Origin of the sequence: Methylobacterium indicum, assembly GCF_017347565.1 — a bacterium.
GTDB lineage: Bacteria > Pseudomonadota > Alphaproteobacteria > Rhizobiales > Beijerinckiaceae > Methylobacterium > Methylobacterium indicum.
This window is the reverse complement of sequence record NZ_AP024145.1, coordinates 6,167,844-6,282,536: the sequence shown is the minus strand read 5'-3', so window position 1 is coordinate 6,282,536 and position 114,693 is coordinate 6,167,844. Positions and strand designations below refer to the sequence as shown.

95 protein-coding genes and 2 pseudogenes (2 of these 97 running past the window's edge) are annotated in these 114,693 nt (G+C 70.4%); 39 read left to right on the top strand and 58 right to left on the bottom strand.

Going from position 1 to position 114,693, the window contains the following annotated elements; translation table 11 throughout:
- The 3 genes from miv_RS29100 to miv_RS29090 form a co-directional block, all read left to right on the top strand.
- Positions 1-304, top strand: the 3' end of a protein-coding gene (locus miv_RS29100) for a GGDEF domain-containing protein (RefSeq protein WP_207180459.1). It extends 911 nt beyond the left edge of the window; 304 of the gene's 1,215 nt are visible here — the last part of the coding sequence; its start codon lies beyond the left edge, outside the window; its stop codon occupies positions 302-304.
- 136 nt (positions 305-440) lie between these two features.
- Positions 441-1,469: an aldo/keto reductase gene (locus tag miv_RS29095; RefSeq protein ID WP_207180458.1), complete on the top strand. Its 1,029-nt coding sequence runs from the start codon at positions 441-443 to the stop codon at positions 1,467-1,469.
- Between the two features lie 163 nt (positions 1,470-1,632).
- Positions 1,633-4,014, top strand: a complete 2,382-nt coding sequence (locus miv_RS29090) for an MHYT domain-containing protein (RefSeq protein WP_207180457.1) — start codon at positions 1,633-1,635, stop codon at positions 4,012-4,014.
- 67 nt (positions 4,015-4,081) lie between these two features.
- Here the strand turns inward: miv_RS29090 and rnhA are convergent, their stop codons facing one another.
- Complete coding sequence (gene rnhA / locus miv_RS29085; RefSeq protein WP_048430198.1) at positions 4,082-4,786, bottom strand: ribonuclease HI; 705 nt, start codon at positions 4,784-4,786, stop codon at positions 4,082-4,084.
- 264 nt (positions 4,787-5,050) lie between these two features.
- On the opposite strand from rnhA, the gene miv_RS29080 reads away from it, so the two are divergent.
- Both miv_RS29080 and pucL read left to right on the top strand, forming a co-directional pair.
- Positions 5,051-6,451, top strand: coding sequence for a nucleobase:cation symporter-2 family protein (locus tag miv_RS29080; RefSeq protein ID WP_207180456.1), 1,401 nt, complete (start codon positions 5,051-5,053; stop codon positions 6,449-6,451).
- 16 nt (positions 6,452-6,467) lie between these two features.
- Positions 6,468-7,304, top strand: a complete 837-nt coding sequence (pucL, locus tag miv_RS29075) for a factor-independent urate hydroxylase (RefSeq protein WP_207180454.1) — start codon at positions 6,468-6,470, stop codon at positions 7,302-7,304.
- A 25-nt stretch (positions 7,305-7,329) separates the two neighbouring features.
- Here the strand turns inward: pucL and miv_RS29070 are convergent, their stop codons facing one another.
- Both miv_RS29070 and miv_RS29065 read right to left on the bottom strand, forming a co-directional pair.
- A complete protein-coding gene (locus miv_RS29070; RefSeq protein WP_207180451.1) occupies positions 7,330-8,466 on the bottom strand; it encodes a YbdK family carboxylate-amine ligase in 1,137 nt (378 codons plus the stop codon).
- A 140-nt stretch (positions 8,467-8,606) separates the two neighbouring features.
- Entirely contained in the window at positions 8,607-9,395 is a 789-nt protein-coding gene (locus tag miv_RS29065; RefSeq protein WP_207180448.1) for a 16S rRNA (uracil(1498)-N(3))-methyltransferase, read from the bottom strand.
- Between the two features lie 301 nt (positions 9,396-9,696).
- Between miv_RS29065 and miv_RS29060 the strand changes: the two genes are divergently transcribed.
- The gene (locus miv_RS29060) at positions 9,697-10,152 is read left to right on the top strand and encodes a hypothetical protein (protein ID WP_425284164.1); all 456 of its coding nucleotides are present in this window, start codon (positions 9,697-9,699) and stop codon (positions 10,150-10,152) included.
- 34 nt (positions 10,153-10,186) lie between these two features.
- Entirely contained in the window at positions 10,187-11,128 is a 942-nt protein-coding gene (gene ubiA, locus miv_RS29055) for a 4-hydroxybenzoate octaprenyltransferase (protein WP_207180446.1), read from the top strand.
- A gap of 21 nt (positions 11,129-11,149) precedes the next feature.
- Here ubiA and miv_RS29050 read toward each other — a convergent pair whose 3' ends face one another.
- Complete coding sequence (locus miv_RS29050) at positions 11,150-11,683, bottom strand: DUF6101 family protein (RefSeq protein ID WP_207180444.1); 534 nt, start codon at positions 11,681-11,683, stop codon at positions 11,150-11,152.
- 368 nt (positions 11,684-12,051) lie between these two features.
- Between miv_RS29050 and miv_RS29045 the strand changes: the two genes are divergently transcribed.
- Together miv_RS29045 and miv_RS29040 are read left to right on the top strand one after the other, a co-directional pair.
- Positions 12,052-12,909: a 3'(2'),5'-bisphosphate nucleotidase CysQ gene (locus miv_RS29045; RefSeq protein ID WP_207180442.1), complete on the top strand. Its 858-nt coding sequence runs from the start codon at positions 12,052-12,054 to the stop codon at positions 12,907-12,909.
- Between the two features lie 53 nt (positions 12,910-12,962).
- The gene (locus tag miv_RS29040; RefSeq protein WP_207180440.1) at positions 12,963-13,505 is read left to right on the top strand and encodes an RNA 2'-phosphotransferase; all 543 of its coding nucleotides are present in this window, start codon (positions 12,963-12,965) and stop codon (positions 13,503-13,505) included.
- A 320-nt stretch (positions 13,506-13,825) separates the two neighbouring features.
- On the opposite strand, the gene miv_RS29035 is transcribed toward miv_RS29040, so the two are convergent.
- From miv_RS29035 to miv_RS29020, 4 genes and pseudogenes are all read right to left on the bottom strand, one after another.
- Complete coding sequence (locus tag miv_RS29035) at positions 13,826-14,098, bottom strand: hypothetical protein (RefSeq protein ID WP_048430203.1); 273 nt, start codon at positions 14,096-14,098, stop codon at positions 13,826-13,828.
- 199 nt (positions 14,099-14,297) lie between these two features.
- Entirely contained in the window at positions 14,298-16,775 is a 2,478-nt protein-coding gene (clpA, locus tag miv_RS29030) for an ATP-dependent Clp protease ATP-binding subunit ClpA (RefSeq protein WP_048430204.1), read from the bottom strand.
- A gap of 21 nt (positions 16,776-16,796) precedes the next feature.
- On the bottom strand, positions 16,797-17,174 hold the full coding sequence (gene clpS / locus miv_RS29025; protein WP_048430205.1) for an ATP-dependent Clp protease adapter ClpS: 378 nt from the start codon (positions 17,172-17,174) through the stop codon (positions 16,797-16,799).
- Positions 17,175-17,571: 397 nt separating this feature from the next.
- Positions 17,572-17,898 (bottom strand): annotated as a pseudogene (locus miv_RS29020) (phasin family protein); the annotation flags it as partial.
- A gap of 313 nt (positions 17,899-18,211) precedes the next feature.
- On the opposite strand from miv_RS29020, the gene miv_RS29015 reads away from it, so the two are divergent.
- The gene (locus miv_RS29015) at positions 18,212-19,693 is read left to right on the top strand and encodes a D-alanyl-D-alanine carboxypeptidase (protein WP_048430218.1); all 1,482 of its coding nucleotides are present in this window, start codon (positions 18,212-18,214) and stop codon (positions 19,691-19,693) included.
- Positions 19,694-20,086: 393 nt separating this feature from the next.
- Here miv_RS29015 and miv_RS29010 read toward each other — a convergent pair whose 3' ends face one another.
- The 4 genes from miv_RS29010 to egtB all read right to left on the bottom strand — a co-directional run bounded on the left by miv_RS29010 (position 20,087) and on the right by egtB (position 23,914).
- A complete protein-coding gene (locus tag miv_RS29010) occupies positions 20,087-20,827 on the bottom strand; it encodes a DnaJ domain-containing protein (RefSeq protein ID WP_179945835.1) in 741 nt (246 codons plus the stop codon).
- A gap of 44 nt (positions 20,828-20,871) precedes the next feature.
- Positions 20,872-21,573 (bottom strand): vWA domain-containing protein, encoded by a 702-nt coding sequence (locus tag miv_RS29005; protein ID WP_207180438.1) that lies wholly within the window; start codon positions 21,571-21,573, stop codon positions 20,872-20,874.
- Positions 21,574-21,578: 5 nt separating this feature from the next.
- Positions 21,579-22,568: an L-histidine N(alpha)-methyltransferase gene (egtD, locus tag miv_RS29000; protein WP_207180436.1), complete on the bottom strand. Its 990-nt coding sequence runs from the start codon at positions 22,566-22,568 to the stop codon at positions 21,579-21,581.
- Positions 22,569-22,654: 86 nt separating this feature from the next.
- Positions 22,655-23,914: an ergothioneine biosynthesis protein EgtB gene (egtB, locus tag miv_RS28995; protein WP_207180434.1), complete on the bottom strand. Its 1,260-nt coding sequence runs from the start codon at positions 23,912-23,914 to the stop codon at positions 22,655-22,657.
- 197 nt (positions 23,915-24,111) lie between these two features.
- Here egtB and murI point away from each other — a divergent pair, with 197 nt between their 5' ends.
- From murI to rpsD, 3 genes are all read left to right on the top strand, one after another.
- Positions 24,112-24,978, top strand: coding sequence for a glutamate racemase (murI, locus tag miv_RS28990; protein WP_207180432.1), 867 nt, complete (start codon positions 24,112-24,114; stop codon positions 24,976-24,978).
- A 10-nt stretch (positions 24,979-24,988) separates the two neighbouring features.
- On the top strand, positions 24,989-25,810 hold the full coding sequence (locus miv_RS28985) for an alpha/beta hydrolase (RefSeq protein ID WP_342345227.1): 822 nt from the start codon (positions 24,989-24,991) through the stop codon (positions 25,808-25,810).
- Between the two features lie 260 nt (positions 25,811-26,070).
- Positions 26,071-26,688: a 30S ribosomal protein S4 gene (rpsD, locus tag miv_RS28980; RefSeq protein ID WP_048430210.1), complete on the top strand. Its 618-nt coding sequence runs from the start codon at positions 26,071-26,073 to the stop codon at positions 26,686-26,688.
- A 66-nt stretch (positions 26,689-26,754) separates the two neighbouring features.
- Here rpsD and miv_RS28975 read toward each other — a convergent pair whose 3' ends face one another.
- The 6 genes from miv_RS28975 to miv_RS28950 form a co-directional block, all read right to left on the bottom strand.
- The gene (locus tag miv_RS28975) at positions 26,755-26,964 is read right to left on the bottom strand and encodes a hypothetical protein (protein WP_207180430.1); all 210 of its coding nucleotides are present in this window, start codon (positions 26,962-26,964) and stop codon (positions 26,755-26,757) included.
- 155 nt (positions 26,965-27,119) lie between these two features.
- A complete protein-coding gene (locus miv_RS28970; protein ID WP_207180428.1) occupies positions 27,120-27,431 on the bottom strand; it encodes a DUF1330 domain-containing protein in 312 nt (103 codons plus the stop codon).
- Between the two features lie 131 nt (positions 27,432-27,562).
- Positions 27,563-28,273, bottom strand: coding sequence for an orotidine-5'-phosphate decarboxylase (pyrF, locus tag miv_RS28965; protein WP_207180426.1), 711 nt, complete (start codon positions 28,271-28,273; stop codon positions 27,563-27,565).
- 57 nt (positions 28,274-28,330) lie between these two features.
- The gene (locus miv_RS28960; protein WP_207180424.1) at positions 28,331-29,017 is read right to left on the bottom strand and encodes a uracil-DNA glycosylase family protein; all 687 of its coding nucleotides are present in this window, start codon (positions 29,015-29,017) and stop codon (positions 28,331-28,333) included.
- Positions 29,018-29,057: 40 nt separating this feature from the next.
- Positions 29,058-31,289 (bottom strand): xanthine dehydrogenase family protein molybdopterin-binding subunit, encoded by a 2,232-nt coding sequence (locus miv_RS28955; protein ID WP_207180423.1) that lies wholly within the window; start codon positions 31,287-31,289, stop codon positions 29,058-29,060.
- A gap of 13 nt (positions 31,290-31,302) precedes the next feature.
- On the bottom strand, positions 31,303-31,758 hold the full coding sequence (locus miv_RS28950; protein WP_207180422.1) for a (2Fe-2S)-binding protein: 456 nt from the start codon (positions 31,756-31,758) through the stop codon (positions 31,303-31,305).
- 247 nt (positions 31,759-32,005) lie between these two features.
- On the opposite strand from miv_RS28950, the gene miv_RS28945 reads away from it, so the two are divergent.
- The gene (locus miv_RS28945; RefSeq protein WP_207180421.1) at positions 32,006-33,541 is read left to right on the top strand and encodes a sensor histidine kinase; all 1,536 of its coding nucleotides are present in this window, start codon (positions 32,006-32,008) and stop codon (positions 33,539-33,541) included.
- Between the two features lie 153 nt (positions 33,542-33,694).
- Here the strand turns inward: miv_RS28945 and miv_RS28940 are convergent, their stop codons facing one another.
- From miv_RS28940 to miv_RS28930, 3 genes are all read right to left on the bottom strand, one after another.
- Positions 33,695-34,846: a sensor histidine kinase gene (locus miv_RS28940; RefSeq protein WP_342345226.1), complete on the bottom strand. Its 1,152-nt coding sequence runs from the start codon at positions 34,844-34,846 to the stop codon at positions 33,695-33,697.
- 160 nt (positions 34,847-35,006) lie between these two features.
- Positions 35,007-35,867, bottom strand: coding sequence for a phosphoribulokinase (locus miv_RS28935; protein WP_048428340.1), 861 nt, complete (start codon positions 35,865-35,867; stop codon positions 35,007-35,009).
- 6 nt (positions 35,868-35,873) lie between these two features.
- Positions 35,874-36,779, bottom strand: coding sequence for a fructose-bisphosphatase (locus miv_RS28930; RefSeq protein WP_207180419.1), 906 nt, complete (start codon positions 36,777-36,779; stop codon positions 35,874-35,876).
- Between the two features lie 184 nt (positions 36,780-36,963).
- Here miv_RS28930 and miv_RS28925 point away from each other — a divergent pair, with 184 nt between their 5' ends.
- Complete coding sequence (locus tag miv_RS28925; protein WP_048428357.1) at positions 36,964-37,890, top strand: LysR family transcriptional regulator; 927 nt, start codon at positions 36,964-36,966, stop codon at positions 37,888-37,890.
- A gap of 212 nt (positions 37,891-38,102) precedes the next feature.
- Here the strand turns inward: miv_RS28925 and miv_RS28920 are convergent, their stop codons facing one another.
- From miv_RS28920 to miv_RS34005, 6 genes are all read right to left on the bottom strand, one after another.
- On the bottom strand, positions 38,103-38,558 hold the full coding sequence (locus miv_RS28920) for a hypothetical protein (protein ID WP_207180417.1): 456 nt from the start codon (positions 38,556-38,558) through the stop codon (positions 38,103-38,105).
- A 362-nt stretch (positions 38,559-38,920) separates the two neighbouring features.
- Positions 38,921-39,817 carry a GGDEF domain-containing response regulator gene (locus miv_RS28915; protein WP_207180415.1) on the bottom strand — a complete coding sequence of 299 codons (897 nt, stop codon included), beginning with the start codon at positions 39,815-39,817 and terminating at the stop codon, positions 38,921-38,923.
- A 12-nt stretch (positions 39,818-39,829) separates the two neighbouring features.
- The gene (locus miv_RS28910) at positions 39,830-41,428 is read right to left on the bottom strand and encodes a sensor domain-containing diguanylate cyclase (protein WP_244748773.1); all 1,599 of its coding nucleotides are present in this window, start codon (positions 41,426-41,428) and stop codon (positions 39,830-39,832) included.
- Positions 41,429-41,436: 8 nt separating this feature from the next.
- Complete coding sequence (locus miv_RS28905) at positions 41,437-42,483, bottom strand: HD-GYP domain-containing protein (RefSeq protein WP_048428342.1); 1,047 nt, start codon at positions 42,481-42,483, stop codon at positions 41,437-41,439.
- Between the two features lie 21 nt (positions 42,484-42,504).
- Positions 42,505-42,801: a hypothetical protein gene (locus miv_RS28900; RefSeq protein ID WP_244748772.1), complete on the bottom strand. Its 297-nt coding sequence runs from the start codon at positions 42,799-42,801 to the stop codon at positions 42,505-42,507.
- Between the two features lie 875 nt (positions 42,802-43,676).
- Positions 43,677-44,036, bottom strand: a complete 360-nt coding sequence (locus miv_RS34005) for a hypothetical protein (protein ID WP_244748771.1) — start codon at positions 44,034-44,036, stop codon at positions 43,677-43,679.
- A 222-nt stretch (positions 44,037-44,258) separates the two neighbouring features.
- On the opposite strand from miv_RS34005, the gene miv_RS28890 reads away from it, so the two are divergent.
- The 5 genes from miv_RS28890 (at position 44,259) to miv_RS28870 (ending at position 49,971) form a co-directional block, all read left to right on the top strand.
- A complete protein-coding gene (locus miv_RS28890; protein ID WP_207180402.1) occupies positions 44,259-45,254 on the top strand; it encodes an ornithine cyclodeaminase in 996 nt (331 codons plus the stop codon).
- Entirely contained in the window at positions 45,251-46,579 is a 1,329-nt protein-coding gene (locus miv_RS28885; protein WP_244748770.1) for a type III PLP-dependent enzyme domain-containing protein, read from the top strand. The genes miv_RS28890 and miv_RS28885 overlap by 4 nt, the downstream gene beginning before the upstream one ends.
- Before the next feature lie 11 nt (positions 46,580-46,590).
- Positions 46,591-47,640, top strand: a complete 1,050-nt coding sequence (locus miv_RS28880; RefSeq protein ID WP_244748769.1) for a PLP-dependent cysteine synthase family protein — start codon at positions 46,591-46,593, stop codon at positions 47,638-47,640.
- A 5-nt stretch (positions 47,641-47,645) separates the two neighbouring features.
- Positions 47,646-49,055: an MATE family efflux transporter gene (locus tag miv_RS28875; RefSeq protein WP_207180396.1), complete on the top strand. Its 1,410-nt coding sequence runs from the start codon at positions 47,646-47,648 to the stop codon at positions 49,053-49,055.
- 62 nt (positions 49,056-49,117) lie between these two features.
- Positions 49,118-49,971, top strand: a protein-coding gene (locus tag miv_RS28870) for an IS5 family transposase (protein WP_207180394.1) whose coding sequence is annotated in 2 segments (ribosomal slippage) — positions 49,118-49,525 and positions 49,528-49,971 — 852 coding nt in all. Because the reading frame shifts where the segments join, the coding sequence is not laid out codon by codon here.
- Here miv_RS28870 and miv_RS28865 read toward each other — a convergent pair.
- The 4 genes from miv_RS28865 to miv_RS28850 are packed head-to-tail and all read right to left on the bottom strand — an operon-like array spanning position 49,960 to position 53,787.
- A complete protein-coding gene (locus miv_RS28865; protein ID WP_207180392.1) occupies positions 49,960-50,778 on the bottom strand; it encodes an ABC transporter ATP-binding protein in 819 nt (272 codons plus the stop codon). The two genes, miv_RS28870 and miv_RS28865, sit on opposite strands and share 12 nt — an antisense overlap.
- Positions 50,779-50,786: 8 nt before the next feature.
- Positions 50,787-51,827 (bottom strand): FecCD family ABC transporter permease, encoded by a 1,041-nt coding sequence (locus tag miv_RS28860; RefSeq protein WP_207180390.1) that lies wholly within the window; start codon positions 51,825-51,827, stop codon positions 50,787-50,789.
- On the bottom strand, positions 51,824-52,813 hold the full coding sequence (locus miv_RS28855) for a FecCD family ABC transporter permease (RefSeq protein ID WP_244748768.1): 990 nt from the start codon (positions 52,811-52,813) through the stop codon (positions 51,824-51,826). Before miv_RS28855 ends, miv_RS28860 begins: the two co-directional genes overlap by 4 nt.
- A gap of 44 nt (positions 52,814-52,857) precedes the next feature.
- On the bottom strand, positions 52,858-53,787 hold the full coding sequence (locus tag miv_RS28850) for an ABC transporter substrate-binding protein (RefSeq protein ID WP_244748767.1): 930 nt from the start codon (positions 53,785-53,787) through the stop codon (positions 52,858-52,860).
- 553 nt (positions 53,788-54,340) lie between these two features.
- Here miv_RS28850 and miv_RS28845 point away from each other — a divergent pair.
- The 5 genes and pseudogenes from miv_RS28845 to miv_RS33960 form a co-directional block, all read left to right on the top strand.
- Complete coding sequence (locus tag miv_RS28845) at positions 54,341-55,837, top strand: ABC transporter substrate-binding protein (RefSeq protein WP_207180388.1); 1,497 nt, start codon at positions 54,341-54,343, stop codon at positions 55,835-55,837.
- The gene (locus miv_RS28840; RefSeq protein WP_048428352.1) at positions 55,825-56,766 is read left to right on the top strand and encodes an ABC transporter permease; all 942 of its coding nucleotides are present in this window, start codon (positions 55,825-55,827) and stop codon (positions 56,764-56,766) included. The genes miv_RS28845 and miv_RS28840 overlap by 13 nt, the downstream gene beginning before the upstream one ends.
- Positions 56,763-57,566 carry an ABC transporter permease gene (locus tag miv_RS28835; protein WP_207180387.1) on the top strand — a complete coding sequence of 268 codons (804 nt, stop codon included), beginning with the start codon at positions 56,763-56,765 and terminating at the stop codon, positions 57,564-57,566. Before miv_RS28840 ends, miv_RS28835 begins: the two co-directional genes overlap by 4 nt.
- Complete coding sequence (locus miv_RS28830) at positions 57,563-58,972, top strand: ABC transporter ATP-binding protein (RefSeq protein ID WP_207180386.1); 1,410 nt, start codon at positions 57,563-57,565, stop codon at positions 58,970-58,972. Before miv_RS28835 ends, miv_RS28830 begins: the two co-directional genes overlap by 4 nt.
- Before the next feature lie 68 nt (positions 58,973-59,040).
- Positions 59,041-59,121 (top strand): annotated as a pseudogene (locus miv_RS33960) (hypothetical protein); the annotation flags it as partial.
- 206 nt (positions 59,122-59,327) lie between these two features.
- Here the strand turns inward: miv_RS33960 and miv_RS28820 are convergent.
- From miv_RS28820 to benA, 9 genes are all read right to left on the bottom strand, one after another.
- Complete coding sequence (locus miv_RS28820; protein WP_244748766.1) at positions 59,328-60,581, bottom strand: FAD-dependent monooxygenase; 1,254 nt, start codon at positions 60,579-60,581, stop codon at positions 59,328-59,330.
- A gap of 74 nt (positions 60,582-60,655) precedes the next feature.
- Positions 60,656-62,002, bottom strand: a complete 1,347-nt coding sequence (locus miv_RS28815; protein WP_207180385.1) for an MFS transporter — start codon at positions 62,000-62,002, stop codon at positions 60,656-60,658.
- Positions 62,003-62,295: 293 nt separating this feature from the next.
- A complete protein-coding gene (gene catC, locus miv_RS28810; RefSeq protein WP_207180383.1) occupies positions 62,296-62,574 on the bottom strand; it encodes a muconolactone Delta-isomerase in 279 nt (92 codons plus the stop codon).
- A gap of 4 nt (positions 62,575-62,578) precedes the next feature.
- Positions 62,579-63,763 (bottom strand): muconate/chloromuconate family cycloisomerase, encoded by a 1,185-nt coding sequence (locus miv_RS28805; RefSeq protein WP_207180381.1) that lies wholly within the window; start codon positions 63,761-63,763, stop codon positions 62,579-62,581.
- Positions 63,764-64,138: 375 nt separating this feature from the next.
- Entirely contained in the window at positions 64,139-65,068 is a 930-nt protein-coding gene (catA, locus tag miv_RS28800) for a catechol 1,2-dioxygenase (protein WP_425312996.1), read from the bottom strand.
- A gap of 62 nt (positions 65,069-65,130) precedes the next feature.
- On the bottom strand, positions 65,131-65,925 hold the full coding sequence (locus miv_RS28795; RefSeq protein ID WP_207180374.1) for a 1,6-dihydroxycyclohexa-2,4-diene-1-carboxylate dehydrogenase: 795 nt from the start codon (positions 65,923-65,925) through the stop codon (positions 65,131-65,133).
- Entirely contained in the window at positions 65,922-66,947 is a 1,026-nt protein-coding gene (gene benC, locus miv_RS28790) for a benzoate 1,2-dioxygenase electron transfer component BenC (protein WP_207180371.1), read from the bottom strand. Before benC ends, miv_RS28795 begins: the two co-directional genes overlap by 4 nt.
- Before the next feature lie 10 nt (positions 66,948-66,957).
- Positions 66,958-67,449: a benzoate 1,2-dioxygenase small subunit gene (benB, locus tag miv_RS28785; protein WP_207180370.1), complete on the bottom strand. Its 492-nt coding sequence runs from the start codon at positions 67,447-67,449 to the stop codon at positions 66,958-66,960.
- A 280-nt stretch (positions 67,450-67,729) separates the two neighbouring features.
- The gene (benA, locus tag miv_RS28780; protein ID WP_207180367.1) at positions 67,730-69,058 is read right to left on the bottom strand and encodes a benzoate 1,2-dioxygenase large subunit; all 1,329 of its coding nucleotides are present in this window, start codon (positions 69,056-69,058) and stop codon (positions 67,730-67,732) included.
- 278 nt (positions 69,059-69,336) lie between these two features.
- Here benA and miv_RS28775 point away from each other — a divergent pair, with 278 nt between their 5' ends.
- Together miv_RS28775 and miv_RS28770 are read left to right on the top strand one after the other, a co-directional pair.
- Positions 69,337-70,245 carry a LysR family transcriptional regulator gene (locus miv_RS28775; RefSeq protein ID WP_207180364.1) on the top strand — a complete coding sequence of 303 codons (909 nt, stop codon included), beginning with the start codon at positions 69,337-69,339 and terminating at the stop codon, positions 70,243-70,245.
- A gap of 335 nt (positions 70,246-70,580) precedes the next feature.
- On the top strand, positions 70,581-72,758 hold the full coding sequence (locus miv_RS28770) for a methyl-accepting chemotaxis protein (protein WP_244748765.1): 2,178 nt from the start codon (positions 70,581-70,583) through the stop codon (positions 72,756-72,758).
- A gap of 91 nt (positions 72,759-72,849) precedes the next feature.
- On the opposite strand, the gene miv_RS28765 is transcribed toward miv_RS28770, so the two are convergent.
- From miv_RS28765 to miv_RS28745, 5 genes are all read right to left on the bottom strand, one after another.
- Positions 72,850-73,785 carry an acetamidase/formamidase family protein gene (locus miv_RS28765; RefSeq protein ID WP_207180362.1) on the bottom strand — a complete coding sequence of 312 codons (936 nt, stop codon included), beginning with the start codon at positions 73,783-73,785 and terminating at the stop codon, positions 72,850-72,852.
- Between the two features lie 93 nt (positions 73,786-73,878).
- The gene (locus miv_RS28760) at positions 73,879-74,676 is read right to left on the bottom strand and encodes an IclR family transcriptional regulator (protein ID WP_207180360.1); all 798 of its coding nucleotides are present in this window, start codon (positions 74,674-74,676) and stop codon (positions 73,879-73,881) included.
- Positions 74,677-74,704: 28 nt separating this feature from the next.
- Positions 74,705-75,460, bottom strand: coding sequence for an SDR family NAD(P)-dependent oxidoreductase (locus miv_RS28755; RefSeq protein ID WP_207180358.1), 756 nt, complete (start codon positions 75,458-75,460; stop codon positions 74,705-74,707).
- Entirely contained in the window at positions 75,457-76,776 is a 1,320-nt protein-coding gene (locus miv_RS28750) for an MFS transporter (protein WP_207180356.1), read from the bottom strand. Before miv_RS28750 ends, miv_RS28755 begins: the two co-directional genes overlap by 4 nt.
- 110 nt (positions 76,777-76,886) lie before the next feature.
- Complete coding sequence (locus miv_RS28745; protein WP_048428169.1) at positions 76,887-77,444, bottom strand: 2,4'-dihydroxyacetophenone dioxygenase family protein; 558 nt, start codon at positions 77,442-77,444, stop codon at positions 76,887-76,889.
- Positions 77,445-77,766: 322 nt separating this feature from the next.
- Between miv_RS28745 and miv_RS28740 the strand changes: the two genes are divergently transcribed.
- A complete protein-coding gene (locus tag miv_RS28740) occupies positions 77,767-79,911 on the top strand; it encodes a helicase-related protein (RefSeq protein ID WP_207180354.1) in 2,145 nt (714 codons plus the stop codon).
- A gap of 115 nt (positions 79,912-80,026) precedes the next feature.
- Here the strand turns inward: miv_RS28740 and miv_RS28735 are convergent, their stop codons facing one another.
- From miv_RS28735 to miv_RS28705, 7 genes are all read right to left on the bottom strand, one after another.
- A complete protein-coding gene (locus tag miv_RS28735) occupies positions 80,027-80,710 on the bottom strand; it encodes an SDR family NAD(P)-dependent oxidoreductase (protein WP_207180352.1) in 684 nt (227 codons plus the stop codon).
- On the bottom strand, positions 80,703-81,905 hold the full coding sequence (locus tag miv_RS28730; protein ID WP_207180350.1) for a sialidase family protein: 1,203 nt from the start codon (positions 81,903-81,905) through the stop codon (positions 80,703-80,705). Before miv_RS28730 ends, miv_RS28735 begins: the two co-directional genes overlap by 8 nt.
- A gap of 16 nt (positions 81,906-81,921) precedes the next feature.
- The gene (locus miv_RS28725) at positions 81,922-83,352 is read right to left on the bottom strand and encodes a sodium:solute symporter family protein (RefSeq protein WP_207180348.1); all 1,431 of its coding nucleotides are present in this window, start codon (positions 83,350-83,352) and stop codon (positions 81,922-81,924) included.
- A 280-nt stretch (positions 83,353-83,632) separates the two neighbouring features.
- Entirely contained in the window at positions 83,633-84,550 is a 918-nt protein-coding gene (locus miv_RS28720; protein ID WP_207180346.1) for a dihydrodipicolinate synthase family protein, read from the bottom strand.
- Positions 84,551-84,563: 13 nt separating this feature from the next.
- Positions 84,564-85,691: an iron-containing alcohol dehydrogenase gene (locus tag miv_RS28715; protein ID WP_207180344.1), complete on the bottom strand. Its 1,128-nt coding sequence runs from the start codon at positions 85,689-85,691 to the stop codon at positions 84,564-84,566.
- Positions 85,688-86,728, bottom strand: a complete 1,041-nt coding sequence (gene pdxA / locus miv_RS28710; RefSeq protein ID WP_207180343.1) for a 4-hydroxythreonine-4-phosphate dehydrogenase PdxA — start codon at positions 86,726-86,728, stop codon at positions 85,688-85,690. The genes miv_RS28715 and pdxA overlap by 4 nt, the downstream gene beginning before the upstream one ends.
- Positions 86,725-87,813 (bottom strand): four-carbon acid sugar kinase family protein, encoded by a 1,089-nt coding sequence (locus tag miv_RS28705; RefSeq protein ID WP_207180342.1) that lies wholly within the window; start codon positions 87,811-87,813, stop codon positions 86,725-86,727. Before miv_RS28705 ends, pdxA begins: the two co-directional genes overlap by 4 nt.
- Positions 87,814-88,146: 333 nt before the next feature.
- On the opposite strand from miv_RS28705, the gene miv_RS28700 reads away from it, so the two are divergent.
- Complete coding sequence (locus miv_RS28700) at positions 88,147-88,635, top strand: GNAT family N-acetyltransferase (protein ID WP_207180341.1); 489 nt, start codon at positions 88,147-88,149, stop codon at positions 88,633-88,635.
- 106 nt (positions 88,636-88,741) lie between these two features.
- Here miv_RS28700 and miv_RS28695 read toward each other — a convergent pair whose 3' ends face one another.
- On the bottom strand, positions 88,742-89,488 hold the full coding sequence (locus tag miv_RS28695; RefSeq protein WP_048461144.1) for a FadR/GntR family transcriptional regulator: 747 nt from the start codon (positions 89,486-89,488) through the stop codon (positions 88,742-88,744).
- Positions 89,489-89,876: 388 nt separating this feature from the next.
- Between miv_RS28695 and miv_RS28690 the strand changes: the two genes are divergently transcribed.
- From miv_RS28690 to miv_RS28645, 10 genes are all read left to right on the top strand, one after another.
- Positions 89,877-92,885 (top strand): PAS domain-containing protein, encoded by a 3,009-nt coding sequence (locus miv_RS28690; protein ID WP_244748764.1) that lies wholly within the window; start codon positions 89,877-89,879, stop codon positions 92,883-92,885.
- 1,037 nt (positions 92,886-93,922) lie between these two features.
- Positions 93,923-96,073 carry a UDP-forming cellulose synthase catalytic subunit gene (gene bcsA / locus miv_RS28685; RefSeq protein WP_207180338.1) on the top strand — a complete coding sequence of 717 codons (2,151 nt, stop codon included), beginning with the start codon at positions 93,923-93,925 and terminating at the stop codon, positions 96,071-96,073.
- Positions 96,073-98,505, top strand: coding sequence for a cellulose biosynthesis cyclic di-GMP-binding regulatory protein BcsB (bcsB, locus tag miv_RS28680; RefSeq protein ID WP_082171766.1), 2,433 nt, complete (start codon positions 96,073-96,075; stop codon positions 98,503-98,505). The genes bcsA and bcsB overlap by 1 nt, the downstream gene beginning before the upstream one ends.
- Positions 98,502-102,620 (top strand): cellulose biosynthesis protein BcsC, encoded by a 4,119-nt coding sequence (locus miv_RS28675; RefSeq protein WP_207180337.1) that lies wholly within the window; start codon positions 98,502-98,504, stop codon positions 102,618-102,620. Before bcsB ends, miv_RS28675 begins: the two co-directional genes overlap by 4 nt.
- Positions 102,620-103,099, top strand: a complete 480-nt coding sequence (bcsD, locus tag miv_RS28670; protein ID WP_058618086.1) for a cellulose biosynthesis protein BcsD — start codon at positions 102,620-102,622, stop codon at positions 103,097-103,099. Before miv_RS28675 ends, bcsD begins: the two co-directional genes overlap by 1 nt.
- 467 nt (positions 103,100-103,566) lie before the next feature.
- Complete coding sequence (locus miv_RS28665; protein ID WP_207180336.1) at positions 103,567-105,024, top strand: MBOAT family O-acyltransferase; 1,458 nt, start codon at positions 103,567-103,569, stop codon at positions 105,022-105,024.
- 29 nt (positions 105,025-105,053) lie between these two features.
- Positions 105,054-106,205: an alginate O-acetyltransferase AlgX-related protein gene (locus miv_RS28660; RefSeq protein ID WP_207180335.1), complete on the top strand. Its 1,152-nt coding sequence runs from the start codon at positions 105,054-105,056 to the stop codon at positions 106,203-106,205.
- Between the two features lie 178 nt (positions 106,206-106,383).
- The gene (locus miv_RS28655; protein WP_058618088.1) at positions 106,384-107,046 is read left to right on the top strand and encodes an SGNH/GDSL hydrolase family protein; all 663 of its coding nucleotides are present in this window, start codon (positions 106,384-106,386) and stop codon (positions 107,044-107,046) included.
- Positions 107,047-107,157: 111 nt separating this feature from the next.
- Complete coding sequence (locus tag miv_RS28650) at positions 107,158-107,898, top strand: hypothetical protein (RefSeq protein ID WP_053221053.1); 741 nt, start codon at positions 107,158-107,160, stop codon at positions 107,896-107,898.
- 16 nt (positions 107,899-107,914) lie between these two features.
- The gene (locus miv_RS28645) at positions 107,915-108,676 is read left to right on the top strand and encodes a GDSL-type esterase/lipase family protein (RefSeq protein WP_048429915.1); all 762 of its coding nucleotides are present in this window, start codon (positions 107,915-107,917) and stop codon (positions 108,674-108,676) included.
- 129 nt (positions 108,677-108,805) lie between these two features.
- Here miv_RS28645 and miv_RS28640 read toward each other — a convergent pair whose 3' ends face one another.
- The 5 genes from miv_RS28640 to miv_RS28620 all read right to left on the bottom strand — a co-directional run.
- On the bottom strand, positions 108,806-109,762 hold the full coding sequence (locus miv_RS28640) for a family 8 glycosyl hydrolase (RefSeq protein WP_244748763.1): 957 nt from the start codon (positions 109,760-109,762) through the stop codon (positions 108,806-108,808).
- A 409-nt stretch (positions 109,763-110,171) separates the two neighbouring features.
- Positions 110,172-110,858, bottom strand: a complete 687-nt coding sequence (locus tag miv_RS28635) for an alginate O-acetyltransferase AlgF (RefSeq protein WP_207180331.1) — start codon at positions 110,856-110,858, stop codon at positions 110,172-110,174.
- Between the two features lies 1 nt (position 110,859).
- Positions 110,860-111,822 (bottom strand): alginate O-acetyltransferase AlgX-related protein, encoded by a 963-nt coding sequence (locus miv_RS28630; protein ID WP_048429918.1) that lies wholly within the window; start codon positions 111,820-111,822, stop codon positions 110,860-110,862.
- Positions 111,823-113,082: 1,260 nt separating this feature from the next.
- The gene (locus tag miv_RS28625; RefSeq protein WP_131800160.1) at positions 113,083-113,544 is read right to left on the bottom strand and encodes a hypothetical protein; all 462 of its coding nucleotides are present in this window, start codon (positions 113,542-113,544) and stop codon (positions 113,083-113,085) included.
- 253 nt (positions 113,545-113,797) lie between these two features.
- On the bottom strand, positions 113,798-114,693 hold the 3' portion of the coding sequence (locus miv_RS28620) for a family 8 glycosyl hydrolase (RefSeq protein WP_058618095.1). 247 nt of this gene lie beyond the right edge of the window; only the last 896 of its 1,143 coding nucleotides appear in the window; its start codon lies off the right edge, out of view; its stop codon occupies positions 113,798-113,800.

The following is a 114,693-nucleotide window of genomic DNA, read 5'->3' as shown; positions in this document are numbered from 1 at the left end:
CGGAGCCGGCCCGGGCGAGGCCGGCTCCATCGCCGAGACCGTTCGTCACGCCGTCGCGGGGATGCGACCGGACCTCGTGCCGGGCCTCGCCGTCACGGTCAGCGTCGGCGTCGCCAGGAGCCTTGGCGTCGCCAAGAGCGCCGGCGTCGCCAAGAGCGCTGGCGTCGCCAAGAGCGCCGGCGAGCCCGGCTCCGGCGACTTCGAGGCCCTGCTCGCGCTGGCCGACCGGGCGCTCTACGAAGCGAAGGCGCAGGGCCGCGACCGCGTGGTGGTCGCCGGGCCGGGCCTGCGGCAGGTGGCCTGACGCCGCGACCTGCCGGCCGCGCGCACCCGCCCGGCATCGACCCGGCTTGTCGTCGCCTGGTCGGATCCTAAGACACCCCTTCATCCCATGAGAGTCCGGGCGTACGCCGCCCGGCCGACGGACGAGGGCGCGACCCATGGACTATCGCCAGTTCGGACGCTCCGGCCTCAAGGTCCCGGTCTTGAGCCTCGGCACCGGGACCTTCGGGGGCAGCAACGAGTTCTTCCAGCGTTGGGGCCGGACCGACGTCGCCGAGGCGAGCCGGATGGTCGATCTCTGCCTCGATGCCGGGGTCAACTTCTTCGACACCGCCGATATCTATTCCCAGGGCGCCTCCGAGGAGATCCTGGGTCAGGCGCTGAAGGGCAAGCGCGACCAGGCACTGATCTCGACGAAGGCGACCTTCCCGACGGGTGAGGGCCCCAACGACAAGGGCTCGTCGCGCTACCATCTTGTGCGCGCCTGCGAGGCCAGCCTGAAGCGCCTCGGCACCGACCACATCGACGTCTACTTCATGCACGGCTTCGACGCGCTCACCCCCGTCGATGAGACCCTGCGGGCCCTCGACGATCTCGTCCGCGCGGGCAAGATCGGCTATGTCGGCGCCTCGAACTTTTCCGGCTGGCAGCTGATGAAGGCGCTCGCGACCTCCGAGCGCTACGGGCTCGCCCGCTACGTCGCCTATCAGGGCTACTACTCGCTCGTCGGCCGCCACTACGAGTGGGAGCTGATGCCTCTCGGCCTCGATCAGGGCGTCGCCCTGATGGTCTGGAGCCCGCTCGGCTGGGGCCGCCTCACCGGCAAGATCCGCCGCGGCGCCGATACCAGCGGGCGCATCGCCTCGGGCGGGGCCGAGGGCGGACCGCCGGTGGCCGACGAGGCGCTGTTTCGCATCGTCGACGTCCTCGACGAGGTGGCGGCCGAGACCGGGCGCAGCGTGGCGCAGGTGGCGCTCAACTGGCTCCTCTCGCGCCCGACGGTCGCCAACATCGTGGTTGGCGCCCGCAACGAGGAGCAGCTGAAGCAGAATCTCGGCGCCGTCGGATGGACGCTCGATCCGGCCCAGATCGCCCGGCTCGACGCGGCGAGCCAGGAGACGCCGATCTATCCCTACTGGCACCAGAAGGGGTTCGACGAGCGCAACCCGAAGCCGACGGTCTGGTAGTGCCCGAGAGAGATGGACCGCGGATAAGTGCTGACTGCCCGTCTCGCGCGTCGCGCGGACGGGTGGGCTGGAGTAGGATCGTCCCGACGGACGCTCCCGGCTCGACCGCCGGGGCCGGGTGGCACCGGTCCGCCCGCCGTTCGCGCCCGCCCCGAGGTGCCTGATGGCGCATGCCGGCCTTCACGATCCCGTTCTCGTCGGCCTGTCGGTCGCGATCGCGATGCTGGCCGCCTTCGTCGCCCTCGATCTCGCCGACCGGATGAAGGCCGCGTCCGGATGGGCGCGGCGAGCTTGGCTGATGGCGGCCGCCCTGGTGCTCGGCGGCGGCGTCTGGTCGATGCACTTCGTGGCGATGCTGGCCTTCCGGCTCCCGGGCATCGAGATCACCTACGATTTCGGGCTCACGCTCCTGTCCCTCGCCCTGCCGGTCGCCGTGACGGCCTTCGGCCTCTCGATCGCCAAAGGATCCGGCGCCGAGGGATTAGGCGCGCAAGGATCGCGCGGCGAGGGGGCGGACGGGACGCGGCCCCGGACGGCCCGCATCGCGCTCGCGGGCCTCGTCACCGGGCTCGGCATCGTCACGATGCACTATACCGGCATGGCGGCGATGCATCTGCCGGGCGTTCTGCGCTACGATCCGGCCTGGGTCGCCGGCTCCGTCGTGGTGGCGGTCGTGGCCGCCACGGCGGCGATCCGGCTGGCGCTCGCCGAGAGCGGCGTCGGCCTGCGCGTCGCCGCCGCCACGGTCATGGGCCTCGCCATCGCGGGGATGCACTTCTCCGGCATGCAGGGCCTGACGGTCGCGCATCACGCCGCCGCGATTCCGTCGGCCGCCGAGATGGGGTTCGGCCAGGCCCGCCTCGCGGTCGGCGTCACGGTGGTGACCGTCCTGGTCCTCGTCCTCGCGCTCTCGGCCGCCGCCATCGACCGGCGCTTCTCCCAGAACGCGGCGCGGGAGGCGGCGGCCCTGCGCGCCAGCGAGGAGCGCTACCGCCTGCTGCTCCAGAGCGTGACCGACTACGCGATCTACATGCTCGACCGCGACGGGGTGGTGGCGAACTGGAATGCCGGCGCCCGCCGGATCAAGGGCTACGAGGCCGAGGAGATCGTCGGCACCCACTTCTCGTGCTTCTACACCGAGGAGGATCGGGCGCGGGACGTGCCGGCCCGGGCGCTCGCCACCGCACTGGCGGAGGGCAAGTTCGCGGCCGAGGGCTGGCGCCTGCGCCGCGACGGAACCCGCTTCTGGGCCAGCGTCGTCATCGATCCGATCCGCGGCGAGGACGGTGCGCATGTCGGCTTCGCCAAGGTGACCCGCGACATCACCGAGCGCCGCCGCGCCGAGGAGGCGTTGGCGCAGGCGCAGGGAGCCCTGGCCCAGGCCCAGAAGATGGAGGCGGTGGGCCAGCTCACCGGCGGCGTCGCCCACGACTTCAACAACCTGCTGATGGCGGTGCTGGGCAGCCTCGAACTCCTGCGCAAGCGCCTGCCCGACGACCCCCGCCTGCTACGCCTGCTCGACAACGCCGTCCAGGGTGCCGAGCGCGGCGCGGCGCTGACGCAGCGCATGCTCGCCTTCGCCCGGCGCCAGGACCTGAAGCCCGAGCCGGTCGACCTCGCCCGGCTGGTGCGCGGGATGGCCGACCTCCTGCAGCGCTCGATCGGGCCGGGCACGCGGATCGAGACGCGCTTCCCTCCGAGGCTGCCGCCCGCCCTGGTCGATGCCCACCAGCTCGAACTCGCCCTCCTCAACCTGGTGGTGAATGCCCGCGACGCGATGCCGGAGGGCGGCACGATCACCATCGCCGCGCGGGCGGGCGGGCAGGACGGGACGAGGCAGGAGGAAACAGGTCCGGACGAGACCGGCACGATGCTGTGCCTCGCGGTCTCCGATACCGGAACGGGGATGGATACGGACACCCTCGCCCGCGCGCAGGAGCCGTTCTTCACCACCAAGGGCGTCGGCAAGGGGACCGGGCTCGGCCTGTCGATGGTGCACGGCCTGGCGGCCCAGTCGCACGGCCGCCTGGTGCTGCGCAGCCGGCCGGGCGCGGGCACCACCGCGGAGATCTGGCTGCCAATGGCGGCGCAGGCCGCCGCCGAGCCGCCGCTGCGTCCCGCCGCCGCGTCCCACGCCCTGCCGTCCCAGGTGGTGCTCGTCGTCGACGACGATCCCCTGGTGCTCGAGAACAGCGCCGCGATGCTGGAGGATCTCGGGCATCGGGTGATCGAGGCCCGGTCCGGCCACGAGGCCCTGGCGCTGATGCGCCGCGCCCGCACCCTCGATCTGGTGCTGACCGACCACGCCATGCCGGAGATGACCGGCATCGAGCTCGCCGCGCGGATCCTCGCCGAACGGCCAGCCCTCAAGGTGATCCTCGCCACCGGCTACGCCGATTTCGGTCCCGGTGAGGGCACCGACCTGCCGCGGCTCGCCAAGCCCTACGACCAGGCGGCTTTGGCCCGGATGATCGAGACGGTGGTGCGCGGCGCGGGGCCGGGGCTGGGCGACGACACGGTCGTGCCGTTCCCCAAGAGCGCGTGAGGGCGACGGCGCGCGGGGTAGGCGCCCGGCAGGCCGTTGCCCGCCGCGGCGCCGCTTCTCTCGAGCCTCACGCCGCCGGCAGCTTCCGGGCCTTCGCGTCGCGCAGGAGTGCCAGCCCCTCGGGCCCGAGATCGAGGGCGAGACGCAGGATCTCGTCGGCATAGGCCTGGGGCGTGGTGCCGGCCTGCTTGGCGGCGCGGGAGAGGCGCAGGCCCAGCCCGCCCTCCACCGGGATCGAGGTGCCGCGGGGCGCCGGCTCCGCGGGCGGGGCGGCGGGCGCCGGAGCCGCCGCCGGCATCACCGCGGGCGTTCTGGCCGGCGCGATGTCGGCCCGCGGCGGTAGCCCGAGGGCCTGCCGGCGTCCTTGCGCCGCCAGCCGGTCGGCGCGCTCGTTGCCGGCCTCGCCGGAATGTCCCTTCACCCAGACCCAGCGCACGTCGCGCCGCGCCGCCAGCTCGTCGAGGCGCTGCATCAGCTCGACGTTCTTCACCGGGCCGGTGGTGGTGCGCCAGCCCTTGAGCTTCCAGCCGCGGATCCACTCGGTGACCGACTTCACCACGTACTGGCTGTCGCACCGCATCTCGATCGCGGCGCCCTCGGGAAAATGCTCCAGTGCCCGGATCGCCGCGGTCAGCTCCATGCGGTTGTTGGTGCTCTGCGTCTCGCCCCCGCACAGCTCGATCGGGCCGTCCGGCGCCTGGATCACCACGCCCCAGCCGCCCGGGCCGGGATTGGGATCGCAGCCGCCATCGGCATAAACGATGGTTCGCATGGTGTTTCGCTCAAACTCACGACGGAACGCGGCCGCGCCCCGGCGCCCGCACGAGGCACCGCGGGCTGCCGGCCGCCCGGGCAGTGTCGGCCCGGAATGGTGAACAAATACCCAGCCGGCCCCCGGCGCAACCCGGCCCGAGGTTCCCTGGCATGCGGCTTGCGGAGGGCGGTGGCTGCGCGATGATGAGACGGCATCCTGCCGCAAGGATGCCGCAGTCGATCCATCGCGCGTCCCCCGGCCGCCCAGCGAGAGACACGCCCCATGCCAGTCGAGCCCGCCGACGCCGTCGAGGAGAGGCTGCCGCCGGCCCGCCTGCTGCCCCTGGCGCTGCAGCACGTGCTCGTCATGTATGCCGGCGCGGTGGCGGTGCCGCTGATCGTCGGCCGCGCGCTCGGGCTCCCGCCCGAGGACGTCGCCGTCCTGATCAGCGCCGATCTCTTCGCCTGCGGCCTCGCCACCCTGATCCAGTCGGCGGGGTTCCCGGGCGTCGGCATCCGCCTGCCGGTGATGATGGGGGTGACCTTCGCGTCGGTCGGGCCGATGCTGTCGATGGCGGCGACCCCGGGGATCGGGCTCCTCGGCATCTACGGCTCGGTCATCGCCGCCGGCCTGTTCGGCCTCCTGGTGGCGCCCTATGTCAGCCGCCTCCTGCCGCTGTTTCCGCCGGTCGTCACCGGCACGATCATCCTGGTCATCGGCATCTCGCTGATGCGGGTCGGCATCAACTGGGCCGGCGGCGGACAGCCGACGATCACGAGAATCGTCGACGGCATGCCGGTCGCCTTCCCGAACCCGGCCTACGCCCAGCCCGGCGGCCTCGGCATCGCCTTCCTGGTGCTGCTGACGATCCTCGCGCTCATCCGCTGGGGCCGGGGCTTCCTCGCCAACGTCGCGGTGCTGGCCGGCATCGTCGCCGGCTCGGTGCTGGCGGCCTGCCTCGGGCTCATGCACGTCGAGAAGGTCGCGGCGGCAGCCTGGTTCGCCCCGGTGCTGCCGTTCCATTTCGGCTGGCCGCACTTCCACCTCGTGCCGGTCGCCACGATGTGCGTCGTGATGATCGTGGTGATGATCGAATCGACCGGCATGTTCCTGGCGCTCGGCGAGATCACCGGCCGGCCGGTATCCCGGGCCGACCTCGCCCGCGGCCTGCGGGCCGACGGGCTCGGCACGCTGGTGGGCGGGGTGTTCAACACCTTCCCGTACACGTCGTTCTCGCAGAATGTCGGCCTCGTCGGGGTCACGGGGGTGCGCTCGCGCTTCGTCACCGTGGCGGGCGGGGTCGTCATGCTGGCCCTCGGCCTGCTGCCCAAGATGGCCGCCCTCGTCGAGGCGGTGCCCCAGGTGGTGCTCGGCGGCGCCGGCCTCGTGATGTTCGGCATGGTGGCGGCCACCGGCGCCCGCATCCTGACCGCAGTCGATTTTCGGGGACGGCCGAAGAACCAGGTCGTGGTGGCGGTCGCGGTCGGCTTCGGCCTGATCCCCCTCGTGGCGCCGACCTTCTTCCGCAACCTGCCGCACGCGCTGCACCCGCTGCTCGAATCGGGCATCCTGCTGGCATCGATCGCCGCGGTCCTGCTCAACGCCTTCTTCAACGGCGTCGGCAGCGCCGAGCGGGCGGGCCGGGAGGCCTCCGCGACGGCCGCCGCCGTCGAGCATGTCTGATTCGAGAGAGGGAACCATGAGCCTGCTGCACAAGACCTACGGCAAGGGCCGGGTGCGGGTGATGCGCGTCCATCGCGACGGCGACCGGCACGCGGTGCGCGAGCTGACCGTGACGGCGATGCTGACCGGGGCGTTCGACCGTACCTTCACGGCGGCCGACAACAGCGCCACCGTCTCGACCGACACGATCAAGAACGTCGTCTACATCGTCGCCCGCGAGAGCCCGGCGCTCTCGACGGAGGCGTTCTGCCGCGCGGTGGCGCAGCGGCTCCTCGACAGCTACCCACAGATGGAGACCGCCACCGTCACCGGCCACGAGACCCGCTGGAACCGCCTCGCGGTCGACGGCGCGGCCCATCCCCACGCCTTCACCCTCGACGGCAACGGCCAGCCCTTCGCCCGGGTCGTCCTGTCGCGCGACGGCGCGACGGTGGAATCGGGCCTTGCCGGCTTCACCTTCCTGAAGAGCACGGAATCGGGCTGGGCCAACTACGTGAAGGACCCCTACACCACGATCCCAGAGACCCACGACCGCATCGCCGCCACCAGCATGGAGGCGTCCTGGGCCTGGACCGCCGAGCCCGCCGACTACGAGGCCGCCAACGCCCGCATCCTCGACGCGCTGCTCCGGGTCTTTGCCGGCAGCTACAGCCACAGCCTGCAGGACAGCCTCTACCGCATGGGCACGGCCGCCCTGGCGGCGGTGCCGGAGATCACGACGATCACGCTCGCCTGCCCGAACAAGCACTACCTGCTGGCGAATCTCTCGCCCTTCGGCCTCGACAACCCGAACCAGGTCTTCATCGCGACCGACGAGCCGCACGGGCAGATCGAGTGCACGGTGGGGCGGTGAACCGGAGGGTCGGCCGACCCGTCGCTCAATGCCGGGTCGGGTTCGTCCCGACGGTCTCGGCGGTGAGCCAGTCGACCACCTCCGCCAGCGCCTCCCGGGGCGGCAGGCCGCGCCCTTGTGCCTCGGTGAAGAGGGCGAGCTGGCGGTCGGCGCTGGTGCCGCGGGCGACGATCCAGCGGGCGAGGTCGAGTTCCGCCGCGCAGCCGAGCGCCCGGGCATCCTCGGCGACGAGGGCGAGCGTCTCGGCGAGCACGGTCGCCACCGGCCGCGCCGTCCGGGTCGCCTCGCAGACGAAGCTGCCGTGGATGCCGTAGCGCTGGGCCCGCCAGCAATTCTCCGCCGCGATCGCCTGCGAGGCGCCGGTGAGGTCGCGGTGGAGGGCGGGATTCCGGGCGAGGTGGCGGATCAGGCAGCGGTAGAGCGCCGCGATGGCGAGGGCGTCGTCGAGGCGGGTGCAGCTGTCGGCGATGCGCAGGTCGAGGCCGGGGCCCGTCGGCGCGGGGCAGACCACCCACCAGACGTGGCGCGGGCCGTCGATGGCGCCCGCCGCCACCACCGTGTCGAGGTAGCGGGCATAGTCGTCCTCGTCGCGAAAGAGCGGCGGCAACCCGCTGCGGGGCAGTTCCCGCGCGGCGGCCAGCCGGTAGCCGAGGAGCCCGGTGCGCTGCGCCTGCCAGAACGGCGAGGAGGTCGAGAGCGCCAGCAGCAGCGGCAGGTAGGGCTGCACCCGGTTCATCAGGTCGATCCGCGAGACGCCGCCGGGTACTCCGACCCCGACGCTGAGGCCGCAGACCACGGTGCGGCTGCCGACCATCTGGAGGTCGCGCAGCACCCGGCCGCCCGCGGCCTGGTCGCGCGGACGCACCCGGCTCCACAGGGCGAGGGGATGGGTGCCCGACGCCATCAGGGCGAGGCCGCGGGCGGAGGCGAGCGCTCCGAGGTTGCCGCGCAGGTCGGCGAGCGCCCGGCGCGCCTCGGCGAGGTCGGCGACCGGGGCGATCGCCCAGACCAGCTGCGGCTCCATCAGCTCGGTGCGCACCAGCGGGGAGGCGGTCCGGCAGGCGGCGAGGAAGTCGCGGGTGCGGGCCCGGGCGGCGTCGCGCTTGCCCGCATCGTTGATGAACACCTCCTCCTCGAGGCAGACGTCGAATTCCGCTCGCATCAGCAGGATCTCCGGCAATCGCAGGCCGCGTCGCGCCGACGGCCGAGGAGCCGCGAATCGGCCTCGGCCGCGGGGGCGGCTCCGTTATCAGGGTGTGGACCGTAGCGCGAGTCCGGGCTCGGCGCCGCGGGACGGGCGGATCAGGCCCTCGGCCGGCCGTCGCCGAGCACGGCCTGGACCAGGGCGAGCACCGCCACGGCGGCGGTGTCGGCGCGCAGGATCCGCGGGCCGAGGGAGAGGCGGACGGTGTTCCGGCGGTCTCCGATCAGGGTGCGCTCCTCGGGCGTGAACCCCCCCTCGGGTCCGATCACAACGGCGAGCGGCAAAGGGTCGTTCCCGGGGCCGTGCCCGGGTCCTCCATGCATCGCGGCGGCCTGCCGCAACGCCGCGACGGGATCGGCGACCGGCGCATCCTCGTCGCAGAACACCAGCAGGCGCTCGGGCGCGAGGCCGGCCACGGCCTCGGCCAGCGGCGCGGCGTCGCGGATCTCCGGCAGGGCCAGGATGCCGCATTGCTCGGCGGCCTCGATGGCGTTGGCGTGCAGCTTGTCGAGCTTGATCCGGTCTCCCTGCGTGCGTCGCGTCACCACCGGCTGGATCAGGCTCGCGCCCATCTCCACCGCCTTCTGGGCGACGTAGTCGAGGCGCGCCGCCTTGAGCGGGGCGAACAGGTAGTGCAGGTCGCCCGGCGGGGTCTGCGGCCGGGTCTGCGCCGTCAGCACCAGGTCGGCCGCCTTGCGGCCGGTGGGCGCGATCTCGGCCCGCCACTCGCCGTCGCGCCCATTGAACACCAGCACGGGCTCGCCCGCCGCGCGCCGCAGCACCGAGAGCAGGTAGTTCGCCTGCGCCCGGTCGAGGGTGTGCCGGGTCCCCTCCCGCATCGGGATGTCGAGGAAGAGCCGGGGAGCGTTGAAATCGGTGGCCGCCATGGCCCCGTGCTCGCCGAGGCGGGGGCCGGCTGTCAATCGCCCGGCCTGTGGCAGCACCGCAACAGGCGTCCGCAACCGGACGGAGCGCCGGAACGAACCGGGCTTTGCCGCATGAAGGCGCCACAATCCTGTGCAGAAACCGGTTCGAGGCCGGGAGCGGCAGGGATTTCTTACGTATGCCCGAGGCGCGGCACGGCCGGACCGGCGAACGACGTCCGGCGGCGATCCCGGAAAGCCGGGGCCTCGGAGCGAGATTTTTGAGGGGGTGGAGATGACCTGCATGCGTGTGACCGTGGCGGCGATGGCCGGAAGCCTGCTCGGCGCGACGCTGCTCGGCGGGGCGGCCCTCGCCCAGGGTGCCGATTGCTCGTCGATCCAGAAGACCCTGACCGAGCGCAAGGACATCGTCGGCAAGGTCAACGCCGCCTCGCAGGGCAAGAAGGCGAAGATCACCGCGGCGGCGGCCTGCACCCTCTTCACCAAGCTCCAGGCCAACGGTACCGAGGGCCTGAAGTGGATCAGCGCCAACAAGGACTGGTGCTCGATCCCCGATTCCTTCGTCGAGGGCTTCAAGGCCGATCACGGCCGGGTCTCGACCCTGAAGACCAAGGTCTGTCAGGCGGCCGTGCAGCAGGCCGCGATGGAGAAGAAGGCCCGCGCCATGGCGGCTCAGCAGCAGCAGGGCGGGGGCGGGGGCGGCCTCCTCGGCGGTCCCGGCCTGACCGGCAGCTTCCGGGTGCCGCAGGGCGCGCTGTGACGTCCCCGCACCGACCGGTGCGGCGCCCGTCGGCATGACGACCGCCCCCGATCGTCCCGTCGCCGATGCGGTGACGGGGCACTGGGTCGACCGGCACGCCCCCGAGGCCGTGCGCCCCTACCTGCGCCTCGCCCGCATCGAGCGGCCGATCGGCTGGTGGCTCCTGCTGCTGCCGTGCTGGTGGTCGGCGGCGCTCGCCGCTATCGCGACCGGGCGGCCCGGCCCGAGCCTGTGGCATCTCGCCCTTTTTCTCGTCGGCGCCGTCGCCATGCGGGGCGCGGGCTCGACCTACAACGACATCGCCGACCGCGACCTCGACGCCCGCGTCGAGCGCACCCGCCTGCGGCCGCTGCCCTCGGGGCGGATCCGCGTGCGCCACGCCCTGATCTTCCTGGCGGTGCAGGCGCTCGTCGGCCTCGCGGTGCTGCTGCAATTCAACAAGACGGCGATCCTCGTCGGCTTCGCCTCGCTGGCGCCCGTCGCGATCTACCCGTTCATGAAGCGGGTGATGCCGGTGCCGCAGGCGGTGCTCGGCCTCGCCTTCGCGTGGGGCGCGCTGATGGGCTGGGTCGCCCTCGTCGGGCGCCTCGAGGCCCCGGCCTACTGGCTCTATGCCGGCGCGATCGCCTGGGTGATCGGCTACGACACGATCTACGCGGTGCAGGACATCGAGGACGACGAGATCGCCGGCATCAAGTCCTCGGCCCGCTTCTTCGGCGCCTGGGTGCGGCTCGCCGTGGCGGGCTGCTTCCTCGCCTGCGTCCTGTGCATCGGCCTCGCCCTGTCCGGGGCCGGGGCCGGTCCGATCGGGCTTGCCGGGCTCGCGCTCTTCGCCGGCCACCTCGCCTGGCAGGTCGGGCGGCTCGATCCGCGCGACGGGGCCGAGGCCCTGCGGCTGTTTCGCTCGAACCGCGATGCGGGTCTGATCCTGTTCTGCGGCCTCACCCTCGACGCGATCTGGCAAGGGCTGATGTAGCGCGTCCTGCGACGCGGCGGCTCAGAGGCTGCCGCCGTCGGTCATCAGGGCCTCGTCGCGGTACACGAGGGGGCGCAGCGGCAGCCGGGCGGTCTTGCGGCGGGTGAGGAAGCGGGGCCGGCGGTGGGCGAGCAGGCCGTGCCGACGGCGGATGCGCACCGCGCCGAGCTTCAGCCGGCCGACCTGCTGACCCATCGCCGAGACGGCGCCGTCCTCCTGGATCACCACCATCGGCAGGCCGGTCTCGGCGCCGAGGCGGCGCCACACCGCCACCACCTCGTCGTCGCCGTAGAGACCGAGCCGCATCACCGGATCGCCGTCGCGGTCGAGCAGCATGACGGCGAAGCGGTCCTCGCCGGCGGCGTCGCTCGCATCCCCGTCGAGGCACAGGGCCAGGCTGCCGGCGACCGAACCGCCGGGAACGCCGCCGACGATCGGCAGGGCCGACGGCTCGGCCTGGACCGGGCCGCGGTGGATGACCGGGAGATCGACGTCGCGACGGGCGGCCTGGCTGCCGGAGGAGCGACGGTTCGAAGAGGGGAATCTGGTGACCATGGTTCTGCTCGACGCCCTGTCCGCGTGAGGCGGCGACCTCTGTCGTGTCGTCCGCCGTTGAGAGGAGATTGCACCCCCGCCGGCTCAAAACGCCTTAAAAGGCAGCGTTAAGCGATGGTTGTCGCGGACCGGATGCGTCGAATGCTCAATAGATCCTTGTCTCGACGCGATTCATTTATCGTTCACTCCTTGCGCAAGGGTGAGCGATGCTCGCCGGTGCCCGGAACGACGGTGCGGCGTCCCTGCGCCCGACCGCGAGCAGCGGCGTCCTTGTGGCGCCCGGTGGCGGCGCCTACAACGGGGGGACCGACGCCCGCCTCCGCTCCGCGGGGAAGCCGGGCGCTCCCCTCGAACCCTCGCGGCCGACCATGACTCTCCCCGACGACGCGCGCGCGATCCTGCCCGAGGGGCTCCTGCCCAAGGGATTGCGGCCCGACGAGGTCCTGCCCAAGGTCCGGGCGATCATCCACGAGGCCGCGCTTCTGGCGCTGCCGTTCTTTCGACAGGGCGAGCGCACGACCGCCCGGGTCTGGAACAAGTCCGGCGGTTCGCCGGTGACGGAAGCCGACGTCACCGTGGACGCCTTTTTGAAGGTGCGCCTGAGCGAGCTCCTGCCCGGTGCGGCCTGGCTCTCGGAGGAGACTCGGGACGATCCGGTGCGCCTCGCCCACGACCTCGTCTGGATCGTCGACCCGATCGACGGCACCCGTGCCTTCCTGTCGGGCGACCCCGATTGGTCGATCGCCGTGGCGCTGCTCGCCCATGGCGAGCCGGTCCTTGGCCACGTCGCCGCGCCGGTCACCGCCACCCTGTACGAGGCCGTGGCCGGGCAGGGGGCGACGAAGGACGGCGTACCGATCCGGGTCTCCGCCCAGGCCGGCGTGGCCGGCGCCCGGGTCACCGGGCCGAAGCCGATGGCCGACCGGATCGAGCGCCGGCTCGGCCTCGGCGAGACCCCCGGCGCGCTGGTACGCCTGCCCCGCATCCCCTCCCTCGCCCTGCGGCTGGTGCGGGTGGCCGAGGGGCTGGTCGATGTCGGGCTGGTCTCGTCGGACGCCCGCGACTGGGACCTCGCCGGCGCCGACCTGATCTTGCGCGAGGCCGGAGGCAGCGTGGTCGGCCTCGACGGGCGGCCCCCGGTCTACAACCGGCGCGAGCCGATCCACGGCGAGCTGATCGCGGTGCCCGGGGCATTGCGGGCCGAGGTGCTGGCGGGTTTGGGCTGAGGCCGCTGCTCTTCGCCGTTGCCCCGGCGGTCGAGTGACGCCACCATGTGGGCATGACCCGCGACGACACCGCCCTGTCCAGGACCCTGTCCTATTGGCTGCGCCACAAGCCGGAGGCAGCCGGCCTCGCCCTCGACCTCGCCGGCTGGACGCCGATCGACGCCGTGCTGGCAGCCTTCGCGGCCGTCGGCCGTCCCGTCGATCGGGACGGCCTGCTGAGGGTCGTCGCGACGAGCGATAAGGCGAGGTTCGAGGTCGATGCCGCCCGGGAGCTGATCCGGGCCCGTCAGGGCCACTCCGTGGCGGTCGCCAGCGACTGGGTCCGGGCGGTGCCGCCCGCGCATCTCTGGCACGGCACGGTCGAGCGGGTCCTGCCGGCGATCCTCGCCGAAGGCCTGCGGCCGATGGCGCGCCACCACGTCCATCTCTCGTCCGATCCGGAGACCGCGCGGACCGTCGGCGCCCGCCGCGGCCGGCCGATCGTCCTGCGGGTCGCGGCCGGGCGCCTGGCCGCGGCGGGGCATCCGTTCTGGGTCACGGGCAACGGGGTGTGGCTCGCCGAGCACGTCCCTCCCGGGGCGATCGAGCGACCGTGACGCCGCCGGGCCGCCAAGGCCTCGTCCGACAAAACGGGTGCCGGTTCACCCCGAGAAAACTCGGCAAACGCGGCGGTCGAGATCGGCCCTCGGCCGTGGCGCGATCGTGCGTGGCTCCAGGAGACTTCACGATCGTTTTGCCATCGTGACGTTCTGTCGGTCTTTGAATCCGCCGCATTGTCTGCGGCGAGCCGGCATCCACCTCGTCGGACGATGCTCTAAGCAGACTTGCGTTGGCAGGCCAACGTTTCGCCCGCTTAGGTTCTCGTCTTGTCGCAGATTTTTGCCGCCGAACCGGGGTCCATTTCGGCGAAATCTGCTTAACGCGACTCGCGCTTCTCCAGCGCCGTCTTCACCTGCTTCAGCTGGTCGAACACCGCGCTCGGCGTGGTGCCGAAGAAGGTGAAGCCCGCGTTGATCGCCCAGTAGCAGCACAGCACGATCACCGGCACCAAAATCCAGGCCAGGATCTCCTCGCCGATCTTGCGGCGGCGCCGGCGCTGGCGGCGACGCTCGCGCCGCGTCACCTTGGGAGAGGGCGGGGTCACCGTCGCGGCCGGGGCGAGGGGGCCCTCGTTGAGTTCTCCGCTCATGGGAACCGTCTCACGTTTCCTGGCGCGGGCGCGGAGCCCGCGGCGTCACTGGCCCCGAGAACCGCCCGGGAAGCGGCCAGGGCCTCAAATGAACATCCCGGCGGGGAGGCCCCGCCGGGATGCGTGCGTCTCTGGGTCAGCCTCATACACGGGAGGCGGGTCGGGATCGAGGGGGGGACGCCCCTCGATCCCGCGCCGGTCAGGCCCGCACCAGCGGCACCTTCGGCACCGTGCGGATGCCGCCGCCGCCGTCGCCCGAACCGCCGTCCTTCGGCTTCTTCGAGGCGGCGCGGGGGCGCCGCGGCTTCTTGGCCGGGCTCTTGCCCGCCTTCTTGGTCGCGTCCGTCACGTCCTTCTCGGGGCGCGGCATCACCGGGCCGGCCGGGAAGACGAAGCCGAGGCTCGGCTTCTCGCCGTCGGGCCGCTTGACGATCACCCGGACGGCGCCGCCGTCCTTGAGCTTGCCGAACAGCACCTCGTCCGCGAGCGGGGTCTTGATGGTCGACTGGATCAGGCGGGCCATCGGGCGGGCGCCCATGGCCTCGTCGTAGCCGTTCTCGACCAGCCAGTCCCGCGCCTCGTCGGACAGCTCGATCGTGACGTTGCGGTCGGCGAGCTGGGCCTCGAGCTGGAGCACGAACTTGTCGACGACCTTGGCCACGACGGTCTTCGGCAGGTGGCCGAAGGACACGGTCGCGTCGAGGCGGTTGCGGAATTCCGGGGCGAACAGGCGGTTGATCGCCTCCTGGTCGTCACCGGTGCGCTTGTTCTGGGTGAACCCGAACGCCGCCTTGGCGAGGTCGGCCGCGCCCGCATTCGTCGTCATGATGATGATGACGTTGCGGAAATCGACCTGCTTGCCGTTGTGGTCGGTGAGCTTGCCGTGGTCCATCACCTGCAACAGGATGTTGAACAGGTCCGGGTGGGCCTTCTCGATCTCGTCGAGCAGCAGCACGCAATGCGGGTGCTGGTCGATGCCGTCGGTGAGGAGGCCACCCTGGTCGAAGCCGACATAGCCCGGAGGGGCGCCGATCAGCCGCGAGACGGTGTGCCGCTCCATGTATTCCGACATGTCGAAGCGCAGCATCTCGACGCCGAGGCTGGAGGCCAGCTGCTTGGCCGCTTCGGTCTTGCCGACGCCGGTCGGGCCGGCGAACAGGTAGGCGCCGATCGGCTTGTCGGGATCGCGAAGCCCCGCCCGGGCGAGCTTGATCGAGGCGGTGAGCGCGTCGATGGCCGCATCCTGGCCGTAGACCACCCGCTTCAGGTTGTCGGTGAGGTGGGCGAGCACCTCCGCGTCGTCCTTCGAGACGGTCTTGGGCGGGATGCGGGCCATCGTGGCGATGGTCGCCTCGATCTCCTTCACGCCGATCGTGCGCTTGCGGCGGCCCTCCGGCACCAGCATCTGCGAGGCGCCGGTCTCGTCGATCACGTCGATCGCCTTGTCGGGCAGCTTGCGGTCGTTGATGTAGCGGGCCGACAGCTCCACCGCGGCCTTCACGGCCTCGGTCGTGTACTTGAGCTTGTGGAACTCCTCGAAGGACGGGCGCAGGCCCTTGAGGATCTCGATCGCGTCCGGGATCGACGGCTCGTTGACGTCGATCTTCTGGAAGCGGCGCACCAGGGCCCGGTCCTTCTCGAAGTACTGGCGGTACTCCTTGTAGGTGGTCGAGCCGATGCAGCGCAGCGCGCCGGAGGCGAGCGCCGGCTTCAAGAGGTTCGAGGCATCCATCGCGCCGCCCGAAGTCGCACCGGCACCGATCACCGTGTGGATCTCGTCGATGAACATGATGGCGTTGGGATGCGCCTCGATCTCCTTCATCACCTGCTTGAGGCGCTCCTCGAAGTCGCCGCGGTAGCGGGTGCCGGCGAGCAGCGTGCCCATGTCGAGGGAGAAGACGGTCGCGTCCGCCAGGACCTCCGGCACCTCGTGCTGGATGATCTTGCGGGCGAGGCCTTCCGCGATCGCGGTCTTGCCGACGCCGGGGTCGCCGACGAGCAGCGGGTTGTTCTTCTGCCGCCGGCAGAGAACCTGGATCGTGCGCTGGACCTCGTTCTCGCGGCCGATCAGCGGGTCGATCTTGCCCTCGCGGGCCTTCTTGTTGAGGTTGACGCAGTAGGCGTCGAGCGCGTCGCCCTTCTTCTTCTGGCCGCCGCGCTCGTCCTCGGTGCCGCTCGGACGTTCCGTCGGACCCTCCTCGTCGGCGCCGCGCACGGGCTTGCCTTCGGACAGGCCGGGGCGCTTGGCGATGCCGTGGCTGATGTAGTTGACCGCGTCGTAGCGGGTCATGTCCTGCTCTTGCAGGAAGTAGGCGGCGTGGCTCTCGCGCTCGGCGAAGATCGCCACCAGCACGTTGGCGCCGGTGACCTCCTCCCTCCCGGAGGACTGCACGTGGATCACCGCGCGCTGAATCACCCGCTGGAAGCCCGCCGTGGGCTTGGCGTCCTGCCGGCCGTCCCCCGTGAGGTTGGCGAGCTCGGTGTCGATGTACTCGACCAGGTTGCGCTTCAGCAGGTCCACGTCGACGTTGCAGGCCCGCATGACGGCGGCCGCATCCTGGTCGTCGACCAGGGCCAGCAGGAGATGCTCGAGCGTGGCGTATTCGTGTCGGCGCTCGCCCGCCAGCGCCAGGGCGCGGTGAAGAGCTTGTTCAAGGCTGCGTGAGAAGCTGGGCAAAGCGGGCCTCTTAGCTGGTGCCTATTTCTTTTCCATGACGCATTGCAGAGGATGTTGGTGTTTCCGCGCAAAGTCCATGACCTGCGTCACCTTGGTCTCGGCGACCTCGTAGGTGAAGATGCCGCACTCGCCGACGCCGTTCTGATGGACGTGCAGCATGATGCGGGTCGCGTCCTCGCGCGACTTGTTGAAGAAGCGCTCGACCACGTGGACCACGAATTCCATCGGGGTGTAGTCGTCGTTGAGAAGCAGCACGCGGTAGAGGTTCGGCCGCTTGGTGCGCGGCTTCGTCCGCGTGATCACGGCGGTTCCCGATCGCCCGTCGCCGTTGCCGGGAGCCCGTGGATTGGCCGCGACCGGCCTGGTGGAGGGTTCTCCCTGCCTCGGGTCCTGAGCCATCTGAATCGTACCGACCTCGCTCTGGCGACCGCGCCAGGACGCGCCGGCCCCCGCGAGACGAGGGCCGCGGACGACCTGCCGGCTGGCAGCCTATCACGTCGGCTGCCGGTGCCGAGCCTAATCTATAGGCCGAGTCGGCGCTTCGCCAGTCGGCTGCGCGCTCTTGTCGTGCAAGAGCCGACGGAGCGCCGGCGGAGGGGTACGCGAGGGGCCCCGAACGCGTGCGACCGGCACGGGGTGGCCCGGCCGGTCGCGGTACTCGTTCCGATGTCGCGGGGGCGCGGCCGTCCGGCCGGCGCCTCAGGCGTTACGCGGCCTGCTTGGCCTCGTCCTCGATCTTGTTGAAGCCGTCCTTGGCCACCGCGAAGGCGCGGTCCTGGGCCTTGGTGGCCTGCTCCTGGGCCTTGGCGACCACGCCCTCGAACGGCTTCGCCATCTCCTTGGCGAGGTTCTGGTAGAGCTCGGTCATCTTGGTGCTCTGGGCCACGAGACGCTCGTAGGAGGTCTTCATGTACTCGGTCTGGATCTCGAGCGCCTTGTCGAGCGAGCGCACGCCGGCGAGCTTCTCCAGGGTGGCGGTGCCGAGCTCGAAGGACTGCTTGGCGAAATCGGTCGCCTCGACGGCGATCGCCTGGCTGGCCTTCGACAGCGAGCCGAAGCTGCGCAGCATCGCGTCCATGCCATCCTTGCCGAGCTTCTGGGCGGCCTCGGCCTGCTGGCCCATATACTGCTGGTTCATGGTGTCGCCAGGCACCCGTCCGGGTGCCCCCTCTCGCGCGGCGGTCGGGCTCGACGGGGCTGCCCGCGCGTCGCGCCCCGCTGACCGTAATATGTGCACTGCACAAAATTCGTCAAGGGTCGTTGTGCGTCGCACAATCGAGACAATTCGAGTCGAATTAACCGGAGCGTAACCGCGCCTCCCTAGCCTGATTGACAGTGATGCCGCCGCGCCACGCCGTCTCGCAGGGCGCCGTCGGTCCAGGGTGCCGCCCTCCGGGATGCGGGCGCCCTCTGCAATCGAACGGGGTATGTGCGTGATGCGTTGCGTTCACGGCCAATCTTCACCCGCGCTGCCGGCCGTGCTCGCCGCCGCGGCGGTGCTGACGGCCCTCACCGCCTCGCCCGCCGAGGCGCGTCGGCGGGCCCATCACGGCGGGGGAGGGGGCTACAATCCGCCCTACGCCGCCATGGTGGTCGACGCCAAGACCGGCCGCGTGATGCACGCGGTCAACGAGGACGCCCTGCGCCATCCGGCCTCGATCACCAAGGTGATGACGCTCTACCTGCTGTTCGAGCAGCTCGAGCGCGGCAAGATGGACCTCGACACGCCGCTGACGGTCTCGGCCAACGCCGCCCGCATGCCGCCCTCGAAGCTCGGGGTGCGCCCGGGCTCGACCGTGACGGTCGAGGAGGCGATCAAGGCGCTCGTCACCAAGTCGGCCAACGACATCGCCTGCGCCATCGGCGAGAACATCGCCGGCTCGGAGCCGGCCTTCGCCGAGATGATGACCCGCAAGGCCCACGCGCTGGGCATGAGCCGCACGCACTACGCCAACGCCTCGGGCCTGCCGGATTCCGACCAGATCACCACCGCCCGCGACCTGACGATCCTGGCGCGTGCGATCCAGGACCGGTTCCCGAAATACTACCGCTATTTCCAGACCCGCTCCTTCGCCTTCAAGGGCCGGGTGATCGGAAACCACAACCACCTGCTCGGCCGCATCGAGGGCGTGGACGGCATCAAGACCGGCTACACCCGCGATTCGGGCTTCAACCTGATGACCTCGGCCCGCACCAGCGACCGCCACATCGTGGCGGTGGTGCTCGGGGGCAAGTCGGTGGCGAGCCGCGACAACATCATGGCGAAGCTCGTCCAGGCCAACCTGCCGGTGGCCTATGCGGGTGCCCGCACCTCGGCGCCGGTGGTCGAGGTGGCCGAGCGGCCGCGTCCCGCGGTCGTCGCCGAGCGTCCCGTCGCGACCCGCACCCTGGTGGCGTCGGCCGACGAGGACGACGCGGTCGAGACCACCAACTCGACCGGCCAGCCCCTCGACATCGCGCCGCGCGGCGGCGCCACGCCGAAGTGGCGCGCCGGCGCCCCCGGCGCCGTGCCGGCGAGCGCCCAGGCCTATGCCCCTTCGGCCGCGCCCGCCTTCCCGGCGCCCGGCGGCAAGTACGCCTCGCGCCTGCCGACCGCCGAGCCCGGCGAGGCTCGCGCCTCGGCCCCGGCCCCGCGCGAGGCCGCGGCACCCGCGGCCAAGCCCGTCACGGTCTCGCCCTGGGTGATCCAGCTCGGCGCCATGGACGACGAGGGCAAGGCGAAGTCGATGCTCGCGGATGCGCGCCAGCGCGGCGGCGGCGCGCTCGCCAAGGCCGCCCCCTTCACCGAGCGCGTGACCCATGGCGGCACCACGCTGTTCCGCGCCCGGTTCTCCGGCTTCTCGGAGGCGGAGGCCGCGCAGGACGCCTGCAAGGCGCTCAAGCGCAACGGCTTCACCTGCTTCGCGACCCGGAGCTAAGCAGATTTCGCCGAAGTGGACACCGGTTCGGCGGCAAAAATCTACGACATGACAAGAAACTAAGCGGACGAAGCGTTGGACTGCCGACGCAAGTCTGCTGAGAGATTGGGATTTCCCGCCAGGGAAGATCTTTCCAGAACAGGACGTAACACGGGCCCCCTCTCCCGAATGGGAGAGGGGCCGGTCGATCGAAGATCACGCGTGAGGGTGACACGGTTCAGCGTGAAACGTTGAGCGTCGTGCCGGCTGCGTGACCATCGAGCTTTACATGGATGCGTAGCACCCTGTCCCATACGGGAGAGGGGACCCTGCGCTAGATTCGTCACGACTTGAGAACAATGCCCCCGCCGCGGCGCGTTCTTGCCGCGGCTCCGTCGACACGCGCGTGGAGTATCAGCGATGTCGGTTGAGCAGAAAGTCCTTGGCCGCGTTGACGCGGGCCGCCAGGTAGTCGGACCCGCCCTGGTCCGGGTGAAGCCGCTTCATCAAGGTTCGATGCGCCCGGCGCACGTCCTCGAGGGGCGCCCCGCGCTGAAGCCCCAGGATCTGATAGGCCTCCTCCTCCGTCATCGGCCCTGGCTGCGCCGCACCGCCCGGCCGCGGGTCTCGGTCAGCCTCAGCGTCTACGCGCCAACCGGCAAACCGGCGGTCCAGATAAGCCTCTAGCAGGCGGGCGCCCTCCGGGTCGCTCGCGCGGCACTCCGAGAGGAGGGCGACGAGTCGCGGCTGCGCCAGCCCGTCGAGGGCCTGGCCCGCGAGAGGGCCGGCCAGCACCGTGCCGCGCATGGCGCCGCTCGCATGGTCGAGCTCCATCTCCAGCAGGGCGGAGCGGACCCGCGACACGGCATCCGCGCGCGGGGAGGCGCCACCGAACCGGCCCAGGCCCATCCGGCCGAGGCCGAAGGGCAGGGCCGCGCCCTGGCGCCAGCCGAGCAGCCAGGCGCCGCCGAGGCCGAGCGCGCCCGCCATGTCGAAGCGCCCGCGCAGAAACAGGAGGGCCGCCGCCGCCAGCGCCAGCCAGCCGCCGGCCTGGCGGATCACCCGCGCGATCGTCGAGGGGTTCGCTGTCGCGTAGTGGCGGCCGAGCCACCACAGGCCGACGAGGACCAGGACACCGAGGCCGAGGGCGATCATCCGGTCACCATCACCTTCGTCTCGAGATTCATGGAAGAACCGTCCTAACCGCCGGTCATCCCGGCGAGGAGCCGGCGCGCCGCCGCATCCTCTTGCGCGGCGAGGCGCAATCCGTCGAGTCCCCGGGCGGCGAAGATGGCCGCGGCGCGGAGCAGCGCGGCGAGCACGCCGGGGGCCCCCGCGTCGAACCGGGCGAAGGCCCCGCCGCTCAGGCGCGCGATCTCGGCAAAGACCGCGGCGGACTCGGGGTCGGGGCCCTCGTGGAAGCAGAAGGCCGGCAGGCCGAGCAGCCCGAGCTCGCCTGCGACGGCGCAGAGATCGTCGGGATCCTCTTCCACCGCATCGCCGACCAGCACCAGGGCCTTGACCGGCTCGCGGCCGGCGAGGTTGCGGGCGTGGCGCAGCACCCGGCCGATCTGGGTGTGACCGCCCTGGCAGGACACGCCCTGCATCAGGCCGGTCAGCGCCCGGGCATCGGCGACGAAGCGGGAGGCCCGGCACTCGGACAGCCCGCGAAAATACACGAGCTGCACCGCCAGCCCGCCGAGCCGGGCGGTGGCTTCGAACATCCCGGCCTGGACCGCGCAGGCGAGGTCCCAGGTCGGCTGGCGGCTCATCGTCGCGTCGAGGGCGAAGACGAGCCGCGGCGCGTCGCCGGCCGGCGCTGCGACCTGCCGGGCGGTTTCCAGGAAGGCGTCGATCGCGGCCGACCGCGCGCCGTCGAGGTCGCGGCCGGACCCGCCCACGGCGCTCAGTGCCGCCGGATGGTGGAGGCGGTCAGCGCATGGACCGAGAAGAGCCCGTCCTCGTCGGTCCAGACGCGGGCATGCTCCCAGCCGGCCCGGCGGGCGAGCGCCCGGAAGCCCGGCACCGTGTACTTGTAGCTGTTCTCGGTGTGGATCGTCTCGCCGGAGGCGAAGTGGAACGGCACGCCCGCCACGGTGACGAGCTGGCTGCGCCGGCTCACCAGGTGCATCTCGATCCGCCCGAGATTCTCGTCGAAGAAGGCATGGTGCGCGAAGGCGTCGAGGTCGAAATCCGCACCCAGCTCGCGGTTGATCCGGGTGAGGAGGTTGAGGTTGAACGCCGCCGTGACCTGGGCCTCGTCGTCGTAGGCGGCATCCAGCACCGCCTTCTCCTTGACGAGGTCGATGCCGACGATGAGCGTCGCGCCGGCCCCGAGCGTGCGGGCGAAGCTGCCGAGCAGGCCCGCCGCGGCATCGGGCTCGAAATTGCCGATCGTGGAGCCCGGGAAGAATCCGGCCTTCGGCGCCTCGGCGAGGTCGTCGGGCAGGGGGAACGGCTTGGTGAAGTCCGCCGCCACCGGCTCGATCCGCAGGCGCGGGAAGTCGCGGCCGAGTTCTTCGGCCTCGCTGCGCAGGAATTCTTCCGAGACGTCCACCGGCACGTAGGCCGAGAGGTCGGCGAGATGGGGCAGCAGGCGGCGCACCTTGGTGGTGGAGCCGCTGCCGAACTCGACCAGCGCCGCGCCCGGCGGCAGGCCGGCGGCGATATCGGGACCGTATCGGTCGAGGATCGCGAGCTCGGTGCGGGTCGGGTAGTATTCCGGCAGGCGGGTGATCGCCTCGAACAGCTCCGAACCGCGCCGGTCGTAGAAATACTTCGCCGAGAGGTGCTTGTGCGGTGCGCTGAGGCCCGCCAGCACGTCACGCAGGAAACCCTTGTCGGTGGCGTCGGCGAGAGGAGCGCTCGGCGCGAGGTGGGGAAGCGGGGCGTTCACGGGCGTCAAACTCCGAAGTTCGGGCGGGCCTCCCGGGGGAGGCCCGTGTCGAGGCGGATCCGGATCGGGGTGAATCCGGCCGCGCCTCACGCACCGTCCTGAGATAGACGCAGGCCGGTGAACTGCCAGCGCTGGTGGGGATAGAAGAAGTTCCGGTAGGTCGGCCGGCTGTGGCCCTCCGGCGTCGCCACCGAGGCCCCGCGCAGGACGAACTGGCTGACCATGAACTTGCCGTTGTACTCGCCGAGCGCGCCCGGCAGCGGCCGGTAGCCCGGATAGGCGGAATAGGCGCTGCGGGTCCATTGCCAGACATGGCCGAAGGCGGCGTCGAGCGAGCCGCTGGCGGCCTCCCACTCGGCCTCCGTCGGCAGGTCGCGCCCGGCCCAGCGGGCATAGGCGTCGGCCTCGTAGTAGCTGACATGGGTCACCGGCAGGGCCGGATCGACGGGCTTGAGGCCGGCGAGCGTCATGCTCGACCACAAGCCGTCGCGCCGGCGCCAGTAGCCCGGCGCCTCCCAGCCCTCGCTCTGCACGGCGACGAAGCCGTCGGAGAGCCACAGCTCGGCCTTGGCGTAGCCGCCGTCCTGCATGAATTCGAGCCACTCGCCGTTGGTGACGAGGGCACGCGAGAGACCGACCGGACGCAGCAGCACGTCGTGGCGCGGCTCCTCGTTGTCGAAATGGAAGCCCTCGCCCGCATGCCCCATCTGCGTCACGCCGCCCTCGAGCGAGACCGTGCCGGCACGCTGCGACAGGGCCGGCCAGCGCCACGATTCGTCGTAGGCCGGCAGGAGGGGGTTCTGCGCGAAGGCGTGCAGGATGTCGGTGAGCATCAGTTCCTGGTGCTGCTGCTCGTGATGGAGGCCGATCTCCAGGGTGGCGACGATCTCGGCGAGCGTCGCCGGGGGGGCCTCGGCGATCAGGGTCGCGACGGCGCGGTCGACATGGGCGCGGTAGGCCGCGACCTCGTCGCAGGTCGGCCGGGTGACGAGGCCGCGGCTGATCCGCGGCGCACGCGGACCCGCCTGCACGTAGTAGGAGTTGAACAGGTAGAAGAAGCGCTCGTCGAAGACCGTGTAGCCCGGCACCATCGGCTGGAGCAGGAACTGCTCGAAGAACCAGGTCGTGTGGGCGCGGTGCCACTTGGTCGGGCTCGCATCCGCCATCGACTGGATCTGCTGGTCCTCCGGCGAGAGCGGGGCGGCGCGGCGCTCGGTCTCGTCTCGGACGTGGCGGAAGGCCGCGATCCAGGCCTCGCGATCGATCGGCCGGGCACTGGCGGGCGGCGGGGGGAACGCGGGACGCGTGCCAGGAACCTTCTCGGTGACCTGCGCGGTCGCTGCCATCGAAACTTCCTTCAAGCGTAGACGAATTGCCCACGTTCAACGCGGGACCGGGGAACTCGTTTCTCCGGCGCGGCGTTACCGCGCAGCTTGTGGGGTGCGGGCGAAGCGGAGCCTTTTTGCCGCCGCAGTGACCAAGCCTTAACGATCGCGCCGGACTCTCGCCGGCAATTCCTCCTCTGCCTCTCGGTCACACCCCCATGCGGTTCGATCTGATGGCCGGCACGGCTGCGGCGCCCCTGGCGCCCTTCACCCGCGCGCCGGTGGTCCTCGTCTTCGATTCCGGCCTCGGCGGCCTCACGGTGCTGGCCGAGGTGCGGCGCGCCCGGCCCGACGCCCGGCTGGTCTACGCCGCCGACGACGCCGCCTTTCCGTATGGCGCCCTGCCCGAGGACGTGGTCCTGTCCCGCGTGCTCGCCGTGATGGAGCGGCTGATCGCGCTCCACGCCCCGGACCTCGTGGTGATCGCCTGCAACACCATGACCACCCTGGTGCTGCCGGCCTTGCGCGGGCGGTTCGCGGTGCCGTTCGTCGGCACCGTGCCGGCGATCAAGCCCGCCGCGACCGCGACCCGGTCGGGCCTCGTCAGCGTACTGGCGACCCCCGGCACGGTGCGGCGGGAATACACCCGCGACCTGATCGAGACCTATGCGGGGACCTGCGCGGTGACGCTGGTCGGCGCGACCGGCCTTGCCGCCCTCGCGGAGGCGGAGCTGTCGGGCCTGCCGGTCGCCGACGCGGACGTCCTCGCCGAGATCGCCCCCTGCTTCGTCGAGACGCCGGCGGGGCGGACCGACGTGGTGGTGCTGGGCTGCACGCATTATCCGCTGCTGCTCGCCCGCTACGAGCGCATCGCCCCCTGGCCGGTGACCTGGATCGACCCCGCTCCGGCGGTGGCCCGGCGCATGGTGCAGCTCCTCGGCCAGCCGATCCGCGACGAGATCCCGGGGCCGATCCTCGCCACCTTCACCAGCGGCGCCCGGCTCACCCCGGCCCTGCGCGCGGCCCTGGGCCAGCGCGGCATCGCCGACGTCGCCCTCGAGGCGATGCCGCTCGTGCTGCAGTGAGACGAGCCGGGTGAGCCTGCGGCAGGCGGCATGGGTCGCGGGCGGCGTCGGCCTCGCGCTCCTCGCTCTCTACGGCGCCGTGGTGGCGGCGTTCTGGTGGTTCCAGCGTAGCCTGCTCTACCCGGGCCAGGGCGGTCCGGTGCCGGTGACCGGGGCGCGTCTGCTGCCGGAGGCCGAGACGGTCGCGGTCGCGACCCCGGACGGGGAGCGCCTGCGCGCCTTGTGGCTGCCCCCGGCGCCCGGGGGAGGGGTGGTGGTCACCTTCCACGGCAACGCCTCGCTGCCGGAATGGCACGCCGAGCGCTTGATGGCGGGGGCCTGGCGCCGCCACGGCTGGGGCGTGATGGCGCCGGCCTATCGGGGTTATCCGGGCTCGACCGGACGTCCGAGCGAGGCCGGACTGATCGCCGACGGCCTCGCGGCCCTCGCCGAGGCGCGACGGCGCGCGCCCGGGGCGCCGGTGCTGCTGCACGGCCACTCCCTCGGCGCGGCGGTCGCGGTGGCGGTGGCGGCCCGGGCTGGTGCAGGGGGCGTGCTCGGCCTCTATCTCGAGGCGCCGTTCGATTCGATGACCGCGATGGCCCGCCACCATTTCCGCCTCCTGCCGGCCGGCCTGCTCGCCGACACCTGGCACTCGGACCGGGCGATCGCCGCGGTCGCCGTCCCGATCCTGATCGTCCACGGCGATGCCGACCCGGTGATCCCGGAGAAGTACGGCGCGCGCCTCGCCCGGATCGCGGGCGCCGAGTTCGTGGCACTGCCGGGCGACCACGTCTCGATCCTCGGTCTGCGCGACGGCGAGGCCGAAGCGCGGTTTCGACCGCGCCTTTGAGGGCAGAGTGCGGTTCCGACCGCGCCTGTGAGGGAGGAGCGCGGTTCCGGCCCCCGCGGGGGAATCGACAGAACTCTCCGAGGGTTGACCCCGGACGCTTCGTCGCCTAAGAGCCCCTGGCTCGCGGGGCTCCGGTTTGGGGCCCCGCGGCATTTTGCGCACCCGCGAGCGGCTCGTCACGGCCGCTCTGTCGCCCCGGCTTACGGGGGGAGGAGGGCGCGTTCCTCTCTTAACGTGATGCAGATTCAAGAGGACACGCGATGTCGAAACGCGTTCAGGCGAAGCACAAGCTCGATCGCCGTATGGGCCAGAACATCTGGGGCCGCCCGAAGAGCCCCGTGAACCGCCGCGAGTACGGCCCGGGCCAGCACGGCCAGCGCCGCAAGGGCAAGATGTCCGACTTCGGCACGCAGCTGCGCGCCAAGCAGAAGCTCAAGGGCTACTACGGCAACATCACCGAGAAGCAGTTCCGCCGTTACTACGCCGAGGCGATCCGCCTGCGTGGCGACTCGGGCGAGAACCTGGTCGGCCTGCTCGAGCGCCGCCTCGACGCGGTGGTCTACCGCTCGAAGTTCGTGGCGACCCCGTTCGCCGCCCGCCAGTTCGTGAACCACGGCCACATCCGGGTGAACGGCGTCCGCGTCAACATCCCGAGCTACCTCGTGAAGCCGGACGACGTGATCGAGATCAAGGAGTCGTCCAAGCAGCTCGAGATCGTCCTCGTGGCGAGCCAGCTCGCCGAGCGCGACGTTCCCGACTACATCGAGGTCGACCACGGCAAGATGACCGCGCGCATGACCCGCGTGCCGACCCTGTCCGAGGTCCCGTACCCGGTGCAGATGGAGCCGAACCTGGTCATCGAGTTCTACTCGCGCTGATCGCGCGACGTCAGGAACCGAGATGTCGGAAAGCCGCCCGCGAGGGCGGCTTTTCTCGTTATGCGCCTACCGCTCCGGCACCAGCCGTCCGGCGAAGGTCAGGCAGAGGCACAAAGCCCCGAGGATGAACTCCCATCGGCGGATGTCGCCGCCGATCGAGGCCACCACGGCCTGTCCGATCAGGACGATCCCGATCAGGGGCGGTACCACCGTGAGGAGGAGGCGCAGGATCCGGCGCCAGCCGGGGATCCCTTGCGATGTCCCGTGTCCCGTCATGGCCGGTGCGGCGCCTCGTGTTCCGGTATGCGGGGAGCGGTCCATGCCACCCGGGGCCTGCCGCGCGAGGGGCGTCGCCCGGCGCGAACCCGCCGGGAGGTGGCGCGCACCGCCCGGTGGTCAAGGCGCCTTCCGGAACGCGGAGCGTCCCCGCGTCACGCGGCGCCCGGCTGCGGGCCGTCGTAACCCTCGATCACGATGAGGTCGATCTCGGCACCGCCCTCCTGCTTGGCGCGGGCGGCCTGATACTCGGGCGAGTTCCAGCAGGCGAGCGCCTGATCGTAGCTCGGGAATTCGATCACGACGTTGCGGGCCCGGCTCGAGCCGCTCACCGCCTCGAAGGTGCCGCCGCGGACGAGGAAGCGCCCGCCGAACTTGGCGAAGGCGGCGCCGTTGGCCGCGACGTAGTTCTTGTAGGCCTCGGTGTTCGAGACGTCGACGCGGCCGACCCAGTATCCCTTCGCCATGGGGCTCCTCCCTTGTTCTCGCCTGAATTCTAGAGAGCGTCACGATCGCGTTGCAATCGCGACGCTCTCCGGGTCTCTGGTTTTGACGCATTTTCCTTGACGAACCGGACTCCGCTTCGTCGGAAAAAGCCTCAGAGCGCCCCCGCCATCTCGTCGACGATGCGGCGCGCGACGTCCCGCGGATCGGCGGCGCCCGTGATCGGGCGGCCGACCACCACGTGGTCGACGCCGGCCCGCATCGCTTCCGCCGGGGTCACGACCCGCTTCTGGTCGCCGATCTCGGCCCCGGCCGGCCGGATGCCCGGGGCGACGATCAGGCGGTCGGGCCCGAGGATCGCCCGGACCTGCGGGGCCTCCGCCGCCGAGCAGACGATGCCGTCGATGCCGATCGCCTCGGCGGCGGCGGCCCGGGCGGCGACGAGGTCGGCGACGCTCAGCGCGTAGCCGGCCTCGCGGGCATCCGCGTCGTCGTAGGAGGTAAGCACCGTGACGCCGAGGATCTTCAGGCCCGTCCCCGCCTTGTCGCGCCCGCTCGCCGCCGCCCGCATGGTCTGCGGGTAGGCATGGACGGTGAGGAAGGTGGCGCCGATCCCGGCGAGCGACTGCACGCCCTCCTCGACGGTGTTGCCGATATCGTGGAGCTTGAGGTCGAGAAAGACCTTGTGCCCGCCCCGGACCAGCCGCTCGGCCAGCGCGAGGCCGCCGGCATAGCCGAGGCGGTAGCCGATCTTGTAGAAGCTCGCGGCGTCGCCGATCCGGTCGATCAGGCGCTCGGCCTCGCCGGGACTCGCCATGTCGAGGGCGACGATCAGGCGGTCGCGGGGGCTGATGGGCTCGGGCACGGGACCTCCGTCACGCAAAGAACAAACGTGCGCACCCATCACGGGTCCGGCCGGGAATCAAGTCCGTCCTGCGAGCCGCGCCACCTCCTCCCGCAGCACGGGCAGAAGCTCGGCCTCGAACCACGGATGCTTCTTCAGCCACGGCGTGTTGCGCCAGGACGGGTGGGGCAGGGGCAGCAGCCGGGGTCGTCGGGACTCGGAAAAGATCTCGCGCCAGCGCGCGACCGTCTCGGTGAGCCCGCCGGGCCGCCGGCCGAGGTGCCAGGCCTGTGCGTACTGGCCGATCAGCAGCACCAGTTCCAGGTTCGGCAGGCCGGCGAGCAGGGGCTCGCGCCAGGTCTCGGCGCATTCGCGCCGCGGCGGCAAGTCTCCGCCCTTGGCATCGTGGCCGGGAAAGCAGGCGCCCATCGGCACGATCGCGATCCGGTCGGGATCGTAGAAGGCCGGCTCGTCGAGGCCGAGCCACTCGCGCAGGCGCTTGCCGGAAGGATCCTGGAACGGGATGCCGCTCTGGAACGCCCGGTTGCCCGGCGCCTGGCTGGCGATGCAGATCCGGGCCCGGGACGTGCCCTGCACGATCGGCCGCGGCTCCACGGGAAGGGGGGGGCCGTGCCGCGGCGCCTCGCGGCAGAGGCGGCAGGTCCGCACCCGCGCGGCCGTCTCGGCGAAGTCCGGCGCGGATGAAAAAAGGGTGCGGCTCGCGCCGCACCCTGAAGTCGTCTCGGGTCCAAAACTGGAAGTCATGCCCACCATATAGGGCAGGGGTTAAACGTGTGGTGCGCGATCACACGCCGCGGAGCGCCGACAGGTCGAGGGGCAGCGAGCGCAGGCGCTGGCCGGTGGCGGCGAAGACCGCGTTCGAGATCGCCGGGGCCAGCACCGGGACGCCGGGCTCGCCGATGCCGGTGGGTGCGGCGGCCGAGGGCACGATGTGGACCTCGACCTTCGGCATCTCGCTCATCCGGGTCGGCTCGTAGGCGTCGAAGTTCTTCTCCTGCACCTCGCCGTCCTTGAAGGTGATGCGGTTGCGCAGGACCGACGACAGGGCGAAGCCGACCGCGCCCTCGACCTGAGCCCGGATGACGTCCGGGTTCACCGCCACGCCGACATCGACCGCCGCCACGATGCGGTTGACCTTCACCTTGCCGGCCTCGGCCGTCACGTCGGCCACCATCGCCACGTAGGAGCCGAAGGATTCGTGCGCGGCGACGCCGTAGCCGCGGCCGGGCTTCTGGTCGCGGGCGCTCCAGCCGGATTTCTCGGCCGCAAGCGTCAGGGCGGCGGAGAGCCGGGGCGCTTGGCGGAGGAGGCCGAGCCGGTAGGCGACCGGGTCCTGGCCGGCGGCATGGGCCGCCTCGTCGATGAACACCTCCATCGCCTGGGCGGTGTGCGAGTGCCCGACCGAGCGCCACCACAGGACCGGCACGCCCTCGCGGGCGTTGTGGACCTCGAACCGATAGGCCGGCAGCGCGTAGGGCGTGTCGGACGCGCCCTCGACCGTCGTGGCGTCGACCCCGTCCTTCACCATCATGGCTTCGAGCGGCGTGCCGATGATGATCGACTTGCCGACGATGCGGTGCTCCCAACCGGTGATCGCCCCCTTGGCGTCGAGGCCGGCGCGGATGCGGTGATAGGCGGCCGGGCGGTAATAGCCGCCGGTGATGTCGTCCTCGCGGGTCCAGACGAGATGGATCGGGGCCTTCTCGCCGGTGGCCTTCAGGATCGCGGCGGCCTCGGCGATGTAGTCGGCCGAGGCCGTGGCGCGCCGGCCGAACGAGCCGCCGGCCCACAGGGTGGTGATGCGCACCTTGTCGGCGGTGGTGCCGAGGATGCCCGCCGCCACCGCCTGCTCGATCGTCTGGAACTGCGAGCCGGCATAGATGTCGTAGGAGCCGTCGCCCGCCCGCTCGATCGTGGCGTTGAGCGGCTCCATCGGCGCATGCGCGAGGTAGGGGAACGAGAACTCCGCCTCCAGCACCTTGGCGGCGCCCTTGATGGCGCCGGCGGCGTCACCGCGCTGCGAGGCGACGAGGCCGGGCTTGTCGGCCATGGCCTTGTAGGCGGCCTGCTGCGACTCGGTCGACTGGCGCTCGGCGCCGGCATCGTCCCAGGTCAGCGTCAGCGCCTCGCGGCCCTTCATCGCCGACCAGGTGTCGCGCGCCACCACCGCGACGCCGCTCGGGATGCGGACCACCTGCACCACCCCCGGCACCGCCTTGGCGGCCGTATCGTCCACGCTCTTCAGCGTGGCGCCGAAACGCGGCGCCCGGGCGACGAGGGCCGTGAGCTGGCCCGGCCGGCGCACGTCGAGGGCGTATTGGGCGCTGCCGTCGGTCTTGGCCTTCGAATCGAGGCGCGGCAGCGTGGTGCCGATCAGGCGGAAGGCGGAGGGGTCCTTCAGCGCCGGGTTCTCGGGGACCGGCTGCACGGCAGCCTTCGCCGCGAAGGTGCCGAAACGGCCGGCCTGGCCGCTCTTGTGGCGCATCACGCCCTTCTCGACCGTGATCTCGCCGGCCGGAACCTTCCACTCCTCGGCGGCGGCCGCGACCAGCATGGCGCGGGCGGCGGCCCCGGCCTTGCGCAGCTGGATCCAGGAATTCGCCACCGCGGTCGAGCCGCCGGTGCCCTGGATCGGCCCGAAGGCGAGGTTGTTGTAGAGGCTGGCATCGGCCGGGGCGAAGACCGCGCGCATCTGCCCCCAGTCGGCGTCGAGCTCCTCGGCCACGATGGTGGCGAGGCCCGTCGTGTTGCCCTGGCCCATGTCGAGGTGCTTGATCACCACCGTCACGGTGTCGTCGGCGGCGATGCGCACGAAGGCGTTGGGTTTGGCCGGCGCCTTCGACAGGTCGGGACCGCCCGCGGCGCGCGCGCCCTTGGGCGAAAGGTTGAGATCCAGGGTGAGCCCGATCACCAGGGCGCCGGCCGCGGTGGCGGAGCCGCGCAGGAAGGTGCGGCGGGACGTGACGGCGTCTTCCCGGAGAGGGGCTTGGCGCGTCTTGATGCGAGAGTTCAGCATGGCGGCGTCCCGGTCAGGCGAGGGAGCGGGCGGCGTCGTGGATCGCCGCGCGGATGCGCTGGTAGGTGCCGCAGCGGCAGACGTTGCCGTCCATGGCGGCGTCGATATCGGCGTCGGACGGGGTCTTGTTGTCCGAGAGCAGGCTGATCGCCGACATCATCTGGCCCGACTGGCAGTAGCCGCACTGCACGACGTCCAGCTTGCGCCAGGCGGTGCGCACCGCCTCGGCCACCGGGCCCGAGATCCCCTCGATCGTGGTGATCTTCGCCTCGCCGACATCGCCGAGCCGGGTCTGGCACGCGCGCACCGGCTGCCCGTCGAGATGGACCGTGCAGGCGCCGCACTGGGCGATGCCGCAGCCGTACTTGGTGCCGGTGAGGTTCAGGTGGTCACGGATCGCCCAGAGGAGCGGCATCTCGGGATCGGCCTCGACCTCGTAGGTCCGGCCGTTGAGGGTGAGCTTCGTCATCGTGCGCTTCCGACGAGAGGCTGGAATGGTTCCAGGCCTGCCTTCTGTCGGCCGCTCCTGCACCGCCCGCAAGCGGGACCGATGTGCGCCAGCGCACCCCTCCTCGCGTGCCCCAGCGGCAGGCCGGGACGGCCGGATCGGTCGTATTCGTGGGGTTTCGGCAGGGGGACCTTAACGATTTTCGGTGAGCTTCTCCCGGACCGGCCGGCGGTCCGCGGCGGCGAGGGAGCGGCACGACCCGAGCTCAATGTCCGAGATCACGGCGCAAATGGTCCAGCGCGGGCGCGGCCCGACGGCGGAGGAGGCGGCCCGGCGGCGCAAGGTCGCGCGGGACGTCCGCTCGGCCCGCGAGCGGCTGACCTCGTCGATCGGGCTCGAGCGCGCCTTCGACTACGAGCTCCTGCGCGTCTACGCCCAGTATCGGCGCGGTGCCTTCCTGCCGCTCGTGACCCTCGCCTGCCTGGTCGCGGCGGCTTCGGCCTTCTGGGCCCCGGCCCTCCTCAGCGGCGCCTGGGGCGCCGGCGTGCTGGTGGCGATCCTGGTCAACACCGCCTTGTCGCGGTCCTTCCTGCGGCAGGATCCCGCCGGGCTCTCGCTCCGGATCTCGCGCCGCCGGGTGATCGTCGGCGAGCTCGTCCAGAGCGCCGCCTGGGCGCTCCTGGTGCTGGTGCCGCTCCAGGTCGATGCCGCGAACGCCCGCACCTACGTGATGGTGGTGCTGGTCATCGTGGCCGCCGTGACCACGATGCTGGCCGCCACGGTCCCGCTCGCGGCCTATGCGGGGCTCCTGCCGCTCTGCGCGGCCACCGCCACCCTGCTGGCCCTGTCGCGCGAGGTCGAGACCGTCCTCCTCGTCGGCATGGCGGTCTGCGCGCAATTGTTCTTCCTCTTCCTGTCGAACCACCTCCACGCCTCGACCGTCTCGGCCCTGCAATCACGAGCCGAGAAGGACGCGATCTTCGGCGAACTGGAGCAGGCCAAGGCGAATTCCGACGAGGCGCGGCGGCGGGCGGAGGAAGCCAACCTCGCCAAGTCCCGCTTCCTCGCCACGATGAGCCACGAGTTGCGCACGCCGCTCAACGCCATCCTGGGCTTCTCGGAGGTGATGAAGAACGAGGTGTTCGGCCCCCACGCGGCGGCCTCCTACAAGGAATACTCCACCGACATCCACGACAGCGGCCTGCACCTCCTCAACCTGATCAACGAGATCCTCGACCTCTCGCGGATCGAGGCGGGACGCTACGAATTGAACGAGGAGGCCCTTCAGCTCGCCTACGTGGTGGAGGAGGGCCGGCACATGATGGCGCTCCGGGCCCGGGCGAAGAACCAGACCTTCCACGAGCTGATCGATCCGTCGCTGCCGCGGCTCTGGGCCGACGAGCGGGCGCTGCGCCAGATCGTCCTCAACGTCCTGTCGAACGCCATCAAGTTCACCCCACCGGGCGGAGAAATCGTGATCAAGGTCGGCTGGACCTCGTCCGGCGGCCAGTATGTCAGCGTGAAGGATACCGGACCGGGCATCCCCGAGGACGAGATCCCGACCGTGATGTCGTCCTTCGGCCGCGGGTCACTCGCGATCAAGACCGCCGAGCAGGGGTCGGGCCTGGGCCTGCCGATCGTGAAGGGCCTGGTCGACCTGCATGGCGGCGGCTTCCAGCTGAAGTCCCGGCCGCGCGAAGGCACCGAGGTCATCGTGACCTTCCCGGCGGCCCGCGTGATGGACGCGCTGCCGGCGGTGGCCGAGCCGGCCGCCCCGGTGGCCCGGTCGTCGCGGGCCGCCTGAGGCCTTCACGGGAGCTTCGGGACTCCGCGCGCGACCGATCTCGACGGAGCCGTGACGGGCGGAGATGTCGAGGGAGCCGAGGCGCAAGGCGGGGCCACCGGGGCGGCCCCGTTCAGGGCGACACTCTTGCGACCTCCGCGTGGGGCGGGAGCCTCAGGCGATCGGGAGGTCCAGCACGAAATGCGCGCCCGGCCCGTCCGAGGCGGTGGCGAGGCGGCCGTCGAGCTGCCGGATCAGGCTGCAGATGATCTTGAGGCCGAGGGTCGGCTGGCGCATCGAGACGTCGAAGCCCGGCGGCAGGCCGACACCCTCGTCGCGCACGGCGAGGCGCAGGCCGTCCTCCCGCACCGCGAGCGTCACCCGCACCGGCCCGGTCCCCTGCGGATAGGCGTACTTGACCGCGTTGGTCACGAGCTCGCTGACCACGAGCCCGATCGGGATCGCCTGGTCGGCGCTGATCAGCTTCGAATCCGCCTCGCAGGTCAGCGCGTGGCCCTGCGCCTCGCCCTGGAGCTTGGCCACCAATTCGCGCAGGAACGCCGCCAGATCCACCATGCCGAGCTGGTGGAGGCCGCGCCAGAGGTGGTCGTGCACCGCCGCCACGGTGGCGATGCGCGTTCCCGCATCTTCAAGGGCATGGCGGATCTCGTCGGTCCCGGCGTCCCGGGCCTGGAGCCGCAGCAGGCCCGCCACCACGCCGAGACTGTTCTTGACCCGGTGGCTCATCTCCCGGGTGAGCTCGACCTGGTGATCGAGGGCCTCGCGCAGGCGGGCATCGCCCTGGTGACGCTCGACCGCGATGCCGAGCAGCCCGGCGAAGCCGGCGAGGAATTCCTGGTCGGCCCGGTCGAAGCCGTGCCCCTCGGCGCCCCAGGCCTCGAGCACGCCGTAGGCGCGCCGGCTCTCGTCGCCCAGCGCGATCGGCACGTTGACCGCGTGGCAGGTGCCGGCCGGCGCAAGCGCCCCCGGCAGGTGAAAGCGCGCCTCGCCCCGCGACCCGCCGGTCCCGATCGGGATCCCGTTGGCGAGCACGCCCGCCCCCGTGCGGTAGGCGTAGGCCGCCGGCGTCGCCTCGTCGGCGGCCGAGAGATCCGTCCCGACGAGATCGGGGGCGAGGCCCGTGCAGGCGCGGATGACGAAGGCGTGATCGCGGGCGCGGTATTCCAGCACCTGGCAGCACGGGGCGGCCAGCCCCTCGGCGCAGAGCTCGCTGGCGCGCTGGAGCAGTGCGTCGAGGTCGCGGGTCTGGAGCGCCATGCGGGCGAAGGCGCCCATCAGCGCCTGCTGCCGCAGACGGTACGGCAACTCCGCCCGGCCGTTCCCGGCTTCATGCGCCTCACGGCTCGACCCGTCACTCGCCATACGCCGGGACTCTCGCAACTCGGAGTGCCTTCCCCTCAAGGCACGTCGGATGGCCGGACTCTTACGCCATCCTGCCCGGAGCACAAGCCGAGCCGTCGAGGCGTTAGAGCAACCGGCGCCGACGCTCGACGAGCCTCAGGATCATCGGGGTGAGGATCAGCTGCATGGCGAGATCGAGCTTGCCGCCGGGGATCACCACCGAGTTCGCCCGCGACATGAAGCTGCCAGCGATCATCGAGATCAGGTAGGGAAAATCGATCCCCTTGGGGTCGCGGAAGCGGATCACCACCATCGACTCGTCGGCGGTCGGGATCCAGCGGGCGACGAAGGGGTTCGAGGTGTCGACCGTCGGGATGCGCTGGAAGTTGATGTCGGTGTTGGTGAATTGCGGGCAGATGGTGGTGACGTAGTCGGGCATCCGCCGCAGGATCACGTCGGTCACCGCCTCGGTCGAGTAGCCGCGGGCGGCCTTGTCGCGGTGGAGCTTCTGGATCCATTCGAGATTGATCACCGGCACCACGCCGATCTTCAGGTCGGCATGCGCGGCGATGTCGAGGGTGTCGTTGACCAGCGCCCCGTGCAGGCCCTCGTAGAACAGCAGGTCCGAGCCCTCGGCGAACTCCTCCCAGGGCGTGAAGGTCCCGGGCTCGCCGCCGAACCGGGCGGCGTCCGCGGCATCGTGCAGGTAGTGGCGGGTGCGGCCGCGGCCGGACGCGCCGTATTCGCGAAAGACCGCCTCGAGTTCGGTGAGGAGGTTCGCCCGCTCGCCGAAATGGCTCAGGGTCGGCTCGCGGGCCATCGCCTCGCGCATCGCCGCCCGGTCGAGGGCGTGGAAGGCGTCGCCCTCGATGAAGGCCGCCTCGACGCCCTCGCGGCGGAAGATCTGCTCGAAGGTGTTGCGCACCGAGGTGGTGCCGGATCCGGACGATCCCGTCACCGACACGATGGGATGGAGCGCCGACACCGCCGGTCAGGCCCGCAACAGCCCGCGGGCGGCGAAGAGCGGCGAGCCCCCGGCGTCGCGGTCGGCGTCGAGCCGGCGCAGCAGGCCGGCCACCTCACGGGGCGAGCCGACGGCCAGCGGCGTACGCCGGTGCAGGTCGTCGGCGGCGAGATCGAGGATCGCCCGGCCGCGCCCGTCGGTGGCGGTGCCGCCGGCCGCCTCGATCGCCAGGGCGACCGGGGCGGCGGCGTGGACGAGGCGCACGCCGCCGGCATCCCGGTCGTGGTCCATGTCGGCCGGGCGCAGATGCAAGCCGCCATGCGTCAGCACCCGCTGCGCACCCGCCGAGAGCGAGGCCATCAACGAGGTCCAGCCGACCGGGGCGGTGTCGCTGCGCCGCGGGGCGTCGGGCCCGCTCCGGGGGCTCGTCTCCCGGACGCGCAGGCAGACCGGCGGCCGGAAGGCGCCGCTCTGGGGATCGAGGATCCGGGTCGTGGTCGCGGTGCCGTCGGTGAGGGTCAGCAGGGTGCGCGGGCCGTAGGTGACGAAGCCCGCCGCCACCTGCGTGCGGCCGGGTGCCCGGAAGGCGCAAGCCGGGTCCGCGCCGGCCGGGCGCAGCGAGAAGATCGTGCCGGCCGGCATGCCGCCGTCGAGGTCGTCGGCCCCCTCGAGGGGATCGAGCGCGAGGACGAGGGCGGCGCCGCGCTGGCGCGGCTCGGGCTCCTCCCGGTCGGGCCAGGCGATCGCCGCCACGTCGATGCCGCGCAGCGCTTCCGCGAACAGGCGGCGGGCCGCGCTCTCGGGGCTCCCGGTGAGGGCGGCGGCGAGCGCGCCGGCGGTCGCGGCGGCCGCGGCGGCGATGGCCGCGAGCACCGGGCCGACGGCCGGATGCCGTCGCGGCGTGGTCGCCTCGCTGCGGGTGCTCAGAAGCATGTCCTGTCTCCGAGCCCGTCCGTGCCTCTCGGGGGCGTCATCCGTCTCCGCTGGTCTTCAGCTTAGGCGCCCGGGGGTAGCTTCGTCACCCCGTCCCGAAGTACGGGATGCGCGGATCCCCGCCGCGATGTCGAACGGATCCTCTTCACGATCGCCGGCCGAGGAGCGGATGGCGCAGGACCGCATACGCAACCTCTCGCTCAAGCAGCTCCACGCGGTCGCGGCGATCGCGCGGCTCGGCACGATGACGCGGGCGGCCCAGGAGCTGAACGTCACCCCGGCCGCGCTCACGGCGCGGATCAAGGGGCTGGAGGACGAGATCGGCCTCCTGCTGTTCGACCGCACCCATGCGGGCCTCAAGCCGACCGATGCCGGTCGCGAGCTGCTCTGGGCCACCGACAGCATCGGCTCCGTGCTCGACACCTGCGCCGAGCGGCTGCGGGCCTTGCGCGGCGGGCGCGGCGGCAAGGTCTCCCTCGGCGTGGTCTCGACCGCCAAGTACTTCGCGCCGAGCATCGTCGGCGGCTTCGCCCGCGCCCATCCGGGGGTGGAGATCGACCTCGTCGTCGGCAATCGCGGCGCCACCGTCGAGACCCTGCGCGACTACCGCGTCGACCTCGCGCTGATGGGCCGCCCGCCCCGGGACTTCCCGATCACCGCCGAGGCCTTCGGCCCCCATCCCCTGGTGGTGATCGCGCCGCCCGACCATCGCCTCGCCGGGCGGCGCGGGGTGACCCGGGAGGAACTCGCGGAGGAGCCGTTCCTGGTGCGGGAATACGGCTCGGGCACCCGGACGGTGTTCGAGGAGTTCATGGCCGGCCTGCTGGTGCGCCGCGCGCCGATCGGCATCGACAACGGCTCGAACGAGACCATCAAGCAGACGGTCATGGCGGGGCTCGGCGTCGCGCTGATCTCGGGCCACACCGTGGCGATGGAGGTGTCGGCCGGCCGCCTGGTGCTCCTCGACGTCGAGGGGCTGCCGATCCGCCGCGACTGGTTCGCGGTCCGCCGGGCCGACAAGGTCTTGAGCCCGGCGGGGCAGGCGTTCTGGGATTTTCTGGTGGAGGAGGGCGCCTCCTGGCTGCCGGCGCTGCCGGCCGCGATCGGGTAGAGCATCGTCCGACGAAGGTGGCACCGGTTCGCCCATAGAAAATGCGGCAGAATCAATGACCTGGGGCGTCAGGCCGGTAACCGGGGCAAAGTCGCGGGCCGTCAGGCTGTCGTGATCTGGGTGACCAGGTCGGCGAGGGGGTATGGGCGGCCCGTGATCGGGAATGCCGAGATACCGGAAGAACGAGAGGCCGAGCTTGGCGCAGGTCCTCATCAGGCCCAGCTGCGGGTCGCGCGCGGTGCGGCCGGCCAGGCTCGTCGTGCCGCCCGAGATCCGCCGCCCGATATCCGCCGCTCGGTGACGCCGGCGCGGATGTCGTTCTCCGATCCGTTGCTGTGCAATGGAATCTCCGGCTGATCCGGCACCTGCAGCAGTCCCGCCTCGTTGCGGTGCGGCCGCCCCCCTGCCGCTTGGAAGAGCGGGACGCCCACCCCCGCCACCAGCGTCTCGCCCGAGAGCGTGCGCCAGCACTCGCGCCGTTCGCGCGTCACGCAGGCCTCCGGCACCGGATCGCGCACCACCACGTCCTGGCAGCCCGTGAACGGCGAGCCGGGCGGCACAGCCACCGACGGCACGACCTCGCGCGTGAGGGCGCAGCGCTCCTGTGCAGGGCCGCGCCGACGCACGGGGCTCGGGGGCTCGGCACCGCCGCCCGTCGCCTTCTCCATCCCGGACGGCGTCCGACGCGTCGGCAGGAGGGCCTGCGCGGGCGGCCTCGATGGTGGCGTTCAACGCCAGCAGGTCGGTCTGCGCCCCGGACCTCGTCGAGCGCGTAGCCCATGGCGGCCAGGAACCGGGCGTTGGCCGTCAGGATGGCGCCGTCGGGGCGAACTCGTTGACGGCCTGGGAGCGGTCCAGGGCCTCGAACCTGGCCCTCAGGTCGCCGGATGCGGACATCGAACCGAACATGACACAATTCCGAGACCAAATTTCCTCTTGTATTATATGAGTAAATTAGTTTAATTTTAGAGATCGTATATCCATAGCATCGCATGGTATTACATGAAAAATAGGTCTTCGAGCTGAACAGTCAGCCGATCATCTCCGGCTCCCTGTCGGCGCCGGTCACCGCCACCCGGTCCCGCCCGCCGCGCTTGGCCGCGTACAGGGCGACGTCGGCCCGTTTGAGCAGGCTGTCGACGCTGTCGCCGGGCGCCCACTCGCTCAGGCCGATGCTGGCGGTGAAGCGCAGATCCGGCAGACCCGGGACCGTGCCGGCCGCGCACTGGCTGCGGATGCGGTGGGCGACCACCGCGGCGCCGGCGATGCCATGGCCGGGCATCAGCACGGCGAATTCCTCGCCCCCGAGGCGGCCGGCGGTCGCGCCGGTCTCGCGCAGGATCTGCGCCACGCGGCGGATCACCTGGTCGCCGATGTCGTGGCCGAAGCGGTCGTTGATCGACTTGAAGTGGTCGATGTCGACCTGGAGCATCGCCAGCGGGTTCCCGGCGGAGGCTCCGGCGAGGGCGCGGTCGGCGTGTCGCATCAGGGCGCCCCGGTTGAGGAGCTGCGTCAGGTGGTCGGTGTCGGCCTGGCGGATGAGGGCGCGCTGGAGGCCGAGCACCCGCTCGGCCGCGCGCAGACGGCCGTGGAGTTCCTTGGGGCTCGGCGGCTTGGAGAGGAAGTCGTCGGCGCCGCTGTCGAGGACCTCGCCGAGCGGGCGCTCGTCGCGGGCGCTGGACATCACCAGGATGGTGAGGGGGCGGCGCTCGTCGGCCAACGCCCGCAGCAACCAGCACAGTTCGAGCCCATTGAGCGGTTCGACCTCGAGGCTCGTGAGGACGCAGGCGATCGAAGGGTCCGCCTCCACGTGGGCCAGCGCCGCGGCGGAATCCGAGAACGCCACGACGGTGTGCCCGCCGGCCTCGAGCATGCCGGTCACGATCTTGAGGACGACGCGGCTCGGATCGATCAGGGCGACGTGCATGGCTGGCCTTCGTCAGGAGGCGAGGGGGACGGCGAGCGGCGGGCCGCTCGCGCCGTGGCGCGTCGAGGCGGGTGCATCGCCCCCTGGTTCCATCCAGCTCTCGATCCCGCCCGGACCGGTGCGGGGCGGCGGCATCAGCGCGTAGCAGGTGCGGTCGCGCCCGGCGGCCTTGGCCTCGTACAGGGCGGCATCGGCGAGCCGAAAGAGCTCGGCCGGCTCGCCCCCCGCTCGCGGCAGCCCGAAGGCGAGGCCGATGCTCACGGTGATCCGTCCGACCGGGCCGTCCTGCGCCTCGACGAGCAGGCAACCGACGGCCGCGTGCGCGGTCTCGGCGACATGGGCGACGCCCTCGGCATCGGTATTCGGCAGGAGGATCGCGAATTCCTCGCCGCCGATGCGCGCCACGAGGTCGCCCGGCCGGCGCGCGCTCGCCGACAGGGCTCGGGCGATCGCGACCAGCACCCGGTCGCCGCCCTCGTGGCCGTGGCGGTCGTTGAAGCGCTTGAAGTGATCGGCATCGACGACGAGGAGGCCCAGCGGCGCGGAGCGGCGGCGCGTCTCCGCGAAGGCGCGCCCGAACGCTTCCTCGAAGGCGCGTCGGTTGGGCAGGCCGGTGAGGGGGTCGGTGCGGGAGAGAAGCGCCAGCTCGGCCTCGGCGGCGTTGCGCCGGCGCAGCTCGCCCGCGACCAGGACCGACAGCCCGATCGCGAGGCCGCACAGGGCGAGGACGACGAGGCCGATCCCGAGCGCCTTGGCGCGCCATTCGGCCTCGATCTCCGCGGTCGAGAGCGCGACGCTGAGGTAGAGCGGCAGGGTGCCGACCCGGGTGAAGGTGTAGAGGCGCTCGACGTCGTCGCTCGGCGTGATGCCGACGAAGCTGCCGGTGCTCTCGCGCAGGAAGCGCTGGACGTTGGGCGAGGAGGCGAAGTTCGGGGCGAGTTCCTCGTTGGGCTCGGGATGGCGCAGGATCCGGGTGCCGTCGGCCAGGAACAGGGCGATCGTGCCCCCCGGCCCGAGCCGGATCCGGTCGAACATCCGATTGAAGTAGGACAGCGACAGGCTGCCGAGCACGATCCCGTTGAAGGAGTCGTCCGCCATGGCGACGCGGCGGCTGAGCACGATCACCGGCTTGCCGATGAGCTGCGAGATCACCGGCCGGCTGATGTGGAGCCCGAGATCCGGATCGGCCTTGTGCGCCCGGAAGTAGTCGCGGTCGCCGCCGTTGAGGCGCCGCGCCGGCCAGCCGGCCGCGTCGTAGAGGGCGTTGCCGTACTCGTCGAGGACGAGCATCGCGCCGAGATCCTTGGCGTTGACGGCGCGATCGAACAGGACGCGTTGACGGAAATGGGGCTTGAGTTCCTCGAGATCGTAGATCTTGAGGTTCTCGACGACGCTCTGCAGCGCGAGGTCGATGATCTCGACGTTGCGGTCGACGTCGCGCTCGATCACCTGGAGCAGGTTCCAGGAGGTCCGCGCGGCCTTGTCCCAGGCATCGCGGCGCATGTCGAGCAGCAACGCGGCGCAGACCGCCACCATGCCCAGGGGCGCCACGACCCCGAGGGCAATCCAGGCCCGGGCCGAGCGCAGGCCGCGCCGGAACGTGGTCGCCACACCCGTCCTCATGCGTCGTAGGGGAAGTGCGGGGTGAAGGCCGTGGCGATCGGCCGGAAGGCGGCGACGACCGCCGGATCGAGGCGGCCCGTCATGCCGTCCAGGATCGCCATCGCCTCCTTGCCGGGCAGCGGCGGCTTGTAGGGGCGCTCCTCGATCAGGGCGGCGTAGATGTCGCAGACGGTGACGAGGCGCACGAGATCGGGGATCTCGTCCTGCTTCAACCGGTCGGGATACCCCGAGCCGTCGAGCATCTCGTGGTGGGAGCGCACGACCGCGAGCATCTCGGGCTCGAACCCCTGGCCGGCGAGCATGCGGTAGCCCTTGTCGGGGTGCTGGCGCACGATCGCCATCTCGGCGGCATCGAGCCGGCCCGGCTTGTTGAGGATCGCCGAGGGGACGTGGATCTTGCCGACGTCGTGCAGGAGCGCGGCCTTGGTGAGGCGATGGCATTCGCGCTCGCCGAGGCCGAGGCTGCGGGCGAAGGCGGCGGCGAGCCCGGTGACCAGGAGGCAGTGCTGGTGGGTGGCGTCGTCGAAGCGGCGCACCGCCCGGACCCAGTCGCGGATGCCGGTGTCGCGGACCGCCTGGGCGATGAAATCGGTGCCGGTGTCGACGACGCGGGTCGTGACGGGCCCATCGGGCACGAACACCGTGCTGAAGAACTGGCGCGCCTCCTCGCTGCTGCGCAGGCTGCAGGGGTCGAGCGCCTCGGGGCGGGAGAGGCCGGCGGCATCGCGCACCCGCGCGGGGTCGAAGGGCGCGCAGAGGGTCTTCGAGGCGCCGAGCGCGAGGCCGAACAGCCGCGCACGCGAGGTGTCCCGGCGCAGCAGGACGACGAAGGGCGCGCCGCGGCGGGCCACCGCCAGAATGCGGCGCAGGCGGTCGAGCGCCTCGGCGCTGTGGTCCTCGACATCCGCGAGCAGGGCATCGGCCGGCCGGGCGGGGGCGTCGTCGTAGAGGTCGTGGATCTCGCAGGCCATCTCGTCGCCGAGGTCACGGGCGAGCCCGCGGCTCCGGTCGGGGTTGTCCGAGATCATGAGGATCCGATGCATGGTCGGGCCCCGGCGGGAGGGTCAGGCGACGATGGCGCCCTGCGGGACGGCCGCGACGTCGGGCCGGGCAGGACGGTCGGGGAGGGCGTCCTCCCCGCGGCGGCGGCCGGCCCGGCCCGGGAAGGCGCAGGCGGCGAAGACGTCCTGAATCCGGGCCTGGATGGCGGCGGCATGGCCGCGCGTCGCCTCGTCGGCGCGGTCGTCGACCGTCCCGGAGGCACCCAGGATGGTGTCGGTGGCCCGCGCGGCGTTCTGGACGACGGCCCGGGATTCGTCGCGGGCGCGCCCGGCATCCTGTTCCGGGCGCGGTTCGGCCATCTCCTCGCGAGTCCGCACGGTCGCGTCGGAGATCGTCGGTAGGTGACGCTGCAACAGGGCCGTTCGCTCTTCGACGAGGCCGGGAGCGGAAGCGGGTGAAGTGCAGATCATGGCGTCACTCGGTTGGCTATGCCTGGTCCGACATCCTGCATACCCCAACGGCATTAAGCGAGTCGAAACGGCGCGGTGGCAAAGATCAGAATTAATGCGGAATTTACGCCGGACACCTCGACGTTGTCGCCGCTCGGCGCGGCGGATCGAGGCGGGATAAGCTCTTGCGAAACCTAGATCGGTCTGCCTCTCGCGCGCCTGGTCATTCGTTTGCGATCGATTCTCGGGGCGATCGCTCGACGGGGGTGCCAGGCCGCCCGGACCGTCGCCAGGCATCGCGCGACCACGGCGGTCAGGTGCCCGGACTGTTGCGACAGCTCGGAGGAGGCTGTCGGCACCCGGCTCGCCAGCGACGGTCCCGGTGACCTCGGTGGTGGTGACCTCGGTGGTGGTGACCGAGGCTTGCGGGCCGTTGCGGACGATCTCCCACGTCGCCGCATCCTGATCGTCGATCGCTGTCGCGCCGATCTCGGGGATGCCTGCGATCCGCGCCGAGATGCGGCCAAGGCGCAGGCGCCGCGGCGGAGGCGGCGTCTCACCCGGGGCGTGGATCGCGTGCTGCCGCCGCGCGTCTGCGAGAGGCGTCAATGCGTGTCGCGTGCGCCGCCCTCGGGTTGACCCAGATGGAGATCGCCCCCTCCTTTGAAAACGCTAAAATAATCTAATTATAATGATTATAAGACGACAACTATGGTGGTTGACTTTCGTTTTCACAAAGATTACGCATCCCGAACCAACGCTATAGAGCGAAAAATGAAGACATATTAAATTCGCTCGTCCTGATAAAGGATTTGCCGATGCAATACTGCCTCTTGGATCTTGCCTGCCTGGTTCCGACCGAAGATACCGATGCGGATCGTGTCAGGGAGCTCGAAAGGCGAATTCTGCGTGAGCAACGATGGAGAGAGCCGATCGGTGTCCACAGCGGCGAGCTCTTCGTCATGGACGGACATCACAGGTTGACGGTCGCCCGTCGTCTCGGCCTCGCTCGGATTCCCGCCGTCCTCCTCGATTATGAAAATGTGCGGGTCAGAGCCTGGCGCGAGGGCGAGACCATCATGCCCGACGACGTTGTCGCCATGGCCAGAAGCGGGGGGCGCTTTCCCCCCAAGACGACGCGGCACATCTTCGATCCTCCGCTTCCGCTCTGCGACGTTCCCCTCTCCGACCTCCGCTCGTTTCGGCATAACTATGTATCGAGTGGAACTGGAGCGTTCGTCACTTCGACCTAGTCTCAGGCCGCCTGAACCAAGCGCATGCTGTGACCGGCTCTCGCCCACGTTCCTCACGGCGGTCGCCCATGCGCCTTTCGGCCTGTCCCCTTCGATGAAAAGAGGTTTAGCGAGATGTCCAGCGCCTATCTGCATACACCCGCTGTCCATGTGATTCAGCGAAGCGAACTTTCCGACATCGAGATTCCCCCCGCGGAGGTCATCTCCCTTGTCGAGGACGCCTACCGATTCTTTGCCGAAGGTGCATCGCGGTGTCCGACGAAGATCATGATGCCGCTTCCCGATCCCGAACGCGATGCGGTCTCCTACACCATGCTCGGCTATGACGGGGCGATCGAACAGGTTGGCTTCAAGACGTCCTACCGGCAGGGCAGCGAGAACGCCGAGAAATATTACACAACGATCAGCCTTTACGACGACACGACGGGCCTGCCGTCCGTCTTCATGGATTGCCATCGCGTCGGCGCGTCGCGCACGCCTGCCACGACGGCGATCATCGCCAAGCACTGCGCCAAGCAAGACGCTCGCTCGGCCCTGATGATTGGAACCGGCGCTCAAGGGTTGAACACGCTTCCCTATCTCTTGACCGCGCTTCCCCAGCTCGAAACGCTGCGTCTCTTCGGGACGCATCCGGACGGCATCGCGGCAAGTCACGCGACCTTCGCGCGCTATTTTCCCAGCCGGCGGATCGAGATGGTCGACGACGTCCCAGAGGCCGTCGGGAAGTCCGATATCGTCGTCGTCGCCTCCGGGCGGGCCGCCCATCCCAAGATACGGACGAGTTGGCTCCCGCCCGGCGGCTTGCTGATTTCCGTCGCCAGCAAGGGATTGGAAGCCGGCGCGCTGCACGAGGCCGATTACGCGATCGCGACGAGCGAAGGTCAACTCGGGGTCACCGGCAAGCGTCTCGCCGGCCCGGACGGCATCGCTCGGATCGACGCGGAACTGCCCGACATCGTCGCAGGCCGCAAGCCGGGGCGCCGTTCGCCGGAGGAGCGCGTCTTCGCCTTCTCCAGCGGCATGATCATCACCGACATTCCCGTCGCCCATGCCCTGGCCACGCGCGCCATCTCGGCCGGGCGCGGGCGGAGGATCGAGCTGTGGACATGAGCCCCATGCTTCAGGCTCGCGAAGCGCCTTGGGCGAGGGCGGCGCGCGAGGACGACGAGCTGCTCGACGCCATCACCCACGCGGTCGGAGGACCGTTCCACCTGATCTATCCGGATCGGTTTGCGGACAACCTCGGCGCCTTCCAGGCGGTGCTGTGCGCTCAAGGCGTGACGGGCCGCGTGTATTTCGGAAAGAAGGCCAACAAGGCCGGGGCCTGGCTGAACGAGGTGGCGCGCCTTGGCGGCGCGGTCGATGTCGCGAGCGTGCCGGAACTCGTCCATTGCCTCGCCCACGGCATTCGGGGCGAGGATATCGGGGTGACCGGGGCAGCCAAGAGCGACGAGCTCTTGTGGCTCGCCGCCCGGCATGGATGCACCGTCGCGATCGACGCGCTGGACGAACTCGAACGCGCCGTGGCCATCGCGACCGGCGAGCGGCCCATGGCGGTCCTCCTGCGCGTGCTGCCGGCGGGCAGCCCGCACAGCCGGTTCGGCCTGAACGACGGCGACCTCGAAACCGCGCTGCAGCGCTGCGCCACCAGCCGCCAGGCGATCGAGATGCGAGGTTTTTCGTTCCATCTCGACGGCTACCAGGTGGAGCCGCGCGCCGAACTCGCCGGTGTCCTGGTGGATCGTTGTCTGGAAGCCCGAGAGCGAGGATTCCCCGCTCGGGCCATTTCCATCGGCGGCGGCTTTGCGTGCGCCTATCTCGACGAAGAGGACTGGCGCTCGTTTCTGGATGGGCTCGACGTCCGGCAGTTCCATGCCGACCGGCGCTTCGAACGCTTTTATCCATATTTCCAAACGCCGACCGGCGCCTCCATGCTGGAGGCCATCCTGCGGAACCGAAGCGCCGGGCGAAGCCTCGCAAACCGGCTCTCGGAGTCGGACGTCAGCCTCTATCTCGAACCAGGCCGCGCGCTTCTCGATGGCGCCGGCATGAGCATCTTTCCCGTGCAAGGCTTCAAGCGCAACGACGCGCACGGCATCGTCACGGTCGCCGGGCTCAGCATGAGCCTGTCCGAACAGTGGAAGGGCAGCGAGTATCTCCCGACGCCGATCCTCGTACAGCGCGGGCCACCGCGCGAGCAAAGACCGGTTCAGGCGGCCGTCGGCGGATCGAGCTGCATGGAATACGACGTCCTGACATGGCGCAAGGTGTCCTTCCCCGCCACACCACGCCACGGCGATCTCGTGGTCTATGCCAATACTGCCGGCTACCAGATGGATAAGAACGAGAGCGAATTCCATCAACTCCCTTTGCCGCCCAAGATCGTGCTGACGCGGCGGGACGGGCGCTTTCTCTGGAGACGGGACGAGCGATGAGCCTTCTATCCGTGAAGACCGAGCGTGTGGTATCGAGTGCCGCCGAGATCATCGGGCACACGCCGCTGCTGGAGTTCACCCGCACGGGGGCGGGAAGCCGCCTGCTCTTGAAGCTCGAGCAGTTCAACCCGACCGGATCGGCCAAGGTTCGCATGGCGCGCGAGATGATCCTCGCGGCGGAGCGGACGGGCGCGTTGAAGCCCGGAGGGACGATCGTCGAGCCGACCTCGGGCAATACCGGATTGGGTCTGGCCTTGGTGGCGATCGAGCGGGGCTACCGCTTCGTCGCGGTTGTCGATCATCATGCCTCTAAAGACAAACTTCGCGCCATGCAGGCCATGGGCGTGCAACTCGTCGTCGTGGACGGCAGCGGCGAGGGACCGAGCACCGTGGAGCGGCGTCGGATCGCCGGCGAAATCGCGCGCGAGACCGGCGCGTTCTGGCCCGATCAGCATTACAATCCCAACAACAATATCGGCTATGCGAGCCTCGCCGAAGAATTGCTGGCCGGTCTCGCGACGGACGTCGATTATCTCGTCGGTGCGGTCGGCACGGGTGGAACGCTGTGCGGCACCGTTCAAGCCCTGCGGCAGCGGGGATCGGCCGTCACCAGCATCGGCGTGGAGCCGAAGGGGTCGATCATTTTCGGCGGTCCGGGCGGCAAATACTGGCAGACGGGCGCGGGCGCGCCCGCCGGCTTCACGGTCGGGACGAATGTGCGGCACGACCTGATCGATGAAGGCGTGACCGTCTCCGACATCGACGCCTTCACCACGGCGCGGGTCGTCGCGCGGCGGACGGGGCTTCTCATCGGCGGAACGGCGGGCGCGGCGATCTTCATCGCCTTGAAGCGGCTGGCCCTGGTGGAGCCGGGCAGCACGCTGGTTGCGCTGGTCTGCGACGCGGGCGAGAAATATCTCGATACCGTCTACGACGACGCCTGGCTGAGGGAGCGCGGCCTCCTGAACGAACCCGCCCATCAACGCCTCCATCGCCTGCTGTCGGCCTTCGAGGAATCGCAGCGCCTGGCCGCGATCGACAATGCGCGTACGGGAACGTGAAGACGATGTCCTCCACATCTTCCCGCTACGGCGAGATCGTTCGCCTCTCCGCGCCCATCGCCGGCATTCAGTTCGCGCAGGTCGCGCTGACGACGGTGGACCTCCTCATGATGGGTCTTCTCGGCGTCGATTCGGTCGCAGCCGGCGGCCTCGGGCTGCTCCTCTACAATCAGCTCCGCACGATGAGCGTCGGCATGGTCACGGGGGTCGGCAACCTCGTGGCGGGTGCTGTGGGCCGCGCCGAGAAGCGTAGCGGGTCGGCCGCCATCGACGCGGCGGGGCGCGACGAGATCCGCGATCTCGTGCGCGCCGCCATGTTGATCGCGACCGTGACGGGCCTCGTCGCCGGCTTGCTTCTCGTCGTGCTCGGCCATGCTCTCCCGTATCTCGGGCAGGACCCGGACGTGGTCGCTCTAGCGAGGCCCATCATGCTGGCCTTGGCGCCGGGCCTCCTGCCGATGCTCTGGATGAACGTCCTGCGGCAATTCGCTGTCGGCTTGCGCAGGCCGGGCTCGCTTCTGGTGGTGACGCTGGTCTCGATCGGGCTCAACGCATTGCTCGATGCGGTCTTCATCTATGGTTGGCTCGGTCTGCCGAAGCTCGGGCTCGCGGGCATCGGCCTGTCCACCACCCTCGTCCAGCTCTGGACCTTCGCCGTTTATCTGCGCATGGTCCGGCGCGATGCGGCGATGAACGACGTTCTGGCGCTCGACGCCTGGCGCGCCCGCCGGGAAACGGTGATGCGCATCCTGCGCATGGGGACGCCCATCTCGCTGACCTACGGGTCGGAGGCGGCGATCACCTCCATCGCCTCGCTCTTCATGGGCACGTTCGGTCCGGTCGCCCTGGCGGCCTCCAACGTGGTCAACCAGCTCGCCTACATCGTCTACCAGGCCAATATCGGCCTCTCCCAAGGAACCTCGATCCTGGTCAGTCGGGCGCTGGGGCGCGGCGAGCGAGGGGAAATCGGTCAGATCGCCCGTCAGGCGTTGACGATCAGCCTGTCGCTCATGAGCGCGATCGGCTTCGTCTACATCGTCTCGCCGGAAGCCGTGCTTCTCCCGTTCCTGGGCGAGCGCGGCGACGGGGCGGTGCTGGGTGTCGCCTCGTCGCTTCTGTGGTTCGCCGTCGCCCATCAGATATTCAAGGGATCGCAGAATATCTGCGTCGGGCTCTTACGCGGGCTCGGCAATACCAAGGCGGGCCTCACCAACACGCTGATCGGCTATTGGCTGATCGGCATTCCGGCCATGGCCCTTTGTGCCCATGCGACGGGCTGGGGGCCTTATGGCGTCTGGTTCGGCCTGTGCCTCGGCTTCGGCGCGACGAGCCTTCTCCTCTGGCGGCGCTTCACGCTGGAGCTGGCTCGCCTCGCCGCGGCTCACGGCGACGGGGAGAGCGTCCCGGCCGCCTGAGAAGCTATCTCGGTAGGGTGGTTTTGGGTGGCAAGATGGCTTGCTGTCGCCATCTGTACGGGATGCTGACGCTCAAGAGTCAGGCCGGCCAGCGTCCTGCGGTAGCGGACGACGGCTGGCGCATCCCGGACGATCTTTGGCGGCGGATCGAGCCCCTGCTGCCGCCCCGGCCTCGTCATCCGCTGGGCTGCCACAATCCGCGCGTGCCCGACCGGGCGGCGATGGACGCCATCGTCTTCGTACTGCGCACCGGCTGTCAGTGGAACGCCCTCAACGCGACTGGGATCTGCACCTCGTCCTCGGCCCATCGTCGGTTTCAGGAATGGGCGAGAGCTGGGGTGTTCGCGGCGTTCTGGCGCGAGGGGCTTCTGGCCTATGACGGGCTGGTGGGGATCGACTGGACGTGGCTGTCCCTCGACGGGGCGCAGGGCCAGGCGCCGCTGGGTGGGGGAAAAACCGGGCCCAACCCGGGACCGGCCGGGGCAAGCGCGGCTGCAAGCGCTCGGTCCTGACGGACGGGCGCGGGGTACGGCTGGGACTGGTGATCGCCGGGGCCAACGTCAACGATCATCTGCTGTTGCGCGAGACGCTGGCGGCGATCCCGGTGCCCCGGCCTGATCCGAGCGCCCGGGATCCGCAGCATCTGTGCCTGGACAAGGGCTACGACTATACCGGGCCACGCGAGACGGCGGCGGAGTACGGCTTCGAGCTGCATCTGCGGCGGCGCGGCGAGGAGATCGTCGAGACGCGCGAGCTTGGCAAGCGAGCGCGACGCTGGGTGGTGGAGCGCTGCCACTCCTGGTTCAACCGCTTCCGCGCCCTGCTGATCCGCTGGTCCAAAAAGCCCCAGAACGCTCTTGCCTTGCTCCACGTCGCCGCTGCCGTCATCGCATGGCGCCACCTCCTAGTGGGATAAGCTCTGAGCCGTCAGGCCGACGGGGCCATGCCGCCGGAGAAGATCGACATCGAAATGCGGGGGTGCGTCGGGGGCGAGGTCCACGAAGCGCCCCTGCACCCGGAACACCCGCTCGATCAGGCCACTGGACGCCAGCGCGCCCGGCTCGCCGTCGAAGACGCAGCGGCCGCCTTCCATGACGCTGATGCGATCGGCGACAGACATGGCCTGGTTGAGGTCGTGGATCGCCATGACGACCGCGACCCCGCGCTCACGGCTCAAGCGATACACCAGATCGAGCAGTTCGACCTGATAGCCGATATCGAGGAAGGTCGTCGGCTCGTCCAGAAACAGAATGCGCGCCTCCTGGGCGAGCGCTGCGGAAATCCAGGCCCTCTGCCGCTCGCCGCCGGACAGGGCATTCAGCGGTCGTTCCGCAAATCGCGCGAGGCCGGTGCTGTCGAGCGCCCAGGCGATCGTCGCCTCGTCATCGGGCCCGTAGCTCTTGAACAAGCCGACATGGGCGAAGCGCCCTTGGCGGACGAGCTGTCCGACCGTCATCTCGTCGGGCGCGACCGGCTGCTGGGGCAGAAAGGCCAGATGGCGCGCAAGCTCCCGCCGCCCCATCGCGAAGACCGATCGCCCCTCGATCTCCACCCGGCCCGCCGCCCCGACGAGGCCGGCCAGAGCCTGGAGCGCCGTGCTCTTGCCGGATCCGTTGGGGCCGATCAACGCCCGGACCTCGCCGGGTTCGAGCTGGAGGGCGAAGCCGGACAGGGCCGTTCTCTGGCCATAGCGGACAGTCAGGTCGCGAGCGTGAAGAAGCATGGGAACCCTCATGGCGTTCGACGCAGCAAGGCGATCAGCACCGGGACACCGCAGAGCGCGGTGACCACGCCGATCGGGATTTCATCGGCTCCCCCCAGGAGCCGGCCCAGGAGGTCGCAGACCGTGACGGTGATCGCGCCGAGCGCGACCGTCAGTGGGAGGACGAGCGGGAAATGCCCACGCGCCAGCTTGCGGGCGAGATGGGGCACGATCAGGCCGACGAAGACGATGGGACCGACCGCCCCCACGGCGCTGGCGGCGAGCGCGCAGGACACAAAAAGAACAGCCGAGAAGTCGCGGCGGTAGGCCGAGCCGAAGGACCGTGCGACGGTGGATTCGAAACGGAGGAGTTCGAGCGGCCGCCTGAGGAGCGGCAGCACGGCCAGTCCCGCCACCGTGAAGGGCGCGAGAAAGACGGCATGCTCCCAGCGCCTGGCGTAGAGACTGCCCGACAGCCATTCGAGCAGAACCTCCATGCGCGACGAGCCCCAGCCCGCGACGATCCCGAGCGCCAGCGCCTGGAGCAGCGCACCCATCGCGACGCCGCAGAGCGTCAGCCGCAAGGGCCCGAGATCATGGCGCAGCGTCATGAGATAGATGAGGCCGCCGGCGACAAGTCCCCCCAGCATTCCGACGGCCGGAAGCCAGGACCACGGGAGCGCGACCAGCGTATTGGGGCCGGGATCGTGGCTGTAGACCGCGATCATCAGGAACAGGGTGACGGACAGGGTCGCGCCCTGCGAAACGCCGATGAGCGAAGGGTCGGCGAGCGGATTGCGGGTGATCGTCTGGAGCAGGAAACCTGCCGTCGCCAACTGCATCCCGGCCAGCATCCCGGTGACGATCCGGGGCAGGCGGATATCGAGGATGATCGAGCGCGCCTCGGCGCTTCCACCCCCCGTCAGCACAGCGGCGACGTCGCCGAGCGGCAGATCCGCGACGCCGAAGAACACCGCGACGAGAGGGGCCAGGAGCGTCAGGCCGACGAGCAGCGGTACGAGCCGGCGCGCCGGCGGGTGGGCGACGAGCGGCGGGGCCAGCGGGGTCATCGCTCTCCCTCCGTGGTGAGGGTCCGGGAGCGCTGGACGAGATAGAGGAAGACCGGGCCGCCGATGAGCGCCGTGACGAGGCCCACCGGCAGTTCGCGCGGCGCCGCCAGACTGCGGGCGGCGAGGTCCGCCAGTACCGTCGTCAGGCCGCCGATCGTCGCGGCGAGCGCCATCGCCCATCCCGAGCCGGGTGGACGAAGGAGACGGGCGATATGCGGGGCGGCGAGGCCGACGAAGGCGATCGGCCCCGCGACGGGCACGATACCGGCCACCGGCAGCACGGCCAGAAGCAGCACGAGGGGCCGCCATGCCGTCAGCCGCAGGCCCATACCCATGGCCGCGCCGTCGCTCAAGGACAGGAGGTCCACGACGCGGTGGATCGCCAGAGCGCCCGCCAGCGCCAGCAGGACGAAGGGCGCCATGGAGGAGAGTTGCGGCCAGGATCGTCCCTGCAATCCGCCGGACAGCCAGAACAGCAGCGAGGGGACCTGCGGGCCGCTGAGCAGCAGAACATAGATCGTCACGGCGTGGAGGAAGAGCGACACGCTGATGCCGCCCAGCGCCAGGTGCAACGGACTCGCCATCCGTCCCGAAGCGATGACGAAGGTGGTGCCTGCCGCCGCCATGCCGCCGACGAAGCCGACCAGCGGATACCAGACGGACGAGAGCGAGGGGACGAACACGAACGCGACGACGATCGGCGCCACGGCGCCTGCCGTGACGCCCGTCAGGCCGGGCCCGGCCAGTGGGTTGCGCGTCAAGGCTTGAAGAAGAAAGCCGGCCAGGGCGAGCCCTGCGCCCGCGAGGAACGCCGCGAGGCTTCGCGGCAGACGCAGCGTCCAGATCACGATCGTGTCGACGCGGCCCGCCTTGGACAGGAGCGCGTCGATCACGGTGCCGGGCGGTAGCGTGCGATCGCCGACGGTCAGCCCCGCGACGATCGCCAACGCGGCGAGGGTGAGGAGGAGGCCGGTCAGCGCCGGCATCCGGAGGGCTTCGCCGCCTGCCGGCGAAGCGGTGCGGGAGGCGGTCATTTCTGAAGAGCGGCGGGGATGATCTTCGCCGCCTCCGCACGGACATTCACGGCCGGGAACGTCCCGGGATAGAGGAAATGCGCGGCTTCACGCAGGACGACCTCGCGCGCGATCGGGCCGTTCGTCTCCACCCACTGGTCGCCGACATAATGGACCCGGCCGTTCTTCACCGCCGAAAGCTGGCTCCAGATCGGATTGTTTTCCTGCGGGCGGTCCGGGCCGCTGTCATAGATGAAGATGACTTCCGGATCTTTCTCCAGCATGGCCTCGAGGCTCATTTCCATGCCGAAGCGCTCGTCATGCGTCATGGGCCCGACGATATTGTCGCCGCCGAGCGCCGCGACGATCGAAGCGGCCGTGTTCTCCGTATGGAAGGCGAAGGGCGTGTCGCCCCCCCACATGATCACGAAGCGGGGATGGACGTTCTTGGGAGCCTTCGCGACGTAATCGGCAAGATGCCGCTTGAAGGACGCGTTCAGCGCTTCGCCGCGCTCGGGCTGGCCGAAAATCCTGGCGAGGGCGGAGACTTCCCTGAAGCTCTCGTCGTATCGCTCCATATCGTAGGCCAGATAAGGCGCGATCGCCTCGTAGGAGGCGGCATTGCCGATCGTGTAGCGCTTCATCGCGACGATGAGATCGGGCTTGGCTTCACTGACGAGTTCGAGATTGGGCTTGGCGCGTTGGCCGAGCAGCTTCATCTCCCTGGTCAGCCCGAGCAGGAAATCCGGATTGCGCCCCTTGGTCATGTACGTCACGGCGAAATGGCGGGGCGCGACACCCAGGGCCAGCCCCACATCCACCGCAAGATAGGAAACGGCGGCGACGCTCTGCGGCGTCACGGGAACCTCCACGGTGACGCCGCGATCGTCGGTGACAGGAATGAGCCGGTCGGCTGCCGAAGCCGGATAGCAAAAGAACAGCATCATGACTGATATAGGCAGTAAATTAGAATTTTTCCACATTTGTTATAGCCTCATTCCCAAGCGGCATGCCGCATGATCCTTAGCCAAACATCTTGAAGACCACAACGATGTTTTTTTGGGGGGCATGAATTGGCTTGAGGCAGAGATCCGGCAGGCCTATATCGGCGGAGGCGGATGCTCGTTCCGTCCCATCCTGCGCACGAGGCGGACAGGCAGGACACCGCCCGATCCGGTCTCGGGCGGTGAGACGGACAAGGGCAATAGCCGCGCTGGTGGTGGAAAAGGGCGCTGCAACCCCTCGGCGATGCCCCAAGGCAATGCGCGTCACGACGTCGATCGTACCGACCCGTTTCGATGAAGCCGCGCTTCGGGAAGTACACGAGGCCCGTCCCGTCGACCGATCTCCATCGCTCAATGCCCGCGAATGGCAAAGCGGGCGCTCTCTGCGAGGTGCGGTTCGAATAGGTTGACAACGTGTCGTGCGTTACCCTACGAAAGCAATGCAACGTTATTACATAACGGGGAGTGCGGAGTGAAATTTTGGTACCATCTCTGCATGGCGGCGATGCTGCTGGGGGCTTCGCCCGCACTGGCGCAATCACCTCTTCGCGTCGTCACGCCCTTCGAGATCGCCTCGCTGGAGCCAAGTCGGAGCGGCTTCGTTTTCACCCGCATGGAGGTCACCGAGACCCTGGTCGGCGCGGATGACGAAGGCCGGCCGGTTCCCGGCCTTTCGACCGCCTGGACCCTGTCCGACGACCGGCTGACCTGGCGCTTTACCCTGCGCGCAGGCGCCAAGTTCCACGACGACACGCCGGTCACGGCCGAGATCGTGTCGCAGTGCCTGCAGCGGGCGCGAACCAAGCCCGGGCCGCTCGCGGAGGTGCCGCTGACGGAGATCCGTGCGGTCGCGCCCGACGTCGTCGAGATCAGAACCGCCACGCCGTTCATCGCTTTGCCGGCGTTTCTGGCCGAGGCCTCGACCCAGATCCTCGCCCCGTCCTCCTATGACGAGACGGGGGCCGTGCGCCGGATCATCGGAAGCGGCCCCTACCGCATCACCTCGCTCGAACCGCCGCTGCGCTTCGAGGTCGAGCGGTTCGACGGTTGGACCGGTGGACCGAAGCCGGCGATCAAGCGGGCGATCTACCAGGCCGTGGGGCGCAAGGAAACGCGCGCGCTCATGGCGGAGAGCGGGCAGGCGGATCTCGCCTTCGCGCTCGATCCAGCGGGCACCGACCGGTTGCGCCGGGCGCCCAATGTGGCGGTGACGACGAAGTCGATCCCGCGCGTGATCACGCTCAAGCTGAATGCCCATCTGCCGGCCTTCGCCGATGTCCGGGTGCGGCGCGCGCTGAGCCTCGCGATCGACCGGGAGGGGATCGCCAAAGCCATCCTGCGCTCGCCAGCGGCGGCCGCGACGCAGTTCTTTCCGCCGACGATGGGCGGATGGCACGTGTCCACGCTCGCGCCCCTGCGCCACGACGTGGCCGAAGCGCGCCGGCTTCTCGCCGAGGCGGGCTGGGTCCCGGATGCGCAGGGACGGCTCATGAAGGACGGCAAGCCGCTTCACGCCACGCTGCGCAGCTATGCCGTGCGCCCGGAGCTTCCCGTCGTCGCCGCCGCGATCCAGGCATCCGCACGCGATATCGGCATCGATCTCGACATCGCCATGATGAGTTCCAGCGACATTCCGGCCGGCCATCGCGACGGCACGCTGGACATGGGACTGATCGCGCGCAACTTCTCGCTCGTGCCCGATCCGATCGGCACCCTGCTCGCCGATTTCGGCCCGAATGGCGGCGACTGGGGCGCCATGGGCTGGTCATCGCCGCAACTGACCGAGGCGCTTCAGGCGCTGCAGCAGACGGATGTGCCGGAAACCCGTGCCGCCCTGCGCCGCCGCGTGCTGGAAATCCTGCAGACCGAACTGCCCGTCATCCCCGTCGCCTGGTACGATCTGCGCGTGGCGGCCGCCAAGCGCCTCGGCGGGGTCAGCGTCGATCCGTACGAATTGTCCTACCGGATTTCGAGGATGCGATGGGCAGACTAGTCGCCATTCTCGGCCAGCGTCTGGTCCAGGCGGTCACCGTGGCCTTCGTCGTCAGCCTCCTGTGCTTCGCCCTGGCGCAGCTTCTTCCCGGCGATCAGGCGCTCCAGATCGCCCAGCGGCGCTACGGGGACGACCGCGTCACCACGGCGGCGGCCGAGGCCGTGCGGGCGGAGCTCGGCCTCGAGCGGCCGCTGGCCCTGCAGCTCATCGACTGGATGGGCCGGACCGTCTCGGGCGATCTCGGCCGCTCGCTGGTCAGCGGCGCCCCGGTCTGGGAGGAGATCCGCGACCAGCTCGGGGCCACCCTGGCCCTCGCCGGGGCGGCGCTCGGACTGGCCCTGCTTCTCGGCCCTGTCTTCGGCGCGCTCGCCGGCCTGCGACCGGGCGGGCTGGCGGATCGGGCCGGCATGGCCGCCGCTGCCGCCTTCCGCGCCGTTCCGAACTTCGTCGTCGGCCTCCTGCTCATGGTTGGTTGCACCGTCCTGTTCGGCTGGCTGCCGGTCGGCGATTCCCGCGGCTGGCTCAGCCTGCTGCTGCCCGCCCTGACCCTCGGGCTCGGCCTGGCCGCGACCTCGGCGCGCATCGCCCGCGACGGCGTCGTGGCGGCCCTCCGCTCGCCCTTCTTCGCCTTCGCGCGGATGAAGGGGCTCAGCCGGGCCGAGGCGATCCTGCGGCACGTGCCCCGCAATGCCGCCGTGCCGCTCATCGCCTATCTCGCGGTCAGCTTCGCATTCCTGATCGAGGGGGTCGTCGTGGTCGAGGAAATCTTCGCCTGGCCCGGGATCGGCCATGCGCTCACGCATGCGATCGAGGGACGCGACGTGCCGATGATCCAGGGTACGGCACTGATGCTCAGCCTCCTGCTCGTCCTTCTCAATGCGCTGACCGACCTCGCGCTGCTCCTCGTCGATCCGAGGAGGCGCGCATGAGACGCGCGGCATCTCTCGCCGAAAACGGAACATGGCGGGCGCCCTGGATCGGCGGCTCGCTCGTGGGCATCGTCGTCCTGGCGGCGCTGCTCGGTCCCCTCGTCGTCGGCGCGGACCCGAACCGGCAGGACCTCGCCCATGTCCTGATGGGTCCTTCGCGCGAGGCGCTTCTCGGCACGGATCAACTGGGACGCTCGGTGCTGGCGCGACTGGTGTATGCCGCGCGCCTCTCGCTGTCGCTCGGCGCCATGGCGGTCGCGGCGGCGGCGATCCCGGGTATCGCCCTGGGGCTGGCCGCCGCCTTTGCCGGCGGCTGGACGGACAGGCTCGTGTCCTGCCTGGCCGATGCGATCCTGGCGGTGCCGGGCCTGATCCTGGTGTTGCTGATCGCCGCCCTGGCGCCCGGCGCCTTCTGGCCGCTGTTCCTCGGCCTGTCCCTGATCCAATGGGTGGAATGGTTCCGCATGACGCGGGCCGCCTCGCGAGCGGCGCTCGCATCCCCGGCCGTCGAGGCCGCACGGCTTCTCGGCTTCGGCCCATGGCATATCCTGTACCGGCACGTGCTCCCCGATCTCCTGCCGCTGTTCGGGATACTGGGTGCCTTCGGGCTGGGCAGCGCGGTGCTGTCTCTCTCCGCGCTCGGCTTCATCGGTTTTGGCCTGCGGCCGCCAACCCCGGAATGGGGATCGATGATGGTGGAAATGCTGCCCTACTGGAACGAGGCCCCCTTGGCCTTGTTGATGCCGCCACTCTGTCTCCTCACCTTGATCCTCGGCTTGCAGATTCTGGCGCGGCGATGACCCTGACGATCGAAAACCTTCGGATCGCCGCTGCCGGGGCGGTGCTCGTGCGCGACGTCTCGTTGACGCTCGAACCGTACCGTACGGTGACGATCCTCGGCGAAACGGGTTCGGGCAAGACGCTGGTCGCCGAAGCCGCGATGGGAACGGTGGCGCCGGAGCTCGCGGTCAGCGGACGCATCGCGGACGGCGGCGCGATCTCCGACGCCGCGGATCAGGGCGCGCGACGCGGCGCCTGGGGGCGGCGGATCGCCATGCTGCCGCAGGAGCCCTGGGTGTCCCTCGACCCCACGATGCGCTCGCTCGCCCAGGTTGCCGAAGGGCATCGTTTCGTGCGCGGCCTTGGGCCCGGGCCGGCGCACCGCCAGGCGCGCGCCGATCTGGCGAGCCTGAACCTGGCCGCGGGAGACGACCGCTATCCGCATCAACTGTCCGGCGGCATGGCCCAGCGCGTCGCCTTCGCCTCGGCGCGGGCCGGCGGAGCCCCGATCACGCTCGCGGACGAGCCGACCAAGGGGCTCGATGCGACCATGCGGGATGCCGTGGTGGCGCTTCTGCGCAAGGCGGTGGAGGAGGGCGGTTCACTGCTCTGCATCACCCACGACATCGCCGTCGCCAAGGCGTTGGGCGGCGAGATCATCGTCATGCTGAAGGGTGAAATCGTGGAGAGGGGAGATGCCGACACGGTGCTCGTCGCGCCGTCCCATCCCTATACGCGTCGCCTCGTCGCGGCCGCCCCCGAGAACTGGCCCACGGCCACTGCCACGCCCACGGCCAGCGTGCCGGGCGACGTGGTGCTCGAGGGAACGGAACTGGCGGTGAGCCGGAACGGACGCCGCCTGTTCTCGGACCTGGACCTTGCCGTCCGCGCTGGCGAATGGATCGGCGTGACCGGCCCCAGCGGCTGCGGCAAGACGACCCTTGGCAACGTGCTGCTCGGGCTGATGCCGCCGGCCTCCGGCAGGGTGCGACGCCGGGCGGGAGTGGCCTCGACGCGGTTCCAGAAACTCTATCAGGACCCCGTCGCCACCTTTTCCCGCCACGTCTCCCTGCGCACCGCGCTCGCCGAAACGACGGCCCGCCACCGCGTGTCGTTCGACGATGTCATGACCCTGCTCGAACGGCTGCGCGTGCCCGAGGCACTGCTCGACCGCCGCCCCGACCAGGTGTCGGGCGGCGAGTTGCAACGTGTCTCGTTGGCGCGCGTGCTGATCGCCAAACCCATCTTCCTCTTCGCCGACGAACCGACCTCGCGCCTTGACCCGATCACACAGCAGGAGACCATGGATGTGATGCGAGAGGTGACGCGCGAGCGCGGCTGCGGGACGCTCCTCGTGACCCATGATCGGACCATGGCGGAGAGGATCACGGAAAGGCGGATCACGCTCGGGTCGGACCTGGCGTAACCGGCAGCGAGCGTGCGCTTGGACCGACCCGGCGCCCAGGATCGAGGCCGCCGACGCGCTGGGACGCGCTGCCGCCGCCCGCCGGCTTCGGCCCGGTCCCTCCCTGGTCGTGCCCGCGCCGGCAGCATGCCGGCACCGGCGCGGTCTGGCACGCGGAGCATCACCCGCTGCTGCCGCACGACTTCGACGAGCGCTTCCGGCACCGAGCCCTTCACCCGCGACTACCTGCATCCGAACCACCCGCGCCTGCCCGAGGCAGACACAGCCGGGATTCGTGCTGGCCGTGCGCGCCCGGTTGCCCACGGTGCACGCCGGCCGAGTGCGCGCATCGTCGAGGCCTCGGGCGGCGGGGTGGTCAGGCGGCTTGGGGGTCGACGGCGCGATCGACCGTGCTCTGGGCGTCGAAGGCGTGGATCCAGCCGAACGCCTCGGGGAAGCGCCTCATGCGGGCGTCGCGCTCGGCCAGTGCCGCCGGGCCGACGGAATCGGGCAGGTGCAGCAGGCGGTTCGTCGCCCAGGCGCTGCGCTGGATCGTGCGGGTGCGCATCTGCCGCAGGTCCTGGTAGCGCCGCATCGTCCCGTCGAGATCACCGGCCCCGTCGGCGGCCAGGAGCGCGGCCAGGGTCACGGCGTCCTCGATCGTGGTATTGGCGCCCTGGCCGTGATGGGGCAGCATGGCATGCGCGCTGTCGCCCATCAGCACCGCCCGTCCGCGGTGCCAGCGCCTCAGGGGATCGGTGACGAACAGGCCCCAGCGGTGGGTCTGGGGCAGGGCGTCGATCATCTCGATCACGGCGGGATGCCAGCCGGCGAATCCCGCCAGATGCTCGCCCGGTGCGATCGCATCGAGCCAGCGCTCCGAGGTCCAGGCCCGCGGCCCCTCGACGACGGCGAAGAAATTGACGGAATCGGCCTCGCCCCCGATGGCGTAGTGCAGGAGGTGCGCGTCCGGCCCCATCCAGAACTGGATGGCCTGGGGATCGGGGAGGGCGGGCAGCAGGCCCATCGGCACCACGCCCCGGAAGGCGCTGGTGCCCGAGTAGCGCACCCTCTCGCCGCCGGTGATCCAGCGCCGCACGGGCGAGCGCACCCCGTCGCCGCCGACGACGAGGTCGGCCTCGACCTCGGCGCCGTTCTCGAAGCGGAGCGCCATCGCGTCGCCGGTCTGCGCGATGGCGGTGAGGCGGTGGCCGAGATGCAGGCCCTCGCCGGCGAGCGCTCCGCTCAGGACCTTCTGCAGGTCGGCCCGGTGCACGCCGTAATACGGCGCGCCGGCCTTCGCCCGGTAGGTGCCGCCGTCCCGGACCGGACAGGCGGCGACGCGGGCGCCGCTGCGCCCGTCGCGGAAGATCAGCTCGGTCGGCTCGGTCGAGACGGCGGCCAGCGCCGGCCCGAGGCCCAGCCGCTCGAGCTCGCGGGTGGCGTTCGCCGAGAGGGCGACCGCGGCGCCGATCTCGGCGAGCTCCGCGGCCTGCTCGTAGATCTCGGCCTTCAGGCCGTGGCGGCGCAGCGCGAGGCCGAGGGTCAGGCCGCCGATGCCGCCGCCGACGACGGCGACGCGCAGGTTGGGGCGGAGGGCGGAGCGGGAGGCGGGAGCTGTGGGCGGCAAGGGCGGATCTCCTCGGGGGCGCGCTGAACGAGAGAGCCCCGCGCCGGGCGGCTGGCCCGGCGCGGGGAGGACGATCAGGGGCTCTGCAGCGCCGGGGCGAGGCGCGGGGCCGGGGTGCCGAGCCGGCCCTTGAGGGCGATGCTGGCCGCCGCGATCAGCGCCGGCACCGCGACGATGCCGAAGGTCGCCGGCAGGCCGAGGCCGAGCCCGATCAGCGAGGCGCCGGTCATCGAGCCGACCACCGAGCCGATCCGGCCGACGGCGTTGGCCCAGGCGACGCCGGTGGCCCGGTTCGCGGTCGGGTAGGTGCTCGCCGAGAGGGCGTTGATGCCGATCTGCGAGCCGGCGACGCAGAAGCCGGCGCCGAACACCGCCACCGCCAGGAGCGGAACCGAGCCGGTGGCGCTGCCGATCAGCGCCACGAAGCCGGCGGCCGCGAGGTAGGACAGGCCCAGCACGACGTGCGGGTTTACCCGGTCCATCAGCGCGCCGAGCACCAGGCCGCCGACGGTGCCGCCGGTGGCGAGCATCACGGTGACGAGGGACGCCTCCTTGAGCGACAGGCCGGCGCTGCTGATGATCGTCGGGAGCCAGCTCGACAGCAGGTAGAAGATCAGGAGGCTCATGAAGAAGGTGAGCCACAGGCACAGGGTGCTGGCGATCAGGCCGGGCTGAAAGAGCTGGCCGATCGGCGAGCCCTTGGGTTTGGCGATGCCGGTGAAGACCGCGCCGGAAAGGTCCTCGGCGGGCGCGATGCGGCGCAGGAGCTTGGCGACGCTCTCGGCCGGGGCCTGCTTGAGCACGAGGAAGCGGGCCGATTCCGGCAGGCCGAGGATCAGCACCGGCACCAGCACGAGGGGCAGCACGCCGCCGATCACCAGCACGGAGGGCCAGCCGAAATCGGCGATCAGGTGCGCCGCCGCGAAGCCGCCGAGCGCCGAGCCGACGGTGAAGCCGCAGAACATCGCCATGGTGAGGAAGGAGCGGCGGTGCTCGGGGCAGTATTCCGAGGTCAGCGTGATGGCGTTCGGCATCGCGCCGCCTAACCCCAAGCCCGTGACGAAGCGCAGGATCGTCAGCATCTCGATCGAGGTCGACCAGGCCGAGGCCAAGCTGGCGAGCCCGAAGAACGCCGTGGTGACGATCAGCGTGCCCTTGCGGCCGACCCGGTCGGAGAGCGGGCCGAACAGGAAGGCGCCGATCATCAGGCCGAACAAGCCGGCCCCGAACAGCGGCGCCAGCTGGGCCTGGGTCACGCCCCACTGGCTGCGAAGCGCCGGGGCGATGTAGCCGATGGCGGCGGTGTCGAACCCGTCGATGGCGACGACGAGGAAGCACAGGAGCACGATCCGCATCTGGAAGCGGGAGACTCCGTGGCGGTTGATGACGTCCTGGACGTCGATGCTGCGTGGATGGGGCATGGCGTCGGGTTCCTCCTGAATCGTTTTTTGGAGATTTCTTGGTCTTAGGTCGGGTGGTGAACGGGTTGCTCGGAGTACTCGACCAGACTCACTTCCTCGTCGTCATCCCGGAGGCGTATAGCGGAACCCGGGATCCATGATCTCTGACGATGAAGGACGAGGCGATGTGCGGTCCGACTTGTTCTGATCTGTCGGTGGTCATGGTTCCCGGATTCTCGTCTTCGACGAGCCCCGGGATGACGTGGAGGGTTTCATGGGCTGGGACGTGGGCTGCCCGGAACTCGTGCCCGCCTTCAGCCGATCGCCGAGGGATGGCGCGCCAGCGGGGTCACCCGCATCGTCATGAACGGGAACAGCGGCAGGCCCGACAGGATGTCGTGCAGTTCGTCGTGGGTCTCGACGTCGAACACGCTGATATTGGCGTAGCGCCCCGCGACCCGCCACAGGTGGAGCCACTTGCCCTGTCGCTGGAGTTCCTGGGCCCGGGCCTTCTCGTCGGCCTTGAGCTTCGCGACGGTGTCAGGATCGAGGCCGTGCGGGATCGCGACGTCCATCTCGACGCAGTACAGCATGGGATTACGTCCTTGCGTAGTGGCGCAGCTTGTCGGGATCGAGGGTCACGCCGAGGCCGGGGCCCTCGGGCAGGTGCACCGCGAAGTCGTGGAAGGCGAGGGGCTCGGTGACGAGGTCGCCGGTGAGGATCTGCGGCCCGAAATGCTCGCAGCCCCAGGCGAGATCGCGCAGGCCCGCGAAGGCGTGGAGATGCGCCGCGGCCCCGACCGAGCTTTCGAGCAGGCAGCCGCCATAGAGCCCGATGCCGGCGGCCTCGGCCACCGCCGCGACCTTGCGCAAGCCGACGAGTCCGCCATGCTTGACGAGCTTGAGCGAGACGGCATCCGCCGCGGCGGCCTGCGCCACTGCCAGCATGTCGTGGGAGGTGAACACGCATTCGTCGGCGAGCAGCGGCGGCAACCCGCCCAGCGCCCGCAGGCGGCCCATCCCGGCGACGTTCCAGGCCGGCAGCGGCTGCTCGACGAGGGCGATGCCGAGATCGGCGAGAACCGGCAGGCAGCGGCGGGCGGTGGTCTCGTCCCAGGCCTGGTTGGCATCGACGATCAGGGTGGCGCGATCGACGAGCGCCTTCGACAGGCGGGCGAGGCGGGCCAGATCGGCCTCCGGCGCCTGGGCGCCGATCTTGATCTTGAAGGTGCGGTGCAGCCGCGCCGCGAGCTTGGCTTCGGCTTCCGCGATCTCCTGGTCGGGATCGCCGGAGGCGAGCGTCCACAGGACCGGGAAGCTGGTGCGCACGGCCCCGCCGAGGAGGGCGGCCACGGGCAGGCCCAGGCTCTGGCCCACCGCGTCGAACAGGGCGGTCTCGAGCGCCGCTTTGGCGGCGTTGTTGCGCTTGGCCGCCGCGTCCAGGCGCTCGCCGGCGGTGACGAAACGGTCGGCCGGCTGCCCGATCAGCGCCGGGGCGAGATAGGTGTCGATGGTCGCCTTGATGCCCTCGACGCTCTCCTCGCTCCAGCGCGGCCCGCCGAGCGTCGCCGCCTCACCGATGCCCTCGACGCCGTTGGCGAGGCGCAGCTGGACGATGACGTAGCTCTGCGCGGTCACCGAGGTCTGGGACAGCTTGTGCTTCCGCACCGTCGGCACGTCGACGATCGTGGTGCGGATCTCCGTCACCGTCAGGTCTCGTGCGGGCAGGTCTCGTGCGGGGGTGTGGCGCACGGTGTCGTGGAGCTGGTTCTTCGCGAGCATGGGGGTCTCGGGGGTGTGGGGTGGGGTCGGTTCGGGCTGGAAGCGCGCGGTCCCAGTCCTCCCCACTGCGCAGGGCCGTCCGGGGAAGGAGAAGGCGCGGGTTCTCTCCTCTCCCCGCGGGCGGGGAGAGGGCTACGGACCCCTTGTCGGGTCCGTAGCAAGCGGAGGCGCAAGCCGGAGCGAGGGTGAGGGGGTGTCGACGGTGAGGCTCCTCCGGAAACACCCCCTCACCCTCGCGGCGAACCTGCGGTTCGCTGCTCCCTGAGCCCCTTCGGAGCTCAGGCCTCTCCCCGCCCGCGGGGAGAGGAGATTGCCCGCGCCTTCTCCTTCCCCGGACAGCCCTGCGCAGAGGGGGGAGGGTTCGGGCGTCGCGCCTTACGCCGCTTCGGCGTGCGGCCGCACCACCACCGGATCCGGCGCATGCGCCACCTCCGGGTTGAGCGCGAAGTCGAACCGGATCGTCGAGAACGGCGTCTCCAGCCCCGCCGCGGCGATCGCCGCCGGATCGGTAACCGGCACCACCTCGGCGATCAGCCCGTCGCGGGTGGCGAAGGCGAAGTCGTCGTGCAGGTAGGGATCGTCCGAGAGGTTGATCTGCGTCGTCAGCTGCCGGTGGCCGGGGCCGGAGACGAAGAAGTGGATATGGGCCGGGCGCTGGCCGTGGCGGCCGAGCTGGTCCAGCAGCTTCTGGGTCTGGCCGTGCGGCGGGCAGCCATAGCCCTTCGGCAGGATGCTGCGGAAGCGGTAGCGGCCTTGCCCATCCGTCTCGATCCGCCGGCGCAGGTTCCAGGTGCTCTGGCCCTTGTCGAACACCGAGTAGTTGCCGAGCGTGTTGGCGTGCCAGACATCCACGATGGCACCCGCCACCGGCGCGCCGCCCTCGCCCGTCACCTGACCCTCGACGATCAGCACCTCGCCGTCCTCCGGGTCGTCGTCGAGGCGGGCCTCGCCCTTCGTCAGCGGCGCGCCCGCGACGTAGAGCGGCCCCTCGATGGTGCGCGGCGTGCCGCCCTCGATCCCGGCCGCCCGCTCCTTGGCGTCGATGCACAGGTCGATGAAGTGCTCGACGCCCAAGCCCGGCATCAGGAGGCCGAACTCGTTCTTCTGGCCGGTCTCGGTCAGGTAGCTCATCGCGGTCCAGAACTCGCTCGGGGTCACGTCGAGATCCTCGACGATCCGGCAGGCATCCTCCACGACGCGGCGGACGATCTGCTTGATGCGCGGGTTGCCGGCCTCGGTGGAGAGTCCCGCGACCTTGTCGAACAAGGTCTGGGCCTCGGCGGAATCGGCGATCTTCGCGGTCATCGTGGTCATGGGGCGTTTCCTCTCTTGCTTGGTGGGAGCGAAGGATCTGCGGGGTGATGGGGTCAGCCGAGGTCGCCGCCGGCCACCGGCAGGACGGTGCCGGTGACGTAGGAGGCCTCGTCGGAGGCGAGAAAAAGGATGGCGGCGGCCTGCTCGGCGGCGGTGCCGTAGCGGTGCATCAGGCTCGACGCCTTGGTCTGGGCCACCACCTCGGCGATCCAGGCGCGTTCCTGGTCGCTCGGCGGGGTCGGGTTGCGGGCGATGCGCCGGGGCGGCGCCTCGGTGCCGCCGGGCGCCACCGCGTTCACCCGGATGCCGTGCTCGGCGTATTCGACCGCCAGGCAGGCGGTGAGCGCGTTCACCCCGCCCTTGGCGGCGGCATAGGGCACGCGGTTGACGCCCCGCGTCGCCACCGACGACACGTTGACGATGCTGCCGCCCCCACCCGCCAGCATGTGCGGCAGCGCCGCCCGGCAGCACCACAGGGTCGGAAAGAGCGAGCGCCGGATCTCGGCCTCGACCTCGTGGGGGGCATACTGCGCGAAGGGCTTGAACCAGATCGAGCCGCCGACATTGTTGATCAGCACGTCGAGCCGGCCGAACCGCTCGGCCGCGGCGTTCATCACGCTCTCGCAGCCCTCGAAGGTCTCGACATCGGCGAGCCGCACCGCGGCCTCGGCGCCGCAATCCCGCGCCTCGGCCGCAATCTCCTCGACGATCTCCGAGCGGTCGGTGAGGAGGAGGGCGGCGCCCTCGCGGGCGAGCCGAAGGGCGACCTCGCGGCCGATCCCCTGCGCGGCGCCGGTCACCACCGCGACCTTGGCCGAGAAGCGCCCGGGTGAGACGAACCCGCTCATGCCCCGCCCCCGATGCCGCTCGCCGCGAACTTTTCGTAGTGGAAGCTCGCCGGGCTCAATCCCCGCTCGGCGAAGGTCTTGCGCACCGCATCCACCATCGCGGGCGGGCCGCAGAGATAGGTGTCGATCGCGCCGCCATGCAGATGCGCGTCGGCGAGGTGCTCGGTGACGTAGCCCCGCTTCGCATGCCGGCTGTCGGGCGAGGCGACGCAGGTCTCGAAGCTGAAGCCCGGGATCCTGCCCGCTGCCTCGTCCAGCGCCTCGGTCTCGACGAGGTCGGCATCGTGCGTCACGCCGTAGACGAGGTGGATCGGCTGGTCGGTGCCGATCTCGGCGACCGTGCCGAGCATCGACAGGAACGGGGCGAGCCCGGTGCCGCCGGCGAGCATCAGCACCGGGCGCCGGATCTCGCGGAGATAAAAGCTGCCCGACGGGCCGGTCAGGTCGAGGGCGGCACCCGCCTCGGCCTGCTCGGCCAGGAACGTGCTCATCAGCCCGCCCGGGATGTTGCGGATCAGGAACTCGGCCTGCCGGCTGCCCGGGACCGAGCTGAACGAGTAGGACCGCGCCTGGCCGCTCCCCGGCACCGCGATGTTGACGTACTGCCCGGGCAGGAAACCGACCGGCTCCTCGGTCTCGACGCTCAGGCCGAAGGTGGTGTCCGACAGCCGCCGCACCGCCGACACCGTGCCCTTGAGGGCGGCGGCCTTGGTCTTGCAGACCTTGGACGAGGCGGCGACGGCCAGCACCAGGTCGGTCTTCGGCCGCATCTGGCAGGCGAGGGCGTAGCCCTGCGCGGCCTCCTCGTCGGAGAGCGCGTCCTCGATGTAGCTGCCCGGATCGAACCGGCCGGATTCGCAATGGACCCGGCAGGTGCCGCAGGCGCCGTCCCGGCAATCGAGCGGGATGTTGATGCCGAGACGGTAGGCGGCGTCGGCCACCGTCTCGCCCGGCCGGCAGGCGATGAAGCGGGTGACGCCGTCCTCGAAATTGAGTGCGACGCTGTGCGATGCGGTGTTCACGGCGCCCTCCCTAGATGTGATACACGTCGATGACGTGATGGATGTAGTCGTTCTTGAGGATCACCTTCTTCTTCTTGATCAGCGGGGTCTCGCCGCTGGTGTCGAGGGTGTAGAACGACGTGCCGAAATGGGTGTCGACGGTCTTGTAGCGGTAGTTGAAGGTGAGCCAGTTGAAGCGAAGCTTGCAGGTCGTCTCGTCCTGCTCGAGGATCTCGACGTTCGAGATGTTGTGCGAGGTGCGCGGCTCCGGCAGGCTGGTGGCGCTGGACCGCTCGGTGCGGATGCGGAAGACCCGGTCCTCCAGGCCGCTGCGGCTGTCGTAGTAGATCAGCGAGACGTCGGTCTGCGGATCGGTGACGAGCTGGTCGTCGTCGTCCCAGGACGGCATCCAGAACTCGACGTCGGGGGCGTAGAGCGCCAGCCAGGCGTCGAAGTCGCGGTCGTCGAGGAAGCGGGCCTCGCGGTAGAGGAATTGCTGCACCTGCTCCAGGGTGAGGGGCATCGGGGGGCTCCGTATGGGCGTGCGGGGGCGCTCGGCGTCCCGGTGGGAGCGGCGCCGCTGGTGTTTCGGTTCGGTCGACGAGTCCGGCTCCCGAACCCTCCCCCCTCTGCGGGGGAGGGTGGTCCCTGCGTCAGCAGGGGCCGGGAGAGGGGCAGCGCAACGCTGATCGAGAGGACGCCCGTCAGAACGGTGCCGACTCATCCGGAAGCGGCGTCCCCTCTCCCGCCCCACTCCGTGGGGCACCCTCCCCCGCAGAGGGGGGAGGGTTCAGGGCTGCGGCTTACGGCAAATGCCGCCGCATCGTGTCCATCCAGTAGCGGTGCTGGATCGCGAACAGGCCCTCGTCCTCGGTCTTGGCGCCGCTCAGCAGCGGCGTCAGCCCGATCGCCTTCGCCCCCTCGTCCGCCCCCTCGATCCAGTGCTGAGCGCCGCGGCAGAGGTCGTTCCACTGCGCCGCGCGGCCGCGATAGCCGATCTGGCAGGCGCGGAATTCTTCCAGGTCGTCCGGGGTGGCCATGCCGCTGGCGTTGAAGAAATCCTCGTACTGGCGGATGCGCCGGGCCCGGGCATCCGGCGCCTCGCCCTTGGGGGCGATGCAGTAGATCGTCACCTCGGTCTTATCGACGGCGATCGGCCGGTAGGTCCGGATCTGCGACGAGAACTGGTCCATCAGGTAGACGTTCGGGTAGAGGCAGAGATTGCGCGAGCGGTTGATCATCCAGTCGGCCATCGCCTGCCCGTGCTGCTCGGCCAGTTCGCCGCGCCGGTCCCAGTTCGGCCGGTCCTCGGGGTTCGCCCAGGTGGTCCAGAGCAGCAGGTGGCCGTGCTCGAACGAGTAGAAGCCGCCGCCTTGCTTCGCCCAGCCGCCGGCATCCATGGCGCGGGTCTTGTCGACGACGTGCGATTCCTTGCGCCGGCTCGTCGTGGCGGCATAGTTCCAGTGCGTCGCGCTGACGTGGTAGCCGTCGGCACCGTTCTCGGTCTGGAGCTTCCAGTTTCCGTCGAAGACGTAGGTCGAGGAGCCGCGCAGCACCTCCAGCCCGTCCGGCGACTGGTCGACGATCATGTCGATGATCCGCGTCGCCTGCCCGAGATGCTCGGTCAGCGGCTTCACGTCGGGGTTGAGGCTGCCGAACAGGAAGCCGCGATAGTTCTCGAAGCGGGCTACCTTGGTCAGGTCGTGCGAGCCGTCGCGGTTGAAGCTCTCGGGATAGCCGGCATTCTCCGGGTCCTTCACCTTCAGGAGCTTGCCGCCGTTGCTGAAGGTCCAGCCATGGAACGGGCAGGTGAAGGTCGCCTTGTTGCCGCGCTTGTGCCGGCACACCATCGCGCCGCGATGGCTGCACGCATTGACGAAGGCCTGCAACTCGCCCTTGCGGCTGCGGGTGATGACCACCGGCTGGCGGCCCATGAAGGTGGTGAAGTAGTCGTTCGGGTTCGGGATCTGGCTCTCATGCGCCAGGTAGATCCAGTTTCCCTCGAAGATGTGCTGCATCTCCAGTTCGAAGATGGTGGGATCGGTGAAGATGTCGCGCCGACACCGGAACACGCCGGTCTCCGGGTTCTCCTCGACCGCGCCCTCGACCACCTGATGCAGATCGTCCAGCATGTGCCTCTCCCTGCCGCGCCGGCTGTTTTCGGGACGAGGGAGATCGTTGCCGGTCCACGCGTCGTGCGGGCCGGATCGGATCTCGCTCTCGTCTTGCGCAGGGTGGCGTGGTCTCCGGGGCTTCTCGTCCCGGGCCCCGCTCGCGCCCTGAGCGTTTCCTCTTTTTCCGGTTCTAAGGAAGCGGCATAACGAGGTCCAAGACCGATTGGGAACAAAACCATTCCTGGCAGGAATGATCGGGCAGGAATGATCGGGCAAGAATGAACGGGGAGGATTGAGTGGAGCTGCGCCACCTGCGCTACTTCGTGGCCGTCGCCCGCGCGCAGAGCTTCACCCGCGCGGCGGAGGCGATGCACGTCGCCCAGCCGGCGCTCAGCAAGCAGGTGCAGCAATTCGAGGAGGAGTTCGGCCTGGAACTGATCGAGCGCGGCTCGCGGCCGGTGCGGCTGACCGAGCCGGGCCGGGTGATCTACGAGCAGGCGCTCCAGATCCTGGAGCGGGTCGACGACCTGCGCGAGACCGGCCGGCGCCTGCGCGTCGCCGAGCGCAACAGTTTTCGCATCGGCTTCGTCGCCTCGACCCTCTACGGCCGGCTGCCCGAGATCCTGCGCGGCTACCGGACGAAGCGGCCGGACGTCGACATGACGCTCCTCGAACTGCTGACGCTGGAGCAGATCGCGGCGCTGAAGGAGGGGCGGATCGATGTCGGCTTCGGCCGGGTCGAGATCGAGGATCCGGCGATCGAGCGCGTCCTCCTGCGCAACGAAAGGCTGATCGTCGCCGTGCCGATGGCCTGGGACGCCGCCCGCCCGTCGGGGCCGCTGCGCTTGCGCGACCTCGCCGACACCGCCCTGATCCTCTACCCGAAGAGCGCACGGCCCAACAACGCCGACCGCATCCTGGCGCTGTTTCGCGAGCACGGCGTCCGCCCGCCCGTGATCCACGAGGTGCGCGAACTCCAGACCGCGCTCGGCCTCGTCGCGGCCGAAGCGGGGGTCTGCGTGGTCCCGGCCTCGATCGAGCGCCTGCGCCGCGACGGCGTCGCCTACAGGCCCCTCGACGAGGAACGGGCCCTGATTCCGGTCATCATGAGCTACCGCAAGAACGATCCCTCGCCGGAGATCGGGCTGATCCTGCAATGCGTGAGGGAGGATTACGAGCGGGAGGGGCTGCGGTTCGGGGTATGACGCCGCGCCGACGGCTTCCGGCGGGGGCTCGCTGGCCTGCCGCCACCCCGACGCGATCCAGCGGAACCCGGCGCATCGGCACGGACGGGCAAGCGTCGGGCGTCCTGTCCCCAGAAAGCTGAGCCCCCCAAGAGTCCAAGAAACAGGAGAGGGAGAGCGTCGTCACTCCCTAAAGTTATAAGCAACGCGTGCAGCCTCGCGTTAGGGGATGGACCGTAGCGTCCGGCCTCATCAGCGAGGGCCGAAGCGTATCAGACCGGACAGTCCGGAGCGTCGGCCCGGAGAAAGACGTGAGTGCGGTCATGCTTTTGCTTAATCAGAGATTGAAGGCGCACATGAACGCGCTCGATGCGTCGCAGGCGATCGTCGAGTTCGACCTCGATGGGACGATCATCACGGCCAATGCCAATTTCCTGGCGGCGGTCGGGTATCGGCTGGAGGAGATCCAGGGACGGCATCACACGATGTTCGTCGATCCCGCCGAGCGCGACGATCCCGCCTATGCCCAGTTCTGGGCGGCTCTGCGCCGGGGCGAGCATCAGGTGGCCGATTACCGGCGCATCGCCCGGGGTGGTCGCGAGATCTGGATGCATGCGAGCTACAACCCGCTCCTGAACCGCGCCGGCAAGCCGTACGGCGTCGTCAAGTTCGCCACCGACATCACGGCCCAGACGCTGCGCAACGCCGATTTCGCGGGCAAGCTGACGGCACTCGACCGCTCGCAGGGGATCATCGAGTTCGATCTCGACGGGACGGTGACCACCGCCAATGCAAATTTCCTCGCGGTCCTCGGCTACGAGGCCGAGGAGGTACGCGGCAAGCATCACGGGATGTTCGTCGAGGCGTCGGAGCGGAACTCGGAGGCCTACCGCGCCTTCTGGGAGGCCCTGCGCCGGGGCGAGCACCAAGTGGCCGAGTTCAAGCGCATCGGGAAGGACGGTCGCGAGGTCTGGATCCGCGCGAGCTACAACCCGGTGCGCGACAACGCCGGGCGGATCGTGAAGATCGTCAAGCTTGCCACCGATATCACGGCGCAGAAGCGGCTCGGCGCCGATCACGAGGGCAAGCTCCGGGCGCTCGACCGCTCGCAAGGGATCATCGAGTTCGATCTCGACGGGACGGTGACCACCGCCAACGCGAATTTCCTCGCGGTCCTCGGCTACGAGGCCGAGGAGGTGCGCGGCAAGCATCACGGGATGTTCGTCGAGGCGTCGGAGCGGAACTCGGAGGCCTACCGCGCCTTCTGGGAGGCGCTGCGACGCGGCGAGTTCCAGCAGGCCGAGTTCAAGCGCATCGGCCGGGGCGGTCGCGAGGTCTGGATCCAGGCGAGCTACAACCCGGTGCGCGACGCCGCCGGACGCGTGACGAAGGTCGTCAAGTTCGCCACCGACATCACGGAGCAGAAGCTGCGCAACGCCGACTTCGAGGGCAAGATGATGGCCCTCGACCGCTCGCAGGGGATCATCGAGTTCAATCTCGACGGGACGGTGATCACCGCCAACGAGAACTTCCTCGCGGTCCTCGGCTACGAGGCCGAGGAGGTGCGCGGCAAGCATCACGGGATGTTCGTCGAGCCGGCCGAGCGGAACTCGGAGGCCTACCGCGCCTTCTGGGAGGCGCTGCGACGCGGCGAGTTCCAGCAGGCCGAGTTCAAGCGCATCGGCCGGGGCGGTCGCGAGGTCTGGATCCAGGCGAGCTACAACCCGGTGCGCGACGCCGCCGGGCGCGTGACGAAGGTCGTCAAGTTCGCCACCGACGTCACGCGGGCGGTCGCCGAGCGGCTGCGCCGGGCCGAACTCCACCGGGCCATCGACAGCGACCTCGACGGTATGGCCTCCTTCATCTCGCAGGCCTCCCAGCAGGCCGTCGGCGCGGCGAGCGCCGCCGAGCAGGCCTCCGGGAACACCCAGAGCGTCGCGGCGGGCTCGGAGGAACTCGCGGCCTCGGTCGGCGAGATCAGCCAGCAGGTCGGCCGGGCCCTCGAGGTGACCGGGCGCGCCGTCGAGCAGGCGAACGCCACCTCGACGGTGGTCGCCGGGCTCGCCGCGGCCGCCCAGCGGATCGGCGCGGTCGTCGAGACGATCGACCGGATCGCCTCGCAGACCAACCTGCTGGCGCTCAACGCCACCATCGAGGCGGCCCGGGCCGGCCAGGCCGGCAAGGGTTTCGCCGTGGTCGCCGCAGAGGTGAAGGAATTGGCGACGCAGACCGCGCGGGCGACCGAAAGCATCGGGCGCCAGATCGCCGAGACGCAAACGGCGGCGAGCGAGGCCGCCTCGGCCATCGCCGGCATCGGGGCCACCGTGGGGCAGGTCAACGAGATCTCCTCGGCGATCTCGGCCGCGATCGAGGAGCAGAGCGTCGTCGCCCAGGAGATGTCGTCGAACATGCAGGCGATGACGCAGGCGGTCTCGGAGATCAGCCGCAACATCGCGCTGATCGCCGACCATACCCGCCGGGTCAATCACTCGGCCCAGCAGATACGCGAGGCGTCCCGCAGCATGGTCGCCTGACCTCGTCCGGGGTCGGGCGGCCGTTCTGCCGGGGGCCGGGGAGGAGGCGTTCCGTCGACGGGCCTCATGCCCGGTCATGCCGGCCGGTCCGTCAGCGCTGCAGGTAGTCCTTGCGCAGCATGCAATGGATGCCCTTGTGCTGATTGACCGTCTGCGTCACCCGCAGGTCGGCGGCGATGCTGCACAGGGCATAGGCCTCGTCGCGGGTGATGCCCACGCGGGCGACCACGAGGTCGATCATCTCGCGCAGCGCCCGCTCGGCGCAGCGGTCGAGGTCGGGATCGAGGCCCATCGTGATCACGTGGGTCGGCGTCTCGGCCCGGGGAGTGCCGAGCCGCAGGTCCGTGCGCAGCACGAACTCGAAGGTGCCCGAGAGCGCCGTCTCGATCGCCGTGACGTTGACCTCGCCGTCGCCCTGCGCGCCGTGGCCGTCGCCGCAGGAGAACAGGGCGCCGTCCACGAAGACCGGCAGGTAGAGCGTGCTGCCGGCGGTGAGTTCCTTGTTGTCGAGGTTGCCGCCGAAGGCCCGCGGGATGATCGAGGTGCAGCGCCCCCAGGCCGGCGGCGGGGCCACCGCCATCACCCCGAAGAACGGCGACAGCAGCAGGTCCAGCCCCCAGGGCATCCGGGCGGTCAGGCGCTCCCGGTCGAGGGGGATGGTCATGTGGTGGAAGTCCGGGAAATCGTCCGGCAGGGTGCCGGCGAGCGGCCGGTGGCGGTTGAAGCCCCAGTCCTGGCGCAGCGCGACGTCGAGGATCCGTACCTCCAGCACGTCGCCGGGCCGGGCACCCTCGATCGCCACCGGGCCGGTCAGTATGTGGCCCGAGGGGATGCCGGTCTCGGCTTCGTGGATCGCCTGGAGTTCCGGGGGAACGTGGAAGCCCGCCGGCGGCAGGGCGTCGGGCCCACCCGACACGGTCTCGATCGTGACCCGCTCGCCGCTGCGGATCGTGAGGACCGGCGGGACGCCCGCGTCGAGGTAACCCCAGCGGCAGGTCTCGGGCGAGGCGGTCAGGCGATGCGTCATGCGGGGCGATTCCGGAATCGGCGGGGAGGGGCGGTGGCCGAGCATTGCCCGTGACGGGGGCCGCGTCGAGGGTTCGCGACGCGGCCCCGTCGGTCAGCGCCCGCCCGCGACACGCGCCACGCCCTCGGCGCAGGCCCGCATCGCCCGCAGCACCGTCCCGGCCGGCAGGGTCTCGAAGCGGTAGCGCGGGAGGCTCACGCTGATGCAACCGAGGACCCGGTGTCCCGCCCCGCACAGGGCCATGCCGTAGCAGCAGATGTCGAGTTCGTTCTCCTGCAGGTCGAGCGAGTGGCCGCGCTCCCGCGTCTCGGCGACCGCGCGGCGCAACGCGTCGCGGTCGGTGAGGCTATGGGGGGTGCGCGCCGGCAGGGCGAGCCGGTCGAGGAGAGCGGACAGCTCGGGCTCGGGCAGGGTCGCGAGCCAGGCCTTGCCGACGGCGCTGGTGTGCAGCGCCACCCGCGTGCCGATGCGGGACGCCATGCGCACGGTGCGGTGGCTCTCGAGCTTGTCGACATAGACCATCTCGCCGAAATCCGGCACCGCGAGGTGCACCGTCTCGTCGAGGTCGTCGCGCAGGCGCGCGAGCGGCTCCCGCGCCGCCTGGCGCAGGAGCGAGCCGTCGAAGGAGCGGAAGGCCAGGCTGACGAGGCGGGGACCGAGCTGCAGGACCCCGTCCTCCTCGGTCACGAGGCCCTCCGCCACCAGGGCGGCGACGATGCGGTGCACCGTCGGCCGCGGCAGCTGCGTGTCGCGGGCGAGCCGCGCGACCGTCGCCGCCTCGGGCGCATCCGCCACCGCCTGCAGCACCCGCATGAACTTGCCGAAGGCGGCGGTGCCCGGGACGTCGGGGCGCAGGGAGGCCCGTGTCGCGGCGGCGTCGTCCGGAGCCATGGGGCGCTGCCTCCTCGTCGAGCGGTCGTTACGTGACGAGGTAGCCGCCATCGACCGGTAGGACCACCCCGGTCACGAAGGCGGCGGCGGGGCTCGCCAAAAAAGTCACCGCCGCCGCGACGTCGGCGGGAATCCCCCAGCGGCCGAGCGGCGTGCGCGACAGGATCGGTCCCGCCCGGGCCGGGTCGTCCTGGAGGGCCTGGGTCAGGGGCGTGGCGATCCAGCCCGGCGCCACGGCGTTCACCCGGATCCCGTCCGGCGCGTACGCGATGGCGAGCGACTTCGTCAGCTGCGCGACGCCGCCCTTGCTGGCGCTGTAGGCCGGCACCAGGCCGCCGCCGAAGAACGACAGCATCGAGGCGGTGTTGACGATGCTGCCGCCGGTCTCGGCGAGCTTCGGACGCGCCGCGGCGCAGACCCGCATCGTGCCGGTGAGGTTCACCGCCAGCACCTCCTCGAACACCTCCGGCCGGTGCTCGTCGCCGCGCCGGATGATGCCGGCACAATTGACCACGATGTCGAGCCGCGCGCAGGATCCGACGAGGGCGGCGACGGCCGCGCTGTCGGTGACGTCGAGCTCGTGCGCGGTGAGCGCGAGGTCGTCGGGAATCGGGCAGGCCGCCGCACCGATGCCGGCCGCGTGCACCCGCGCGCCGAGGCGGGCGAGCGCCTGCGCGATCCCGGCGCCGATGCCCGAGGTCGCCCCGGTGACGAGGGCGGTGCGTCCCGCGAGGAGATCGGGAACGAAGGTGTTTTGGGGTTGGGTCGTGTCGGGCCGGGTCATGCCGCGCGCTCCGTCCGGATCAGGGTCTCGCTGCCCTCGAGCGGCTTGCGCACCAGGACGATGTAGGCCACGGCCGCCAGCACCGCGACCGCGGCGGCGGCCAGCAGCGCGTTGACGTAGGAGCCGGTGCCCTGGACGATGTAGCCGGTGATCACCGGCGCGAAGGACCCGGCGAAGTAGCCGCCGAAGTTCTGGATGCTGCCGAGGGAGGCGACCTGGCGCTTGGGCACCGCGACGCTCACCATCATCCAGGCGGCCCCGCTCGCCATGTTGATGAAGAACATCGCCAGGCAGATGTAGACGACGGCCATCGTCACGCTCGGCGTGTAGGCCGCCGGCACCGTGAAGGCGCCGCCGCCCAGCAACCCGACGCAGACCGGCCACTTGCGGCTGGCCACGATGCCGGCGCCTCGCGCCAGCAGCCGGTCGGCGGCCTGGCCGGCGCACAGCATGCCGAGCGTGCCGAACACGTAGGGGATCGCCACCACCCAGCCGGTGCGGGCGACGCTCAGGCCCCGCTCGTGCTCCAGGTAGGAGGGCAGCCAGGTCAGGTAGAGCCAGACCATGTAGATGACGCCCATGAAGCCGAGGATCATGCCCCAGGTCGTGGCGTGGGCGAACAACCCGCGCCACTCCGCGAAGGTCATGCGCCGGGCCGGCGGCTCGGGGGCCGCGCCCTCGTCGAGATGGGCGACCTCGTCGGGCGTCAGCGCCACCTCGGCGCGGTTGCGGTAGACGAGGACCCAGCCGACCGCGACCACGATGCCGGCGAGTCCGGTGACGACGAACATCCAGCGCCAGCCGAGCCCCAGCATCATCGCGGTGAGGAGCGGTGGGGCGATGCAGGGCCCGATGCAGGACGAGGCGACGAAGATGCCGGTCGGCGTGCCGCGCTCGCGCAGGCTGAACCACTCGCTCACGGTCTTGGCGCCGGCGGGAAATTGCGGCGCCTCGCCCAGGCCCAGGACGGCGCGGGCGAGCACGAATTGCTGGAAATTGGCGACGAAGCCGGAGACGAGCTGCGCCAGGGACCAGAAGAACATGCCCGCGCCCAGCATGATCCGCGAGCCGATCCGGTCGAGCAGCGCGCCGACCGGCAATTGCGAGAACGCGTAGGCCAGCGAGAAGGCCGAGAGCAGCCAGCCCATCTCGGCCGGGGAGAGGGCCATCTCGTCCCGGATCGCCGTGTTGGCGATCGAGAGTGCCGAGCGGTCGACGTAGTTGATGATGCCCGCAACGGTCAGGAACGCGACCGCGACCCACTGGATGTGGCGCAGGCGCGGTGACTTGAGGCGTGATGCAGTGCCGGACGACATCGCGTGCCGGTCCTCCCGTTTCGTGTTCGATATCGGCTTGTTAGATTTTGGCGACGGATTTCGTGCCGAGCCCGTCGGGGCGATCCCGGTTCATGACGAGAGGCTGTGCCTCAGCGGATGAACTGATCGACGTAATCCGCGCCCAGTCCCACCGCCTCGTAATGCGCCCGGCACAGGTCGATCTTGGTGAAGACGTCCTCGTAGCCGGTGTGACGGCCCCAGGGATCGACGTAGTACATGCAGCCGGTGACCTGGAAGTAGGTGATCATCTCCTCCACGCCCTCGTCGACCACGAGGGTGTGGGTCTCGCCCGGCGGCTCGAAGGCGTAGGCGCCCTCGCTCGCGACCCAGTCGTGCTCCAGGTAGCGCCAGCTGCCCTTGAGCACGAAGGCGTGGACCGGACCGGGATGGCGGTGCCGGCTGAGGATGCCGGCCTTGCGGACCTTGAGCAGGTTCATCCAGTAGCCGGCCGAGACGCTCAGGCAGAGCGGCCGGAACCACACGCTCTCGGCCTGCGGGACCCAGATCCGGTCGTCCTCGGGGATCGCCGGCGCCACCACGAGGTCGGGGCGGATTTCTGCCGGCTGCGGCCTCTGGTAGGGCATGCGCCGCAAGGTGGCGGCATCGAGGCCGGCGGCGGGATCGGCGCCCGGTGCGGTCGTGGTCATGTCGTCCTCCCAATGTCCATATTGTGGACGTATTGTCCGTTATGTGGATGCTCGCCGTGGCGTGGTCTTCTGTCAAACCTTGGCCGCTGCATGGCAGCGTTGCAGAATGGAAGCGGCCCGCCGTCGCGTCCGGTTGCTGTGGACCGGCCGCACGCCATCTCGGTTCGAGTGGGACGACGGGATGGTCCGCCACGTGCAGGACGCTCGGCCGTGAGAGACCGGGTGGGACCGATGCCTCATCGCGGGAGGCTCGCGGGTCCTGACTGGGCGACGTGGTCGGCAGGCGCCCAGGCGGCGGTGCGGGGAAGAGAGGAACTGATTCGTGGCACGCAGGCGCGTCCAACCCACGTCCGAGATTCTCGGCCAGATCGTCGCCCGTCTCGGGCTGCCGCCCCGGTCGGTCGATCTCGAGGCGTTGCGGGGCCATCTCGGCCTGCCGGAATTCGGCGGCTACGTCGAGGAGGGGCGGGTCGCGCGGGCCCTGAAGGCGATGAAGGCGAGCCGCGCCTTCGCCGAGACCGGCATCGAGGCGCTGCGCCGGTCGGTGCCGAGCCTCCGGGCCACGGTCTCGAACGGCGATGCCATCGCCTGGCAGGTGCGGATCGCGATCCCGATCCTCGACGACGGCCGCCTGGAACTGCGGATCGATGCCCCGTCGGACCCGGCCGCCACCGCCATCCTGCGCGGCATGGCGCATCGCAACGATCCGACCTGGCGGATCGAGGATCTGCGCGCGGCCGTCGCCCAGGTGCATGCACGGATCACCGGCGCGATGCGCCGGCCGGTGGAGCGCCTGCGCGACCAGATCCGCCTCGACCTGCGCGAGGTCGGGGCCGATGCCTCGACGTATATCGCCCAGCTCGACCGCTCGCTGAGATCGCGTCCGTTCGCGTTCAACGACGACCTCGGCGGGTCGCTGTTCCACACCCTCACCCCCGTGCGCAAGCGCGCCAGGACGGTGGCGCGCCAGGATTCCCGTCTCCGGCAATTGCGGGATCGGGTCGGCTTCGGCGCCTACATCGAAAAATTCACCGCGGCGCGCCGGCTCGGCCGGCGCATCGTGTTCCACATGGGCCCGACCAATTCGGGCAAGACCTACGCCGCCCTCAAGGCGCTGACCGAGGCGACGACCGGCACCTATCTCGCGCCCCTGCGCCTCCTGGCGCTGGAGAATTACGAGGCGCTGCTGGAGCGGGGCCTGCGCGCCGGCATGGTCACCGGCGAGGAGGTCCTGGGCGAGACGAGCCCGACCCACACCGCCCGCACGATCGAGACCGCGGACCTGACGCGCCCCGTCGACGTGGCGGTGATCGACGAGATCCAGATGCTGTCCGATCCGGATCGCGGCTGGGCCTGGACCAACGCGCTGTTCGGCGTCCCGGCCAAGACCGTCATCGTGTGCGGGTCGGACGACGCCCTCGCGTATGTCCGGCGGGCGGCCGAGGCGGCGCGCGAGTCGCTCGAGGTCGTCACCTTCGTCCGCAAGACGCCGCTCGTGCTGCTGGAGCAGCCGGTGCCGCTCGAGAAGGTCGCGCCGGGCGATGCCGTCGTGGCCTTCTCGCGTCGCGCCGTGCACGAGAACCGCGAGGTGCTGGTGGCCGCCGGCCATCGCGTCGCCACCATCTACGGGGCGCTCTCGCCGGAGGTGCGGCGGGCCGAGGCCGCGCGCTTCCGGACCGGCGAGGCGGACGTGCTGGTGACCACCGACGCGATCGGCATGGGCCTGAATCTCGGGCCCCTGCAGCGCGTCGTGTTCTCGGCGGTGCGCAAGTACGACGGCGTCGGCGAGCGCGCCCTGACGAATTCGGAGATCCGGCAGATCGCCGGCCGGGCCGGTCGCTACGGCCATCAGGAGGTCGGCTACGTCGCGGCCTGCGAGGAGACCGGCATCGCGCCTTTGAAGACCGCGCTCGGCGGCGCGCCGACGGCGCCGGCGGCCGATACCCGCTTCTTCGTCCGGCCCGACCTGATCGCGATCCGCTCGGTCGCCGAGGAGATGCAGACCCAGAGCCTGCGCGAGGTGCTGGCGCATTTCGCCCGCGCCACCTTCTACGCGGGCTCGCCGTTCCAGCCCTCCGCCCTGGAGGAGATTCTCGAGGTCGCCCGGCTGGTCGATCGCGCGCGCCTGCCGATCGAGGAGAAATTCGCGTTCTCCGTCTGCCCGATCGACCGGCGCGACGACGTCGCGATGTCGGTGCTGGAGCGCTGGACCCAGGCGCGCGCGGCGGGCCTGGGGGTCCCGGCCCTGCGGGCGAACCTGCGCGGCGAGCTCGACTACCAGGAGCGCACGGTCAAGCTCGCGAGCGCCTATCTCTGGCTGTCGCGCCGCTTCCCCGACACCTTCGACGACGTCGAGGCGATCCGGGCGATGCGCGGCCGGGCCAACGACGCCATCGAGCAGCATCTCCGGGAGACGGCCACCCGCAAGGCCGAGCGCCGCTCGCGCCGGACCGCGCAGGCGCGGTGACGGGTCCCGGGGATCACACGCCGGACCGTCGGCACCCGATGCCGACATGGTCCGGGTGCGGCGATGAAGACGATGCGGGACGCGGCGGTGATCCGCTCCCCTGGAACACGATCCGTCACAGCGAGCTGCCGCCGCAGATCACCAGCTGCTGGCCGCTCACCGCCCCTGCCTCGGGCGACAGGAAGTAGGCGACGGCGGCCGCGACCTCCTCGGGCCGGATGAAACGGCCCAGCGGCGGACGCTTCGGCGCGACGGCGCCCCGCGACGGATCGGTCAGCATCGGCGTCTCTGTCGCCGCCGGCGCGACGACGTTGACGGTGATGCCGCGGGGCATCAGCTCGGCGGCCCAGGACCGGGCGAGGCCGACGAGGGCCGCCTTCGAGGCCGCGTAAGCACTCCGTCCGGCCGCGCCCGCGGCGGTGCGGCTGCCGATGAGGACGACCCGTCCGCCCGCCGCCATGCGGGGCACCAGGAGGTCGGCGAGCCGGGTCGCCGCCTCGACGTGGAGCCGCCACATCGCGGCGCCATCCTCCGGCGCCAGCTCGCCGAGGCGGCCGACCCGGAGCAGGCCGGCCGCATGGACGAGGGCATCGACCCGCAAGCCGCCGATCGCCGGCGCGATCGCGTCGAGGTCGGAGAGGTCGAGGGCGAGGTGGCGGTAGCGCGGATGCGCGGGCCCGCCCGCGCTGCGGCTCACGCCCGTGACCTGCCAGCCTCCGTCGAGGAGCCGCGCCACGATCGCCGCGCCGATTCCCGAGCTCGCCCCCGTGACGAGGGCATGGCGTGCCGTCTCACTCACCGGCCGACACCCAGGCCTCGCTCACCCGCACGTGCTTGATCGCCTGGCGGTGATACGTGAAGGCGACGTGGATCGCCCCGTCCGGCGTCTGGGTCACGGAGGGGTAGGACAATTCCCGGTTCGAGCGGTCGCGGGAATTGTTGGTCATGCAATAGCCGTCGCCGACCTCGATGTCGCGCCGGTGCGGCCAGGTCCGTCCGCCATCGGGCGAGATCGCGAGCGTCAGCGGCGCCCGCGGCGTGCCCCAGAACGCCGTGCGCTTGGCCGGATCGACCGGAGCCGCCGGGGCGGCAGCGGGCGCGGGCTCCTCGTCCTCGATCTCGTCGTAGAGCGAGGCCCGGCGCTCGGTCGCGGCCTCGGCATTGGTCGCGTTGAAGACCAGCGCGACATGGCCGTTGGCGAGTACGGTGGCCTGGATCGACGAGTTGTTGTTCGGCAGTGCCGTCGGCACCGGCGCCGACCAAGTCTCGCCGCCATCGGTCGAGCGGCTCTCGTAGATCGAATCGGCCCAGCGGCTGCGGTAGAGCGCCAGCAGCGTGCCGTCGTGGAGGGCGAGCACGTTCATGTGCACGGCGCCGGTGCTGTCGGGCACCGCCACCTCGCGCCAGGTCTTCCCCTGGTCCGACGAGATCATCACCGCGCTGGTGTCGTCGTCGCCGACCCACTTGGCGCCGGGTACGCTCGGGCAGTGGAAGATCGGCAGGATCCAGGTGCCGTTGCCCAGCACCGCGGGCGGCTGGCGCACGAAGGTGCCGCAGCCCTCCCGCTGCGCGAACAGGGTCTCGATCGGACCCCATGTCACGCCGTGATCGTGCGAGATCCGCCGGCGCACCAGGGCGGTGTCCTGGTTGCCCGAGACCTGCGCGGTCCAGATCAGCCAGAGCGCGCCGGTCGGCGCGTCGAACAGGATCGGGTTCTGCTCCGAGCGGGTGGCATCGTCGGAGAGCTTCTGCGCGTCGGTCCAGGTGTCGCTGCCGGCGGGCAGGCGCGACCCGTAGACCGAGATGTCGGCCATGCCCTCCTGCGTACCGCCGAACCAGACGCAGGCGAGGTCGCCGTTTCGCAGCGGCAGGATGTTGGCGGCGTGGTTCTGCACGCAGGGGGAGGGGATGAAGGCCTCGCGGCGGAGCGGGTCGCCGGCGACCGGCCGGACCTCGCCGGTGCGGTCCATCGGCGTCTGGATGGTGTCGAGCATCGGTGTCTCTCCGGGATCAGGCGGTGGTGGCGGGACGGGCGGGCTCGGGCTCGGCCTGCGCCTTGGCCTGCTCCTTGCCGCCCCAGCGGAAGGCGCGTTCGATGCCCATCACGACGAGCGGCGCGAGGCCGGCGATGTACATGTTGTCGATGCCGTAGGGGTTGCCGAGCGCGTACCACGCCGTGGTGGCGAGCGCCGCGCCGAGGAGCCCCAGCGTCGCGCCGCGGTTCGAGCTGAACCAGGGCAGGTAGAAGCCGACCATCGCGACGATCGAGATCGACAGGCGCAAGGCCCGCGTGAAGAACGACAGCTTCAGGATCTCCGGGATGAAGAACACGAAGACCAGCGGCACCACGGCGATGACGAGCGAGAACACCCGCGTCATGCGCAGCTCCTGGGCCGGCTCCGGCTTCCAGTACGGCACGTAGAAGTCGCGCACGACCAGCGACGCGATGGCGAGCGCCACGGTGCTGACGCTGACGAAGATCGAGGCGACGAGCGAGGTGGTGACGACGCCGGCGAGCAGCGGGTGCATGTTCTTCAGGAAGATCGGCAGCGCGTAGAGGCTGTTCATGCTCGGATAGAGCGTCTTGGCGGCCAAGCCGATCAGCGCCAGGACGAGGCCGAGCGGCAGGCAGAACGCCGCCGCGTAGAGCGCCGAGGCCCGGGCCGCCGAGGCGCTCTTCGTCGAGGAGATCGCCTGGACGATGAACTGGGTCGAGAAGATCGCCCCGACGGTGCCGAAGGTCCAGGCGAAGATGGTGGCGGCGCCGATCTTGCCGTCCCAGGTGAAGTATTCGGGGGGCAGAGCCGCCTGCATCGGGGCGATGCCGCCGGTGGCCGAGAGCGCGGCCCACAGGATGATGCCGATGCCCCCGACCTTGATCGCGCTGTGCAGGATCGTCACCCAGGCGACGCCCTTGAGCCCGCCGAACACGTAGTAGAACGTGCTCACCGCCGCGATGATGCACATCGCGGTCGGGATGTTGACGCGGAGCGCCGTCGAGATCGCGGCGGCGCCGCTGACGTAGTTGCCGACGTTCACCAGGAGCAGCGCGTAGATCATGATGATCGAGACGGTCATCATGGTCGACTTGCCGTATTTCTGCGCGATCGCGGCCGAGATCGTGTACTCGCCCGAATCGTAGATCCGGCGGACGATCAGGAGCCCGAACAGCAGGAAGCCGATCGAGGCGCCGAGCACCGACCAGGCGGCGGCGATGCCGGAATTGAACGCCTCTTGCGCGGTGCCGACGGTCGACTTGGCGCCGACGAATTCCGACATCAGCAGCACGCCGACGACGAGGGCCGGCATCGAGCGCGACGCGGTCATGAACTGGGCGTTGGTGCGGCTGCGCAGCTTCAGGGTCAGCCAGCCGGTGAACAGGATGTAGGCGACCACCATGACCGCGATGGTCAGGCTCTCGCCCTCGGTGAATTCATGCATGGGCGTGTCCTCGGGGTGATACTTCGGGCGATTGATTATTTTATGGTTCGCACCTTTTCCCGGACGACTGGAGCATCAGCGGAAGAAGATCCGGGAACCAGCAGAGAACGTGCCGCGAAGCGGCTCTGTATGATGCGACGTTACGAACAGACAGACGCTTCGCGACTTTTTGCGCTGGGTCCCGGATCTCCTTCCGCTTCGCTTCAGTCGTCCGGGAAAGGGGCCGTAATGGGGATGATAGACCTGACCGGCGTCTCGGCGCGCCGTTTCCGGGCCGCTCTCAGGAGGCCCGGGCCAGCCCCTCGCCCGACCCCAGCAGCGCGCCGCGCTCGGCCTCGGTCAGCGCCATCAGCGGCGGGCGCAGGCGGTGCCAGTCGGCGTCGCCGGTGCGCGCGGCGGTGAGCGCCTTGAGCGAGGCCATCTGGGGAAAGCGCGAGGCGCGTTCGCGGGTGGCGACGACACGGGCTTGCGCCGCCGCGACCTCGGCCGCCTTGGCCGGATCGGCGTGGTGGTCGAAGACGAAGCGCAGGTCGCGGGCGCAGAGATTGGTGGTGGCGGTGATCGCCCCGGCCCCGCCGATCTTCAGGAGCGGCAGCATCAGCGGATCGGCCCCGGCCAGCACCGAGAAGCCCGGGAAGCGCTCGACCAGCGCCGTCATGTGGGCGAGGTCGCCGGACGAATCCTTGATGCCGGTGACGATGCCGGGGAAGCGCTCGCGCAGGGCCGCGATGACGCCGTGGGGGATCGCCACGCCGGACATCTGCGGGATGTGGTAGAGCACCACCCGCAGGCGGTCGTCGCCGACGCCTTCGATGATCCGCGCATAGGCTGCGACCAGCCCGTCCTCGGAGACGCCCTTGTAGTAGAACGGCGGCAGCAGCACGATTGTGGTGACGCCGACCGAGAGCGCGTGGCGGGTGAGCGCCACGGTCTCGGGGATTGCCGCGACGCCGGTGCCGGGCATCAATTGCGCGGGCGCGACGCCGCCGGCAAGCGCGGCCTCCAGCAGGCGCATCCGCTCGTCGGACGAGAACGAATTCGCCTCGCCGGTGGTGCCGAGCAGCGCGACGCCGGTGCAGCCCTCGTCGATCAGGTAGCGGCAATGGGCGGTGAAGGCCGAATAGTTCGGGTTGAGATCGGAATCGAGGGGCGTGAGGGCGGCGCAGAACACGCCGCGCGGGAAGACTTGGTCGGTCATGACGGAGCGCTCCTCAGCCGGCGGCGTGGTAGAGGGCGAGGATCTGCTCTTGGCTGATCTCGCGGGGGTTGTTGTCGAGGAGCCGGCGGATGGCGTGGGCCTCCGCCGCCATGGCGGGCAGATCGCCGGCCGGCACCCCGTGCGCCGACAGGCGCATGGCGATGCCGAGATCGGCGCACCAGCGCGTGGTCGCCTCGACCACCGCCGCCTCGTCGTCGCTCTCCGGCAGGCCGAGCGCGGCCATCACCTGGCGGGTCTTCTCCGGCACCGCGGGCGCGTTGAAGGCGAGCGTGTGCGGGAAGATCACCGCGCAGGCGAGCCCGTGCGGGATGTGGTGGCGGGTGCCGAGCGGGTACGCGACGGCGTGCCCGGCGGTGGTGTTGACCGGCCCGAGGCAGAAGCCGCCATAGAGCGAGGCGAGCGCCAGCCCGGCCCGGGCCTCGCGGTCGCCCCCGTCGCGCACGGCGCGGGGCAGGAAGCGGCCGACGAGGCGGATGCCCTCGAGCGCATAGAGGTCGATCAGCGGATGGGCCTTCCTGCTGGTGAAGGCCTCGACGCAATGCGCCATGGCGTCGACGCCGGTGGCGGCCGTGACCGCGGCCGGCACCGTCATGGTGAGATCGGGGTCGATCACCGCGGCGTCGGCCAGCATGAAGCGGCTCTGCACCGCGAGCTTGTTCTGCGTCGCCGGATCGGTGACCAGCGCCCGGGTGCCGCCCTCGCTGCCGGTGCCGGCGGTGGTCGGGACCTGGATCAGGCCGATGCGGCGGCCCCGCACCTTCTCGGGGCCGACGACCTCGTGCAGGGTCTGACCGCTGCCCGGCAGCACCGCCACGAGCTTGGCCAGATCCATGGCGCTGCCGCCGCCGAAGCCGACGACGAGGTCCGGGTTGATCTCCTCGGCGAGCGCCAGCGCCCGGTCGAGGTTCGGGATGTCGGGCTCGGGCTTGACCTCGCCGAACACCCGCACCTCGCCCGGCAGGTCGAGGAGGTCGACCCGGGCGGCGTTGAAGGCGTCGGCGACGACCAGGATGTTGCGGGCGCCCATCGCGCGGGCGCGGCGGCCGACGGCGGCGACGGTGCCGGAGCCGAAGTCGATGTCGGGGCGGACGATCTCGATGGCGGTAGCGAAGGGATTCACGCGGCGCTCCTCTGGGTGATCACACCGTTGGCGGCGAGGCGCTCGGCGTATTCGATGGCCTCGATCAGGCTGCGCTCGTTGGCGATGCCGCGCCCGGCGATGTCGAAGGCGGTGCCGTGATCGACCGAGGTGCGGATGATCGGCAGGCCGAGCGTGATGTTGACGCCCGACAGGTCGACCCAGCGGCCGGTCTGAGGGTCGACCTCGAAGCCGAGCAGCTTGACCGGGATGTGCCCCTGGTCGTGGTACATCGCGACGACCGCGTCGTACTGGCCGGCCCGGAGCTTGACGAAGACCGTGTCGCCCGGGACCGGGCCGACGATGTCGAGGCCGTCCGCCACCTTGCCGGCGATCACCGGCGCGCTGACGTCGATGTCCTCGCGGCCGAACAGGCCGCCCTCGCCGGCATGCGGGTTGAGCGCCGCGATGGCGATGCGGGGATTCGCGATCCCGATGCCCTTCAGCGCCGCATGGGTGAGGTCGATGACGAGGCGCAGGCGCTCGGGCGTCAGGCGCTTGGGCACGTCCTGGAGCGCGACGTGGGTGGTGACGTGGCTCACCCGCATGTTGCCGTGGGCGAGCATCATCACCGAGCCGCGCATGCCGGTGAGGTCGGCCAGCATCTCGGTATGGCCGGCATAGTGATAGCCGGCGAGGTTCAGCGCCTCCTTGTTGAGCGGCGCCGTCACGATGCCGCCGATCGTGCCGTCGAGGGCGAGATGCACGGCCCGCTCGATCGCCTTGAAGGCGAAGCGGCCGCCATCGGCGCTGAGCCGGCCCGGCTCGATCGGCGCGCCTTCCGCGTCGGCCTGGAGGCAGCACAGCGCCGGCCAGGAACCGTCGCCGGAGACCTCCGGGATCCCGACGCCGAGGCCGAGCGCGCGTTCCGCCCGCTTCAGCGCCGGGTTGCTGCCGATGACGACGAGCTTGAGGTCGCCGGAGGCCAGGCGGTCCTTCAGCTTGTGGGCGGCCTTGACGATGATCTCGGGGCCGATCCCGGCGGGATCGCCCATGGTGATGGCGAGGTGACGGGTCACGCGACGGTCCTTTCCGAGATGAAGTCGTTCTGCCGCAGCAGGTCGCGCCAGATTGCGGGCGTGCCGAACGCCCCGGATTTCGAGATGATGGCGGTGCCGTCCCACAGGCCGCCGCGCATGCGCGAGCGGGGGAGGCCCGGGGCGACCTGGCCGGTGACGACGAGGGCCTCGGTGCGCAGCGCCAGGCACAGGGCCTTCAGGGTCTCGCCTCCGGCGACGATCAGGGTGCCGGGCGGGGGTAAGGCGCCGACGAGGCGCCCGAAGGCGGCGGCGATCCGCTCGGCGGCCTCGTGCCGGGCGAGGCCCGCGGCCAGCGCGAGGCTGACCAGGGCGACCCCGTCGGCCGCCAGCCGGTCGGCGACGAGCCCGGCCGGGGCGGTCTCGTCCAGCACGAGCCGATGCTCGGGGCAATGCGCGAGCTGGCCTTCCGTCTCCGGCCGGTCCGAGCCGAACAGGCCGAGGACCGGGCCGCGAAGGGACGCGTCGGAAGGGGCCGGCGCGTGACGTGCCAATGCCCCGGCGAGGCCGCCGCTGCCGCACCACAGGACCGGCGCGCCCCGGGCGAGGGCGGCGATCCGGTCGAGGTCGTCCTCCGCCGCCGCGTCGTAGACCGCGACGCCCTCGACGAGCCCGTCCGCGACGGTGGCGCGGCGCGCCGGCAGGCCGGCGGCGCGCAGGATCTCGGCGATGTCGCCGGAGACGGGCTCCCAGCCGGTCCCCGTACGGGCGAACTGGCGGCCGTCGCGGGTGACGCGGCCCTGGTAGGGGAAGGCGGGTGCGACGATCACGGGACGCCCGTCGCCGAGACAGGCGGCGAGTTCCGCCGCCCAGGGGCCGCGCAGCAGGCTGTCGACCTTCTTGAACGCGATCCCGGCGCCAGCGAGAATCGGGGCGGATGCCGCAACGATCCGGGCGGCGTCCCGCGCCTCCCGCTCGCGGGTGCCGGTATCGAGGGCGAGGCTACCCTCCGCCGGCAGGCTCCCGCCGATCCACGCGACCTCGACCGGCCCGACGAGGCCGGTGAAGCCGGCGGCGGTGTCGAGGGTGCCGGTGAGATCGTCGGCGATGAGGCGCAGGATCGGCATCGGATTCACGCGCGGCCGGCCGACCGGACGCCGGCGCGACGGCTGCCGGGCTTCATGGACAACATGACAACCGTACAGACCACGCCGGATCGCCGGGCCTGTCGCCGGACGGTCGGGATCGTGCCCCCGTCCCTCGCTCCACCGGCATCGGCCATGCCATCCTCCCCAATCGACGCCCTCACAGGCATCGAATTTGTTGTAAACTTGTCATGTCGTACGGGAGGTGGTGCGGACTTGTCAAGCGGTCGTCACACGGCGATGCCAGCCGGACTCGGCACCGCGCGGCGGCCGACTTGGCCCGCGGGTCACGATGAGCGGCATCGGATCGAGGTCATGATGACGGGCTTCCACCTGCCCCTTCCGGACGGCGACGACCGGAGGCCGGATCCCCCGGACGGCGATCGCCTCGCGCGGCTGCGGTTCATCTCGGCGCAGGCCCGCGAGCGCTACAGATCCGTCCCCGGCCTTGCCGGCGTGGCCGATTCACCACCCCTCACCGAGGCCCGGTTCGCGGCGTGCCGGGTGCAGGTCGCGGTCGACGACGCGAGCGGGGAGATCGTCGGCTTTGCCGCCACGCGCCTCCTCGACGGCCTGCTCTTCCTCGACAATATCTCCGTCGAGGCCGGCGCATCGGGGAGGGGGATCGGCACGGCGCTGCTCGACCGCGTCCGGGCGTGGGCCGCGCGCCTGAACGCCCCGGCGATCACCTTGACGACATTCCGGGAGCCGGCCTGGAACGGGCCCTGGTTCCGCCGGCACGGCTTCCGGCCGATGCCGCTTGACCGGATCGGTCCGGGATTGCGGGCGGTCATGGATCGGTAGGGCCGGACCTTCGATCCGGCCGCGCGCGAAACCTTGTGGCGGCCGGCGTGACGGGGGCTCGAAGCGCCGTCACGCCGGCGCATCCGCCACGGCTGGCCGCGGGCCGTTACAACGACAGGTCCAGCATCCGCCCCTCGAACAGCCGGTCGCGCGAGGAGCAGATGTGGCGGTGCATCCGGTCGCGGGCCGTCTCGGCGTCGCCGTCGCGGATCGACGCGAAGATGGCGCGGTGCTCGTCGAGCACGCCCTGGAGACCGGAATTCGGCCCGAGCAGGGCCAGGCCGTGGATCTTCATGCCGACGGCGATGTGCGATTGCAGCGCCTGGAGCGAGGCGCCGTAATAGTGGTTGTTCGAAGCCTCCGCGATGGCGAGATGGAAGGCGAAATCGGCGTCGTCGCGGTGCTGCTGCTGGCGCGTCGCGGTGTTCATCAGGTCGAGCGCGGTGGCGATGCGCTCGAGCGCCGGGCCGTTGCGCCGGAGTGCGGCATAGCGCGCGGCTTCCGGCTCGATGGTGAGGCGGAACTCGTAGCAGCGCTGGATGTCGGCGATGCTCTCCACCGGCGCGTAGCCCAGCGCCGGGGCGCGGCCCTGGCTCCTCACGAAGCTGCCGGCGCCCTGGCGGGAGACGATGACGTTCTCCTGCCGCAGCCGTTCGAGCGCGGCGCGGACCACCGGGCGCGAGACCTTGTAGCGGGCCGCCAGCTCGTTCTCGCTCGGCAGCTTCTGGTTCTCGCCGTAGGTGCCGCCGGTGATCTCGGTGAGGATGCCGTGATAGACGCCATCGGCGAGGCCCGACGACCTGGCGGCACCGGCGGCCTCGGGCTCGGCGACATCCTGAACAGCCGATCGCATCGGATCTCCTCGCACGACGATCCGGCGGTCGCCACCGACCACCCGCCACCTGTATGCCGTGGTCCCGATCGCGGGCGCAAGCTTGTTAAATGTTGTTAGGCCGTTTGCCGAAGGGCGGCCATTCTCTCTTGCGGTCGCGCCGGCGCACCGCGCGGGAGCGCCACGCATCACGTCACACTGCCCGGCGGGGGGCTTTCGGGGTAGAGTCCGCCCCCACGCCCTTGCGGATGGCGGTACGGGTTCGTACGACGAACCGGACCTGCGTTACGCTGAGGACGTCCATCGCCGGGCGAGCCGCTCGCAACCCGGCAGGCAGCCGCAGGACGTCATGCACGGCAGAACGAACCCATCACCGCGCCTCCAGGCTGTGCCGGCCGACGGCGGCAGGATGGGTGCGATCCTGCGCGGGCACGACGGGACGGGATCCTCGCTGGGCGATCCTGCGAGTTGGCCGGGATCGCTGACGACCCTCGTCGGGGTGATGCTCGCCTCGGACCAGCCGGTCTTCCTCGTCTGGGGGCCCGCGCGCACGCTGCTCTACAACGACGCCTATGCGCGGCTCCTCGGCGACAAGCATCCGGGCGCTCTTGGTCGCGACTGGCTCGACGTGTGGCACGAGGCGAGGGCCGAGCTGGCGCCGATGCTGGAGGACGCCTTCTCCGGCCGGACGGTCGCCCTGAGCGACAGCCGTCAGGATCGACACGGGATCGGGGGCGGCGGAGCCTCCATGGCGCTCTCCCTCGTGCCGGTGCGCGACGCGCTCGGAGGCGTCGAGGGTCTCTACGGCACCTGCCGGGAGATCGCCGGCCCGGTGCTCGTCGAGAGCCGGCAGCGGGAGGCGGACGCGGTCCTGCGCGACAACGAGGAGCGGCAATCGTTCCTGCTGGATCTCAGCGACACGCTGCGGACCCTGACCTCGCCGACGCAGATCGCGGAGATCGCGTCGCGGCGGCTGGGCGAGCAGCTGGGCGCGAGCCGGGTCTTCTATGCCGAGATCGACGGCAGCCTGATGAGGGTCGAACGGGACTATGTCCGCGGCGTCGGCTCCCTCGTGGGGGAGCACTCGCTCGCGGCATTCGGCCCCGACCTCCTGACGGCCTACCGGGACGGGGCGGTCGTCGCCGTCGACGACGTGAGCGCCGATCGACGGTTCAGCGCCGAGGCCCGGGCCGGCCTCGCCAGCCGGCAGGTCGGCGCCTTCGTCGACGTCGTCCTGTTCCGGGAAGCGGAATGGGTCGGCCTGCTCGCCGTGCAGAGCGCCTCGCCCCGCGCCTGGACCGCCTTCGAGGGGAATCTGATCCGGGACGTCGGCGAGCGCATCAAGGCCGCGATCGAGCGCGGTCGCGCCGACTCGGCCCTGCGCGAGAGCGAGGCGCATCTGGCGGCGATCTTCGCGGCCGCCTCGGTCGGCCTGTCCGAGGTGGGGCCGGATGGCCGCTTCCTGCGCGTGAACGCCGAGATGTGCCGCATCCTCGGGCGCTCGGCGGACGAGCTCAGGGATCTCGGCGTCGCCGACGTGACGGAGGACGCCGACGTCCCGTCGAGCCGGGAGAAGATCGCGCAGGCGATCGCGACCGGGCACAGCCCGTCCTTCGACAAGCGCTACCGGCGCCCGGACGGGTCGTCGGTCTGGGCGAGCAGCAGCATCCGGCGCCTCGACGACGCGAAGGGAGGACTGAAGAATCTTCTCGTCGTGACGACCGACCTGAGCCAGCGCAAGGAGGCCGAGCAGCGCCTCGCCGAGAGCGAGCGCCGGCTGCAGGAGCTCAACGAGACGTTGGAGCAGCAGATCTCCGACCGCACGACCGAGCGCAACCTGTTCGCGACCATCGTCGAGCGGACCGACATCATGGTGATGGCGGCCGACCTCGCCTACACCATCCTGGCGATCAACAAGGCGAATGCCGACGAGTTCGAGCGGATCTACGGCGTGAGGCCGAAGGTCGGCGACAACATGCTCGACCTCCTCGCCGATCAGCCGGAGCACCGGGAGCAGGTCCGAATCGGCTGGGGCCGGGGCCTGGCGGGGGAGGAGATCACCATGGTGGCGGAGTTCGGCGATGCCAGGCGCGCCCGACCGGCCTACGAGATCAACTTCCGCACGCTGCGCGACGCACAAGGCGTCCGTACGGGCTGCTACCAGTTCGTGACCGACGTCACGGAGCGGCTGCGCGGCCAGGCCGAGCTCGCCCAGGCCCAGGAGGCCCTGCGCCAGTCGCAGAAGCTGGAGGCGGTGGGCCAGCTCACCGGCGGCGTCGCCCACGACTTCAACAACCTCTTGACGATCATCCGCTCCTCCGTCGATTTCCTGCGCCGGCCCGACCTGCCGGAGGCTCGCCGGCGCCGCTACCTCGACGCGGTGTCCGAGACGGTCGATCGTGCCGCCAAGCTCACCGGCCAGCTCCTCGCCTTCGCCCGGCGCCAGGCCCTCAAGCCGGAGGTGTTCAACCTCGGCCAGAAGGTGCGCGGGGTCGCCGACATGCTCGACACCCTGACGGGCTCGCGGGTGCGCGTCGTGATCGACGTGCCGGACGCGCCCTGCCTCGTCCGGGCCGACCTCAGCCAGTTCGAGACCGCGCTCGTCAACATGGCGGTCAATGCGCGCGACGCCATGGACGGGGAGGGGACGCTGACCCTGCGCGTGTCCTGCGGCGTGGCCCTGCCCACGATCCGGGGCCATGCCGGATCGCAGGAGCCCTTCGCGGCCGTGACGCTGACCGATACCGGCGCGGGCATCCCGGCCGAGCAGATCGGGCGGATCTTCGAGCCGTTCTTCACCACGAAGGCCGTCGGGAAGGGGACGGGCCTCGGCCTGTCCCAGGTCTTCGGATTCGCCAAGCAATCGGGCGGCGACGTCGACGTGCAGAGCGCCCTTGCCCGCGGCACCACCTTCACCCTCTACCTGCCGCAGGTCCCGGCCGACGAGCGCCCGGCCGGGATGCGCAGGCAGAACGGCGGCTTGGCGCCCCTCGGCCGCGGCCAGCGCATCCTGGTGGTCGAGGACAATGTCGGCGTCGGCCAGTTCGCGACGCAGATCCTCGAGGATCTGGGCTACCGCACCACCTGGGCCGCCAACGCCGAAGAGGCGCTGTCCGTCCTCGCGGGGGACGGCGGGCAATTCGACCTCGTGTTCTCCGACGTGGTGATGCCCGGGATCGGCGGCGTCGCCCTGGCCCGCGAGCTGCGGACGCGCCTGCCCCACGTTCCGGTGATCCTGACCTCGGGCTACAGCCACGTTCTCGCGCGCTCGGACACGCACGACTTCACGCTGCTGCACAAGCCGTACTCGGCCGAGCAGCTGAGCCGCCTCCTGCATCAGATGCTGGGCCTGCAGCAGGATCGCGACGGCCCGGCGGAGCCCGCCCTCGACGTCGTACCGATCGTCGCCGCCGTTTAGGCGATCGAGCACGGGGCGAGGCTCGACCGGGAGCGGCGCCGCCGGCCTTGCGTGCGAATGGACGCTCCCCGTGCGGGGGAGCCCTGGGAATACTCGGACATCGACGACCGCGGCGGCCTGTTGCGGCTGGAAGACGATCGGGCCGACCACGTCACGCTGTTCGGCAATGTCGGCGGCGGGCTGACCGGCGTCGAGCGCTCCTTCACCTGGGCGCCGACCATCGCCAACGGCCGTGGCGACACCAGCGCGATCCCGCAATTCCACAAGCCTCGGCGTCGACCGCCTGAGCGTGGAGGGCGGCGCCCGGGTCGCATTCGAGACCGGTGTCGCGTTCGAGCCCGGTTTCGTGCGGCATGCCCTCGTCGTGCTGGCGTCCCTCTCCCGCGAGGAGGGCGCGCGCCGCCTGTCGGCCGGGCGCGGCAGCTACCGGTCGAACCTCTACGACCCGGTGCTGGTCCCGCCCTCGGCGAGCCGGGCCGATCGATGCCGCACGGCTCATCCGGGATTCCCCGCCGATCAACCCCGGACCGGATGCGAAAGCCGCACAGCCGCTCGATCGCAGCGGAACCGGGCCCGCCCGACCCATTCCTCCGCTCATTCATCAACGGGGGACTGGTATCACTCCGACAGTGATCAATGGCCTCGTAGAAACGAGGCTCGCCTTGCTTGACATGCGATCGATGCGGCGCGTCGCGATTTATTGGGCGATCGTCGAAATTTTCTCTCATGCACGGCGATAGTTGAAAACTCTGCTCATGTCTGCGGGCGCAATCGCGGAAATTTGCTGATGGACGCATATCGGCAGTGCGGGACAGTCAAGCCGCATTCGCACCGACCGGCTTTAACCATCCATTAACCATATCGCCACAACACTGAGTAGCAACATCGAATGCCTGCACGGATATCGCGCAATCCGGGCCCCCACGCCGTGCGGGGTCCAGAGTGGGGGAAGAGGCGTGAGCGAACCTTCGACGAGTTCAGAATTTCTTCCATCGGACGGCACGTCGAACGAGGCAAATCCGGATCGCCCTCAAAAATTGATCGAATGGCTGCTTGCAGGGTTCGGACTGATTCTCACGCTGATCTTCGTGACGGTTCTGCTCGAACCGAAAGGACAGGCGATCCTCGCGGTCGTATGTTTCGGTTTGTTCTTGCTAGCGAACCGCCGGCGCGGCCGTGGCACCACCGTCTTCCTGGCCGTGCTCTCGGTTCTCACCTCGTTCCGCTACATGTTCTGGCGGGTGACGGATACGCTCACCGTCGAACTGTCGATCGAGAGCTTCCTCGGCCTGCTGCTGATCATCGCGGAATGCTACGCCGTCACGATCCTGGTGCTCGGCTACATCCAGAACATCTGGCCCCTCAACCGCAAGCCGGTCCCATTGCCGGCCGACGTCGATGCGTGGCCGGCGGTGGACGTCTTCGTTCCGACCTACAACGAGTCGTTGTCGATCGTCCGGACGACGGTGCTGGCCTGTACGATGATGGACTGGCCGTCTTCTAGGCTGCGGGTCTACATCCTCGACGACGGCAACCGGGACGAGTTCCGTCGGTTCGCCGATCAGGTCGGCGTCGGATACATCACCCGAACCGACAACAAGCACGCCAAGGCCGGCAATCTCAACAATGCGATGAGGCACACCGATGCCGAGTACATCGCGGTGTTCGATTGCGATCACATCCCGACCCGCGCCTTCCTGCAGGTCACGATGGGGTGGATGGTGCGGGACAAGCGGCTCGCCCTGCTCCAGACCCCGCACCACTTCTATTCGCCCGATCCGTTCCAGAGGAACCTGACCGCCGGCACCCGCGTCCCGCCCGAAGGCAACATGTTCTACGGCCTGGTGCAGGACGGCAACGACTTCTGGAACGCCTCGTTCTTCTGCGGGTCGTGCGCCGTCCTGCGGCGCTCGGCCCTCGACGAGATCGGCGGCTTCGCCGTCGAGACGGTGACCGAGGACGCCCATACGATGCTCAAGCTGCATCGCAAGGGCTGGGAGAGCGCCTATCTCAAGCTGCCGCTCGCGGCCGGCCTCGCGACGGAGCGTCTCGCCCTGCATATCGGCCAGCGCGCCCGCTGGGCGCGCGGCATGATCCAGATCCTGCGGGTCGACAACCCGGTGCTCGGCCGCGGTCTCACCTGGGCCCAGCGCATCTGCTACCTCCAGGCCGGCGGCCACTTCCTGTTCGCGATCCCGCGGATCATCTTCCTGCTGTCGCCCCTGGCCTTCCTTCTGCTGGGGCAGAACATCGTCTCGGCGTCCCCGCTGGCGATCACCGCCTACGCGCTGCCCCACATCGCCCTGTCGGTCGCGGTCAACTCGCGGATGCAGAGGAACTGGCGGCACTCGTTCTGGAGCGAGATCTACGAGACCGTCCTGGCGATGTTCCTGGTGCGCACGACCCTGGTGACGCTCGTCAATCCGCGCCGCGGCAAGTTCAACGTCACGGCGAAGGGCGGTCTGCTCGAGAAGGGCTACTTCGATCTCGGAGCGGTGTATCCGAACCTCGTCCTGGCGGCGCTGCTCATCGCCGGCATCGCGCGCGGGGTCGTCTCGCTCATCGTCGTCGACAACGACCTCGTCACCTTCCAGGCGCTGCTGCTCAACAGCATCTGGGCGACCTTCTCGCTCCTCATCGTGATGGCGGCCCTGGCGGTGGGGCGGGAGCGCCGGCAGACCCGGGCCCTGGCGCGCGTGCGGGCCAGCATCCACGCCGAGCTGCGGCTTCCGGACGGCGAGGTCCTGTCCGGCACGACCCGCGACCTCAGCGAGACCGGCGCCGACCTGCAATGCGCCCTGCCCCGGACCGTTCCGAACGGCTGTCCGCTCGAGGTCCGGTTCCATCTCGGCGGCGAGGAACTCGTCGTGCCCGCCCAGGTGCTGCGGAGCTATCAGGATGTCATCAAGATCATGTGGGCGCCCCGAAGCATCGAAGACGAGATGCGCATCGTCCAGGTCGTCTTCGGCCGGGCGGATGCGTGGGCGAACTGGTCGAATTTCAAGACCGACCGCCCGATGGTCAGCCTTTGGCGGGTCCTGGTTAGCATCCGCGGCCTGTTTCGCCTGCCTGAAGGCGCGAAATCGACGGCTGGCCGGGGCCTGTCCGTGAAATCCGGCGGCGGCGCCACCGTGCAGACGTTCGTCGCCTCCGAGGCGTCGGCTGGCGAGATGGAGATGAAGTCGTGATGTTCCGTGGAGTCCTTCTGGGTCTCGCCCTAACCTCGGGCTTGACCGCGCACGCCCTCGGAGCGGCCCCGTCGTCACCCGAGACGATGCCGGGCGCGGGCCGGGAGCGCACCCCCGACGCCGGCCGGCAGGCGCAAGCCGGGTCGTCCGCCCCCGCCCTGTCCGTCCCGATGCCGTCCGCCGACGCGGGGACGCCCCGCGCCTCGAGCCTCGATCTTCCCTCGGCCGTCCCGCCGGCCGAGGGAACGGCGCCGGCCTCGGCCCCCCGGGCGGCGGAGACCCGGCAGGTCGTCCTCAGCCTGCGCCAGCTCGGGGCCCAGGGGCCGCTGGCCCTGCGCGGCGTGAGCGAATTGCAGGGCGTGCAGTTCGGGATCCGCAGCGACGAGGTCGTCACCGGAGCGACCCTGAAGCTGCGCGGCGCGATGTCCCCGTCGCTGATGGCCCAGTTCAGCAACGTCACCGTCACGCTCAACGAACAATATGTCGGCACGATTCCGGCCACCGAGGGGCAGACGCGCTTCGAGGGCATCGAGATGCCGGTCGACCCGGTGTTCTTCGCCGAGGACAACCGCCTGAACTTCCGGTTCGTCGGCCGTTACGCCGAGACCTGCAACGATCCGCTGAGCGGGCTGCTGTGGTCGACGGTCTCGGATACCAGCACGCTCACGCTCACCCTCGTGCGCCTGCCGCCGCAGCGCGATCTCAGCCGCCTGCCGCTGCCGTTCTTCGAGGCCCGCGACCGGCAGCAGACCGTCCTGCCCTTCGTCATCCAGGCGAATCCCGGCAACGACGTCCTGGAGAGCTCCGGCATCGTCTCGTCCTGGTTCGGCCAGATGGCCGGGTTCCGGGGCGCGAGCTTCCCCGTCTCGGCGGCGCTGCCGGCAAGCCGCAACGGCATCGTCGTGGCGACCGCCGACACCCTGCCTCCAGGCCTGAGCGTCGGGCGCATCGAGGGGCCGACGATCGCGATCGTCCCGAACCCCAACGACGCCTCCGGCTCGCTCCTCCTCGTCGCGGGCCGCAACGGGCAGGAACTCGTGAGCGCGGCGCGGTCCCTCGTCCTCGGCAGCCGGACGCTCGGCGGCCAGCAGGCCGTGGTCGGCGCTCCTGTCCTCGCCAGGCGCAAGCCCTACGACGCGCCGGCCTGGGTTCCGACCGACCGCCCGGTGCGCTTCGGCGAGCTCGTCGATCCGAGCGAGCTCCAGGCCACGGGCTACGCCCCCGGCGCCCTGCGCGTCCCCTTCCGCACGGCCCCCGACCTCTATACCTGGCGCCGCCAGGGCTTTCCCGCCGAGATCCGCTATCGCGCGCCTCCCGGCCCGATCGTCGATCTGGCCGTGTCCCGGCTCGATGTGGGGATCAACAACATCTACCTGGCGAGCATGCCGCTCGCCGAGGACGCGACCCGCCGGAACGCGTGGCTGCCCTCGATCTTCCAGGGCGAGGACGTGCGCCAGGTGCTCAACAGCGGCGACGCGAGCACCGCGCGCCGGATCGACGTGCCGGCCTACGACGTGTTCGGGCAGAACGCCCTGCAATTCACCTTCGACACGCGGCCCCTCGGCCGCGGCGCCTGCGCGGGCGTTCCGGGCGACCTGCGGATGGCCGTCGATCCCGACAGCACGATCGATTTCAGCCGCGCGCGCCGCATCACCAGCCTGCCGAACCTCGCCTTCTTCGTGAACAGCGGCTTCCCCTTCAGCCGCATGGCCGATCTGAGCGAGACCGCCGTCGTGATGCCGCCCCGGGCGGATCTGCGCGAGGTCCAGGCCTTCCTCGACCTCATGGGCCGCCTCGGCTCGCAGACCGGCTACCCCGCCACCGGCGTCGCCGTCGTGCGGCCCGACCAGGTCGCCGGCGTCTCCAACCGCGACCTCCTCGTGGTCGGCACCCTCGACCGGCTCCAGGCCGGCGCGGATCTCCTGCGCACCAGCCCGGTCCGCCTCGAAGGCGACCGCATCCGCATCGCCCTCAGCTCGCCGATCGAGAACATGCGGCGGGCGCTCGATTTCGGGCGCGAGGACCGCCGGGAGGCGGCCCAGTCGATCCTGCAGGGCGCGCCCGCCAGCGGCTTCGCCGCGCTCATCGGTGCCGAGAGCCCCCTGGCGCGCGGCCGCAGCCTCGTCGCGATCGTCGCCGGCGGGACCGAGGCCCTGCAGAGCGTCGTTCCGACCCTCAACGATCCCGAGCAGGCGCCCAAGGTCCAGGGCGACCTCGCCATCATGACGGATGGCCGGCCGGTCAGCTTCCGGGTCGGCGACACCTACACGGTCGGGCACCTGCCGTACTGGCTCTATCCGTCCTGGTACTTCCAGGATTCGCCGCTCGGCCTCGTCGCCGTGCTGCTGATCGGCTCCGCCATGCTCGGCCTCGTCCTCTACCGGGCCCTGCGGCGGCGCGCCCGCGCCCGGATGCGCGAGATCGAGTCGTGAGACCGCTCGCCATCATGACCGACCTCGTCCGCCCCACCCAGCACCGAGCGGCGTCCCGGGCCCAGGCCGCGGCGTTCGCCGATCTCGACGAGAGAGACCGTTCCACCGTGCAGCCCGCTCTTCCTTCATCCGCCACGCCGCGCCGGTGCTCCTGCACGCACCCGCTCGGCCAAGCCGGCCTCCGGGCCGTGCTGGCCGCCTCGGTCGCCCTCTCGGCGATGCTCGTCCCCTCGGACGGCGCGCGCGCACAGGCGCTGCCGGCCGCGATCCTGGGCGGGATTCCGGCCGCCCCCGACGCGCCGGTTCCCCCGCCGGCAGGCAGCCCCCCCGCGGCGGCCGAGACCGCACCGGCCGGGGTTCCGGCCCCCGAGGTACCGAGAGCCGCGGCGGCCCCGGCGGATCCGGAGCCCTCCGTTCCCGAGAAGGTCCTCCTCGAGCAGGCCACCTACTGGCGCAACCAGTCCCAGCCGGCCCGGGCGATCCAGAGCCTCAACCGCATCCTCACGCTCAATCCCAGCGCCGGCGCGCTCTCGCTGCTCGCCAAGGCGCAGATCGACGCCGGCCAGACCGGGGAGGCCCGGCAGACCCTCGAGCGGCTGCGCGCGGCCTACCCGCAGGATGCCCGCGTCGCCGAGATCGAGCACGACCTCAAGGTCGGCCAGCCCGACCCCGCCAAGCTCGAGGAGGCCCGCAGCCTCGCCCAGCAGGGCCGCTCGACCCTGGCGGTCCAGGCCTACCAGCAGGCGTTCAACGGCGCGACGCCCCCGACCCGCTACGCCTCGGAATACTACCAGACCCTCGGCGGCACCTCCGCGGGCTTCGAGCCGGCCCGCGAAGGTCTCGGCCAGATCGTCGCCGTCAATCCGCGCGATCCGCGGGCCCAGCTCGCCTATGCGCGCCTGCTCTCCTACCAGGAAGCCACCCGCGACGAGGCGATCGAGCGGCTCACGCGGCTGGCCGGCAACGCCTCCACCGGCGAGGAGGCGGACCGCGCCCTGAAGCAGGCCCTGCTGTGGCTGCCGGACACGGCCGACAGCCAGAAGGCCGTCGAGGCCTACGCCGCGCGCCACCCGAACGACGCCCAGATCGCCGAGAAGCTGGGGCTGATCCGCAATCCGCCGCAATCCCCCGTGGAGGTCGGCGGGCAGGCCCGCACCACCGGCTTCGAGAAGCTGGAGAAGAAGCTCTACGTCGAGGCCGAGCAGGACTTCTCGAAGGCGCTCTCGGTCAACGCCGAGGATGCGGACGCGACGGCGGGGATGGGCTTCCTGCGGCTCAAGCAGGGTCGGTTCGAGGAGGGACGCCGCCTCCTCAAGCAGGCGCTCGAGCTCGGCCCGACCGATGCCGAGGGCATCCAGTCCGCCCTGAAGAGCACCGAGCCCGTCTCCGGCGGCAAGGGCGTGGACGAAGCCCAGCTGCGCGAGATCCGCGCGCACTACGCCCAGGTGTCCCGCTTGACCCGGCGCGGACGCTACGCGGAGGCCGAGGCCCTGCTGCGCCGGCTCGGCGGCTCCGACCCCGACTGGGGCTATTATCTCCAGATGGGCGCCATCCAGGCCCTGTCCGGCAAGGCGCGGGAGGCCGAGGCGACCTACCGCCAGGCCCTGGCGAAGAAGCCCGGCAACGCGGCGGCGACCATCGGCCTGGCCGGCGTCCTCCTCCGCCAGGGCCGCGAGCGCGAGGCCGAGGCACTCTACGTCAAGGTCGGCGATACCCGGGCCCTCGGCCGGATGCGGGCCGAGCGGCTGCGCAGCCAGGCCCGCGGCGTCGCCGACCCGGTGGCGCAGGCGGGCCTGTACCGGGCGGCGGTCCAGGCCGATCCGACCAACCCGTGGCTGCGCCTCGAACTCGCCCGGGCGCTGCTGCGCCAGGGCCGCGGCAGCGACGCCCGGACCGTGATGGCGTCCGTCGGCACCGACGGGCAGGATCCCCAAGGGCCCGAAGCCGCGTTCTACTTCGCGGTCGAGGTCAAGGACCTCGACCAGGCCGCCGCCTTCGCCGCGCGCGTCCCCGCCGGCAAGCGTACGCCCCAGATGGTCGCGCTCCAGCAGCGGGTCGCGGTGCGGGCCGAGGTGGCGCAGGCGGCCCGGGAGATGAACCGTCAGGCCTTCAAGACCCGGATGCTCGGCCTTGCCGCCGCGCCGGATCCGACGGGCGCCCGCGTCCTGGAGATCTCCCAGACCCTGGTCGGGCTGGACGATCGCGCCGCCGCCGCCGACGCCGTGGCGACCGCGCTCGCGACGACGCCCGCCCCGTCGCTGCAGCAGCGCCTCGCCTACGCCAACGCGCTGGCCGGGGCGGACCGCCAGTACGATGCCGTGAAGCTGCTCGACGGGATCGACGCCGCCACGCTGCCGCGGGACGAGCGCAAGGCCGTCAGCGCGACCGTGAACGGGGTGACGGCCGCCGCCGCGGACCGGCTGCGGCTCGACGGGCGCTACGCCGATGCGCTGGTGCAGCTCTCCCGTCGCCTCGAGGCCGATCCCGACAGCCCGGCCCTGAACATGGCGCTCGCGCGGCTCTACGTCTCGCGGATGGAGCTCGGCCGCGCGGTGGCGATCACCCAGGAGCTCCTCGCGCGCGATCCCGCCGACATGGATGTCCGCCGCGCCGCGGTCTCGGCTCTGATCGCGGTCGGGGACCTGCCGCGGGCCGATGCGGTCGCCCAGGAGGGTGTCCAGGGCGCACCGGGCGATGCGCGCGCCCACATGATCTCCGCCCTGGTCGCGCAGGCCCTGGACGACCGGGCCCGGGTGATGCAGGACCTGCGCACGGCCCGCGCGCTCAGCCGCTCGGACGGCGACGTGCGGGCCGTCGCCGCCCTCGAGGATGCGCCGGCGGGCGCCGCATCGGTGGTGCCCCAGGGGGCCCGCTGGACCAGCGGCCGGGACTCCTTCCGTCCTGGCCCGTTGGCGGAGGGTGCGTCCGGCCGCGTGCCCGACATCCTGGGCGAGATCGGCGACGCCCAGCGCGACAGCCTGGCGCGCCGCCTCGACCGCGACATCGCCGACCTCCAGGACGAGGTGGCGCCCCAGATGCGTGTCGGCCTCGGCTTCCTCGGGCGGTCCGGCGAGGGTGGCCTGAGTCGCCTGAGCGCGATCACCGCGCCGATCGATGCGAGCTTCTCGCCCGGCGGGGTCGGCCGCCTGCGGGTGCAGGTCACGCCGACGGCCATCGACGGCAACACGCCCCGCGGCGACCGGCTGCAGCGCTTCGGCACGAACCCGGCCCAGGCCGCCCTCGGCCTGCCGAACGGGATCGCCGCGGCCCAGGCCCAGGAGGGCGTCGGCCTCAACCTGGCCTACAGCTACCGCTCCTTCACGGTCGATGTCGGGACGACGCCGATCGGCTTCGTCAAGACCAACGTCGTCGGCGGCGTCGAGGCGGCGCCGCTCCTGACCCCGGAGCTGCGCCTGCGGATGATCGCGGAGCGCCGGGCGATCCTCAACAGCGCGCTCTCCTACGGCGGCGCCCGCGATCCCGCCACGGGGGCGACCTGGGGCGGCGTGGTGCGCAACCGCGGCTACGCCCAGATGGAATGGGCCCCCGGGCGCTGGTTCGTCTATGCGGGGGCCGGCGGAGGCGTCGTCACCGGCGAGCGCGTGCGCGACAACCGCTTCGTCGAGGCCGCGATCGGCGCCTCCTACGGCCTCTACATCGACGGCCCGCAGGAATTGCGGGTCGGCCTGAGCGTGCCGTATTTCGACTACGCGCAGAACCAGAACGCCTTCACGTTCGGGAGCGGCGGCTATTTCAGCCCGCAGAACTACGTCGCCCTCCAGGTGCCGGTCTCCTGGCGCGACCAGCCGCTCCCCGACCTGAGCTACACGCTGTCGGGTTCGATCGGTTACCAATCCTTCGCCCAGCGCTCCGCCGCGGTGTTTCCGAACGATCGCGGCTTGCAGGCCCTGTTGAGCGCTTCCGATGCCGGGATCCCCGCCATCATTCCGGGCAAGCGCGGAACCGGCCTCTCCTACGCGGCCTCCGCCGAGTTCGAATACCGGCTGTCCCAGGCGTTCAGGGTCGGCGGCCGCGCCGCGTTCCAGCACGCGGGCGACTATTCCGAGGGCAGCGCGGTCGTCTTCGGCCGCTACTTGTTCGAGACCATCCAGTGATGAGCACGCCCGACACCCACCTGATGGCGCAGCGGCCGCGCTGGCGCCTGTTCCTGCGGGTCCTCGCCGCCCGGCTCGATTCCGTGCTCGACGCGGACCAGCGGGACGCCCTGCTGCGCGACGTCGGTGCCGACATGGCCCGCGGCGCGGCGCTGCCGCCCGTCTCGACCCTCGATGCCCTCGAGGACGAGATCAACGAGGTGCTGAGCGATCTGGGCTGGGGCCGGGCCAGCCTCGCGCTGGACGAGGCCGCGCGCGTCCTCAGCATCGTCCACACGCATCTCCCGACGATCGGATCGATCGAGGGCCGCCACGGTCCCTGGCTCTCGGCGGTGCTCGAAGGCCTCTACACGTCCTGGCTCGCGCAGCAGCCCCACGCCGCGCCCGGTCTCGTGGCGCGACGCACGGCACGCCGCACGAAGGACGTCCTCGTCCTGACCTACGGCAAGGATTCGGCGATGACAGGCAGTCCAGCCTAGACCATCCGCGCGACGAGGCGGTTATCGGTTCGCCGAACGAAAATGCGGAGACATCGAAAACCTTCGGCATTCTCCGACGAAGTGGGTGTCGGTGGCGCGACGGCAAATTTCGCGAAACTGGATGTCCGAAGCATGGCCCGATCGCAAGCCGATCGCACGAAAACCGGGGGATATCCCCGATCGAGGCGGGATGTCGCGCCGGTTCGTGACTGTCGCCGCGCCGCTTTGATTTGACAGATCGGTAATAGTTTTGACCGACCATGCATGTAAGCGCTTCAAGGCAAGGATAAGCGCCTCTTCATGGTAAATGAGGCCGAAACTGAAGTTCCGGCGCGGATCCTCGTCTGACCGCGACCGGGTCTTGCTGCACACGATCCGGTGGGTCGGACTTCGGAGACACGAGAGAGGCGGCGCCGTCAGCGCGATGCCGTCGCACGCAACCACGAATTGGGATGGGCGCATCCGCCATGATTTTCGCGTCGTTCGAGTTTCTCGCTCTCTTCCTGCCCCTGTTCTTCGCCTGCTACTTCCTGATGCCGTTCCGGCATCGGAACTGGGTCATCCTGCTGTTCTCGTGGGGCTTCTACGCCTGGTGGCGGGTCGACTTCCTGGCGTTGCTGATCGCCGTGACGGGGTTCACCTATACGGTCGCGCGCCTGATGGACCGGGCGGGGCCGAAGAGCGACCGCGCCAAGCTCCTGATGATCTTCGGCCTCGTCGGCAATCTCGGGGTTCTGGCCTACTTCAAGTACGCCAATTTCGGGGTGGCGACGGTCAACCAGCTCCGGGGCGCGATGGGCCTGAGCCTGATGAGCTGGACCGAGGTCCTGCTGCCGATCGGCCTGTCCTTCTACGTCCTGCAATCGGTCTCCTACCTCGTCGACATCCGGCGGGGCACGGTGCCGGTCAGCCGCTCGCTCCTCGATTACGCGGCCTACAAGGCGATCTTCAGCCAGCTCATCGCCGGCCCGATCGTGCGCTACGCGGAGATCGCCAACGAGCTGAAGCTGCGGGAGCACTCGCTGCGGCAATTCGGGATCGGCGGTCGCACCTTCGCGATCGGGTTCGCCATGAAGGTGGCCGTCGCCGATACGCTGAGCCCCCTGGTCGATGCCGCCTTCTCGCTGACCCAGCCGACCCTGGCCGACAGCTGGATCGCCGCTCTCAGCTACACGCTGCAGCTCTACTTCGATTTCGCGGGCTACTCGCTGATGGCGATCGGCCTGGCGCGCATGATCGGCTTCTACTTCCCGCAGAACTTCGACAATCCCTACCTGTCGGGCTCGATCCAGGAATTCTGGCAGCGCTGGCACATGACGCTGTCGCGGTTCCTGCGGGACTACCTGTACATTCCCCTGGGCGGGAACCGCTCCGGGCCGGTGCGGACCTACGTCAACCTGATGCTGGTCATGGCGATCGGCGGCCTGTGGCACGGATCGAGCTGGAACTTCATCCTGTGGGGCGTGTGGCAGGGCGCGCTGCTCGGCACGCATCGCTGGTGGAGCCGCCGCCGCCCGCCCGGCGCCCCCACGCTCGCCTATCCGCTGGCCAACGCCCTGACGATGCTGGCGGTGATGATCGGCTGGGTGATCTTCCGCGCCAAGGACCTCGAGAGCGCCGGGCATGTCTATGCCGGCATGCTGGGACTCAACGGCATCGGGCTCTCCGACGACTTCCTCTGGCAGATCACGCCGGACCGCCTCTGGTTCATCCCCGTGGCACTCGCGATCGTCTACGTCCCGCTGCTGCGCGACCGGCTGTCCCGTCCGCGCCTCGCCCATCCCCACCCGGGCGCCCCGGCCGTCCCGGGAATGAGCGGCCTGCGTCTCGCCGCCTGGACCGTCTCGCCGTTTGCCGCCTTCACCCTGGCCATCGTCATGCTCTACAGCCGCGATGCCGTCCCGTTCCTCTACTTCCAGTTCTGAACATGGACGCCCCTCTCAATCGGCCCATCGTGGCCAACACGCGATCGCGCCGCAGCTCCCGCGACATCTCGGAGAGACTTCAGGGCGCCCTCGTCGTCGGGCTTCTGGCCCTCGGCGCCTGGCAGGGCTTCAGTGCCCTGGCCACCCCCGCCGCCCAGCGCCGGCTGGCGCAGGTGCGCAGCCTCGACGCGCTGCTCGACGGCCGCGCCGCCGCGGCGGTCAACTTCGTCGAGGCGCATTACCTGCCGGCCGACCCGATCCTGCGGGCCGCCGGCGGGGTGTTCCGGTGGCGGCTGTTCGGCTCCGGCGGCCCCCAGGTCGCGGTCGGCTGCGACGACTGGCTCTACCTGACCGAGGAGGCCCAGACCGTCCGGGGCGCGGAGGAGAATCTGGCGGCCCGGGCCGACATCGTCGCGCAGGTCGCGGCGGCTCTGGCCAGGCGCGGCATCGAGCTCGTGGTCGCGGTCGTTCCCGACAAGGCCCGGATCGAGCGCGCGACGCTCTGCAACGCGCCCCGCACCGCCCAGTCGATGGCGCGCTACGGGATATTCCAGGCGATGCTGCGGGAGCGACGCATCGCGAGCCTCGATCTCGCCCGGCGGCTGGAGCAGGCGCGGCAGGAGGGACCGGTCTATTACCGGACCGACACGCACTGGAACCAGCGCGGCGCGGCGATCGCCGCCAGGGCCGTCGCCGAGGCCGTGACGACGACGCTCGATCCGGGCTTTGCCTACCGGACGGAAGCGGCGGCGGTCGAGACCGACGGCCCGGGCGATCTCCTCCGGCTGATGAGCCTCGACCTCGTTCCCGAAACCCTGTCCCCGCTCGGGATCAAGCTGCGTCCGGCCTCGGACCGGCAGTTCGTCGCCCGCACCGTCCAGACGGAGAAGCCGGCCGAGGCCGACGACCTCCTGGCGACCGGACCCGGCGACCAGGTCGTGCTCATCGGCAGCTCGTACTCGACGAACGCCAACTTCCAGGGAAGCCTGCAGGAGGCCTTGCGGGCGCCGGTCAACAACGTCGCCGAGGCCGGCGGCGGCTTTTCGGGGGCGGCGAGCACCTATTTCGGGGGAAGCGCCTTCGCCGAGTCGCCTCCGCGCCTGATCGTCTGGGAGATCCCCGAGCGGGCGCTGTCCAAGCCCCTGCAGGCGCAGGATCGCGTCCTGGCCGATCTGAAGTAACCGCAAATGATAACTATGATCCAGTGTTTCGCCGCCGCCGGGCTGTAAACCGTTGCTTTCAAGCGTCGCGCGCGGCACTTTGTGGTTGTAGTCGTTTCTTCGTCCAGTCGCATCATTGATGTCCGGCGCCAGGATACTGGATGTGCCGGCGACTGTCGAATTTTGATCGGAAGCCGACATGCAAAACGTGCTTGCGGGACTGACGTTCCTCATCGTGGGCGATAGCCACTTCGTCACGAAGAACTACCTGATATCGACGCTGCAGGACGGGCTCTTGTCCAAAGGTGCTCAGGTCGAGACCTTCGGTGCCTGCGGCGTGCCCGCCGGGGCCTGGGTGGCGCCGCGACCGGTCGCCTGCGGCATCGCGAACCGCAGCGGCAAGGGCCCCGTCGTCGAGAACCGCACCCCGAAGGTGAAGTCCTGGAGCATCGACGCGCTGATCGATCAGACCAAGCCGAGCGTCGTCGTCGTGGGGATCGGCGATCCGATGGCCGGCTACAACCAGCGCGAGATGCAGAAGGGCTGGATCCGCGAGAACGTCGACGAATTGATCGGGCGCATCAAGGCTCGCAACCTTCCCTGCGTCTGGATCGGACCGGGCTGGGGCAGCGAGGGCGGTCCCTACTCGAAGACCTTCGCGCGGGTGAAGGAATTCTCGGACTTCATGGCGACCTCGGTGGCCCCCTGCACGTATATCGATTCCCTGGCCCTCTCGAAACCGGGAGAATGGCCGACCTTCGACGGTCAGCACTATACGGTCGCCGGTTACCAGAAGTGGGGCGCCGCATTGACCGACGCCATGCTGGCGAACCAGACCGTAAAGGCTCTTCCGCGCAAGTAGAACCCGGCCGATCGACCCGGCAATGGAACGGCCGAGCGACGGACGAGCGGCGATCTCGCCGTCGGAACGGTGCGCCGCCGCCGGGCGTCTTGAGAAGGCATCAGCACAGCCATGACCCATCCGCTCCACCGTCGCCGGCCGGGCCCATCCGAGGGCGGCCAATCCCGACTTCGCGGCGTTCTCCTGGCGGCCCTCCTCGGCCTGCCGATCCTGGTCGCCGGCGCGCCGGGCGCGGGAGCCCAGATGATGCTCTACGAGGACCGGCTGCCGGACGGCTACGCCTATGTCCGCTTCGCCAACGCCTCGCCGGACCGCCTCGACCTGAAGCCCGTCGGCTTCGCCGATCCGATGTCCCTCGGCACGACCGGGCAGGAGCGGGTGTCGCCCTATTACGTCGTCGAGGGCGTCGCCGGGCGCAAGGTCGAGGTCAAGGTCGAGGGCGCCAAGCCGCTCGAGATCGAGCTGAAGCCGGCCGGAATCCACACCGTGCTCATCGACAAGGCCGATGGCCGCCTGGGGACCAGGGTCGTCCTGGACCAGTCCGAGCTGAGCCAGACCAAGGCGAGGCTCGCCTTCTACAACGCCATGCCGTCCTGTGCCGCGGCGGGTCTGTACCTGGAGCCCAAGGGCCAGCCGGTGGTGGTCGATGTCGGCCCCAACATCATGCGGGGACGCTCGGTCAATCCGGCGCCGAACCCGCGGATGCGGGCGGCGTGCGGCACGACGCGCGTCGCCGAGCTCGATCTCGGGCCCCTCGATGCAGGAGGGCAATACAGCGTCTGGCTGATCGCGCCCGGCGGCACGCCGAACGCCTTCCTGTCGAAGAACAAAATCGCGCCGTACCTGCGCTGACCGGGACGTGACAGCCATGGCTCGCTTCCGTCCCGGCCCCCGGGGCCTCGCCGCGCTCGCCCTCTCTCTCGCCCTGGGCGGGCAGGCGCTCGCGGCCTCCCGCTGTCCGGCCATCCCGCCGCGCGTGCCCCTCCCGGTGGAGGCCACGCCCACGGCCGTCCCGATCCCGGACTGGCGCCAGCGGGCCGACCAGCTCACCCGGCAGGCCACGGCGCGGGACCTGTCCGGCACCCGCGTCGTCTTCATCGGCGATTCCATCACGCAGGGATGGGAGCCGACGATGTGGGACCTGTTCTGGGGCTCCTACGCCCCCCTGAACCTGGGATTGTGGGGCGACCTCACCCAGGGCGTGCTCTGGCGGCTGCACAACGGGCAATGGCCGAGTTCCCTCAAGCCGGACGTGGCGGTCGTCCTGATCGGCACCAACAACGCGGGCTGGCGCAGCAAGCCCGAGGATACCGCGCTCGGCGTCGCCGAGATCGTCCGATTCATCGAGACCCGCTCCCCGGCGACGAAGGTGCTGATCCTCGGGGTTCTGCCCCGCGGTGCCGACGCGTCGGCGCCCGAGCGCCCGACGAACGCGCAGGTGACCGCGCTGATCCGGCAATGCGCCGACGGAAAGACCGTGTTCTTCGCCAATCCGGGGCGGACGATGGTCGACGGGGCCGGTCGGCTGTCGACCAACGTGATGTTCGACTTCCTGCACCCGACGATGGTCGGCTACGCGATCCTGGGTGCGGCCATCGCCGAGGACGTCCGCCGCCTGGCCGGGCGCTAGAGCGTTTTCCGACGAAGTAGAGGCCGGTTCGTCGAAGAAAATGCGGCAAGACAACGACTTAGAGAGCTTCGCGATTGCAACGCGATCGTGAAGTGCTCTAGCGGCGATCGCCCCGGGGGAGGGGGCGGGTCAGCGATCGAGGCAGGCCGGCCATGTCCGCCGCGCCGCCGACAAGGCCAGGATGTGGAGCACGGCGGGATAGTAGTTTTCCGATGGCGAGGGGGTGGCGAAGGACGCCGGCACCCTCGCACCGGACGCGATGCAGGCGGTCAGCGCACGGATTGCGGCGTAGCCCGGCTCGCCCATACGCTCGCCCCCGCGCTCGCCCGTCCGTCCGGCGAAGGGATCGACGATGGGCAGGCCGACGGGATCCCCATCGCTCCAGGCCGTCGCGAAGGCCTCGTAGAGGGCGCGGTCGTCCTGCCCCGCCATGGCCAGGTAGAGCGGAACCCGCACGGCATTGTACGACAGGGTCGCGGGAAAGCCGGCGGCGGGACGCGGGCGGTTGCCCGCCATGGCGATCCAGTCGGTCGGCACCCGGCTCGCCCCGAAGCGGGCACGCCTCACGAGATCGAGGCCCGAAGCCTCGAGGCGCCCCCACGGGAAGGCCGGCGCCACGGTCGCCAGGCGGGCGAAGGCCGGGAAGACCCAGTAGGACAGGTTCACCACCGGGCCGTCGCTCCGCTCGCCGGCACCGAACCCCGCGAGGCCGGGCATGATCAGCGGGCCGCCGGCCGCCTCCCAGAGCACGAGGCGCCCGCCGATCTCCTCGGCGATGCGCCGGGCCGCGTGGCGGAAGGGCCCGTCCGGCCAGCGCTCCGCCGCCTCCACCAGCGCCCATGCGATGAGGATGTCGCCGTCCGTCGCGTTGTTCGGATCGCCGACCGGCACCGGGACGTCGGGCTCCCAGCGCCAGGCGAACAGCGCGTCCTTGCGCACCCTGAGCGCGAGGCGGGTCCAGTCCCAGATGCGCTCGAAGGTCGGGCGGTCGCCGGCCGCGGCCGCGAACAGCAGGCCGTAGCCCTGCCCCTCGCTGTGGCTGATCCGGCCGTTCGCGGTATCGACGACGCGTCCCTCGCGGGTCACGAAGCGATCCTTGAAGCTCGACCACGCGGCCGGGTCGATCGACAGGCCTCGCCCGGCGATGGGGGCGGGCGGTGCCCCCGAGGCTCCGGCGGCGCTTGGCCCGGGAGCACCCGCAAGGGCCAGGGCGAGGACGACCGTGCGGAAGCGACGGCGCGAGCGCCGTCGCGCGAAAGTCCACCGCTCCGTCCGCATGCCGTCCCTCGATCCGCCGCGACCGTGGGCTTGGCATAGATCGGGGCGGCACGAAACCGCCGGACGGCGCGGCGGGGCCGTCACGGATCCGCTCAACCATGCGGGGGCCCCGCCGCAATGCGATCCGGCCCGCGCCGGCCCGATCCTGGCTGCCCGCGAGGCCGCGACGCTGGGGCAGGGACGTGCCGGACGGCCGGCCCTGCCGCCGGGATCGCGCTCAGGGTTTCCAGGCCGGCAGCGCGTCGCTGCCGACGATCAGCGTCGGCTGGTTCCGGAGGACGAGGAGCCAGACGCTGGTGGCGTTGCCGGCCTCGAGCTGGACCGGCTTGGCCGTCGTCGACCGCCCTTCGCGGCAGCCCGAGCTGAGCTGCACGCTCACCGGGTTCACGCCGCGCGACCGCTCGGTATCGACGGCGACGTCCGGAAAGACGACCGTGCTGGCCGGCTCCAGCCTCAGCGACGAGGGACCGCATTCCGGTGCGGCGTTGACGAACGAGAGCGAGGTGCGCGTCTGGTTCATCTCGTACCGGGACGCCATCGCCACGACCCGGATCGCCTCGCCGTCGCGGCGCACGACGAGGCTGACCTTCGTGGCGGGGCTCAGGCTGACGGTGCTGCGCACCTCCTGGCCCCCGGCCCGCACGACCAGGGGAAGGGAGGACGCATCCGTCCGGTCGAGGTTCAGGTAGCTGCCGATGCGGCTCTCGTCGCGGATGCCGATCGTCTGGGGCGGCAGGAGGTCGGAGGTGACCGACACCTCGGTGTCCAGCGCGTTCACCACGCGCACGAAGATGGCATCGCGCTTGGGCTGCTGACCGTAGAGCGACCGCTCGGCGCGCGCCGCCGGGGCGGCGAGCAGGCAGGCTGCCGCGAGGCAGGTTCGGGCGAGGGGGCGGGCCGCCATGTCAGGCTCCGACGCGCTTGCGCAGATCCGTCAGGATCGCGTCGGGCTTCATGGCGGTCTGGCCCCAGATCGCCGAGTTGTTCGGCGGGATCGTGAGGTCCGTCTCGTGGAAGACCCAGACCACGACCTTCGGGCGTTGCGCCGCGAAGGCGCTGCTGCCGAGATAGTCGAGGAGGTTCCAGTACGGGCTGAAGGAGTGGATCTTCCACACGAGCCAGACCGGCCGGTTGAGGCGGTTCGCGAGGGCCGTCGAGAAGCCGAAGGACGGGTGCAGGTAGCTGTTGCCCACCAGCACCGTATCGGCGCCCTCTTCCGCCAGCAGGTCGCCGCCGCCGGCCTCGATCGCCTGGGGCAGCTTGTAGGGCTGCAACGGATACTTCGCGCGCTCCTCCGCCGGCAGCAGGAGGGCGAGATCGTTCTTGCTCTGCACCATGTCCCGCGGCGGGCCGAGGCGCGGACCGGGCTTGCTGCTCGGGGCAAGGAGAGACCCCGCCTTGATGGCCTCCGCCACCGCGTTGGCCGCGCAGGCCGCACCCTGCGGCGTCCAGTGCGTGTCCGCCTTGAAGAAGAGCGGCGTGCCCGGGTCGGCCTTGCGTTGCGCGCTCATCGCCGCGAGCAGATCCGGGACCGGCGTTCCGTTCCGCCGCAACGCCTCGAGCTCGACGCCGTAGCGGCGCTGGGTGTCGGGCGTGAATTTCACGCCGTCCGGCAGGTGCTCGGACAGGATCCGCGATTTCGCCGGGGTCAGGCAGATCACGGTCTGGATCTTCGCCTGCTTGAGGACGCCGACGACGTCGTTGATGAAGGACGCACCCTGCTGCACCCGCGTATAATCGACCCGCGAGACCTGATCGAAGGCGGGAAACAGCCACCCGTCCTTGCCGACGACGACCTCGGAGGCCGCGGCCGATGCGGGAAATGGTGTCGCCGTGGTGAGGCCTAAGAGGGCGGAGCCGCCCATCATGCAAAATGAACGCCGGTCGATACGCCCGGAATATCGGTGTGACTTCATGGCACGACTCAATCAACGAGAGCATGAACCGGGATAGCGGCAGTGGGCGCGTCCCGATCGACGGTATGAGAGAGTTTACTTCTAAATGAAGGCTGAAAATATCGGCCGCATCGATCTTTTCGTCTGGAGTCGACCGGTATAAACACGACAGAAATCGGTATTGATTAATGAATAATAAGCAAATCATCAAAGAGGTATTGGAGCATGATTTGACGATATTGCTAGAAAATCTCGATGAAGCGAACACTCTCTTGAGCAGACTGAAAACAATGGCGGCGCACACGATGGTGGATGCCTCAGGGTTCTCGGCATGCATCCGCAGGGTGATTTCAAGGTTATTCTCTAACTCAGGTTGAGTCCCCTCGATCGCACCATCCGCTCTGCCCGCATCGATGGAGCAGCCGGGCGCGAAATTTTCCCCGGTGCTCTGTTTGTCGGGGCGCATCATGCCGCGGAGCGACGCCGTCCATGTCGCGTTCGAGCATGCTCGGTGAGGTCGCGCCTCGTTGCCTGACCGGGACAATATCGCCAACCATGAAGACGTGTGAAAAATCGCACGATATGTCTTATGTCAGAGCCTGTTTGAGCAGGATCGTTTTTTATAAAGCCGGACACAGCAGGGTATATCCCGCCCACGACCTCATCCTGAGGTGTCAGTTCATCGGAGATGGACTGACCTTGAAGGCGGGTTCCAGGGATCGCCGAGACTTCTGGAGGGCTCCTTCGAGGTCAGTCGGCCTTTGATCGACTAACACCTCAGGATGAGGGGGTATATATAGGATATACTTAGTTATCCGAATTTTCGCGATAAAAAGGCCACTCAAACAGGCTCTTAAATATTTATATTGGATCGAAAAATCGCCGCATGCATTGGTTGATTACCTCGGGACGAGGCGTGATCGACCTATCCAGACGAGCGCATGCTTGCGAAGTTCACGGCCTGATGAGGCCGGCGGGCAACCATGGGCGATCCGCGGCGCTTGTTGCCGGTGGCAATCTCGAGGGCATTTCGCCGACGCGCTGCCAGCGCATCCGCACACGGGTGCGGGCTCCGGGTTGGGGAAGGGCGCCTCATGACCGGCTTGGTGCCTCGACCTGCCGGAGCCCGCTCGGTTCCGGCTGGGAGGTCTTCTGCGGCCCCGTCTGCGATGCAGGTCGCAGGGACGTTCAGCCCGGTCCACGCCCGACGATCGGTCGCCGGGCACGGATCGGTCAATGAGGCTCCGGGGAGGACAGGAGCCGAAAGACGTGTTCGAGCGGGAGAGGCGAGCGCCCGGCCTCCGGCAGAGGGAGGATTGCCGGGGGCGACGGCGCGGGCGCCGGAGGCTCGTCGCGCATCGAAGCCGCGACCGGCGCGTGACGCGTGGGTTCGACCGCCACGGCATGCGGCACCACGATCGCCGCAATCTCGGGGGAGGGGCCTTCCGGCACCGCCTCGACCCTCGCCGGCGCGCTCTCGGGCGCGAGATCGACGATCCGCTTCAGGTGACCGGTTCGATTCTTGAAATTGTGATAGGAAAACCCCACCATCTCGAAGGATTTGAGCGCGGAATCGACGTCGTTATACGTGGTCATCGTGCTTGTCCGCCTGTTCGGCTCCGCGCGTCGCAGGCTGGCGCCCGCGGCGGAGAAGCAAAAACGATTTCGGTCGATCGCATCCTTTGGGAAAGCCAAGCGCTTCGGCTTCGATTCGGCCCCTGATCGAGTTGCGCGAGGCCATTCGACCCGCGCGATGGTCAGATTGATCGACAGATCGTTTCAAATGCTGACGTGTCGAGCCATGCGAGCAAGAAACGCCGTGGTGAGTCACCGTTTCCCCGGCCGATCGGTGATTGCCCGCGCAGTCATGCGATCTCAGTGTCCACCGTCCGGACGATCCGATCGGCGAGAGATCTCCGACGCTGAATCGCGCAGTCTCGCGGCCTCTTCAGGTGATCGTGCTGAATTCCTGCATGGCGATGCGCGACAGCATGATCAGCGCCGAGGGGTAGTAATGATCCTCCTCGCCGATGGACGGAAGCGTCCCACCTTCGCCCCCCGCGCGGGTGCGCAGGGCCAGCGCGGCCACGGCGCGCGTCCCGGGATCCGCCGGATACGGAGCGATCGTCCCGCTCTGCAGATCCACCCAGGACGGCGGGAAGGGATGCTGCCCCTCCCAGTACCGCCAGAACGCCGCAAGCGCCCCCTGCGACCTCGTTCGGCACCAGGCGAGGTGAAGCGGGATGCGGATGGCGTCGTAGCTGAAGCGTGCCGGCCAGGAGGGCGCCGGGCTCAACGCCCCCGTGCGTTGGTCCACGCGCAGCCAGTCGGGCGGGAGGTCCCACTTGCCGAACCGTCCGTCCTCGATCAGGCGCAGGCCGTCCGTCTCGAGGGCCGACCAGACGCCGGACGGCGCGACCTGGGCCACCTCGTGGATCATGGGAAACGCGTAGTAGGACGGATTGACGATGACGCCGCCCTCGCGGTCGAATCCGTAGGCGCCCGGAAGCAGGACGATGCGCTGACCGACCCGCCGGACCAGCAGGCGAAGGATATCCTGCCCGATCTGGCCCGCCTCGGCAGAAAGGTCCGGGCGCCGCCACAGGCGTCCCGCTCTCGCGAGGGCGCCGGCGATGTAGAGGTCGCCGTCGGTGGCGTTGTTCAGGTCGTCGACCGGGGTCTTCGCCTGGGGCTGGAAGCGCCACGCATGGAGGGAGTCCGCCGGGCGCCGGAGATGACGACGCGTCCAGCCGTGGATTCGGTCGAACGTGGCGGGATCGTTGAAGGACACGGCCATCAGCAGGCCCCATCCCTGACCCTCGCTGTGGGAGACGCCCCCGTTAT

What these genes read in the sequence shown, in the direction of transcription:
- miv_RS29095 (WP_207180458.1), top strand. Translation starts at nt 441, where the DNA reads ATGGACTATCGCCAGTTCGGACGCTCCGGCCTCAAGGTCCCGGTCTTG.
- miv_RS29090 (WP_207180457.1), top strand. Translation starts at nt 1,633, where the DNA reads ATGGCGCATGCCGGCCTTCACGATCCCGTTCTCGTCGGCCTGTCGGTC.
- rnhA (WP_048430198.1), bottom strand. Translation starts at nt 4,786, where the DNA reads ATGCGAACCATCGTTTATGCCGATGGCGGCTGCGATCCCAATCCCGGC.
- miv_RS29080 (WP_207180456.1), top strand. Translation starts at nt 5,051, where the DNA reads ATGCCAGTCGAGCCCGCCGACGCCGTCGAGGAGAGGCTGCCGCCGGCC.
- pucL (WP_207180454.1), top strand. Translation starts at nt 6,468, where the DNA reads ATGAGCCTGCTGCACAAGACCTACGGCAAGGGCCGGGTGCGGGTGATG.
- miv_RS29070 (WP_207180451.1), bottom strand. Translation starts at nt 8,466, where the DNA reads ATGCGAGCGGAATTCGACGTCTGCCTCGAGGAGGAGGTGTTCATCAAC.
- miv_RS29065 (WP_207180448.1), bottom strand. Translation starts at nt 9,395, where the DNA reads ATGGCGGCCACCGATTTCAACGCTCCCCGGCTCTTCCTCGACATCCCG.
- miv_RS29060 (WP_425284164.1), top strand. Translation starts at nt 9,697, where the DNA reads ATGGCCGGAAGCCTGCTCGGCGCGACGCTGCTCGGCGGGGCGGCCCTC.
- ubiA (WP_207180446.1), top strand. Translation starts at nt 10,187, where the DNA reads ATGACGACCGCCCCCGATCGTCCCGTCGCCGATGCGGTGACGGGGCAC.
- miv_RS29050 (WP_207180444.1), bottom strand. Translation starts at nt 11,683, where the DNA reads ATGGTCACCAGATTCCCCTCTTCGAACCGTCGCTCCTCCGGCAGCCAG.
- miv_RS29045 (WP_207180442.1), top strand. Translation starts at nt 12,052, where the DNA reads ATGACTCTCCCCGACGACGCGCGCGCGATCCTGCCCGAGGGGCTCCTG.
- miv_RS29040 (WP_207180440.1), top strand. Translation starts at nt 12,963, where the DNA reads ATGACCCGCGACGACACCGCCCTGTCCAGGACCCTGTCCTATTGGCTG.
- miv_RS29035 (WP_048430203.1), bottom strand. Translation starts at nt 14,098, where the DNA reads ATGAGCGGAGAACTCAACGAGGGCCCCCTCGCCCCGGCCGCGACGGTG.
- clpS (WP_048430205.1), bottom strand. Translation starts at nt 17,174, where the DNA reads ATGGCTCAGGACCCGAGGCAGGGAGAACCCTCCACCAGGCCGGTCGCG.
- miv_RS29015 (WP_048430218.1), top strand. Translation starts at nt 18,212, where the DNA reads ATGCGTTGCGTTCACGGCCAATCTTCACCCGCGCTGCCGGCCGTGCTC.
- miv_RS29010 (WP_179945835.1), bottom strand. Translation starts at nt 20,827, where the DNA reads ATGATCGCCCTCGGCCTCGGTGTCCTGGTCCTCGTCGGCCTGTGGTGG.
- egtB (WP_207180434.1), bottom strand. Translation starts at nt 23,914, where the DNA reads ATGGCAGCGACCGCGCAGGTCACCGAGAAGGTTCCTGGCACGCGTCCC.
- murI (WP_207180432.1), top strand. Translation starts at nt 24,112, where the DNA reads ATGCGGTTCGATCTGATGGCCGGCACGGCTGCGGCGCCCCTGGCGCCC.
- rpsD (WP_048430210.1), top strand. Translation starts at nt 26,071, where the DNA reads ATGTCGAAACGCGTTCAGGCGAAGCACAAGCTCGATCGCCGTATGGGC.
- miv_RS28975 (WP_207180430.1), bottom strand. Translation starts at nt 26,964, where the DNA reads ATGACGGGACACGGGACATCGCAAGGGATCCCCGGCTGGCGCCGGATC.
- miv_RS28970 (WP_207180428.1), bottom strand. Translation starts at nt 27,431, where the DNA reads ATGGCGAAGGGATACTGGGTCGGCCGCGTCGACGTCTCGAACACCGAG.
- miv_RS28960 (WP_207180424.1), bottom strand. Translation starts at nt 29,017, where the DNA reads ATGACTTCCAGTTTTGGACCCGAGACGACTTCAGGGTGCGGCGCGAGC.
- miv_RS28955 (WP_207180423.1), bottom strand. Translation starts at nt 31,289, where the DNA reads ATGCTGAACTCTCGCATCAAGACGCGCCAAGCCCCTCTCCGGGAAGAC.
- miv_RS28950 (WP_207180422.1), bottom strand. Translation starts at nt 31,758, where the DNA reads ATGACGAAGCTCACCCTCAACGGCCGGACCTACGAGGTCGAGGCCGAT.
- miv_RS28945 (WP_207180421.1), top strand. Translation starts at nt 32,006, where the DNA reads ATGTCCGAGATCACGGCGCAAATGGTCCAGCGCGGGCGCGGCCCGACG.
- miv_RS28930 (WP_207180419.1), bottom strand. Translation starts at nt 36,779, where the DNA reads ATGCTTCTGAGCACCCGCAGCGAGGCGACCACGCCGCGACGGCATCCG.
- miv_RS28920 (WP_207180417.1), bottom strand. Translation starts at nt 38,558, where the DNA reads ATGGAGAAGGCGACGGGCGGCGGTGCCGAGCCCCCGAGCCCCGTGCGT.
- miv_RS28915 (WP_207180415.1), bottom strand. Translation starts at nt 39,817, where the DNA reads ATGCACGTCGCCCTGATCGATCCGAGCCGCGTCGTCCTCAAGATCGTG.
- miv_RS28905 (WP_048428342.1), bottom strand. Translation starts at nt 42,483, where the DNA reads ATGCATCGGATCCTCATGATCTCGGACAACCCCGACCGGAGCCGCGGG.
- miv_RS28900 (WP_244748772.1), bottom strand. Translation starts at nt 42,801, where the DNA reads ATGGCCGAACCGCGCCCGGAACAGGATGCCGGGCGCGCCCGCGACGAA.
- miv_RS28890 (WP_207180402.1), top strand. Translation starts at nt 44,259, where the DNA reads ATGTCCAGCGCCTATCTGCATACACCCGCTGTCCATGTGATTCAGCGA.
- miv_RS28885 (WP_244748770.1), top strand. Translation starts at nt 45,251, where the DNA reads ATGAGCCCCATGCTTCAGGCTCGCGAAGCGCCTTGGGCGAGGGCGGCG.
- miv_RS28875 (WP_207180396.1), top strand. Translation starts at nt 47,646, where the DNA reads ATGTCCTCCACATCTTCCCGCTACGGCGAGATCGTTCGCCTCTCCGCG.
- miv_RS28865 (WP_207180392.1), bottom strand. Translation starts at nt 50,778, where the DNA reads ATGCTTCTTCACGCTCGCGACCTGACTGTCCGCTATGGCCAGAGAACG.
- miv_RS28860 (WP_207180390.1), bottom strand. Translation starts at nt 51,827, where the DNA reads ATGACCCCGCTGGCCCCGCCGCTCGTCGCCCACCCGCCGGCGCGCCGG.
- miv_RS28855 (WP_244748768.1), bottom strand. Translation starts at nt 52,813, where the DNA reads ATGCCGGCGCTGACCGGCCTCCTCCTCACCCTCGCCGCGTTGGCGATC.
- miv_RS28850 (WP_244748767.1), bottom strand. Translation starts at nt 53,787, where the DNA reads ATGATGCTGTTCTTTTGCTATCCGGCTTCGGCAGCCGACCGGCTCATT.
- miv_RS28845 (WP_207180388.1), top strand. Translation starts at nt 54,341, where the DNA reads ATGGCGGCGATGCTGCTGGGGGCTTCGCCCGCACTGGCGCAATCACCT.
- miv_RS28840 (WP_048428352.1), top strand. Translation starts at nt 55,825, where the DNA reads ATGGGCAGACTAGTCGCCATTCTCGGCCAGCGTCTGGTCCAGGCGGTC.
- miv_RS28835 (WP_207180387.1), top strand. Translation starts at nt 56,763, where the DNA reads ATGAGACGCGCGGCATCTCTCGCCGAAAACGGAACATGGCGGGCGCCC.
- miv_RS28830 (WP_207180386.1), top strand. Translation starts at nt 57,563, where the DNA reads ATGACCCTGACGATCGAAAACCTTCGGATCGCCGCTGCCGGGGCGGTG.
- miv_RS28815 (WP_207180385.1), bottom strand. Translation starts at nt 62,002, where the DNA reads ATGCCCCATCCACGCAGCATCGACGTCCAGGACGTCATCAACCGCCAC.
- catC (WP_207180383.1), bottom strand. Translation starts at nt 62,574, where the DNA reads ATGCTGTACTGCGTCGAGATGGACGTCGCGATCCCGCACGGCCTCGAT.
- miv_RS28805 (WP_207180381.1), bottom strand. Translation starts at nt 63,763, where the DNA reads ATGCTCGCGAAGAACCAGCTCCACGACACCGTGCGCCACACCCCCGCA.
- catA (WP_425312996.1), bottom strand. Translation starts at nt 65,068, where the DNA reads ATGACCGCGAAGATCGCCGATTCCGCCGAGGCCCAGACCTTGTTCGAC.
- miv_RS28795 (WP_207180374.1), bottom strand. Translation starts at nt 65,925, where the DNA reads ATGAGCGGGTTCGTCTCACCCGGGCGCTTCTCGGCCAAGGTCGCGGTG.
- benB (WP_207180370.1), bottom strand. Translation starts at nt 67,449, where the DNA reads ATGCCCCTCACCCTGGAGCAGGTGCAGCAATTCCTCTACCGCGAGGCC.
- benA (WP_207180367.1), bottom strand. Translation starts at nt 69,058, where the DNA reads ATGCTGGACGATCTGCATCAGGTGGTCGAGGGCGCGGTCGAGGAGAAC.
- miv_RS28770 (WP_244748765.1), top strand. Translation starts at nt 70,581, where the DNA reads ATGAACGCGCTCGATGCGTCGCAGGCGATCGTCGAGTTCGACCTCGAT.
- miv_RS28765 (WP_207180362.1), bottom strand. Translation starts at nt 73,785, where the DNA reads ATGACGCATCGCCTGACCGCCTCGCCCGAGACCTGCCGCTGGGGTTAC.
- miv_RS28760 (WP_207180360.1), bottom strand. Translation starts at nt 74,676, where the DNA reads ATGGCTCCGGACGACGCCGCCGCGACACGGGCCTCCCTGCGCCCCGAC.
- miv_RS28755 (WP_207180358.1), bottom strand. Translation starts at nt 75,460, where the DNA reads ATGACCCGGCCCGACACGACCCAACCCCAAAACACCTTCGTTCCCGAT.
- miv_RS28750 (WP_207180356.1), bottom strand. Translation starts at nt 76,776, where the DNA reads ATGTCGTCCGGCACTGCATCACGCCTCAAGTCACCGCGCCTGCGCCAC.
- miv_RS28745 (WP_048428169.1), bottom strand. Translation starts at nt 77,444, where the DNA reads ATGACCACGACCGCACCGGGCGCCGATCCCGCCGCCGGCCTCGATGCC.
- miv_RS28730 (WP_207180350.1), bottom strand. Translation starts at nt 81,905, where the DNA reads ATGCTCGACACCATCCAGACGCCGATGGACCGCACCGGCGAGGTCCGG.
- miv_RS28725 (WP_207180348.1), bottom strand. Translation starts at nt 83,352, where the DNA reads ATGCATGAATTCACCGAGGGCGAGAGCCTGACCATCGCGGTCATGGTG.
- miv_RS28720 (WP_207180346.1), bottom strand. Translation starts at nt 84,550, where the DNA reads ATGACCGACCAAGTCTTCCCGCGCGGCGTGTTCTGCGCCGCCCTCACG.
- miv_RS28705 (WP_207180342.1), bottom strand. Translation starts at nt 87,813, where the DNA reads ATGCCGATCCTGCGCCTCATCGCCGACGATCTCACCGGCACCCTCGAC.
- miv_RS28700 (WP_207180341.1), top strand. Translation starts at nt 88,147, where the DNA reads ATGATGACGGGCTTCCACCTGCCCCTTCCGGACGGCGACGACCGGAGG.
- miv_RS28695 (WP_048461144.1), bottom strand. Translation starts at nt 89,488, where the DNA reads ATGCGATCGGCTGTTCAGGATGTCGCCGAGCCCGAGGCCGCCGGTGCC.
- miv_RS28690 (WP_244748764.1), top strand. Translation starts at nt 89,877, where the DNA reads ATGGGTGCGATCCTGCGCGGGCACGACGGGACGGGATCCTCGCTGGGC.
- bcsB (WP_082171766.1), top strand. Translation starts at nt 96,073, where the DNA reads ATGTTCCGTGGAGTCCTTCTGGGTCTCGCCCTAACCTCGGGCTTGACC.
- bcsD (WP_058618086.1), top strand. Translation starts at nt 102,620, where the DNA reads ATGAGCACGCCCGACACCCACCTGATGGCGCAGCGGCCGCGCTGGCGC.
- miv_RS28665 (WP_207180336.1), top strand. Translation starts at nt 103,567, where the DNA reads ATGATTTTCGCGTCGTTCGAGTTTCTCGCTCTCTTCCTGCCCCTGTTC.
- miv_RS28655 (WP_058618088.1), top strand. Translation starts at nt 106,384, where the DNA reads ATGCAAAACGTGCTTGCGGGACTGACGTTCCTCATCGTGGGCGATAGC.
- miv_RS28650 (WP_053221053.1), top strand. Translation starts at nt 107,158, where the DNA reads ATGACCCATCCGCTCCACCGTCGCCGGCCGGGCCCATCCGAGGGCGGC.
- miv_RS28645 (WP_048429915.1), top strand. Translation starts at nt 107,915, where the DNA reads ATGGCTCGCTTCCGTCCCGGCCCCCGGGGCCTCGCCGCGCTCGCCCTC.
- miv_RS28635 (WP_207180331.1), bottom strand. Translation starts at nt 110,858, where the DNA reads ATGGCGGCCCGCCCCCTCGCCCGAACCTGCCTCGCGGCAGCCTGCCTG.
- miv_RS28630 (WP_048429918.1), bottom strand. Translation starts at nt 111,822, where the DNA reads ATGATGGGCGGCTCCGCCCTCTTAGGCCTCACCACGGCGACACCATTT.